The sequence below is a fragment of the Citrobacter sp. CRE-46 genome (assembly GCF_059615875.1).
In genome coordinates this window covers 629,622-744,964 of the sequence record NZ_CM184341.1, presented here as the reverse complement: position 1 = coordinate 744,964, position 115,343 = coordinate 629,622, and the positions used below count along the sequence as shown (strand labels likewise).

Annotated in this window: 98 protein-coding genes, 1 tRNA gene and 4 pseudogenes (1 of these 103 only partly in view); 56 read left to right on the top strand and 47 right to left on the bottom strand. The window is 52.6% G+C overall.

Going from position 1 to position 115,343, the window contains the following annotated elements; translation table 11 throughout:
- Window positions 1–302, bottom strand: the 5' end (the start) of a protein-coding gene (locus tag AC534G_RS03630; protein ID WP_110496810.1) for a CYTH domain-containing protein. The gene continues 1,000 nt to the left of window position 1, outside the view; the window shows 302 of its 1,302 coding nt (coding positions 1–302); the start codon lies at window positions 300–302; its stop codon lies beyond the left edge, outside the window.
- 242 nt (window positions 303–544) lie between these two features.
- On the opposite strand from AC534G_RS03630, the gene AC534G_RS03625 reads away from it, so the two are divergent.
- Complete coding sequence (locus AC534G_RS03625; RefSeq protein WP_048232822.1) at window positions 545–1,165, top strand: TIGR04211 family SH3 domain-containing protein; 621 nt, start codon at window positions 545–547, stop codon at window positions 1,163–1,165.
- 62 nt (window positions 1,166–1,227) lie between these two features.
- Complete coding sequence (locus AC534G_RS03620; protein ID WP_110496808.1) at window positions 1,228–2,460, top strand: multifunctional CCA addition/repair protein; 1,233 nt, start codon at window positions 1,228–1,230, stop codon at window positions 2,458–2,460.
- Between the two features lie 48 nt (window positions 2,461–2,508).
- On the opposite strand, the gene AC534G_RS03615 is transcribed toward AC534G_RS03620, so the two are convergent.
- From AC534G_RS03615 to folB, 3 genes are all read right to left on the bottom strand, one after another.
- Complete coding sequence (locus tag AC534G_RS03615) at window positions 2,509–4,599, bottom strand: glycosyl hydrolase family 18 protein (protein ID WP_110496806.1); 2,091 nt, start codon at window positions 4,597–4,599, stop codon at window positions 2,509–2,511.
- A 278-nt stretch (window positions 4,600–4,877) separates the two neighbouring features.
- Complete coding sequence (gene bacA / locus AC534G_RS03610; RefSeq protein ID WP_038633957.1) at window positions 4,878–5,696, bottom strand: undecaprenyl-diphosphate phosphatase; 819 nt, start codon at window positions 5,694–5,696, stop codon at window positions 4,878–4,880.
- 86 nt (window positions 5,697–5,782) lie between these two features.
- Entirely contained in the window at window positions 5,783–6,151 is a 369-nt protein-coding gene (gene folB, locus AC534G_RS03605; protein ID WP_038633959.1) for a bifunctional dihydroneopterin aldolase/7,8-dihydroneopterin epimerase, read from the bottom strand.
- A gap of 106 nt (window positions 6,152–6,257) precedes the next feature.
- Here folB and plsY point away from each other — a divergent pair, with 106 nt between their 5' ends.
- On the top strand, window positions 6,258–6,875 hold the full coding sequence (plsY, locus tag AC534G_RS03600; RefSeq protein ID WP_003828443.1) for a glycerol-3-phosphate 1-O-acyltransferase PlsY: 618 nt from the start codon (window positions 6,258–6,260) through the stop codon (window positions 6,873–6,875).
- A gap of 47 nt (window positions 6,876–6,922) precedes the next feature.
- Here the strand turns inward: plsY and ttdR are convergent, their stop codons facing one another.
- Window positions 6,923–7,855 (bottom strand): L-tartrate utilization transcriptional activator TtdR, encoded by a 933-nt coding sequence (gene ttdR / locus AC534G_RS03595; protein ID WP_110496804.1) that lies wholly within the window; start codon window positions 7,853–7,855, stop codon window positions 6,923–6,925.
- A 212-nt stretch (window positions 7,856–8,067) separates the two neighbouring features.
- On the opposite strand from ttdR, the gene ttdA reads away from it, so the two are divergent.
- The 10 genes from ttdA to ureG all read left to right on the top strand — a co-directional run bounded on the left by ttdA (window position 8,068) and on the right by ureG (window position 16,143).
- Window positions 8,068–8,976, top strand: a complete 909-nt coding sequence (ttdA, locus tag AC534G_RS03590; protein ID WP_038633966.1) for a L(+)-tartrate dehydratase subunit alpha — start codon at window positions 8,068–8,070, stop codon at window positions 8,974–8,976.
- On the top strand, window positions 8,973–9,578 hold the full coding sequence (gene ttdB / locus AC534G_RS03585; protein WP_006688017.1) for a L(+)-tartrate dehydratase subunit beta: 606 nt from the start codon (window positions 8,973–8,975) through the stop codon (window positions 9,576–9,578). The genes ttdA and ttdB overlap by 4 nt, the downstream gene beginning before the upstream one ends.
- A gap of 48 nt (window positions 9,579–9,626) precedes the next feature.
- Window positions 9,627–11,090 carry an anion permease gene (locus tag AC534G_RS03580; protein ID WP_042311057.1) on the top strand — a complete coding sequence of 488 codons (1,464 nt, stop codon included), beginning with the start codon at window positions 9,627–9,629 and terminating at the stop codon, window positions 11,088–11,090.
- Window positions 11,091–11,213: 123 nt separating this feature from the next.
- Window positions 11,214–12,038: an urease accessory protein UreD gene (locus AC534G_RS03575; RefSeq protein ID WP_199979407.1), complete on the top strand. Its 825-nt coding sequence runs from the start codon at window positions 11,214–11,216 to the stop codon at window positions 12,036–12,038.
- 10 nt (window positions 12,039–12,048) lie between these two features.
- Window positions 12,049–12,351: an urease subunit gamma gene (locus AC534G_RS03570; RefSeq protein WP_003024678.1), complete on the top strand. Its 303-nt coding sequence runs from the start codon at window positions 12,049–12,051 to the stop codon at window positions 12,349–12,351.
- A gap of 9 nt (window positions 12,352–12,360) precedes the next feature.
- On the top strand, window positions 12,361–12,681 hold the full coding sequence (locus AC534G_RS03565) for an urease subunit beta (RefSeq protein ID WP_038633976.1): 321 nt from the start codon (window positions 12,361–12,363) through the stop codon (window positions 12,679–12,681).
- Window positions 12,674–14,377, top strand: coding sequence for an urease subunit alpha (ureC, locus tag AC534G_RS03560; RefSeq protein WP_110496800.1), 1,704 nt, complete (start codon window positions 12,674–12,676; stop codon window positions 14,375–14,377). Before AC534G_RS03565 ends, ureC begins: the two co-directional genes overlap by 8 nt.
- Window positions 14,378–14,386: 9 nt before the next feature.
- On the top strand, window positions 14,387–14,845 hold the full coding sequence (gene ureE, locus AC534G_RS03555; protein WP_042311069.1) for an urease accessory protein UreE: 459 nt from the start codon (window positions 14,387–14,389) through the stop codon (window positions 14,843–14,845).
- The gene (locus AC534G_RS03550; protein ID WP_110496798.1) at window positions 14,845–15,516 is read left to right on the top strand and encodes an urease accessory protein UreF; all 672 of its coding nucleotides are present in this window, start codon (window positions 14,845–14,847) and stop codon (window positions 15,514–15,516) included. The genes ureE and AC534G_RS03550 overlap by 1 nt, the downstream gene beginning before the upstream one ends.
- Before the next feature lie 9 nt (window positions 15,517–15,525).
- A complete protein-coding gene (gene ureG / locus AC534G_RS03545) occupies window positions 15,526–16,143 on the top strand; it encodes an urease accessory protein UreG (protein WP_110496796.1) in 618 nt (205 codons plus the stop codon).
- A gap of 87 nt (window positions 16,144–16,230) precedes the next feature.
- On the opposite strand, the gene tsaD is transcribed toward ureG, so the two are convergent.
- The gene (gene tsaD, locus AC534G_RS03540) at window positions 16,231–17,244 is read right to left on the bottom strand and encodes a tRNA (adenosine(37)-N6)-threonylcarbamoyltransferase complex transferase subunit TsaD (protein ID WP_038633989.1); all 1,014 of its coding nucleotides are present in this window, start codon (window positions 17,242–17,244) and stop codon (window positions 16,231–16,233) included.
- Between the two features lie 236 nt (window positions 17,245–17,480).
- Between tsaD and rpsU the strand changes: the two genes are divergently transcribed.
- The 3 genes from rpsU to rpoD all read left to right on the top strand — a co-directional run bounded on the left by rpsU (window position 17,481) and on the right by rpoD (window position 21,805).
- Window positions 17,481–17,696, top strand: coding sequence for a 30S ribosomal protein S21 (gene rpsU / locus AC534G_RS03535; protein ID WP_001144069.1), 216 nt, complete (start codon window positions 17,481–17,483; stop codon window positions 17,694–17,696).
- Between the two features lie 234 nt (window positions 17,697–17,930).
- The gene (dnaG, locus tag AC534G_RS03530; protein ID WP_038633998.1) at window positions 17,931–19,676 is read left to right on the top strand and encodes a DNA primase; all 1,746 of its coding nucleotides are present in this window, start codon (window positions 17,931–17,933) and stop codon (window positions 19,674–19,676) included.
- A 284-nt stretch (window positions 19,677–19,960) separates the two neighbouring features.
- On the top strand, window positions 19,961–21,805 hold the full coding sequence (gene rpoD / locus AC534G_RS03525; protein WP_038634001.1) for an RNA polymerase sigma factor RpoD: 1,845 nt from the start codon (window positions 19,961–19,963) through the stop codon (window positions 21,803–21,805).
- Between the two features lie 45 nt (window positions 21,806–21,850).
- Here rpoD and mug read toward each other — a convergent pair whose 3' ends face one another.
- Window positions 21,851–22,357 carry a G/U mismatch-specific DNA glycosylase gene (gene mug, locus AC534G_RS03520; RefSeq protein WP_069324359.1) on the bottom strand — a complete coding sequence of 169 codons (507 nt, stop codon included), beginning with the start codon at window positions 22,355–22,357 and terminating at the stop codon, window positions 21,851–21,853.
- A gap of 124 nt (window positions 22,358–22,481) precedes the next feature.
- Between mug and AC534G_RS03515 the strand changes: the two genes are divergently transcribed.
- The 7 genes from AC534G_RS03515 (at window position 22,482) to AC534G_RS03485 (ending at window position 29,544) form a co-directional block, all read left to right on the top strand.
- A tRNA-Ile gene (locus AC534G_RS03515) sits at window positions 22,482–22,557 on the top strand.
- Window positions 22,558–22,673: 116 nt separating this feature from the next.
- Window positions 22,674–23,468, top strand: coding sequence for a hypothetical protein (locus AC534G_RS03510; RefSeq protein WP_496594500.1), 795 nt, complete (start codon window positions 22,674–22,676; stop codon window positions 23,466–23,468).
- A 132-nt stretch (window positions 23,469–23,600) separates the two neighbouring features.
- Window positions 23,601–23,804, top strand: a complete 204-nt coding sequence (locus tag AC534G_RS03505) for a helix-turn-helix transcriptional regulator (RefSeq protein WP_496594600.1) — start codon at window positions 23,601–23,603, stop codon at window positions 23,802–23,804.
- Between the two features lie 105 nt (window positions 23,805–23,909).
- Window positions 23,910–25,226, top strand: coding sequence for a YagK/YfjJ domain-containing protein (locus AC534G_RS03500; RefSeq protein ID WP_496594499.1), 1,317 nt, complete (start codon window positions 23,910–23,912; stop codon window positions 25,224–25,226).
- Window positions 25,227–25,886: 660 nt separating this feature from the next.
- Window positions 25,887–26,093 (top strand): hypothetical protein, encoded by a 207-nt coding sequence (locus AC534G_RS03495; protein WP_227028234.1) that lies wholly within the window; start codon window positions 25,887–25,889, stop codon window positions 26,091–26,093.
- 40 nt (window positions 26,094–26,133) lie between these two features.
- Window positions 26,134–28,308 carry an McrB family protein gene (locus AC534G_RS03490; RefSeq protein WP_286453207.1) on the top strand — a complete coding sequence of 725 codons (2,175 nt, stop codon included), beginning with the start codon at window positions 26,134–26,136 and terminating at the stop codon, window positions 28,306–28,308.
- Between the two features lie 3 nt (window positions 28,309–28,311).
- Complete coding sequence (locus AC534G_RS03485) at window positions 28,312–29,544, top strand: McrC family protein (RefSeq protein WP_496594498.1); 1,233 nt, start codon at window positions 28,312–28,314, stop codon at window positions 29,542–29,544.
- A 47-nt stretch (window positions 29,545–29,591) separates the two neighbouring features.
- Here AC534G_RS03485 and AC534G_RS03480 read toward each other — a convergent pair.
- Window positions 29,592–30,727 (bottom strand): IS3 family transposase gene (locus AC534G_RS03480; RefSeq protein WP_496594497.1). Its coding sequence is split into 2 segments (ribosomal slippage): window positions 29,592–30,481 and window positions 30,481–30,727, totalling 1,137 coding nucleotides; the frame shifts between segments, so codons are not numbered across the junction.
- 188 nt (window positions 30,728–30,915) lie between these two features.
- Here AC534G_RS03480 and AC534G_RS03475 point away from each other — a divergent pair.
- The 3 genes from AC534G_RS03475 to AC534G_RS03465 all read left to right on the top strand — a co-directional run bounded on the left by AC534G_RS03475 (window position 30,916) and on the right by AC534G_RS03465 (window position 33,277).
- The gene (locus AC534G_RS03475) at window positions 30,916–31,884 is read left to right on the top strand and encodes an IS110 family RNA-guided transposase (protein ID WP_370612073.1); all 969 of its coding nucleotides are present in this window, start codon (window positions 30,916–30,918) and stop codon (window positions 31,882–31,884) included.
- 252 nt (window positions 31,885–32,136) lie between these two features.
- Complete coding sequence (locus tag AC534G_RS03470; protein WP_496594496.1) at window positions 32,137–33,006, top strand: helix-turn-helix transcriptional regulator; 870 nt, start codon at window positions 32,137–32,139, stop codon at window positions 33,004–33,006.
- A complete protein-coding gene (locus AC534G_RS03465; RefSeq protein WP_496594495.1) occupies window positions 32,999–33,277 on the top strand; it encodes a PapB/FocB family fimbrial expression transcriptional regulator in 279 nt (92 codons plus the stop codon). Before AC534G_RS03470 ends, AC534G_RS03465 begins: the two co-directional genes overlap by 8 nt.
- Here the strand turns inward: AC534G_RS03465 and AC534G_RS03460 are convergent.
- From AC534G_RS03460 to AC534G_RS03420, 9 genes are all read right to left on the bottom strand, one after another.
- Window positions 33,271–33,978: an EAL domain-containing protein gene (locus AC534G_RS03460; protein WP_496594494.1), complete on the bottom strand. Its 708-nt coding sequence runs from the start codon at window positions 33,976–33,978 to the stop codon at window positions 33,271–33,273. The two genes, AC534G_RS03465 and AC534G_RS03460, sit on opposite strands and share 7 nt — an antisense overlap.
- A 249-nt stretch (window positions 33,979–34,227) precedes the next feature.
- Entirely contained in the window at window positions 34,228–34,932 is a 705-nt protein-coding gene (locus AC534G_RS03455) for a CZB domain-containing protein (protein WP_496594493.1), read from the bottom strand.
- Between the two features lie 65 nt (window positions 34,933–34,997).
- A complete protein-coding gene (locus AC534G_RS03450) occupies window positions 34,998–35,426 on the bottom strand; it encodes a CaiF/GrlA family transcriptional regulator (protein WP_496594492.1) in 429 nt (142 codons plus the stop codon).
- A 211-nt stretch (window positions 35,427–35,637) separates the two neighbouring features.
- Window positions 35,638–36,183 (bottom strand): bactofilin family protein, encoded by a 546-nt coding sequence (locus AC534G_RS03445; RefSeq protein WP_496594491.1) that lies wholly within the window; start codon window positions 36,181–36,183, stop codon window positions 35,638–35,640.
- A gap of 187 nt (window positions 36,184–36,370) precedes the next feature.
- Window positions 36,371–36,826 (bottom strand): hypothetical protein, encoded by a 456-nt coding sequence (locus tag AC534G_RS03440; protein ID WP_496594490.1) that lies wholly within the window; start codon window positions 36,824–36,826, stop codon window positions 36,371–36,373.
- A gap of 847 nt (window positions 36,827–37,673) precedes the next feature.
- Window positions 37,674–45,368 carry an Ig-like domain-containing protein gene (locus AC534G_RS03435; RefSeq protein WP_496594489.1) on the bottom strand — a complete coding sequence of 2,565 codons (7,695 nt, stop codon included), beginning with the start codon at window positions 45,366–45,368 and terminating at the stop codon, window positions 37,674–37,676.
- 161 nt (window positions 45,369–45,529) lie between these two features.
- The gene (locus AC534G_RS03430; RefSeq protein ID WP_496594488.1) at window positions 45,530–45,904 is read right to left on the bottom strand and encodes a YuaE family lipoprotein; all 375 of its coding nucleotides are present in this window, start codon (window positions 45,902–45,904) and stop codon (window positions 45,530–45,532) included.
- A gap of 268 nt (window positions 45,905–46,172) precedes the next feature.
- The gene (locus tag AC534G_RS03425; protein ID WP_496594599.1) at window positions 46,173–46,511 is read right to left on the bottom strand and encodes a PapB/FocB family fimbrial expression transcriptional regulator; all 339 of its coding nucleotides are present in this window, start codon (window positions 46,509–46,511) and stop codon (window positions 46,173–46,175) included.
- Window positions 46,511–47,242 (bottom strand): hypothetical protein, encoded by a 732-nt coding sequence (locus tag AC534G_RS03420; protein ID WP_496594487.1) that lies wholly within the window; start codon window positions 47,240–47,242, stop codon window positions 46,511–46,513. Before AC534G_RS03420 ends, AC534G_RS03425 begins: the two co-directional genes overlap by 1 nt.
- A 702-nt stretch (window positions 47,243–47,944) precedes the next feature.
- Here AC534G_RS03420 and AC534G_RS03415 point away from each other — a divergent pair.
- Both AC534G_RS03415 and AC534G_RS03410 read left to right on the top strand, forming a co-directional pair.
- A pseudogene (locus tag AC534G_RS03415) lies at window positions 47,945–48,130 on the top strand (DDE-type integrase/transposase/recombinase); the annotation flags it as partial.
- Window positions 48,131–48,413: 283 nt separating this feature from the next.
- A pseudogene (locus AC534G_RS03410) lies at window positions 48,414–48,683 on the top strand (IS110 family transposase); the annotation flags it as partial.
- A gap of 48 nt (window positions 48,684–48,731) precedes the next feature.
- Here the strand turns inward: AC534G_RS03410 and AC534G_RS03405 are convergent.
- The 6 genes and pseudogenes from AC534G_RS03405 to AC534G_RS03380 form a co-directional block, all read right to left on the bottom strand.
- Window positions 48,732–50,351, bottom strand: a pseudogene (locus AC534G_RS03405) (ISL3 family transposase).
- 200 nt (window positions 50,352–50,551) lie between these two features.
- On the bottom strand, window positions 50,552–51,859 hold the full coding sequence (locus tag AC534G_RS03400; RefSeq protein WP_496594486.1) for a tyrosine-type recombinase/integrase: 1,308 nt from the start codon (window positions 51,857–51,859) through the stop codon (window positions 50,552–50,554).
- A gap of 590 nt (window positions 51,860–52,449) precedes the next feature.
- On the bottom strand, window positions 52,450–53,739 hold the full coding sequence (locus AC534G_RS03395; protein WP_110498780.1) for an anaerobic C4-dicarboxylate transporter family protein: 1,290 nt from the start codon (window positions 53,737–53,739) through the stop codon (window positions 52,450–52,452).
- 123 nt (window positions 53,740–53,862) lie between these two features.
- Window positions 53,863–54,711, bottom strand: coding sequence for a fumarylacetoacetate hydrolase family protein (locus tag AC534G_RS03390; RefSeq protein ID WP_110496794.1), 849 nt, complete (start codon window positions 54,709–54,711; stop codon window positions 53,863–53,865).
- Between the two features lie 142 nt (window positions 54,712–54,853).
- Window positions 54,854–55,783: a dihydrodipicolinate synthase family protein gene (locus AC534G_RS03385; protein ID WP_199981231.1), complete on the bottom strand. Its 930-nt coding sequence runs from the start codon at window positions 55,781–55,783 to the stop codon at window positions 54,854–54,856.
- 248 nt (window positions 55,784–56,031) lie between these two features.
- On the bottom strand, window positions 56,032–57,063 hold the full coding sequence (locus tag AC534G_RS03380) for a LacI family DNA-binding transcriptional regulator (RefSeq protein WP_110496792.1): 1,032 nt from the start codon (window positions 57,061–57,063) through the stop codon (window positions 56,032–56,034).
- 421 nt (window positions 57,064–57,484) lie between these two features.
- Here AC534G_RS03380 and AC534G_RS03375 point away from each other — a divergent pair.
- Window positions 57,485–58,877, top strand: a pseudogene (locus tag AC534G_RS03375) (MFS transporter).
- Between the two features lie 124 nt (window positions 58,878–59,001).
- Entirely contained in the window at window positions 59,002–60,342 is a 1,341-nt protein-coding gene (locus AC534G_RS03370) for a carbohydrate porin (RefSeq protein WP_110496787.1), read from the top strand.
- Window positions 60,343–60,606: 264 nt separating this feature from the next.
- Here the strand turns inward: AC534G_RS03370 and AC534G_RS03365 are convergent, their stop codons facing one another.
- The 5 genes from AC534G_RS03365 to AC534G_RS03345 all read right to left on the bottom strand — a co-directional run bounded on the left by AC534G_RS03365 (window position 60,607) and on the right by AC534G_RS03345 (window position 65,559).
- Window positions 60,607–60,930: a DUF1889 family protein gene (locus tag AC534G_RS03365; RefSeq protein ID WP_001573898.1), complete on the bottom strand. Its 324-nt coding sequence runs from the start codon at window positions 60,928–60,930 to the stop codon at window positions 60,607–60,609.
- 109 nt (window positions 60,931–61,039) lie between these two features.
- Window positions 61,040–62,854, bottom strand: a complete 1,815-nt coding sequence (locus AC534G_RS03360; protein WP_110496785.1) for a diol dehydratase reactivase subunit alpha — start codon at window positions 62,852–62,854, stop codon at window positions 61,040–61,042.
- A 10-nt stretch (window positions 62,855–62,864) separates the two neighbouring features.
- Window positions 62,865–63,293 (bottom strand): diol dehydratase small subunit, encoded by a 429-nt coding sequence (locus AC534G_RS03355; RefSeq protein WP_061382555.1) that lies wholly within the window; start codon window positions 63,291–63,293, stop codon window positions 62,865–62,867.
- A 2-nt stretch (window positions 63,294–63,295) separates the two neighbouring features.
- Entirely contained in the window at window positions 63,296–63,880 is a 585-nt protein-coding gene (locus AC534G_RS03350) for a propanediol/glycerol family dehydratase medium subunit (RefSeq protein ID WP_038634014.1), read from the bottom strand.
- Window positions 63,881–63,891: 11 nt separating this feature from the next.
- Window positions 63,892–65,559 carry a propanediol/glycerol family dehydratase large subunit gene (locus AC534G_RS03345; protein ID WP_016243883.1) on the bottom strand — a complete coding sequence of 556 codons (1,668 nt, stop codon included), beginning with the start codon at window positions 65,557–65,559 and terminating at the stop codon, window positions 63,892–63,894.
- A gap of 393 nt (window positions 65,560–65,952) precedes the next feature.
- On the opposite strand from AC534G_RS03345, the gene AC534G_RS03340 reads away from it, so the two are divergent.
- From AC534G_RS03340 to AC534G_RS03325, 4 genes are read left to right on the top strand one after another with little or no spacing between them, the layout of a single operon-like run.
- Window positions 65,953–66,381: a GlcG/HbpS family heme-binding protein gene (locus AC534G_RS03340; protein ID WP_038634020.1), complete on the top strand. Its 429-nt coding sequence runs from the start codon at window positions 65,953–65,955 to the stop codon at window positions 66,379–66,381.
- 22 nt (window positions 66,382–66,403) lie between these two features.
- Complete coding sequence (dhaT, locus tag AC534G_RS03335; protein WP_038634024.1) at window positions 66,404–67,567, top strand: 1,3-propanediol dehydrogenase; 1,164 nt, start codon at window positions 66,404–66,406, stop codon at window positions 67,565–67,567.
- A gap of 16 nt (window positions 67,568–67,583) precedes the next feature.
- Window positions 67,584–67,937 (top strand): glycerol dehydratase reactivase beta/small subunit family protein, encoded by a 354-nt coding sequence (locus AC534G_RS03330; protein ID WP_038634027.1) that lies wholly within the window; start codon window positions 67,584–67,586, stop codon window positions 67,935–67,937.
- On the top strand, window positions 67,938–68,468 hold the full coding sequence (locus AC534G_RS03325) for a cob(I)yrinic acid a,c-diamide adenosyltransferase (protein WP_110496782.1): 531 nt from the start codon (window positions 67,938–67,940) through the stop codon (window positions 68,466–68,468). It begins immediately after the preceding gene.
- On the opposite strand, the gene dhaR is transcribed toward AC534G_RS03325, so the two are convergent.
- The gene (gene dhaR / locus AC534G_RS03320; protein ID WP_038642879.1) at window positions 68,446–70,371 is read right to left on the bottom strand and encodes a dihydroxyacetone kinase operon transcriptional regulator DhaR; all 1,926 of its coding nucleotides are present in this window, start codon (window positions 70,369–70,371) and stop codon (window positions 68,446–68,448) included. The genes AC534G_RS03325 and dhaR overlap by 23 nt on opposite strands.
- A gap of 89 nt (window positions 70,372–70,460) precedes the next feature.
- A complete protein-coding gene (locus AC534G_RS03315) occupies window positions 70,461–71,558 on the bottom strand; it encodes a glycerol dehydrogenase (protein WP_007372185.1) in 1,098 nt (365 codons plus the stop codon).
- A 561-nt stretch (window positions 71,559–72,119) separates the two neighbouring features.
- Here AC534G_RS03315 and AC534G_RS03310 point away from each other — a divergent pair.
- A complete protein-coding gene (locus AC534G_RS03310) occupies window positions 72,120–73,778 on the top strand; it encodes a glycerone kinase (protein WP_110496778.1) in 1,659 nt (552 codons plus the stop codon).
- 40 nt (window positions 73,779–73,818) lie between these two features.
- On the opposite strand, the gene cfa is transcribed toward AC534G_RS03310, so the two are convergent.
- Window positions 73,819–74,973 (bottom strand): cyclopropane fatty acyl phospholipid synthase, encoded by a 1,155-nt coding sequence (gene cfa, locus AC534G_RS03305; protein WP_110496776.1) that lies wholly within the window; start codon window positions 74,971–74,973, stop codon window positions 73,819–73,821.
- A gap of 66 nt (window positions 74,974–75,039) precedes the next feature.
- On the opposite strand from cfa, the gene AC534G_RS03300 reads away from it, so the two are divergent.
- Window positions 75,040–75,888, top strand: a complete 849-nt coding sequence (locus AC534G_RS03300) for a helix-turn-helix domain-containing protein (RefSeq protein WP_110496774.1) — start codon at window positions 75,040–75,042, stop codon at window positions 75,886–75,888.
- Here the strand turns inward: AC534G_RS03300 and AC534G_RS03295 are convergent, their stop codons facing one another.
- The gene (locus AC534G_RS03295; protein WP_038634038.1) at window positions 75,889–76,662 is read right to left on the bottom strand and encodes a siderophore-interacting protein; all 774 of its coding nucleotides are present in this window, start codon (window positions 76,660–76,662) and stop codon (window positions 75,889–75,891) included.
- Between the two features lie 236 nt (window positions 76,663–76,898).
- Here AC534G_RS03295 and AC534G_RS03290 point away from each other — a divergent pair, with 236 nt between their 5' ends.
- Entirely contained in the window at window positions 76,899–77,573 is a 675-nt protein-coding gene (locus AC534G_RS03290) for a PadR family transcriptional regulator (RefSeq protein WP_162620708.1), read from the top strand.
- Between the two features lie 52 nt (window positions 77,574–77,625).
- On the opposite strand, the gene AC534G_RS03285 is transcribed toward AC534G_RS03290, so the two are convergent.
- Window positions 77,626–79,146 (bottom strand): methyl-accepting chemotaxis protein, encoded by a 1,521-nt coding sequence (locus AC534G_RS03285; RefSeq protein ID WP_085048682.1) that lies wholly within the window; start codon window positions 79,144–79,146, stop codon window positions 77,626–77,628.
- Window positions 79,147–79,576: 430 nt separating this feature from the next.
- On the opposite strand from AC534G_RS03285, the gene ygjG reads away from it, so the two are divergent.
- Together ygjG and AC534G_RS03275 are read left to right on the top strand one after the other, a co-directional pair.
- Window positions 79,577–80,956, top strand: coding sequence for a putrescine aminotransferase (ygjG, locus tag AC534G_RS03280; RefSeq protein ID WP_167371260.1), 1,380 nt, complete (start codon window positions 79,577–79,579; stop codon window positions 80,954–80,956).
- A 215-nt stretch (window positions 80,957–81,171) separates the two neighbouring features.
- A complete protein-coding gene (locus tag AC534G_RS03275) occupies window positions 81,172–83,190 on the top strand; it encodes an NADPH-dependent 2,4-dienoyl-CoA reductase (protein ID WP_110496771.1) in 2,019 nt (672 codons plus the stop codon).
- A 57-nt stretch (window positions 83,191–83,247) separates the two neighbouring features.
- On the opposite strand, the gene rlmG is transcribed toward AC534G_RS03275, so the two are convergent.
- Window positions 83,248–84,384 carry a 23S rRNA (guanine(1835)-N(2))-methyltransferase RlmG gene (gene rlmG, locus AC534G_RS03270; RefSeq protein WP_069324369.1) on the bottom strand — a complete coding sequence of 379 codons (1,137 nt, stop codon included), beginning with the start codon at window positions 84,382–84,384 and terminating at the stop codon, window positions 83,248–83,250.
- An 84-nt stretch (window positions 84,385–84,468) separates the two neighbouring features.
- Between rlmG and AC534G_RS03265 the strand changes: the two genes are divergently transcribed.
- The 4 genes from AC534G_RS03265 to sstT all read left to right on the top strand — a co-directional run bounded on the left by AC534G_RS03265 (window position 84,469) and on the right by sstT (window position 88,764).
- Window positions 84,469–84,969, top strand: coding sequence for a M48 metallopeptidase family protein (locus AC534G_RS03265; protein WP_069324370.1), 501 nt, complete (start codon window positions 84,469–84,471; stop codon window positions 84,967–84,969).
- Between the two features lie 72 nt (window positions 84,970–85,041).
- Entirely contained in the window at window positions 85,042–86,040 is a 999-nt protein-coding gene (locus AC534G_RS03260) for a Gfo/Idh/MocA family protein (protein WP_110496769.1), read from the top strand.
- A 267-nt stretch (window positions 86,041–86,307) separates the two neighbouring features.
- Window positions 86,308–87,276: a TerC family protein gene (locus AC534G_RS03255; RefSeq protein ID WP_038642882.1), complete on the top strand. Its 969-nt coding sequence runs from the start codon at window positions 86,308–86,310 to the stop codon at window positions 87,274–87,276.
- Window positions 87,277–87,519: 243 nt separating this feature from the next.
- Window positions 87,520–88,764, top strand: a complete 1,245-nt coding sequence (gene sstT / locus AC534G_RS03250; protein ID WP_110496766.1) for a serine/threonine transporter SstT — start codon at window positions 87,520–87,522, stop codon at window positions 88,762–88,764.
- A gap of 16 nt (window positions 88,765–88,780) precedes the next feature.
- Here sstT and AC534G_RS03245 read toward each other — a convergent pair whose 3' ends face one another.
- The 3 genes from AC534G_RS03245 to uxaC all read right to left on the bottom strand — a co-directional run bounded on the left by AC534G_RS03245 (window position 88,781) and on the right by uxaC (window position 92,358).
- Window positions 88,781–89,335, bottom strand: a complete 555-nt coding sequence (locus tag AC534G_RS03245; protein ID WP_069324372.1) for a YgjV family protein — start codon at window positions 89,333–89,335, stop codon at window positions 88,781–88,783.
- Window positions 89,336–89,443: 108 nt separating this feature from the next.
- Window positions 89,444–90,931: a UxaA family hydrolase gene (locus tag AC534G_RS03240; protein WP_069324373.1), complete on the bottom strand. Its 1,488-nt coding sequence runs from the start codon at window positions 90,929–90,931 to the stop codon at window positions 89,444–89,446.
- A gap of 14 nt (window positions 90,932–90,945) precedes the next feature.
- Window positions 90,946–92,358, bottom strand: a complete 1,413-nt coding sequence (gene uxaC / locus AC534G_RS03235) for a glucuronate isomerase (protein ID WP_085048678.1) — start codon at window positions 92,356–92,358, stop codon at window positions 90,946–90,948.
- Between the two features lie 472 nt (window positions 92,359–92,830).
- Between uxaC and AC534G_RS03230 the strand changes: the two genes are divergently transcribed.
- From AC534G_RS03230 to AC534G_RS03180, 11 genes are all read left to right on the top strand, one after another.
- A complete protein-coding gene (locus tag AC534G_RS03230; RefSeq protein ID WP_032940740.1) occupies window positions 92,831–94,132 on the top strand; it encodes an MFS transporter in 1,302 nt (433 codons plus the stop codon).
- A 134-nt stretch (window positions 94,133–94,266) separates the two neighbouring features.
- Window positions 94,267–95,043: a transcriptional regulator ExuR gene (exuR, locus tag AC534G_RS03225; RefSeq protein WP_038634073.1), complete on the top strand. Its 777-nt coding sequence runs from the start codon at window positions 94,267–94,269 to the stop codon at window positions 95,041–95,043.
- 349 nt (window positions 95,044–95,392) lie between these two features.
- On the top strand, window positions 95,393–96,055 hold the full coding sequence (gene yqjA, locus AC534G_RS03220) for a DedA family general envelope maintenance protein YqjA (protein WP_003024820.1): 663 nt from the start codon (window positions 95,393–95,395) through the stop codon (window positions 96,053–96,055).
- A gap of 3 nt (window positions 96,056–96,058) precedes the next feature.
- Complete coding sequence (gene mzrA, locus AC534G_RS03215) at window positions 96,059–96,442, top strand: EnvZ/OmpR regulon moderator MzrA (RefSeq protein WP_496594485.1); 384 nt, start codon at window positions 96,059–96,061, stop codon at window positions 96,440–96,442.
- A gap of 148 nt (window positions 96,443–96,590) precedes the next feature.
- Entirely contained in the window at window positions 96,591–96,959 is a 369-nt protein-coding gene (locus AC534G_RS03210) for a DUF1090 domain-containing protein (RefSeq protein ID WP_038634079.1), read from the top strand.
- Between the two features lie 33 nt (window positions 96,960–96,992).
- A complete protein-coding gene (locus AC534G_RS03205) occupies window positions 96,993–97,298 on the top strand; it encodes an ElaB/YgaM/YqjD family protein (RefSeq protein WP_006687949.1) in 306 nt (101 codons plus the stop codon).
- Window positions 97,299–97,300: 2 nt separating this feature from the next.
- Entirely contained in the window at window positions 97,301–97,696 is a 396-nt protein-coding gene (locus AC534G_RS03200) for a phage holin family protein (protein WP_038634082.1), read from the top strand.
- Window positions 97,696–97,995: a YqjK-like family protein gene (locus AC534G_RS03195; RefSeq protein ID WP_038634085.1), complete on the top strand. Its 300-nt coding sequence runs from the start codon at window positions 97,696–97,698 to the stop codon at window positions 97,993–97,995. The genes AC534G_RS03200 and AC534G_RS03195 overlap by 1 nt, the downstream gene beginning before the upstream one ends.
- A 170-nt stretch (window positions 97,996–98,165) precedes the next feature.
- Window positions 98,166–98,558, top strand: coding sequence for a DoxX family protein (locus AC534G_RS03190; protein WP_032940735.1), 393 nt, complete (start codon window positions 98,166–98,168; stop codon window positions 98,556–98,558).
- A 71-nt stretch (window positions 98,559–98,629) separates the two neighbouring features.
- Window positions 98,630–99,616: a glutathione S-transferase family protein gene (locus tag AC534G_RS03185; protein ID WP_038634087.1), complete on the top strand. Its 987-nt coding sequence runs from the start codon at window positions 98,630–98,632 to the stop codon at window positions 99,614–99,616.
- 861 nt (window positions 99,617–100,477) lie between these two features.
- The gene (locus AC534G_RS03180) at window positions 100,478–100,843 is read left to right on the top strand and encodes a DUF805 domain-containing protein (RefSeq protein ID WP_038642883.1); all 366 of its coding nucleotides are present in this window, start codon (window positions 100,478–100,480) and stop codon (window positions 100,841–100,843) included.
- Window positions 100,844–100,952: 109 nt separating this feature from the next.
- Here the strand turns inward: AC534G_RS03180 and yhaJ are convergent, their stop codons facing one another.
- Window positions 100,953–101,849 (bottom strand): DNA-binding transcriptional regulator YhaJ, encoded by an 897-nt coding sequence (gene yhaJ, locus AC534G_RS03175; protein WP_016154624.1) that lies wholly within the window; start codon window positions 101,847–101,849, stop codon window positions 100,953–100,955.
- 104 nt (window positions 101,850–101,953) lie between these two features.
- Here yhaJ and AC534G_RS03170 point away from each other — a divergent pair, with 104 nt between their 5' ends.
- Together AC534G_RS03170 and AC534G_RS03165 are read left to right on the top strand one after the other, a co-directional pair.
- Window positions 101,954–102,655 carry a pirin family protein gene (locus AC534G_RS03170; RefSeq protein ID WP_005131482.1) on the top strand — a complete coding sequence of 234 codons (702 nt, stop codon included), beginning with the start codon at window positions 101,954–101,956 and terminating at the stop codon, window positions 102,653–102,655.
- Between the two features lie 26 nt (window positions 102,656–102,681).
- Window positions 102,682–102,831 carry a protein YhaL gene (locus tag AC534G_RS03165; protein ID WP_087856874.1) on the top strand — a complete coding sequence of 50 codons (150 nt, stop codon included), beginning with the start codon at window positions 102,682–102,684 and terminating at the stop codon, window positions 102,829–102,831.
- Between the two features lie 53 nt (window positions 102,832–102,884).
- Here the strand turns inward: AC534G_RS03165 and AC534G_RS03160 are convergent, their stop codons facing one another.
- From AC534G_RS03160 to tdcA, 9 genes are all read right to left on the bottom strand, one after another.
- On the bottom strand, window positions 102,885–104,195 hold the full coding sequence (locus AC534G_RS03160) for an L-cysteine desulfidase family protein (protein WP_038634094.1): 1,311 nt from the start codon (window positions 104,193–104,195) through the stop codon (window positions 102,885–102,887).
- A gap of 24 nt (window positions 104,196–104,219) precedes the next feature.
- The gene (locus AC534G_RS03155; RefSeq protein ID WP_038634097.1) at window positions 104,220–105,551 is read right to left on the bottom strand and encodes an SLC5/6 family protein; all 1,332 of its coding nucleotides are present in this window, start codon (window positions 105,549–105,551) and stop codon (window positions 104,220–104,222) included.
- A 744-nt stretch (window positions 105,552–106,295) separates the two neighbouring features.
- Complete coding sequence (gene tdcG / locus AC534G_RS03150; RefSeq protein ID WP_038634099.1) at window positions 106,296–107,660, bottom strand: L-serine ammonia-lyase; 1,365 nt, start codon at window positions 107,658–107,660, stop codon at window positions 106,296–106,298.
- 87 nt (window positions 107,661–107,747) lie between these two features.
- Window positions 107,748–108,143 (bottom strand): enamine/imine deaminase, encoded by a 396-nt coding sequence (locus tag AC534G_RS03145; RefSeq protein ID WP_110496762.1) that lies wholly within the window; start codon window positions 108,141–108,143, stop codon window positions 107,748–107,750.
- Window positions 108,144–108,156: 13 nt separating this feature from the next.
- Window positions 108,157–110,451 carry a 2-ketobutyrate formate-lyase/pyruvate formate-lyase gene (tdcE, locus tag AC534G_RS03140; RefSeq protein WP_038634104.1) on the bottom strand — a complete coding sequence of 765 codons (2,295 nt, stop codon included), beginning with the start codon at window positions 110,449–110,451 and terminating at the stop codon, window positions 108,157–108,159.
- A 28-nt stretch (window positions 110,452–110,479) separates the two neighbouring features.
- Window positions 110,480–111,688 carry a propionate kinase gene (gene tdcD / locus AC534G_RS03135; RefSeq protein ID WP_038634108.1) on the bottom strand — a complete coding sequence of 403 codons (1,209 nt, stop codon included), beginning with the start codon at window positions 111,686–111,688 and terminating at the stop codon, window positions 110,480–110,482.
- A 31-nt stretch (window positions 111,689–111,719) separates the two neighbouring features.
- Window positions 111,720–113,051 (bottom strand): threonine/serine transporter TdcC, encoded by a 1,332-nt coding sequence (gene tdcC / locus AC534G_RS03130; RefSeq protein WP_006687934.1) that lies wholly within the window; start codon window positions 113,049–113,051, stop codon window positions 111,720–111,722.
- 22 nt (window positions 113,052–113,073) lie between these two features.
- Window positions 113,074–114,063 (bottom strand): bifunctional threonine ammonia-lyase/L-serine ammonia-lyase TdcB, encoded by a 990-nt coding sequence (tdcB, locus tag AC534G_RS03125; RefSeq protein ID WP_042311192.1) that lies wholly within the window; start codon window positions 114,061–114,063, stop codon window positions 113,074–113,076.
- A gap of 97 nt (window positions 114,064–114,160) precedes the next feature.
- The gene (gene tdcA / locus AC534G_RS03120) at window positions 114,161–115,099 is read right to left on the bottom strand and encodes a transcriptional regulator TdcA (RefSeq protein WP_038634113.1); all 939 of its coding nucleotides are present in this window, start codon (window positions 115,097–115,099) and stop codon (window positions 114,161–114,163) included.
- Between the last annotated feature and the right edge of the window lie 244 nt (window positions 115,100–115,343).

Here is a 115,343-nt window from a genome sequence, read left to right as displayed (position 1 = left end):
TCAGCGGGAAACAGGGCGAGATCCAGCTCAGGCGTGCTCAGCGCAACGTTATATTCTGGTCGCTGATGCAGACCGCCCGTTACCCGTCCGGCAATTTTCATGGTCATTTCATAACGACCGTTTTCCCCGCGAATACGCAGGCCCATATCGTGACCACGCAACCAGGCATCCGGCGTTTCGTAGTAGATATTCAGCAACTGGCTGGGCGCGTGATGCTCTCCTCCCAGCGTATTCAGACGCTCACGTAGCACATCTACAGCATCACTATTGACGATAAATTTTAATTCGATTTCCTGGGCCATGGTCTTGTACTTATGGGTTATGTCACAGTTGAGAAAACTGACTGCGAACTAAGTTCGTTCTTAATGGTCAAGTAGATAGTATTTTGCGCCAAATTGCCATGCAACGAGCAATTTGACGGGCGTAAAAGTTTCGGGTGGTGGCAAAAAGGACACAGATGATTCCGATTGATGTCGAATGCTTTGCGTAGAGACACTGATGCCACTACTATCGTTCCACTTTCTATGACAATAACGACAGCCTGATGCCAAAATTACGCCTGATTGGATTAACTTTACTCGCACTTAGCGCTACTGCAGTCTCACATGCCGAAGAAAAGCGCTATGTCTCTGACGAACTGAACACCTGGGTCCGCAGCGGTCCGGGAGATAATTATCGCCTCGTGGGTACGGTTAACGCCGGCGAGGAAGTCACGCTATTACAGACCGATGCCAACACCAACTACGCCCAGGTGAAAGACAGCACCGGACGTACCGCCTGGATCCCACTGAAAGAGCTGAACAGTACGCCAAGCCTGCGTACCCGCGTTCCCGATCTGGAAAACCAGGTTAAGACGCTGACAGATAAGCTTAATAATATCGATACTACGTGGAATCAGCGCACCGCCGATATGCAGCAAAAAGTGGCGCAAAGCGACAGCGTGATCGACGGGCTGAAACAAGAAAATCAGAAGCTGAAAAACGAACTTATCGTGGCGCAAAAGAAGGTGAGCGCAGCCAACCTGCAGCTTGATGACAAACAGCGCACCATCATCATGCAGTGGTTTATGTACGGCGGCGGCGTGCTGGGTCTTGGTCTGCTGCTCGGCCTGGTTCTGCCGCACATGATCCCAAGCCGTAAACGCAAAGATCGCTGGATGAACTGAATCGCCTTCTCCGCCACACTGACATATGATTAAGGGATGATTTTTTTCAAAAGGAAAGTGGCGTGAAGATTTATCTGGTCGGTGGTGCTGTTCGGGATGCGTTAATAGGGCTACCGGTTAAAGATAAAGATTGGGTCGTTGTCGGCGCCACGCCACAAGAAATGCTCGATGCGGGCTACCAGCAGGTAGGCCGCGATTTTCCCGTGTTTCTGCATCCGCAAACCCGGGAAGAGTATGCGCTGGCGCGAACCGAGCGTAAATCAGGCTCGGGGTATACCGGATTCACCTGTTACGCCGCGCCGGATGTAACGCTGGAGGACGATCTTCAACGTCGCGACCTGACCATCAACGCAATGGCCCGCGATGACGACGGGACGATTATCGACCCGTATAACGGACGCAGCGATCTGCAAAACCGTCTGCTGCGCCATGTTTCTCCCGCCTTTAGCGAAGATCCGCTGCGCGTACTGCGCGTGGCGCGCTTTGCTGCCCGCTATGCGCACCTCGGTTTTCGTATCGCTGACGAAACCATGACATTGATGCGCGACATGACCGCTGCCGGTGAACTGGAACATCTGACGTCAGAGCGGGTGTGGAAAGAAACGGAAAACGCCTTAACTACCCGTAATCCCCAGGTGTTCTTTCAGGTTCTGCGCGACTGCGGTGCGCTGCGCGTTCTGTTTCCTGAAGTTGATGCCCTGTTCGGCGTTCCAGCGCCCGCGAAGTGGCACCCGGAAATCGATACCGGTATTCACACCCTGATGACGCTGTCGATGGCCGCCATGTTAAGCCCCGAGGTCGACGTGCGCTTTGCCACGTTATGCCACGATCTTGGCAAAGCATTAACGCCTAAAGCGCTGTGGCCACGCCATCACGGTCATGGTCCGGCGGGCGTCAAGTTGGTCGAGCAACTGTGTCAACGCCTGCGCGTACCAAATGACATCCGTGATTTAGCCAAACTGGTGGCTGAGTTCCACGATCTCATTCATACCTTCCCAATCCTGCAGCCAAAAACCATCGTTAAGCTGTTTGATTCCATCGATGCCTGGCGTAAACCACAGCGCGTGGAGCAAATCGCTCTGACCAGCGAGGCAGACGTGCGTGGGCGTACCGGCTTTGAAGCGGCGGATTATCCGCAAGGCAGGCTGTTGCGTGAAGCCTGGCAGGTTGCGCAGGCGGTGCCAACGAAAGACGTCGTTGAGGCAGGATTCAAAGGTCAGGCGATTCGCGAGGAATTGACCCGTCGTCGTATTGCGGCGGTGGCCACCTGGAAGCAAGAAAAGGCGATCGGTTAAAAAAACTTGCCCCTGTAAAGGGGCAAGTTGAGCTCTTATCAGGCGGAATTATTCTTTGATAAATTGAATAGAAGAAACTTTATCATTAAAGCCATCACGTATTGCGGCACTGCCGGCCGTGATATCGATATAATTGCCTTTATAATTCCCGTTTGCATATAGCCGGGCTTTGTAACCCTGAGCGACCTGAATTGAAGATAGCGCATCATTGAGGCTGTAAGTTGACAGATCCTTAATGTCACCATCCATAACAAGAGAACGCCCTTCCAGTCCGTAGTCCTCGTAAGCAATTGCCTTGATAATTTTTACGGATGATATCGCATTATTACCACTACTCAGCGCGGATTTACTTTCCAGAAGCGCTATTTTTGTCCCCGAATAATTACAGTTTGTAAAAGCATTCACCCCCAAACTACCCTCAGCAATTTTTACTGAAGAGATAGTGTCATTCATTTTTTTGCCTGTTGCGGATTTAACATCGGCTAAACATGAAATATCATCATTAGTCTGAATATCATCACCAAGATAATTTATATCAGTGTAGAGCGTTGCACCTTTCTCTTTTGCAACTGAGGTAGTCAGAATATCATCAACAATATTCCCTAACTCATAATCTGCCGTATCGCCACTGATATCCCAGATAATCGCACCACCAAATCCTTGCTGGTTGATGTAATCTACTTTTTCACGAATAGATTGCGGATCATCATAGGTTAAAAACTCCTGACTGCCTACGCTATATAAATAAGGAACATGTGACTGCGGATCCCAATACCGTTTGTATTCGCCACTGGCTAGTTTTTCTTTCAGAACATACCACGGGTTGGTGCCAGTATATTGCCCCTCATCATCCCATGCGCCTTTTACAGACGCCTCACCCGGCGCGAATAGCCCCGGCAGTCCCGCTTCAATTTGTGTAGCAGGAACAGACCCCCATCCTCGTCCGTAATATGGAACGCCCATCATTAATTTTTCTTTAGGAATCTGCCAAACATCCGCATATTCACTCATCGCAGAGGAGACATTCAACTTCTGATCGTCATCTTTTTGATTGGCGAAAAGCGGAGCATTGTGGCCCGTTTTTGCATCAAAAGCGCCGTGAATGTCGTATGCCATCACGTTGATACTGTCGAGGTAATCTGCGGTGACAGCCGGGTTAATATAAGCCACATTGTTATGGTTGGTTGTGACAGCGGCAGAAAGTTGATAGTACTTATCGTCTTTGCGCCCCTGCTCATCAAGTTTGGCGCGTAATGATTTGATAAGTTTAGTAAACTGCGCTTTTTCACTGTCGTTGTCCGGATACTCCCAGTCAATATCCAGACCATCAAAATTCCATGCATGGACATAATCGACCATGCTGTTCGCCAACTTCTCAACGCCTTCATCTGTGCGAGTTGCCGCTTCAAACACGCCTTCCTGTGAGTTATCCCAACCACCAACAGAAAGCATAAACGTGACATTATTTTTTTCTGTAAGCTTGTCAAGCTCACGCATTAAATTAGGCGCCTGCGTAGTATCATGCATCGTCACTACACCGTTTTTAACTACGGCAAAACCATAGTTAAGATGGCTCAGGCCCTTATAGTTCACCTTATCGGGGGTAAAGTAATTATGCCCCTCGTAAACCCCCCATTCAGGAAAATAACCAATCACTTTGCGCTGTGATTTAACCCTTTTCTTCTCACTATTTTGCAGATCTTCCGCTTTCTGCCCTGTATAAGGGGTAAACTGAAATTCTGAGTAAATGTTAAAATTGACTTTATCGCCCTTTTTCCATACAGAATCCGTGGAAGGACTAACCCCTTGATCAACCCACCATTGCGCCGTCCAGTAATAGCCCAGGAAGCGAACTTTCTCTCCACCTCTATAGGTAGAGTTTGGATCATAAGGCTGAGATATAATAGCAAGCTCATCCTTGGCAGCAATAATCCCATAGGTTGAACCCGGAAAGTTATTCTGACTTTCGTCAGTATAGGCTTCCCAGGTATTTCCCAAATCTTTCGAAATCATCATCCAGGCATCAAGGCCAGAAAAACTATTGGTATCATCGTTATGCGTAACAGAAGCCGCAGATGCCAGGAAAGGAACCCCTATGGCGGCAAAAATAACTGACTGTGCAATCTTGTTTAATTTCATAACTTACTCCATTCAAACGCCATCCATTTAAGAAACAAATATATGTAAATTTAACTTTGCTGCAGTCACATTATTTAACAAAGCAAATAAAGCATACAACTTTTTATGCAGTGTTTAATTAAAAATAAGATTAAAGTGATGAATTAATTTCTCATATTAATCATCTGTACCATAGAATGCTGGCACAACAATTATATACAGTATATTAATTAAAGCGGATTATTCATTTTATAAATGAAAACATCCTGTAAACAAACAGGATGTTTTCATCAAATTATTCAGAAAAAGACCACATAGACGGCGGCCGCCACAATAAAGCGGTAAATCGCAAACGGAATAAACGAGATGCGTTTAATCAGTTGCAGGAAGGTTTTGATCGCCACCAGCGCCACGATAAACGCTGTCACGAAACCGACTGCAAACATCGGAATATCTGACGCGCTGAGGAAAGACCAGCTCTTGTAGAGATCCAGGGCGGTCGCGCCCATCATCATCGGCACCGCCAGCAGGAAAGAAAACTCAGATGCCGCGTAACGACTCACCCCCATCAGCATACCGCCAGAAATCGTCGCCCCGGAGCGGGAAAAACCCGGCCACAATGCCAGACACTGGAAACAACCGATCATAAACGCCTGGCGATAGGTCATATCATCCAGCCCCGGCGCGCGCGGCTCTTTCGGCTTCAGGCATTCTGCGGCTATCAGCAGCAGGCCCCCTACCACCAGCGCATACATCACGTTGATCGGGTTAAACAGCGATTTGATGGTATCGTGAAAAACCAGCCCCAGGACAACGGCCGGAATCATCCCGAGCAGGATATGACCCAGCGTCAACCGACCTTTGCCAGTACCTTCGTGTGGGGCTTTGCCAAAGTGAATGCCAATCAGGCCAAACAGACGTCGCCAGAACATCACCACAACGGCCAGAATAGAGCCCAGTTGGATCACCACTTCAAATGTTTTTGCGGTATCACCCTCAAAACCCAACAGGTGGCCAACAATAATCATATGGCCGGTACTGGAAACGGGTAAAAACTCCGTCAAACCTTCGACCACACCCAAAATTGCCGCCACCAGCAGCGAGTGCATATCACTCATCAATAAACCCCTACATAAAGAAACCACGGCAAAAAAGAGCCGACGAAAGGACCCTTTTATACCTGTTTGTTTTAGAAATTATTAAATTAATTATTTTCTTTCAGATTATTGCCACGCTCAATGATAACCCCGACGTTTGCCGCACGCGCCACCGCGCCAGGCTTACTGAGTTTGATACGCACCCATGGGGAATTAAAGCGACTCAGCAGGAGGTCCGCCACTTCTTCCGCTACGCGCTCTACCAGCGCAAAACGTCCGCCTTCCACATGATTAACAACCGTTTGAGCAATATCAGCATAGCTCAGGCAATCTGCGACATCATCGCTTTTAGCCGATTTACGGTTATCCCATGCCATTTCGATATCGAACACCAATTTTTGCTCGATCGTTTGTTCCCAGTCGTAAACACCGATAGTGGTGATTACTGAAAGTTGCTCTATAAATACAATATCCATCACGACCCGCCTGCTTTTTGACTAACCCGGATACCACTTCCGGCGAAATATGCGTATTATCCATAGAAGTAGCGTTTTACACGACATTTTCAAAACGGAACAGCTTATGAGTGCAATCGCGCCTGGAATGATTATCTTCGCGTACCTCTGCGGCTCTATTTCCAGTGCCATTCTGGTATGCCGCCTCGCTGGATTGCCGGACCCGCGTGACAGCGGCTCCGGCAATCCGGGCGCGACAAACGTGCTGCGCATCGGTGGTAAGGGAGCCGCCGTCGCCGTACTGATTTTCGATGTACTGAAAGGCATGTTACCCGTCTGGGGCGCCTATGCGCTAGGCGTCAGCCCCTTCTGGCTGGGATTGATAGCGATCGCTGCCTGTCTGGGACACATCTGGCCGGTATTCTTCGGCTTTAAGGGTGGGAAAGGCGTTGCCACCGCCTTTGGCGCAATTGCGCCAATTGGTTGGGACTTAACGGGCGTAATGGCGGGAACCTGGCTGCTGACCGTCTTGCTCAGCGGCTATTCGTCGTTGGGCGCTATCGTCAGCGCGCTGATCGCTCCCTTTTATGTCTGGTGGTTTAATCCCCAGTTCACTTTCCCGGTTTCCATGTTGTCGTGCTTAATTCTGCTACGTCACCATGACAACATTCAGCGTCTGTGGCGCCGTCAGGAGCCGAAGATCTGGACCAAACTGAAGAAAAAACGCGAAAGAGATCCTGAGTGACGGTACTGCCGGATGGCGGCGCTAAAGCGTCTTATCCGGCCTGCAACCTACGGGATTTGATACCCTTCCACTGGCTTGCCTAATCTGTTCTGGCACCACGTCGCCAGAAACTCCACGCACACGCGAAGCTTCACGCTGCGATACAGCGGCTCCTGATAAACCGCCCAGATATTGGCGCTCTGTGCATAGTCCGGAAGTACACGCACCAGTTCACCGCTTGCCAGAAACGGTTGTACGTCCCATTCGGAACGCAACATGATCCCTTTTCCCTGCAGCGCCCACTGCAACACAATCTCACCGCTGTTCGATGACAGATGCCCGGCTACCTTGACCGATTTTTTCTCCTGACCGTTATCCAGCTCCCACACTCCGTGGGTCATATCGCGTTCTTTGGTGACCAGACAATCGTGCCGACTTAATTCCAGTAGCGTCATCGGCTCGCCATATTTTTGTAAATAGGTCGGGGCCGCACACAATATTCTTTTGTTTTTCGTTAACAAATGCGCAATATAATAATCAGGAATTTCATCATTAATACGAATATCTAAATCGATATTATCCTGCGCCAAATCAATTTGCCGATCGTAAAGCTCAAAATGCACCTGTAACTCAGGATAACTATGCATCAGTTCGGTAATGGCCGGCGCAATATAGCTGCGCCCAAAGCCAAAGCTACAGCCGATACGAATCATCCCCGCCGGGCGCGTTTTGATTTGCGTGACGTCATCAACCAGATGCTGGTAGCCCGCGAGGATCGCCTGCGCATGTTCATAGCAACGTTGACCACTTTCCGTTAACGCCACGCCGCGCGCAGAGCGGTTAAGCAACGTCGTCCCCAGCGTGGATTCGAGAATTTGAATACGTTTTGTCACAAACGCAGGCGTCTGCCCCAGCGTGGCGGCAGCGGCGCTAAAGCTGCCGCTATGAACAATTTCAACCAGCACCTGCAGGTCTTTCGCCAGGGGATACGTGTTCAGCATGGTCGGTATATCCGTAATGTTGTTAACCGCAGTGTAATTCCCTCACGCGTATTAAACCCTGCCTTTGCGCAATTTTTATTGCCTTACCTGGACATCATTCACGAACTGTTAATTGGATATTCACAGTGGCAAATAATATAAAACCACACTTTTAGTGATAGTTTGTGGCGGAGAATTTATTTCCAGAAAATAAAAGAACTGGAGTTTACAAGATGAGCAATCAAAATAACCAAAATGCGATAAATACGCTGACAAACATTGTCGCGAACTTTACCGCCATGATTTCTACCCGTATGCCCGACGACGTGGTGGATAAATTAAAACAGCTGCGGGAAGGCGAAGACTCGCCGATGGGTAAAATCATCTACCACACTATGTTTGACAACATGCAGAAAGCGATTGATCTGAACCGTCCGGCCTGCCAGGACACCGGCGAGATTATGTTCTTTGTAAAGGTCGGTTCCCGTTTTCCGCTGTTGGGTGAGCTGCAAAGCATCCTGAAACAAGCCGTTGAAGACGCCACGGTCAAAGCGCCGCTGCGCCATAACGCGGTAGAGATTTTTGACGAAGTGAATACCGGCAAAAATACCGGCACCGGTGTGCCGTGGGTTACCTGGGACATCATTCCTGATAATGATGACGCGGAAATCGAAGTCTACATGGCAGGCGGCGGCTGTACCCTGCCAGGACGCTCGAAAGTGTTAATGCCTTCAGAAGGCTACGAAGGCGTAGTGAAATTTGTCTTCGAAAATATCTCCACGTTGGCCGTTAACGCCTGCCCGCCGGTGCTGGTGGGCGTAGGCATTGCCACCTCAGTAGAAACTGCCGCAGTGCTCTCCCGTAAAGCGGTGCTGCGTCCTATCGGCTCACGTCATCCCAATCCAAAAGCGGCCGAACTGGAACTGCGTCTGGAAGAAGGACTTAACCGCCTGGGCATTGGTCCGCAGGGGTTGACCGGCAATAGCTCCGTGATGGGCGTGCATATCGAATCCGCCGCGCGCCACCCGTCGACTATCGGCGTTGCTGTTTCCACCGGCTGCTGGGCGCACCGTCGCGGCACGCTGTTGGTTCATGCTGATCTCTCCTTCGAAAATCTGTCTCACACCCGGAGCGCGTTATGAAAAAGATCCTCACCACCCCGATTAAAGCCGAAGATCTGGAAGATATTCGCGTTGGCGATGTCATTTACCTGAGCGGTACGCTGGTGACCTGCCGCGACGTGTGCCACCGTCGCCTGATCGAACTGAAGCGCCCAATTCCTTATGATCTGAACGGCAAGGCTATTTTCCACGCAGGCCCAATCGTGCGTAAGAACGGTGATAAATGGGAGATGGTCTCCGTCGGTCCAACCACCAGTATGCGTATGGAAGCTTTTGAGAAAGAGTTTATCGAGCAGACCGGCGTCAAGCTGGTGGTCGGAAAAGGCGGTATGGGACCGTTGACAGAAGAAGGCTGCAAGCAGTTCAAAGCGCTGCATGTGATCTTCCCGGCAGGTTGCGCAGTACTGGCGGCCACTCAGGTTGAAGAGATTGAAGAAGTGCACTGGACGGAGCTGGGCATGCCGGAATCCTTGTGGGTATGTCGAGTCAAAGAGTTCGGCCCGCTGATTGTGTCCATCGACACCCACGGCAACAACCTGATCGCCGAAAACAAAAAGCTGTTCGCTGAACGCCGCGATCCCATCGTGGAAGAGATTTGCGAGCACGTGCACTACATCAAATAACCCTTCCGGAGAGGCACAGAGCCTCTCCCCTTTCGCAGGGATATCACAATGGCACCTTTAGCTGGTTGGTGGCGATACCTGGCTCCGCTGGTGGTCATCGCCATTATTGCTGTTTTACCCGTCCCCACCGGTCTTGAGAGCCACACCTGGCTCTATTTTGCCGTCTTTACCGGTGTGATTGTGGGGCTCATTCTGGAACCTGTACCCGGCGCGGTCGTGGCGATGATTGGTATTTCGATCATCGCCGTACTTTCACCGTGGATCCTGTTCAGCCCGGAACAACTCGCGCAGGACGGTTTTAAATTTACCGCCAAATCGCTGTCGTGGGCCGTTTCTGGCTTTTCTAACTCGGTGATCTGGCTGATTTTCGCGGCCTTTATGTTTGGTACCGGCTATGAGAAAACCGGTCTCGGTCGGCGTATCGCGCTGATGTTAGTGAAAAAGATGGGGCACCGGACGTTATTCCTCGGTTACGCGGTGATGTTCTCCGAGCTTATCCTCGCCCCCGTCACGCCTTCTAACTCCGCGCGCGGGGCCGGGATAATCTACCCGATTATCCGCAACCTGCCGCCGCTGTATAACTCACAGCCCAATGACGCCAGTTCACGTTCTATTGGCTCCTACATCATGTGGATGGGCATTGTCGCCGACTGCGTCACCAGCGCGATTTTCTTAACGGCGATGGCGCCGAACCTGCTGCTGATCGGCCTGATGAAAGGCGCATCTCATACGGCACTCAGTTGGGGCGACTGGTTCTTGGGTATGCTGCCGCTGAGCATTTTACTGGTGCTGATCGTGCCCTGGCTGGCATATGTGTTGTACCCGCCGGTGCTGAAATCCGGCGATCAGGTGCCGCGCTGGGCGGATACAGAATTAAAAGCGATGGGACCGCTCTGCGCACGTGAGAAAAAGATGCTCGGGCTGATGGTCGGCGCGCTGGTGTTGTGGATCTTCGGTGGCGATTATATTGACGCCGCAATGGTCGGTTACAGCGTGGTGGCATTGATGCTGGTACTGCGCATCATCAGTTGGGATGACATCGTCAGCAATAAAGCCGCATGGAACGTCTTTTTCTGGCTGGCCTCGTTAATAACCCTGGCGACCGGGCTGAATAACACCGGTTTTATTACCTGGTTCGGCAAGCTGCTGGCAAACGGGCTGAGCGGCTATTCACCGATCATGGTGATGGTGGCGCTCATCGTGGTCTTTTATTTACTGCGCTACTTCTTTGCCAGCGCCACGGCGTATACCTCCGCCCTTGCGCCAATGATGATCGCCGCCGCGTTGGCGATGCCGGAAATCCCGTTGCCGGTCTTCTGTCTGATGGTCGGCGCCGCTATTGGCCTGGGCAGTATTCTGACTCCCTACGCCACCGGCCCAAGCCCTATCTACTACGGCAGCGGCTATTTGCCAACGGTTGACTACTGGCGGCTGGGCGCTATTTTTGGCCTGATTTTCCTCGTGCTGCTGGTGATCACCGGTCTGGTCTGGATGCCTCTCGTTTTACTGTAAAATCCCATTGGGGCGACGTCTTGTCGCCCCTTTATCCATAAGCTTCTCATATGATCGATTTCCCGATGCGCTGAGGCATACTTTTTTGTACGCAAACACCCTCATGCTGATAAGGGAAACGCTCTGGACACGCTGGCGCACGAGACACTCACACGAGGCTGGCAGGCCGAACTGGATCTGCACTTTACCCGCACCGGGCACAAAACGGTGCTCGCCTCGGCGCGTCACTATGGACCTTTGACGGTTCAACGTCCGTTTTATCCCGAAGAAGAGGTATGTCACCTCTATTTGCTTCATCCACCTGGCGGGATCGTCGGCGGGGATGAGCTACATATTTCCGTATCACTCGATGAAAACAGCCATGCGTTAATCACTCAGCCCGGCGCGGGAAAATTTTATCGCAGCCGTGGGCCGCAGGCGTTGCTACGCCAGCATTTCACGCTCGCCCCGCACGCCACGCTGGAGTGGCTGCCGCAGGATACGATCTTCTTTCCCGGCGCTAATGCCACCGTCCAGTCCGTATTTCATCTGACGTCCGCAAGCCATTTGCTGGCCTGGGATCTGCTGTGTCTCGGACGCCCTGTCATGCAGGAAACGTTCAGCCACGGCACGCTACAAAACCGTCTGGAAGTGTGGCGGGATGGGCAACCGCTACTGATAGAGCGTTTGCAGGTGCAGGCAGGGAATCTGAGCGGCGTCGCACATCATCCCTGGATTGGTACGTTGCTGTGTTACCCGGCCAACGAACACATGCTGGAGGGAACGCGCGAGCGGCTTACGCCATTGGGGGATTATGCCGGGGCAACGCTTAACGACTCGCTGCTGACAATCCGCTTTCTGGCGAACGACAACCTGATTGTTCAGCGCGTTATGCGTGACATCTGGCAATTTCTGCGCCCGCTGCTGACACACAAAGCGCCCATGCTACCGCGAATCTGGCAAACCTAAGAGGCCCATTATGGAACTGACCCCCAGAGAAAAAGACAAGCTGTTGCTGTTTACCGCCGCGCTGGTGGCAGAACGTCGCCTGGCCCGCGGGCTGAAGCTGAATTACCCGGAATCAGTGGCGCTGATTAGCGCTTTCATTATGGAAGGGGCGCGCGACGGGCAAACCGTGGCCGCGCTGATGGAAGACGGGCGTCACGTGCTGCGCCGCGATCAGGTGATGGAAGGCGTACCAGAGATGATCCCGGATATTCAGGTTGAAGCCACATTCCCGGACGGTTCGAAACTGGTCACCGTCCACAACCCGATCGTCTAAGGAGCGGCAATGATCCCAGGTGAGTATCAGATCTCAGCAGGCAACATTGCGATCAATCAGGGGCGCGAAACCTGCACGATCGTAGTGGAGAATCACGGCGACAGACCCATCCAGGTGGGATCGCACTATCACTTTTACGAGGTGAACCCGGCGCTACGCTTTGACAGGGCAGCTACGCGGGGCTTTCGTCTTAACATTGCCGCAGGTACAGCGGTACGTTTTGAACCGGGGCAAAAGCGCGAAGTCGAACTGGTGCGCGTCGCTGGCGCACAAAGGATGGTGGGTTTTCGCAGCGAAGTGATGGGCGCGCTGGAGGCAGATAATGAGTAACATTTCCCGCCAGGCGTACGCCGACATGTTTGGCCCAACCACCGGCGATAAAGTACGTCTGGCGGATACTGACTTGTGGATCGAGGTGGAAAAAGACTTCACCACCTACGGCGAAGAGGTCAAATTCGGCGGCGGAAAAGTGATCCGCGATGGTATGGGCCAGGGACAAATGCGCGCCCAGGCGTGTGTGGATCTGGTGATAACCAATGCGCTGATCGTTGATCACTGGGGGATCGTCAAAGCGGATATCGGCATCAAAGACGGCAGGATCTTCGCCATCGGCAAAGCGGGTAATCCCGATATTCAGCCCAATGTCACAATCCCGATAGGCGTAGGAACAGAAGTCATCGCCGGAGAAGGCAAAATCGTCACCGCGGGCGGCGTGGATACGCATATTCACTGGATCTGCCCGCAGCAGGCGCAAGAAGCGCTGGTTTCCGGCGTGACGACGATGATCGGCGGCGGTACCGGTCCGGCCGCAGGCACCAATGCCACCACCTGCACGCCGGGCCCGTGGTACATCGCCCGCATGCTGCAGGCGGCAGACACATTGCCGGTTAACATTGGTTTGCTGGGCAAAGGCAATGGTTCAAACCCTGACGCCCTGCGCGAGCAAATCACTGCCGGCGCCATTGGCCTGAAGATCCACGAAGACTGGGGCGCCACGCCTGCCGCTATCGACTGCGCGCTGACCGTGGCCGACGAAATGGACATTCAGGTAGCGCTGCACAGCGACACGCTCAATGAGTCCGGTTTTGTTGAGGATACGCTGGCAGCGATCGGCGATCGCACCATTCATACTTTCCATACCGAAGGCGCAGGTGGCGGCCATGCGCCGGATATCATCACCGCCTGCGCACATCCGAATATTTTGCCCTCCTCCACCAACCCGACGCTGCCTTATACCGTCAACACCATCGATGAACATCTCGACATGCTGATGGTCTGCCACCATCTCGATCCGGATATCGCTGAAGACGTGGCCTTCGCCGAATCGCGCATTCGCCGGGAAACGATCGCTGCCGAAGATGTGCTGCATGATATTGGCGCGTTTTCCCTGACCTCGTCCGATTCACAGGCAATGGGGCGCGTGGGCGAAGTGATCCTGCGCACCTGGCAGGTGGCGCACCGCATGAAGGTTCAGCGTGGTCCGCTGGCAGAAGAAATCGGCGACAACGACAATCAGCGTGTTAAACGCTACATCGCCAAGTACACCATCAATCCGGCGTTGACCCACGGTATCGCCCACGAAGTCGGCTCGGTTGAGCCCGGTAAACTGGCCGACCTGGTGCTGTGGTCGCCGGCCTTTTTTGGCGTAAAACCGGCGACCATCGTGAAGGGCGGGATGATCGCCTGCGCGCCGATGGGTGATATCAACGCCTCAATCCCTACTCCGCAGCCGGTGCATTACCGCATGATGTTCGGCGCGCTTGGCGCAGCGCGGCATCACACCCGTCTGACCTTTATTTCACAGGCTGCCGACGCGCAAAACGTCCCGCAGCAACTTAATTTGCAAAGCGCTATCGCCGTCGTCAAAGGCTGCCGGACGGTAAAAAAGGCTGACATGATCCACAACGCTCTGCAGCCCAATATCACCGTCGATGCCCAGACCTACGAGGTACGCATTGACGGTGAACTGATTACCAGCGACCCGGCAGACGTTTTGCCGATGGCGCAACGCTATTTCCTGTTTTAAGGAGTGAGGATGATCTACCTGACCCAACGCCTTGACCATGCCCACCGCGTCACCGCAAGCGTCACGCTACCCATTGATGTTCGGGTAAAAAGCCGCGCCAGAGTGGCGCTGAGCGATGGCCGCGAAGCCGGCTTAATGCTACCGCGCGGTTTACTGTTACGCGGCGGCGACCTGCTGACTACCGACGATGGCCGCGAGGTGATCGAAGTGATCGCCGCGCCGGAGTCGGTTTCCGTCGTGCGCTGCGCCGACCCTTTTTTGCTCGCCAAAGCCTGTTACCACCTTGGTAATCGCCACGTACCGTTGCAGATCCTGCCCGATGAGCTGCGCTACCACCACGATCATGTGCTGGACGATATGTTGCGCCAGTTCAACCTCGAGGTGGCGTTTGCCCAATTGCCGTTTGAGCCGGAAGCGGGTGCCTATGCCAGCGAGTCACACGGGCATCATCACGGCCATGCGCACTGATGCATAGCACCCAACAGCTGCGCCTGATGCAGCTCGCCAGCAGCAGTCTCCCGGTGGGATCGTTTACCTGGTCTCAGGGTCTGGAGTGGGCGGTGGAAATCGGCTGGGTGAAAAGCGTCGATGACTTCTCTGACTGGCAAATTCAGCAGATGGAGCACAACTTTTTTACCGTCGACTTACCGCTGCTGGCGAGATTGTATCGCGCCTGTGAGCAGGACGATCTCGCCGCCGCGCGCCGCTGGACCGCTTACCTGCTGGCCTGTCGGGAAACCCGCGAACTGCGGGATGAAGAACGCAGCCGGGGCATCGCCTTTACGCGACTGGTTACCGACTGGGAACCAGACTGTTCCCGGGAATGGCGCACGCTCTTTACCGACAGCCAGCTGTGCGGCATGGCCTGGCTGGGCGTACGCTGGAAAATCCCCCTGACGAATCTGGCATTAAGCCTCGGCTACAGCTGGATTGAGAGCGCAGTGATGGCAGGCGTCAAACTGGTTCCCTTTGGCCAGCAGGCGGCGCAGCGGTTGATTATTTCGCTTGGCGATCGTTACGCGCAAGGTGTGGCACAAGCGCTGGCGTGTCCTGACGCCAGCCTCGGATCCGCAACGCCGTTAGCCGCCATCGCGTCTGCCCGGCATGAAACCCAATATTCCCGCTTATTCCGTTCCTGAGGAGAAAAAATGAGTGATTACAAGCATCCCCTGCGCGTGGGCGTTGGCGGCCCGGTTGGCTCCGGCAAAACAGCGCTGCTGGAAGCGTTATGCAAAGCCATGCGCAGCAGCTATCAGCTGGCGGTCGTGACTAACGATATCTACACCAAAGAAGATCAGCGCATTCTCACCGAAGCAGGCGCCCTGGAACCGGACAGGATCGTTGGTGTGGAAACTGGCGGCTGTCCACATACCGCCATCCGCGAAGATGCGTCGATGAATCTGGCCGCGGTCGAAGCGCTGAGCGAGAAATTCGGCAACCTGGATCTGATTTTTGTGGAAAGCGGTGGCGATAACCTGAGCGCCACCTTCAGCCCGGAATTAGCGGATCTGACAATCTACGTGATTGACGTTGCCGAAGGCGAGAAGATCCCGCGTAAAGGCGGGCCGGGGATCACCAAATCCGATTTTCTGGTGATCAACAAAACCGATCTGGCCCCTTACGTAGGCGCTTCGCTGGAGGTGATGGAACACGATACCCTGCGCATGCGCGGCGAGCGTCCGTGGACGTTTACTAACCTGAAGGCGGGCGACGGTCTGGCGACGATTATTGCGTTTCTGGAAGAGAAAGGAATGTTGCGGGTGTAGCGTGGTTTATCGCCGGGTGGCGGCTTCGCCTGACCCGGCCTACGGTTTTGTTGGCCCGGTAAGCAAAGCCACCACCGGGCAAAAAACTCACGCCGCCGGTAATTCCGCCAGCGGCCAGCGTGGACGCACGGTCACGCCAAGATCCGCCGTTGCGCCCGCTTTAAAACGCACCATCCCCGCGTAGGCGATCATCGCCCCGTTGTCGGTACAAAATTCCGGGCGCGCATAGAACACTTCGCCGCGGCGTTTTTGCATCATTTCGGCCAGTTTTGCGCGCAGCGTGCGGTTAGCGCTCACGCCCCCCGCCATCACCAGACGTTTAAAACCGGTTTGATCCAGCGCGCGTTTGCACTTGATCATCAGCGTATCAACCACCGCATCTTCAAAGGCACGGGCGATATCTGCACGCGTTTGATCGTCATTTTCGTTATTACGAATCGTATTCGCGGCGAAGGTTTTCAGGCCGGAGAAGCTGAAATCCAGCCCCGGACGGTCGGTCATCGGACGCGGGAAGACAAAGCGTTTTTCCACACCCTGTGACGCCAGCTTAGACAGCATTGGGCCGCCAGGATAATCCAGCCCCAGCAGCTTGGCGGTTTTGTCGAACGCTTCACCTGCCGCGTCATCAATCGATTCACCCAGTAATTCATACTGACCGATACCAGTGACGCTAATCAGTTGCGTGTGCCCACCGGAAACCAGCAGCGCGACGAACGGAAAAGCAGGAGGATTCTCTTCCAGCATCGGCGCCAGCAAATGCCCTTCCATGTGGTGCACAGGAATTGCCGGCACGCCCCAGGCGAACGCCAGCGAACGTCCTACGGTTGCGCCGACCAGCAGCGCGCCAACCAGACCAGGACCTGCGGTGTACGCCACCGCATCGATCTCTTTTGCCGTGAGTCCCGCTTCTTTCAGCGCGGCCTGAATCAGCGGTACGGTTTTACGTACGTGATCGCGCGAGGCCAGTTCTGGCACTACGCCGCCGTAGTCAGCGTGTAATTTCACCTGACTATACAATTGGTTGGCTAAAAGACCTTTTTCATCGTCGTAAATGGCGATGCCGGTTTCATCGCAGGATGTTTCAATACCCAGTACACGCATGACTTGTTTTACCTCGCTCTATTACCGCGCAGTGTAGGACCAATGCGGGTTGATGTAAAACTTTGTTCGCCCCAGGCGCATGCCTCGTGTATACTCCTTGTCCTTATAAAAGTCCCTTTCAAAATCGCGTGGGTGCTTTACAAAGCAGCAGCAATTGCAGTAAAATTCCGCACCATTTTGAAATAAGCTGGCGTTGATGCCAGCGGCAAACCGAATTTATTAAAGGTGAGAGTTACATGCCGGTAATTAAAGTACGTGAAAACGAGCCGTTCGACGTAGCACTGCGTCGCTTCAAGCGTTCATGCGAAAAAGCAGGTGTTCTGGCGGAAGTTCGTCGTCGTGAGTTCTATGAAAAACCGACTACCGAACGTAAGCGCGCTAAAGCTTCTGCTGTGAAACGTCACGCGAAGAAACTGGCTCGCGAAAACGCACGCCGTACTCGTCTGTACTAATCCATTGAGAGCTAAAGCTCTCAATTCAGACTGAGTTGTAGTTGTAAGGCCGTGCTTCCGGAAGGAATGCGCGGCTTATTTTCGTTTATACATCAGCAATTACACAAAATCATTCACACTGTATCAAGGCGGCAAGTGAGTGAATCCCCGGAGCTTACTTAAGTAAGTGACAGGGGGGAGCGAGTGCAGCCAACGCAGAGACAGTTTGAAGGATGAAGTGTAATAACGGGGCATATGGCTGGACGAATCCCACGTGTATTTATTAATGACCTGCTGGCAAGAACCGACATCGTCGATCTCATCGACGCGCGGGTAAAGCTGAAAAAGCAGGGCAAAAATTATCACGCGTGCTGTCCGTTCCATAACGAAAAAACCCCCTCTTTCACCGTAAACGGTGAAAAACAGTTTTATCACTGCTTTGGGTGTGGCGCGCATGGCAACGCCGTCGACTTTCTCATGAACTACGACAAGCTCGAGTTTGTGGAAACCGTCGAAGAACTGGCCGCAATGCACAACCTTGAAGTGCCCTATGAAGCAGGCAGTGGCCCCAGTCAGATAGAGCGCCATCAACGGCAAAGCCTTTATCAATTGATGGACGGCCTGAACACTTTTTATCAACAGTCTTTGATGCAGCCCGCCGCTACCCCTGCGCGCCAGTACCTGGAAAAGCGAGGATTAAGTAGCGACGTTATCACCCGTTTTGCTATTGGTTTTGCCCCCCCCGGCTGGGATAACGTCCTGAAACGGTTTGGCGGCAATGCTGAGAATCGCAAATCGTTGGTCGATGCGGGGATGTTGGTCACCAACGATCAGGGACGCAGTTACGATCGTTTTCGCGAACGGGTGATGTTCCCCATCCGCGACAAACGTGGTCGGGTCATTGGTTTTGGTGGACGCGTGCTGGGCGATGCCCTGCCGAAGTATCTGAACTCCCCGGAAACCGATATTTTCCATAAAGGTCGCCAGTTGTATGGCCTTTATGAAGCCCAGCAGGATAACGCCGATCCGCAGCGCCTGTTAGTGGTGGAAGGTTATATGGATGTGGTGGCGCTGGCGCAATACGGCATTAACTACGCCGTGGCATCCCTTGGGACGTCAACCACCGCCGATCACATCCAGCTGTTGTTTCGCGCGACGAACAACGTGATTTGCTGCTACGACGGCGACCGCGCCGGACGCGACGCAGCATGGCGCGCGCTGGAAACCGCACTGCCTTATATGACAGACGGCCGCCAGCTACGCTTTATGTTTTTACCTGATGGCGAAGATCCCGATACGTTAGTGCGTAAAGAAGGGAAAGAGGCTTTCGAAGCCCGGATGGAGCAGGCGTTGCCGCTCTCTGCGTTTTTATTTAATAGCCTGTTGCCACAGGTAGATTTGAGTACCCCGGACGGACGCGCGCAGCTCAGCACGCTGGCGCTGCCACTGATCACTCAGGTGCCGGGCGAAACGTTGCGCATTTATCTGCGACAGGAGTTGGGAAACAAGCTCGGCATTCTGGATGACAGCCAGCTTGAACGTTTAATGCCAAAACTGGCAGAAAATGGCGCTTCCCGCCCTGTTCCACAGCTAAAACGTACGACCATGCGTATACTTATAGGGTTGCTGGTGCAAAACCCGGACCTTGCTCCGCTGGTTCCGCCGTTAGGCGCGCTGGACAGCAATAAGCTGCCTGGACTTGGCTTATTCAGAGAACTGGTCAACACTTGTCTGGCTCAGCCAGGCCTGACCACCGGCCAACTTTTAGAGCACTATCGTGGCACAAATGATGCTGCAACCCTTGAAAAACTGTCGATGTGGGACGATATAGCAGATAAAGATATCGCAGAAAAAACCTTCACCGACTCACTCAACCATATGTTTGATTCGATGCTTGAACTGCGCCAGGAAGAGTTGATAGCTCGTGAGCGCACACACGGTTTAAGCAGCGAAGAACGCCGGGAACTCTGGACGCTGAACCAGGAACTGGCCAAGAAATAAGAGAAAGACAAAACAAAGACAAAATCATTCGCGTTGTATCAAGGCAGCAAGTGAACGAACGCCTGGGAGTGTACATAAGTACATGACCAGGAAGAGAGAACGCAGCTAACGCAGAGACAACGTGAAAGATGAAGTATTTAACGGCTTAACTGCCGAATATCGATCGGGAAGCCCCCGACAGCCGCACGGAGAGGCAGCGGCAAAATATAAGTATGCCCTCGTTTTGCCGTTGGCGGTTTTACCGCCCAACACCAATCAAACGAATTAAGTGTGGATACCGTCTTATGGAGCAAAACCCGCAGTCACAGCTGAAGCTTCTTGTCCAACGTGGTAAGGAGCAAGGCTATCTGACCTATGCCGAGGTCAATGACCATCTGCCGGAAGATATCGTCGATTCAGATCAAATCGAAGACATCATCCAAATGATCAATGACATGGGTATTCAGGTGATGGAAGAAGCACCTGATGCCGATGATCTGCTGCTTGCTGAAACCTCCAACAGCACCGATGAAGACGCGGAAGAAGCGGCTGCCCAGGTTCTGTCCAGCGTTGAGTCCGAAATCGGCCGTACAACTGACCCGGTCCGCATGTACATGCGTGAAATGGGTACCGTTGAACTGTTAACCCGTGAAGGCGAAATCGACATCGCTAAGCGCATCGAAGACGGGATTAACCAGGTTCAATGCTCCGTTGCTGAATACCCGGAAGCCATCACCTATCTGCTTGAGCAATACGATCGCGTAGAAGCTGAAGAAGCGCGTCTGTCCGATCTCATCACCGGCTTTGTCGATCCTAACGCGGAAGAAGACATGGCGCCAACGGCGACCCACGTCGGTTCTGAACTCTCTCAAGAAGAGATGGATGAAGATGAAGACGAAGATGAAGAAGATGACGACGACAGCAGCGATGACGACAACAGCATCGACCCTGAATTAGCGCGTGAAAAATTCGCTGAGCTGCGTACCCAGTACGAAATCACCCGCGACACGATCAAGGCCAAAGGCCGCAGCCATGCTGCCGCGCAGGAAGAAATTCAGAAGCTGTCTGAAGTGTTCAAACAGTTCCGCCTGGTGCCGAAGCAGTTCGACTACCTGGTAAACAGCATGCGCGTCATGATGGACCGCGTGCGTACTCAGGAACGTCTGATCATGAAGCTCTGCGTTGAGCAGTGCAAAATGCCGAAGAAAAACTTCATCACTCTGTTCACTGGCAATGAAACCAGCGAAACCTGGTTCAACGCGGCAATCGCGATGAACAAACCGTGGTCTGAAAAACTGCACGACGTGGCAGATGACGTTCACCGCGGCCTGCAGAAACTGCAGCAGATTGAAGAAGAAACCGGCCTGACCATCGAGCAGGTCAAAGATATCAACCGTCGCATGTCCATCGGTGAGGCGAAAGCCCGTCGTGCGAAAAAAGAGATGGTTGAAGCGAACTTACGTCTGGTTATCTCTATCGCCAAGAAATACACCAACCGTGGTCTGCAGTTCCTGGATCTGATTCAGGAAGGCAACATCGGTCTGATGAAAGCGGTTGATAAGTTTGAATACCGTCGTGGTTACAAGTTCTCCACCTACGCAACCTGGTGGATCCGTCAGGCAATTACCCGCTCTATCGCGGATCAGGCGCGTACCATCCGTATTCCGGTGCATATGATTGAGACCATTAACAAGCTCAACCGTATTTCCCGTCAGATGCTGCAAGAGATGGGCCGTGAGCCGACGCCGGAAGAGCTGGCTGAACGCATGCTGATGCCGGAAGACAAGATCCGTAAAGTGCTGAAGATCGCCAAAGAGCCTATCTCCATGGAAACGCCGATCGGCGACGATGAAGATTCGCATCTGGGTGATTTCATCGAGGATACCACCCTCGAGCTGCCGCTGGACTCTGCCACTACCGAGAGCCTGCGTGCCGCAACGCACGACGTTCTGGCTGGCCTGACCGCTCGTGAAGCGAAAGTTCTGCGTATGCGTTTCGGTATCGATATGAACACCGACCACACGCTGGAAGAAGTGGGTAAACAGTTCGACGTTACCCGCGAACGTATCCGTCAGATCGAAGCGAAGGCGCTGCGTAAACTGCGCCACCCGAGCCGTTCTGAAGTGCTGCGTAGCTTCCTCGACGATTAATCTCGCCGTATAAGTTCAAACGCCACCGCAAGGTGGCGTTTTTATTTACATCCCGCGCATGACCAGCGCGTCATCCAGCTCACGATACGCCTCCACCAGCTTATCCAGTGTTATCCGGCTCAATCCGCTGGGATTTGGCAATACCCAAATCTGCGTCGCGCCAATGGTCAGCGTCTGCTTTCCCCACTGCGCTCCGCGCTGACTAAAGCCTTGCTCGAACGCCTGCTTGCCAAGAATCGCCAGCGCGGCGGGCTGATAGTCATCAATCTTTTCAATAAGCTTACGGCCACCGCTACGCATCTCCTGTAGCTTCACTTCATTAGCCTGCACCGTTGGCCTGTCGACAAATTTAGTCACGCCACAGCGGAAATCCAGCAGGTGTTGCGCCTCTTCTGGCTTCAGTTGGCGATCGGTAAATCCCGCCTGATGGATGACCTTCCAGAAGCGATTGGCGGGATGCGCAAAGGGGAATCCTGTACCTGCGGAAGATAGCCCCGGATTGATGCCGCAAAACACCACCCGCAGCCCTGGTGCCAGTATGTCCTTAACCATAATTACTCCGAACAATACATCAGAGTAACAGTATAACGGACTGATAATACATTGTTTATAAAATCAGCATCCGTACGCTTATGTCTGGATTGCGACGCGGAGTTACTTTATAATCCACCGCCACGGCCCCTTAGCTCAGTGGTTAGAGCAGGCGACTCATAATCGCTTGGTCGCTGGTTCAAGTCCAGCAGGGGCCACCAAATAAAACAAGGACTTAGACAGGAAACTGGCTAAGTCCTTTTTGTTTTGTTTCAATCTGGGTGACGTAATGGGTGACGTAACTCAACTGTAGGTGTTGTAGCCAGGGAGATTTAGCATGAGCTTTAAGGATAAAGTTGAAGAGAAAAAAAAGCGCCGCATGGCCCGTCCCCCTGAGTTAACGGTAAAGGACTGGATTAGCCTTTATGATCTTCTTCGTTCAGCCAAAGCTCAAGACCCAGAAGCCATGTACGAAGACCTCGCCTCTGTGCTGTTAACTACCCTATCAGTTGAGCATCATCCGGAACTATACCGCCTGGATGGAAACAAACTAAACGCTGTTGCCGATGACCATTTTGCCTGGGACCTACTATCCGCCCCAATGAAAGGGAAAATGTCCCCAGAAGAATTGGCGAAGCGCCCGAAGACCCTTTCTCAACTTCTGCGTATCTACAATGAAGATATCAGCAACGATGAGTCACTTCGTACACATGGCTTCTTGCGTGACGCTATTGCCCCACTCCTCGATGTCGAGCTTCTGGAAAGCATCGAAGATGAGCCGGACTACAAAGAAAAATATTTCGAGTTGCTAGCAGTGCAAAAGCACTCGACTCCCCCTCCACTAAGAGGGGAAAGTTATGCTATCAAACGAGAAGAGTTGCTGATCGCAGCCCTTGCGGTTATCTCTCAAAATCAAAGAGATGCTAATAAAAAGGTCATCCCAACAGTTACTGAACTTCTGAACCAGATAGAAAAACATGCCTCTGCGTTCTGGCCTCACAGTAAACAACTTCCGATGTCTCGTGAGAATGCATCTAAAGAGCTAGGCTTCGCATTACATCTTTTAGAACAACCAAATCAGAATATTGAATTTCTTCGGGAAGCCAAAAAAGCAAAAAGAAAAAGTACATAAAAAGAAATAGTTACAAAAGGTACCCAGTAATCTTCAGGAAGGTACACGGGAAATATACCGTTCAGTTTGATTAACTCCGTTCAGTTTCAGCTTTCACCACCAGGAGTTATTCAATTGAAAAATAAACCAGCTATGTCTGATAAGGTTATAGCCCTTCATCAGCCCCAACGTTTGATTCGCATTGATACAATGCTTCAGCTTCTCGATTGCAGTCGCACCACCCTCTACCGCTGGGTTAAAGCTGGCATGTTCCCACAGCCGATAATGCATGAGGGTCGAACCGTAGGATGGCCAGCCAATACGTATCAATGCTGGCTTGAGCAAAATAACAAGTAATTCTGTTTGTTAAAGGGCTGAAATATTCAGCCCTTTCTTCATCTGACAATGAAACAAACTGGAACAAAAACGATTATTTTCACCTCTTCTACGACATGCTAAAACATGAGTAACTCTCTGATTAATCAAGTAACAAAGCCCTCACCTGGTCAGGAATCCCCCCCGGTATTTAATACTATTACGCCCGATAAGCCTGGCAACCTTGTTGAATATCAGCCAAAGGGAACGTTTGTTTTCAAAGAAGTGATGTGGTCTGTACTGCCAGAGAAACGCGACCAGGACACGAAGATCATGAAAAGAATCTTCGGGGCAGTTGACAAGGTATCAGCGATGTCTCGCTTTCTTGCGGTCAGATATGACTTTCGACTCCCGACCTACAGTGCGGATAATCGTATAATGGTTGATTTCCATAATTTACTTTTCCGCCAGTTAAGCAAGAACTACCCAAAATCGTTTATCAGCTATCTCTGGGTAAGAGAGCAGGGCTCAGGGGAAGCACAGCATTATCACTATTTGCTGATGCTGGATGGCAACTATATCCGTTATCCAAATAAGCTGAATACGATTGTCCGACATTGTTGGGAACAGGTTGCTGGTGGTTCGGTATGGTTCCCGGAAAACGGTTATTACTTTGTGAGCGAAAATGATCTCAAGACCTATACCGAGCTGATGCTAAGAGTTAGCTATCTGGGTAAGCGCCATACTAAAGAGTCAATTGATAAAGGTATCAAACTTTTTGGCTCAGGCATGCGCAAACCGAAACCTGTCGCACCTTCACGCCAAAAATCTGCAATAACACCCTACAAACCAATCAACCAAAAAGTGGAGACGAAAGCCAACGATCAGGATATGGCGTTAAAATCCACCTACTCAGGAATGTTGGACAAATATTTTCTGGGCAAAGCCCGATTACCCGCCGTTCTGCGTAAACGTTCATCCTATGAACTTTATGACGAAAATAAATGGTGGTGTAATTCACCACGTTGGCCCGGTCATCGTCATAACTATGTGTTAGAAGCTCTGATTACTGGGATCAGCCTTTCTGATTACGCACGCAAGTACAAGTTGAATCCAGTACGGGTATATGCCAACTGTCGCCGTGTTGGGGGGCAAAGCCTTAAAATTATTCACTGGGCATGGCATCGCTATTGCTTCCAGAAAAGCAAATCCACACTGGATGACTACATTAACAATCACCGGCTGAATCATAAAACAGCTAAAAAGCAGTTACGGTGTAAGCCAATGAGCTCTCACTGGAGCCAGCACTTTGACCGATATTATCAAAAGTACTGGCCAAAAGGCTGGACTGTTGCCGACTATTGCCGTGAACACAATCTGGTCGCCAGCACTGCCAGACGTTATATAGTCGATTTTCCATTTATAGGCCTGATAGACCCGTTCTTGTTGAAACCATGGTTATAGAGATGAAAACACCATAACAATGTCACCTGGTATGCTTACTGAGCGCGACGTAACTTAAATATAAACACTTAGCCGCCATCAGTAAGCAGAACCTTATCAACACTACCAGGGAATTATTGTGCGGCATTATAACGGAAATGCCTCTCAATTCTTGACGGGCATTAACGCACAGACAACGTTGATTACCTCCTGTAAGCCAATTTATATCTGCTTACTGCCACATATCCGCTGGGACTAATCCCCTTTAAACACCTTTTACTTCAAAAAAATATTTTCCTTCTGATTTATCCCATACGCGAAATAATGAAGATTTTCTTTTAATTGCTAATACTTTCAATGAGATAAGACCCATACCTCCTTACACTCATATGATCACTTTCATTTTTCTTTTAATATCAATGTGTTACAAATTGATCAGCACAAAAATAACTGCTGGGGGTTAGCTGATTGAACGTTTCAGTTCGTTTCTGATGGTCACATATAGGTTCACATCAAGAACCAGTGGTGATCACTGTAAAGTAACAGTATCCCCACTGCTGAAGAGCAGTGCAATGACAACCTGCACCACATCTAGCAGCAACATCTCGTTCAAATCCATCTGTAAATAGCGATACATGCTGGCTATCAGGAGCACCCTTTTGACTGTTTACTGCGGGGCTCATGTCTCGCAAAAGAAATGTAGCAAGAGCGCCACTTTGCCCGATGGGGTGCAGTACAGGTAACATTTCACAGTTGCAGACTGCGTTAAGAAAAGAAAAAACGGAAGCCAGCGGCGATATTTTGGATACCAGTATCCGCACGATGATTGAAAGAAATGTGGAAACTTATGGTACTAAAATGGAAGATGGCTCATACCACATTAACTAATGTCCATCAGTTGCTTAATTCATAAAAAAGGATCACAAGGATGAGCCGCTATACCGGTGAAGAACAAGCAGAACAAATTTTAAATGCAGCCAGTGAATGGCGTCAGCGCTGCCTGGTCAATGGCATATCGCTTTTCAGCGACAAAAACCTCTGGAACAGCCAGTATCTGGCAGAGATTGAGAGTAATGTGGTTAATAGCCAGTTAGAGCAGGAAGGCAATTTCATGCTTCGGCTTAAAGAACAGTTAGCCAGTGTCTCACCTGAAGCAAAACAACTCACTGCGGAAATGCTTTGGCTACTGTATCTCTGCGCCAGCAATATCAGCGTCAAAACCAAGCGTGAGCAAATAAACACTATTTGGGATTTATCCGGCGAGCAGCTAGATACGCATCACGCTATGCTGCAAAGCACAGTACTTGCTGGTGTCGGCAGCGCTGGAACAGGGTTTAATACTTTTCGCGCGCGCGAATTTGCGTATCTCGCGAATGTGCTTAAGGCGCTATTAGCTCTGCCCTCTGCCGGGCGCGAAGCGCAACTGAGTAACGGTTTCTCGTTTGGAGAGTGGCTTAGCGTTATTCCTGAAAATGCCAGCCGCCAGTTCCGCCATATGCTGATGTTTTTGCTGTTCCCCGATGAATTTGAACGCGTTTTTAGCAGCAGTGATCGCCGTACTATCATCCGTGCCTTCAAGCCACATCAGAAAGAAGAACTTTCAGCGGTAGCAATGGACAGAGCGCTACTAGAGATTCGTCATGAGCAGGAAGAAAAACAACATACTCAGCAGCTCGATTTCTACATCCCACCATTATCCAAGGTCTGGCAAAAAACCACAGAACCAGTCGAAAAGTCTGCGGTAATCGAGCCCACTGATGAATTGCTCGCGCAGCCAAAAATATTAGAGCCATTGAACTTAATTTTGTTCGGCCCGCCGGGAACAGGCAAGACCTACGAATTAAATCAATTGAAAGCAAAATATGTCAGCGAAGCGCAGACACTAACGCGCGAACAATGGCTGACCGAACAGCTAGCAGATAAATCATGGTGTGATGTAATTTTTATGGCACTAACCGATTTAGGTGGTAATGCAAAAGTACCAGCTATTCGCGAACATGAATTTGTGAGAACCAAAGCTACAGCCTTAGAAAGAACAAAAAATTTGCATCAAACCATTTGGTCAACCTTGCAAAATCATGCAGCTATTGACTCGAATACAGTGAAACTTGAGCGCCGTACAGCGCCTTACCTTTTTGATAAAAATAGCGATAGCACATGGTTTTTGCTTTCCGAAGCTCGAGAAGAATGTTCTGATTTAGTTAGTTTGGTTTCTTCACTTAAAAAGCCATCTAAAAATAATAAGACTATCAACCGCTACGAGTTCATCACTTTCCATCAAGCTTACAGCTATGAAGACTTCGTAGAAGGTATTCGCCCGGAGTTGAATGAAGAGAACGGTGAATTAAGCTATTCGCCACAGGATGGCGTATTTCGCCGTATCTGCCAGCGTGCCGAAGCTGATCCGGAGCATCGCTACGCCATCTTTATCGATGAAATTAATCGTGGCAACGTAGCAAAAATTTTCGGAGAGTTAATAACTCTGATTGAAACCGACAAACGCACCAGCGGCGACAAGGGCATGCGCATTACCCTGCCCTATTCTCGCGAGCCATTTGGAGTGCCTAAAAATCTGGATATTTACGGCACGATGAACACCGCTGATCGCTCAATCGCACTATTGGATACCGCTTTACGCCGTCGCTTCCGCTTTAAAGAATTGATGCCGGACAGCAGCAAAATAGCTGGTTCAGATGATGCGGGAAATATTCTTGATGAAGATGGCAACCAGATTAACCTGCGCAAACTGCTGGATGCGATGAACCACCGTATCCGCTTTCTTCTGAGCCGCGATCTCATGCTTGGTCATGCTTATCTTTGCCCGGTGACTAACCTCACACAGCTAAAGACGGTTTTCCTGAACCAGTTAATTCCGCTCCTGCAGGAATACTTCTATGAAGACTGGTACAAAATACAGCTTGTTTTCCGCGATATTGACGCTACCGGCAAGTTGATTGAAGCTCCGCTGATTAGACATGCTAAGTTGACCAGCAAAGATGTTTTTGGCTTTACCCACGATGACTTTGAAGAGGTTGTTGAATATCGGGTTTCAGTTGCACAAGAAATTACTCCCGACTCAATTCGTAAAATTTACGAGGATTAAGCAGTGGCAGAAATTCTGTCGGTGATTGAGCATAGTTCGCTACCAGTGATCACTGAACGAGCAGCCGCCCAGCATGTGCTGGGCATTCATCATGCCCGGCTACTGGAAAAGCTGGCTCCAAATCTTCCTAACGGCGCTTTTAGCTGGGGACATCAGTCGGTGCGGTTTGCACAATTCTGCGGTGTCATCCAACTGGACGACTTAACACTGGAAATCTTGCCAAAAATAAACGGTAAAGAAGAACATCCTGAATCCTGCCGTGAGGCATTGGTGCAAATGCTGTATACCGCCCGAATCATGCGTACATATAAAGGTGCGCAGGCAGGCATCAATACCCACCAACATAGTCTGCTGGATATTTTTATCCAGCACTTTTGCCATGATTTGCATACACAGATCCTTCAAGGCAAGTTGCGAAATTACATAGAACAGGAAGAAAATTTGTCGGTAATGCGTGGTCGTTTGGTTATCCCGCAGCATGTCCGACACAATCTGGTTCACAGAGAGCGGCTGTATTGTCGCTTCGACGATTTCAGCGAAGATATGGTTCTGAATCAAATACTCCGCTTTACCCTGCGTCTGTTAATGCCCTGGACACACTCAGGAAAAACCAAAAAGCGGTTATCCGAACTATTGATGTATTTTGACGGAATTAGCGATGTGCCCATCACTTTGCAGTCATTCAAATTACTCAAAAGCGATCGTATTAACCAACGGTTCCAGCCTGTCCTTGAACAGTGCCGATTATTTATTGCAGCGATTAAACCGGATGTACTGGCTGGTGGTACACCGCTATTTTCATTGTTGTTTGATATGAATCGCCTATTCGAAGCATGGGTAGCAGAAAAGTTAAAACCATGGGCCCACCAGCAAGGCTGGCTTCTTCGTACACAGGGACCGCGAAAATATCTGGCGATGCGTGCAGACGACTCCCCGCAGTTTCAATTGCGGCCAGACATAGCCCTTGTCGATGAAAATGGAGTTCCACAATTAATTGCAGACACAAAGTGGAAATTACTTAATGCAGCAGACCGCAAACTGGGAGTTTCTAGCAGCGATATTTACCAACTTTACGCCTACGCAGGTTGCTATGAAGTTCCTCATTTACAGCTGATTTATCCAAATCAAGCGGGATTACACCCCCACTACGGTTACACACTACAAGGAATACATGCACCGAAATTAGCCGTTAAAACTGTGGCGATCGAAAAAAACCAGACATTAAATTGGTCCTAAAAAACTGCCCCTTGGACTGACCCCACAACAGTAGACATTTCCTGTCCTCACGACGAGGCCTGTTCAAAGGCCTCCGGACTGACGCCGCCGAGGTGGCTGTGACGCCGGGTCCGGTTGTAGAAAACTTCAATGTAATCGAAGATATCCGCCCGGGCCAGATCCCTGGTTTTATATATGCGTTTTTTGATCCGTTCTTTTTTCAGCGAACTGAAGAACGATTCGGCCACCGCATTATCCCAGCAGTTGCCACGCCGGCTCATGCTCGGTGCCAGGTTATTGGCCCGGCAGAAGCGCTGCCAGTCGTCACTGCCGTACTGACTACCTTGATCGCTATGTACGATGACCTCGCCGTCCGGTTTTCGGCGCCAGACCGCCATCATCAGCGCGTCGAGCGCCAGTTCGCGTGAGAGAGTGGGTTTCATCGACCAGCCGACCACATTACGGGCGAAGAGATCGATAACCACCGCCAGATACAGCCAGCCCTGCCAGGTGCGGATATAAGTAATATCGGTGACCCAGACCTGGTTGGCCCGGACAACGGTGAACTGCCGCTGCACGCGATTAGGAGCAACGACTGAAGGCCTTCCAGCGATACGACGTGGCGCTTTATAGCCGCGCACAGCTTTAATCCGGTTCAGTTGCATGATCCGACCCACCCGGTTTTTACCGCAGGTTTCCCCGATTTCGTTCAGATCGCCATGAACCCGCCGGTAACCGTATACGCCTCCGCTCAGGGAATATGAGTCGCGGATAAGCATCAGCAGGCGCTGGTTATCTTTATCACGCGCCGAGACAGGGTTATGCAGCCACGCATAGAACCCGGCCCGGGCGACATTCAGTACCCGACACATCGTCATCACACCCCATACAGTTCGGTGCTCATTGATAAAGCGGTACTTCAGTCGGGCTCCCTTGCAAAGTACCGCGCGGCCTTTTTCAGGATATCCCGTTCTTCTTCGGTGCGTTTTAGCTGCGCCCGGAGTTTCAGGATCTCGCTTTTAGCTTCCAGTAAATCCCGGGCATGCTGCTCGCTGTTATCAGGTTTGATAGCCCGTAGCCACTTGTAGAGGCTGTGTGCAGAGACGCCCAGACGGTCAGATACTTCGGCGACGGAATAACCGCGTTCCGTTATCTGACGGACGGCTTCTTCCTTAAATTCAGGTGTAAATCGTGGTGTGCCCATACGCTCCTCCTTGTATCTTGAAAGTGGATTACTATGTTCTGGCTTAGATTTGGCAAAGCCCGTGTAGTCCGATTCCTCCTGGGGTTATTCAAGCCCGCAGCATAGCGACTGACGCACAGGCTGAGTCGTTCATCTGAAGCCCGAACAGTTGTCTGAACTTCAAATCGTATTTGCAAGGAGGGGTATAGATGAGCGTGTCAAATCAACGTTGTGCAGGCATTGATGTTTCGAAAAGCACTCTGGATATTGCAATCAGCAATATTGCCCGGTCATTCACTGTGCCAAATGAAGATGGCGGTTTTAATCAGATACTCAAAGAGTTAAAGCGAAATGAAACTCAACTGATCCTGATGGAAGCCACCGGGGGACTTGAGTCTGGTGTGGCTGGCTATCTTCAGTCTGAAGGTTTTGATGTGGTTGTTATCAATCCCCGACAGGCGCGAGATTTTGCCCGCGCAATGGGCTATCTGGCTAAGACCGACCAAATAGATGCCAGAGTCCTGCTACAAATGGCAAAAGTTATTAACCAGCATCCTGAGCGGGAAAAATATATTCGTCCCTTACCTGATGCTCACAGGCAGTTGCTGGCAGCAATGGTGGTCAGACGCCGACAATTAACGATAATGCTTACAGCTGAGCGAAACAGATTGCATCCATCGCATCCTCAGAATCATGAAAGTATCAGATTTATTATTTCGGTATTGAAAAGTGAAATGGCTCGTATAGAAGCTGAAATGTCAGCCTATATTTCGAAAAATTTCAGTGAATTATCTGCATTATTGAGCGCCGTTAAAGGTGTTGGTGCAGCGACTGTTGCCGTGCTGCTGGCTGAGGTTCCGGAACTTGGAACGTTGTCACGACGTGAAATTAGTGCGCTTATTGGGGTTGCTCCAGTAAACAGAGATTCCGGCACAATGCGCGGTCGCCGAACGGTATTTGGAGGGCGAGCCTCCGTCCGAACAGCTCTCTATATGTCCGCACTGGTCGGGACGAGGCACAACCCAGTAATTAAAGAATTCTATACACGCCTCGTTGCCGCAGGAAAACCAAAAAAGGTTGCACTGACCGCCTGCATCAGAAAACTACTGACCATCCTGAACGCAATGCTGAAAAATAATGAAGCATGGGATCCGTTGTATCACCAACATGCTTCGTAATCGGGTTCGAAGACAGTTGCTATGCTCAAACTATAGGGCAGGATCGTCTACCGGGGCGGGGTCAGTCCATCAACGGCTCGGAAGTGTCTAGATTATCCGTGGCGATTCAGAAGGGAAAGTTCAACGCCCTCTTCAAGGAAGACCATCTCATCGCTTATGACAATCAAGGGAGATACAAAAAAGTTCAACAATTTGCGCAAAATGAACCATAGTTCACTGGTCGGATAATTACATTACCGTGAGACAGTTACTATGGATAAAGATACGTTTCATCGTGCACTGGTATGGGTTGAAGAGAATCTGTATTCCGGGAAAGGAATTAACGCGCTCGCGAGGGCTATCGGTTATAGTCGCCGGACTCTTGAACAGGGATTTCAGGCGTATTCCGGCTTTTCTCCTGGCGAGTATCTATTTCGACGCAGGATGGCCAGAGCCGCAATAATGCTCAGGATGACGTCTCTGCATATAACAGAAATTGCCATTTTGCTTCGTTACCACAGTGGGCAGAATTTTACCCGTGCTTTTCGACGTTTTTTCGGCGTAACCCCCACCGGCTATCGTCGGGAAGCGACATGCAATACGCAGGCATTACAGCACTCACTACTTTATGGGGATATAATTTTGCATGTAAAAACAGTCAGTTTATATCACCCGCTAAAAATTAGCGGCAGTCGTAAATATACTGAGTCACGATATGATTCAATGAATGACCGGGATTTCATCAGGACACTCCGTAATCAACTGAGTATTCAGAAAAGAACAGATTCGCAGACATTACTTGTACTTTGCAGAAGCACAGGCACCGGTAATACATACTCCGACAGAAAAGGGGTCGTTAATGTGGAGATAGTCACCGGGAGACTGTCAGTACACGGGGATGTGGTGGACGGCATAATTCCTTCCGGAAAATACATCCAGTATGAGTTCAATGGCGACTGGAATAGTTTTTCTGTTATTTCACGAACTATATATCTGAAATCACTGGCTGAGATGGGATGGCACTGCATTGGTGACTTTAGTTTTATGAAAGTTTACACATTCAAAAGCCATCTGCACTGCAGGTTATATATCCCGGTAACTGAACCATCCGAAAAATACAGACTGAATATCACAGATGAATAAAATCAGTACAGCGTTAATTATTAAATTATACCCGGGGAAAGTACCAGAGCAGTATTTCAGAAAGCTGACTGATATTTCTTCCATCAGAAGTGGAAAAGTGATTAAAGCCCTTCACGACCATTTTGTCAGGGGAAAAACAAGAACCAATGTCTGTAATGAATACTCTGTATGTCAGGGATATCTTTCAGTAAAGATAAGAGAACTCCATTCTCTGAACCTCAAAATTAATGACCTTGTCGGGGAACTCCGGGAGCTGTCCGATATTCAGTGAAACAAACGCACTTCAGCCGGCCACAGATAACCCTGGCCGTATGTGGCCTCCGCCAGTGTCGCCATCAGATATTGCTCTGGTGTTTCCACACCTTCCACCACCACCAGAGGAGCCAGCTGCTTCAGGGTGCGGACCACCGATTCCAGACAGGTAATGTCATGGCTGCATCGCTGAAAATCATACCGGCTCAGTTTAACTCCGGACAGGGGCAGCCACATTCCCTGCAGTACCGGTATCTGTTCCGGACTCACATCGTCCGCCCAGACCTCAGCACCGGCCTGAATCACCCGGTAAAGATTATCGCGCAGTGTTTTCCGCTGTGTCAGGCTGATGTCCGCCAGTTGTTCCGTATCCTGGATTTCAATCCGGATATTCCTGAGGCTCCGGCAGGCCAGATACTGACACAATCCATCATTCATCAGCACCCTGACCGGCAGGTTCAGAAAACACGGCCGGGTTGTCATTCCCTGACTCAGACAGACCTGCAGCTGAAACAACTCCACCATGCTGGTGGCAGACAGTGCAGAAAAAAAGGTTTCACTGTTCTCACCTTCCGCCAGTTGACTCAGAATTTCATACCCGTAAACCTCCCCGCTGCGTAAATCCATCAGCGGCTCAAGCTTCATGCCGGACAGAGGCATGTGTGCCAACCGGCGCTCTCCCGGTATGGCATGGTTGTCCGGTACACGGATGGCTGTCATGAGTGTATCTGTCAGGGTACATTGTTGGCACATGAGTATCTCCGGAAATACAGTTGTCACGGATTACAACGTCTGCCGCTGTCCGTTAAAGAGAGGCAGTCGAATACGGTGACTGAAAAGAATGTCTGTTACAGCAGAGCAGACGTGGGAGGTATCGTTATAGAATGTTAAATGCTGAATGTTCCGGGGGAACACCCCACAGGAAGGTATTAATGACCGGAGGGAGAACCCCTCTTTCCGGACGACAACTCACTTTCCCCCCGGATACAGCAGCCCCACCCGCTCATCCAGACCGTCAAGGGCACTCAGCAGTTGCTGACTGGCCTCTTCCGTTGCCTGTAGCGCCCTTTGCAGCTCTTCCGGTCTGAAATGGCTCAGGTCTCTTCCGGCCAGCACCTGAGTCACGTCATGCATCCGGTGATGTACGTAATCCAGCTCCCGAAATCCCGGCAGCGCCCGGAAACGCCCCCCCCCTTCCCCGTGTATCCACCTCCCCAGCAGACACTCCCGCTCATCTTCCATTAGCGTTTCCGACTGCCCGGTCAGAATGGCGATATACAGACGGTCACGCCACTGATAGTGCTGAGCCTTGAGCAGGGTAAAAAGAAGATTATCAGCAGACAACGCCAGCCCCGAAGCCACACCGGACAACTGCGTCTGCATGCGCCCGATCTGTTCATACTGCTCCCGGGTCAGCTTCAGCAGCTGTTTATGCCCTGTAATGCACCCCGCCTCCCCGTCACTTTTTGACAGGTGTTTCAGAAGCCGGTACTGGCGGTTCAGCACCAGGGTCAGGGACTGCGCCTCTTCCCGGCAACCGGCAGAGGACATCAACATCCGCTCACGCAGACGAAAACACTTCTGTGCCGTGTACTGCACATGCGATGACTTATTCAGGGCGCTGGCTCGAATATGTGCCAGGACCACTGTCAGAAGCCCGGGGGACAACATCATGAGTGATTCCTCTGAAAACTGGGTAACGACAGACAGCATGCCGGTCAGACCATCCGCGGGAAATGTCAGTCCGCACTGTCTGTGACAAGTAACACATCGGGCACGGCCTCTCCGGGCCGGCGTGAAATCATCCACCGACGCAGCAGACGCTCTGACTCACGAGCGCCTCCGCCACGGGAGGGCAGCGTCTGAGGGGGCGTTCTGGCTCTCACCGCCTGTGACACGCTTTCCTTTTCCGACAGGACAACATCTGTCAGATTAACCGACAGCACGCGCAACCCTTTACTGTAGGGATGGGCACCACTCTTCAGTGGTACACGCTCACTGGTGACTCGGGTCTGCCCCTCGTGGCAGATATAGTGCAGGGCATCCCGGGCCCGTCCCTGGCTGATAAAAAAGGTCCGGCTCACCAGAACCGTTGTCAGCACACACCCGTTACGCAGTCCCCAGGTGGCAACAATCAGATACAGGGGATACCCCGCCAGGTCCTGCACGTCCGGCGGAAGGCAGAACGTTGTTTTTAGTGAGGGGGACAGCGTCAGTTCCATAATTCCATTTACCCTCAGCTTCCTTTCATGAATACCATTACACCCCCGGTCACCAGCGCAGCAAACACACAGAGCGCAATATAAAACAGCAGTTCCCCTGACCTTTTCATCATCTTTTCCTTCATGCTTTCTTATCTCTTCAGATTACCGGCCCCGATCACTCAGGCACGGGCTGGCTGTTTTTTTCCTTCGCCGGCCCGGGGACAGGAGTGTCCTCCCCGGTCACGGCGGAGGCCGGATTACGGACAACCTTCTGCAGCAACGGTTTTCCCGGATACTGAGTTCCGGAAGAGGACGGGGCCTGCTGGCTGATGTCACCACACAACCCGCCGCCCGGATGCACCGTCAGACTCCCGTAGCGCAGTCCGCCCGTGACAGACCCGGTGGCACCAATTTCAGCATGACCGGTGGTACACACGCCCCTGACCTCACCGTGTACTTCCAGCCTCAGGCAGGTGATGTTTCCCTCCACAGCCCCCCCGTCGCTCACCACGACAGAGCCCTCCGGGGCCGCAATGTCCCCGGTAACCTGCCCGCAGACGCAGAACAGTCCGGTAGCGACAATATCGCCCCGGATATGCACCCCGGTGGCCAGGGAGGAATGTGCCGTCCCGGCCGGTAACACCTCCTGTGCATGCGGCACATCCGGGGCCGGCAATCCCTTATCCTCCTGAGCCTCAGTGTTATTTTTTCTTCTGAACATGCGGTCCTTTTCCTGAACAACAACATACAACGTTAGTGACACTCCCGTCAGACAGGCCCCCAGGCAGGCGGCAGGGAGCGCCCCCTGAACCCACAGATACAGACTGCTGCTCCATGCCATGACGGTGAGAAAAAAAAGAAGGGGGCTCCACGCCCTGGGGAGGGTCCGCACGGCCGTCAGCCATCCCTTATGCAGGGCTGCGAACCGTCCGGCACCAGTCGTGCTGGGCCGGCAGACGCTCCGACAGCACGCCGGCATTATCATCTATAAACGGAATATCAAACCCCTCATCATCAAACGCCTGCATCTGCAGGCGATAGTGATGCAGGGTGCCGCTCAGGGGGAAACGGACGGTCTGTTTCTCCCCGGCCGCCAGCGCAGGCAGGGACAGCATCCGGGACGGCATCACCCGGCAATGGGTGTCCACCGGCGTGACCACGACATGCCCCTGGGCCATCCGGACCTTCCCGGCATTTTCAACCGTCAGCGCCAGGGCGTACTGCTGCCCGTCGCTGAGTATCATGTGAAAACGCAGATGTACACCCTCATCTGTCGCCGCCAGAGCCCGGGATATCTGCAGGCAGAACACCAACAGAAACAGCGTGGAAAACAGGCTGTAACGGTAAAAGAAATCCCTGTGCATTTTGTATGGTCCTCCTTGTATCTTGAAAATTGTTTAAAATAACTGCGATTAGATTTGGCAAGATGTATGCCGATTTCTCCTGGGTTCATAGCCCGCCAGTAAGCGACTGACGCATACACTGAGCCAGTCATCTGAAATAGGTCGAATCGCCAATAACACGAAACAATTTTCACACAGGACGGAAATAGAAAACTATTTCAGAGATATTCCCGCAACAGGTTACGTAAATCATCCATTTGATTTAATTGATTTTAATCTCAAAAAATGACTCAAGGCGATACCGCATCTAAAGTTGACTCACCAGATACTTTTTTTCAGAATCGAAATCCCCCCTAGTCACCCAATAACCTATCGAATATTCACTTTCTGTATCACAGACTGAGGTTCAGAGCGGTCGGATGGCTCAATCAAACCACTGCGCCAGTTGATGATATCGCAAGTAAACTTGGAAGAACGACACACATCCAGCCCCTGATATGGCCATACCCCCTTAGATGAACTATCTGGCAGATCCGGTCTGAACTCCCCCCATAATGACCCTGTTTGTCTGTTCCCGTTTCCTGGCGTCAAATCCGAAGTATACGCATAATTGCCAATCAACCCCGACTGGATAGCGTCATAAGTATTCGAGCCACTAAATGCAAACCAATTTTCGACTTTAAACAAGTACTGATAAGAGGCTCTGCCAGGAGATCTGGCCGAGATAATTACCGATTGATGACGTTAAAATAAATCTCACACTCCCTGCGTTTTTGTGTTCGGCAGATATTTATCCGGATACGATTTTGTCAGCATCCGGATAAAACCTTTACTGGCCCCTTAAAAAAAGGGGGGGACTGGATGGGGTTCAGGATCCCTTTGTCACCTGGAAGATAACTGGTACGCTACTCCTCAGATTCCCGTCAAGGTCTTGTGCATAGAGCCTTCCGTAATAAATACCAACCGGGCATGTCGTACAATTTCTCATGCCCTGGAGACTCATTCGGCTACATGAGGCCGTCACCGAGCTGGGCGATGACCACCCTCCGGATTCCAATTTACAAATTCCGTTTCCTCCAGCCACGTCAAAATAAAAATTGTTTTGGCCGGAGTGACTGGCACGCAAGGCGTAATCCTCCGTTGGAGTCGGCGGTGTAATTATTGGGGCCGGGGGCCGGGTCAGGAAGTTCACGCTCGCTGCCCGGGAGTGCTCCGGTGCATTTTCTAAATGAGCAGTCATAGTAACCAGCCCGCTCGCTGAACTGACTATATTGAATTCAACCTGCGCGTTCCAGTTTACTGTACCGTTCCATGTTGTGGGGGTCGTCCCATTGATTACACTCGCTGTTGCTTTGTCAAGGCTGAATACCAATCTAACCGCTGTATCCGGTAAAATATTTCCTTTCAGGTCAGTTATCGTCGCCGTTATTGAGTTAATCGAAATGTTATCAGGCTGTTGGTTGTTCTTCACGGGCGTCAGAGCCCCCAGCACCGGATACAAGCCGAACTCACTTGCCTGCTCCTTTGCAGGACTGCCATTATTAACTGCGACACGGATAGTGTCCGTCTCTGCGGTGATATCTGTCACTCCCAGCAGCATCTGACCACGACCGTCCGTGGTACCAGCGAGCTCTCCGCCAGCAGCCCCGACAACACTGGCCCCATTAAGCCTCAGAGTCGCCGACCCTGTTGAACCGACCTGCAGCGTCACCGCCTGGTTCGTCAGCGCATTCCCCGCCAGGTCCGCTATCTGCACCGTCAGCGTGTTTTGTGTGGTGTTATCCGCCGGGGAGTTATTCACCCCCTGCGTGATACCGCTCACCACCGGATACAGACTGAAGGCTGTGTCTGCTGCCCGGCCACGGTCTGCCGCATTACTGCCGACTTTCGCCGTGATTGTGGCGGTCTCTGCCGTCGTGTCCTTCACGGTGATGACTGCCTGGCCGTTGCCGTCCGTGCTGCTGGTTGCGCTGTTCAGCGTCGCAATACCCGTCGTCACGCTCCAGTCCACCGTGGCATTCGGCACCCGGTTCCCGTTCGCATCCTCCACGGTGGCCGTCAGGGTGTTGGCGCTGGCGTTATCCGCCTTCGCCCCACCCGTGGTTTCCGTGACCGTGCTGACCGTCGCCGTTGTGATATCCGCTGTCAGGGTCACCTGCGCCTGCAGACCATTCAGGGCGGTGCCACCGGCCGAGGCCGTCACGGTCGCTGTCCCGGCCGTGGTCCCGCTCAGCGTCGCCGTGTAGACTCCGCTGCCTGCCGGCGATTCTGTTACTGCACTCAGCGTGGTGCCGGTCACACCGGACACACTCAGAGCCACATCCGTCAGCCCCGTGACCGGGTTATCCTGCGCATCCTTCAGCGTCAGACTGACCACCGACTGACCCGCTGTGGTCAGGCCATTGTTCGCCACGATACTGGCCGGCGCTGCCGTCAGTGAGGAGTGCGCGGTATCTGCCGTGCCCGCCATCAGCGTGATGGTCACCGCCGGCACCGTCACCGCCTTACCGTTCACGCTCACCGACACGCCGGCAGCCCCCGCCTGTGTCCCTGTCAGCGTCGCCGTGTACTGCCCCGGCGTGCCTTCGCTCACCCCTGTCAGGGTAACCGGGGTCCCTGTCGTGCTGAAGGTCACCTTGCCACCCAGTCCCGTAATCGCCTCATTCCCCGCGTTTTTCGCCGTGAAGGTCAGCACCGACCCCGTCACGCCGTCTGCGGTGATGCTCAGCGGGTTACCGCTCAGTACCGAGTGCTTCGCTGACGGCACCGCCGGGTCAATAACCTCCCCTTTATTGTCCGTGTCACCCCCGGTGGTGCCGGTCGCATCCTGCGTGCTGATACTGCCGGTATTCCCGGTCACGCCCGCCCCGTTCACCGCCGTCACGCTGAACGTCAGCACCTTACCGATATCGCTGGCATTCAGGCTGTAGGTCTTCACGGTAACGCCGCTCTGACCACCGTCGGTCCACAGGAAGGTGGACGCATCCCGGCTGTCACCGCCGTTTGCGTTGAACGTGTAGACACCTGTCAGCGTCTGCCCCACTTCCAGTTTCCCGGTGATATCATCCGCCGTCACGGAAGGTCTGGCTGCCGGGTCAATGACACCGCCCGGGTTGTTGCTGTCTCCGCCACTGACGCCTGCTGCGTCTTTAGTATTGATGCTCACCGGCGTGCCCGTCACATCCTTCCCGTTCTTCGGGGTTACCGTGAAGGTCAGCACTTTACCCACGTCACTGCCGTTCAGGCTGTAGGTGGTCGTGGTGACGCCGGTCTGACCGCCGTCCGTCCACAGGAACGTCGATTTGTCCGTCGCATCCCCGCCGTTCGGGTTAAAGGTGTAACTCCCCGTCAGGGTCTGACCCACCTCCAGTTTTCCGGTAATGTTCAGATTCTCTGCCGACGGACGGGCCGCCGGGTCAATCACCTCACCCGGGTTCTCCCCGCTGCCGCCGCCGGTGCCTGCCGCATCACGGGTGTTGATACTGTCGGTGTTCCCGGTCACACCCGCCCCGTTTTTCGCCGTCACGCTGAACGTCAGCACCTTACCGATATCGCTGGCATTCAGACTGTAGGTCTTCACGGTAACGCCGCTCTGACCACCGTCGGTCCACAGGAAGGTGGACGCATCCCGGCTGTCACCGCCGTTTGCGTTGAACGTGTAGACACCTGTCAGCGTCTGCCCCACTTCCAGTTTCCCGGTGATATCATCCGCCGTCACCACCGGCTTCGCGGCCGGGTCAATGATTTCACCCGGTTTACCACCATCACCGCCGCTGACGCCCGTCGCATCCTTCGTGCTCACACTCACCGGCGTGCCCGTCACGTTCTTCCCGTTCTTCGGCGTCACCGTGAAGGTCAGCACTTTACCCACGTCACTGCCGTTCAGGCTGTAGGTGGTCGCGGTGATGCCACTCTGTCCCCCGTCACTCCACAACAGAGTGGATTTGTCCGTGGTGTCCCCGCCGTTCGGGTTAAACGTGTAACTCCCCGTCAGGGTCTGACCCACCTCCAGTTTTCCGGTAATGTCCAGGTTCTCTGCCAGCGGCACCGCCCCCGGGTTAATGATTTCACCCGGGTTGTTACCGTCACCGCCGCTGACGCCTGCTGCGTCTTTCGTGCTGATGCTCACCGGCGTGCCCGTCACATCCTTCCCGTTCTTCGGCGTCACCGTGAAGGTCAGGATATGCCCGGTGTCAGCCGCCACAATGGCATAGGTCATCGCCGTGGCCGGGGTGCCCCGTCCGTCCCAGCTCACCGTCGACCGGTTGGTGGTGTCCCCGCCGTTCGGATCAAAGGTGTAACTCCCCGTCAGGGTCTGCCCCACTTCCAGCAGACCGGCAATGTTCAGGTTCTTCGCCACCGGACGGGCTGCCGGGTCAATGACCTCACCCGGGTTCTCCCCGCTGCCGCCGCCCGTGCCTGCCGCGTCTTTCGTGCTGATGCTCACCGGTGTCCCGGCCACGCTCTTCCCGTTCACCGGCGTCACCGTGAACGTCAGGATTTTACCCACGTCACTGCCGTTCAGGCTGTAGGTGGTCGTGGTGACGCCGGTCTGACCGCCGTCCGTCCACAGGAACGTCGATTTGTCCGTCGCATCCCCGCCGTTCGGGTTAAAGGTGTAACTCCCCGTCAGGGTCTGACCCACCTCCAGTTTTCCGGTAATATTCAGATTCTCTGCCGACGGACGGGCCGCCGGGTCAATCACCTCACCCGGGTTCTCCCCGCTGCCGCTACCGCCGGTACCCGCCGCGTCTTTCGTGCTGATGCTCACCGGCGTGCCCGTCACGTCCTTCCCGTTCTTCGGCGTCACGGTAAAGACCAGAATGCGTCCCACATCACCGGCCACAATGCCGTATGCCGTCTGACTGACCGCAGAGCCTGCCCCGTTCCAGTTAAAGGTCGATTTGTCCGTCGCATCTCCGCCGTTCGGGTTAAAGGTGTAGCTGCCGGTCAGGGCCTGGCCCACTTCCAGGATACCTGTAATGTTCAGGTTGTCCGCTGAGGGTCTGGCTGCCGGGTCAATAATCTCCCCCGGATTCTCACCACTACCGCTGCCGCCCGTGCCTGCTGCGTCTTTAGTATTGATGCTCACCGGCGTGCCCGTCACATCCTTCCCGTTCTTCGGGGTTACCGTGAAGGTCAGCACTTTACCCACGTCACTGCCGTTCAGGCTGTAGGTGGTCGTGGTGACGCCGGTCTGACCGCCGTCCGTCCACAGGAACGTCGATTTGTCCGTCGCATCCCCGCCGTTCGGGTTAAAGGTGTAACTCCCCGTCAGGGTCTGACCCACCTCCAGTTTTCCGGTAATGTTCAGATTCTCTGCCGACGGACGGGCCGCCGGGTCAATCACCTCACCCGGGTTCTCCCCGCTGCCGCCGCCCGTGCCTGCCGCATCACGGGTGTTGATACTGTCGGTGTTCCCGGTCACACCCGCCCCGTTCACCGCCGTCACGCTGAACGTCAGGGTTTTACCCACGTCACTGGTGTTCAGGGTGTAGGTCTTCGTGGTGATACCGGCCTGACCGCCATCCGCCCACAGGAAGGTGGACCTGTCCGTGGTGTTGCTGCCGTTGGTACTGAAGCTGTACTGCCCCTCCAGCGTCTGACCTGCCTCCAGTTTCCCGGTGATATCTGTCGCCTTCACCGTCAGCGACAGCGCCGCGAACGTCACGTTCACCTGCCGGCGGCTGCCATTGGCCTCCGCACTCACCGCCACACTGCCCTGCACCGGACTGGCTAACGTCGCCGTCGCGATACCGTCCGCATCCGTCGCATAGTCCGACACCGTGATGTGTGCCGGAGCCGGGACGCTGAACGCCACCCGCACCCCTGCCACCGGGTTGCCGTTCGCATCCGTCACCACCGCCTGTACCCGGTTGGTCGCCGTGTCATCCGCCACCGCGTTGTCCTGCACCACCGTCAGGGACCCGTCCGGCAGGCCGGCACTGCTCCCGTCCGCCGTCAGCGTCACCCGCTGCGCCAGACCACTCAGGTCACTGCCTTCCACCGCCGGCGTGATGACCGCCTCCCCGGCTTTAATCCCGCTCAGGGAAGCCGTGTACACCCCGTCCTGACCGCTGACAGGGGACAGGGTTGTGCCACCCACCCCGCTCACGGACAGGCGTACCTGTCCCGCCGGCAGGGCCACCGGGTTACCGTTGCTGTCGTTTAACGTCAGCTGTAAGGCTGCACTGGCGCGCCCGTCCGCCACTATCGTGGCCGGGGTGACCGTGAACACCGAGGTCGCCACCTGCGGTTTACCCGCCAGGAACGTTGTGTTCACCTGTGCACTCTGCCCGTTCACCGTCGCCGTCACCGTGCTGACACCGGCACGCAGATTCTTCAGGGTCGCCGCCACCTCGCCGTTATCATTCGTTGTCACCTGCGCAACCGACAGCACTGCGCCGTTCGTCGCACTCAGGCCCACGCTCATCCCGCTCACCGGGTTACCCTGCGCATCCGTCACCACCGCCTTCACCGCGTTGGTGCTGTTCCCGTCCGCCAGGGCGTTGTCACGTACCACCGTCAGGCTGCCTTCCGCGATATGCGCCGTGCCGCTGTCCGCCACGAACCGCATGGTGGTGGCCGCCGCATTACCGTTGCTCTTCAGCACCGCCTTCACCGCCACCGCACCCGCCAGGGTGCTCGCCAGGTCCGCCGTCGCCTGACCCTGTGCATCCGTGGTCACCGTCTGTGCCGACAGCACCGCGCCCTTCGCGTGCGTGAAGGTCAGCTCCACTTCACTGCCCGCCAGCGGCGCACCGCTCTGCGTGTCCGCGGCCGTCACCTGCACCGTGTTCACCGTCACACCGTCCGCCACCGACCCGTCCTTCGTCACCGTCAGACTGCCGATATCCTGCGGGGAACGTGCCACCGTCAGCGTCAGCGTTGCCCGCTCAGACTGGTTGCCCCGGGCATCATACGCCACACCGCCCAGCTCATAGCTGTCCGCCGTCACCGCCGCGCGGGCGCGCATCGGCACCGCCGTGGTGATAACCGGCATCCGCACTTCCACCGACCCCGCCGACAGCGGCGTCAGCTTCCCACCCGCCGCCAGTAAGGCCGGCGCATCCCACACCATATGGTCCAGACCGTACTTGCTGGTCACGTTCGCCGTCACCACCACGCTCTCCCCGGCATACGGGATACCCGCCAGCGTCAGCAGCAGCGATATCAGCTCCTGCTTACGGTACTGCATCACGATACTGTTGTTACGGTCCACCAGGTCATACCGGCTGCCCGCCAGGCTGCGCGCGAACGCCACCGCGTCCGGGTTTATCTGTTCCACCCACGGTGTGCCGAACCGGTACGAGAAGTCCAGCGTCAGCGCCGTGTCGTTTGTTCCCGACCCGCTTTTATGCTCCACGCCCACCTTTATCAGCGGCACCGGCGTGTAGTTCAGCCCCACCGTCACCGCCGACGGGTTATCCTGCAGGTCACTGGTGCTCCCGGTCAGGGACACCCCTTTCCCCTGGTAGTGTTCATACATCAGCTTCCCGCCCAGTTGCGGGTACGCCGGCAGATACGCCTCCGCGCGCAGGTCAAACCCGTTCGCCGGACGCTCATCATAATCTTCCATCTCCGGCAGCACCGACTGGTGCCAGTCCGTCAGACGCAGGTAGCTGTTCGCCGACAGCTTCAGGTAGTCACGCCACGCTTCCACCCCGACGCCGGCCCGGCGGTTATGCCCGGTCACGTCATAGTCATAGAACGCGTTCACCCCGACCATCCAGTCCGGAGTGAAGTGGCGCACGCCCAGCCCCAGGTTGGTGGTGGTGCGGTCGCTGTCGCGACGCACCCCCAGCTGGGTGTAAAGCAGGTCTGACTCACTCTCCCACAGCGGGGCCAGCACGTCGAGGCTGCCCAGTCCTTCCGTGGAGAACGACAGCCGCGCGTTACCGTACTGCTTCAGCCAGTCTTCTGCCGCCTGGTTCGCCAGCCCCGAGGCGATACCCGTGGCCCGGTCCAGGCCCTGGTCCCGTGGCGAAGGGCCGGACAGTACGTCCCACAGCTGCTGTGCCGCACTCATCCGGTTGCTCAGGGTCGCTTCCCGCTCGCGCGCTGCGCGTACTTCACGCGGTTCAGTCGTCTCCGCACTGCCGGCCGCCCTGTCCGCCGCACCCGACCCCAGGTCAGGCAGGTCCGTCGTGCCCGCAGACCCCCTCACCGGGACCGGCAGGGCCGGGCCGGAGGAGGAAGGAGAAGAAGAAAAGAAGGACGATGCCGGAGAAGACACCTCCGGCGGCGTGAACACCGGGGCCGCCTCAGGGCGCTCACCGAGGCCCTGCTGCAGGGCCTGCATCTCGGTGTTCAGGTCCTTCTGCCCGGCAGCCAGGACCGACGGGGTGAAGGCCAGCGCCAGCGGGAAGCCCAGCTGACAGACGATGTTCACCCAGGTGATGACCCGGAAGGCACGTGAATGAAAAGGCACAGACGCAGACGCCTGCCCGTACCGGGCAGACGCAGCCTGCCGGAACCCGGCACGGACGCTGCGAAAGACGGAGAATATCTGCGCGGGAAGCCCGCGCAGCCATAATAATAACGAACGTATGTCCCTTTTCATTCTGGTACCTGCAATAGTGGTATTGTCGTTAATACTTAACAGAGGGGGAAAATTCTTCAGTAAAATGCCCGACAGGTGCCGGTCAGAATACCGGCGTGATTAAACGGGCAATGAAACAGAAATAAAGAAGCGGATGGACTGCCTTCTGTTCTAAATACAATTCACAGCCCGTTTACCGGTGACAGGTTTTTCTGCACAGCGGTATACACGGAATATTTCACACGGGTGCAGACCTGGTTTAATTTTGCCCCAAGCTCCATACTCAGTAATTCTTTCGGGTCTTTACCCAGGTTAGTCACATCCCGCTGGTACAGGGCATACACCCGGTTGATTTCATCAAACTGTTCGCGATAAGCGGAGAAAGCCGCCGGATTGAGTTCCCTGAGCGCGGCAAAATCGGTCACACACGGGTTATCCGGTGAAAGCACGCTGCCACTGACCGGCAGGGTTAATACATCCGGACCGGTAAACACCCCCTGCCGGGTGCACCCTGACAATAACAACAAGCAAATTATTCCGGCCAGATGTTGCTTCATTTTATCTCCAGGAGTCAGAATAATCAGATATTCACGTTTTTATCAGGCCATAGCTACCGCACGGATTTTACATTCTGTAATTCCCGGAAAATGCCCTGGCTTTTTACGTTAACCAACAACAGACAACACTTCAGCGCAGCGGAGAAATATCCGCCGTGCAGGACTGTGCGTTGTTCTTCATTACTTTTCAGTACAAATAATAAATGTACTGGTTACAAAAAAAGATATTTCCCGGATCTGTGCCGGGCCGGTATTTCTGTTTTCGTCTTTACAGCGCCTTTTCCTCTACCAGAAGATGCCTGCTCACCGGACAGTCTGTACGGTCAAAGTGGCACGGATACATCCGGGCTATCGTCTGGCTGACCACCTGCAGACGGGAAAGCTTGGTCGACAGGTTGCCGGCATTAACCCCATACAGTGCACAGACATCCTTGCGGGGCACCCCTCTGACCAGCACGTCCTCCAGCGCCCGGAGCAGTGGCACGCTGCGCTGGGACGTCACGCTCATCAGTAGCCTGAAATAGGTCGGGTCCACTTTGCCGGGTTTCAGCGCCCCGGGAATATCCCGCGATAAGGCCGTATCGCTGCAGGGCCTGAAATAAACCATCACCACCACCCCTTCTCATCCTGTTTCAGCTTCACGGTGACCGAGGGAATAAAATCCCGGATACCGCGATTCATATTCAGCGCCCGCATAACCCGCCAGCGGTAGTGGTAAATCACTTTGTTGCTGCGGGAGAGTGACGTCCCCACCTCAGCAGGCGCCACGCCCCCGGCCAGCCAGTCCATGACCACTTCGCACAGGCGGGGGGATTTCATCAGGTCATACAGACGCAGACGCAACAGAAAGGTCACCTCCCGCTGCACGATATCGGTATCTTTCACATTGCGGGTGACCAGATGGTAGCCACTGCGTCCTCCACACTCCGTTCCTGCAAGACCGGGATGTGACAGATGCTCCTGCAATAACACCGCCGGGTACCCCGCCAGCAGCGCGCCATATTCCCTGAGCCAGATGTGACCAAAATACTCTGCCACCACCCGGTCCGAGAATAAAAAGCGTGACCGGACCGCCACGATGGGCAGCGCGGGATAATAATGACGGATACTACTGAGCAGACCACAATTCACGCGCAGTGAAATATCCATCACCAGAATATCCGGTTTCATTTCATTTATTTTTGGCAGAATATCATCAGAATAACGAACCGCCACCACATCCGGAAGCTCCGTAAAATACCAACCGGTCTCCTCAGGAAGACATAAATTAACCAGCGCCTGAGAAACTGGCCAGGCAGGAGAATAAACAAGTACCGATAATAATGATTTTTCAGCCATGTCTTCTCTCCATAAAAACACTTACCGGAAATACATCATAAACAATGTGGTTATGGGAAAAATCTTAAGGTTCCTGATGACCACGGTAAAATCAAAATTACTAATCAACAAGATCTTCTTTTTTAATCATTAGGGCAACAAATCACTAATTCAGAATAGTTTCATTAAAAATAAACATGACAATAAATCAATTTGTTATTAAACCACAACACAGCATTAAATCATTATGTTACAGCGATACCTCCACGGAAATAAAGTTGTGGTAAAATAACAACTCCCTTTCACATCAAACACATAAAAACCACTTAGCGAAAGACTAAAAAACACACACATGAAAAATATAAAGAAGAAATAACAATGAAAAAAACGAATCGTATGAGAGAGTATTTTTTTATCCTGCCGTCAGAGGGGATCAAAAATTCAGACAGTGTCCTGGTGAAAATGACGGCAATGACATCAGAAAATGCCCCGGCCCCCCAAGACAGTCACTGAACACCACCAGTGATCATGTCAGTCCGAATCCGGATAGCCGAAAAACATATTGAGATTATCCCAGTGCGCAAGCCAACTTTTACTAATCTACGGGTCATTTTTACATCGGCACTTACACCTGTTACCAACGGTGCAAAAGTGGGTCTTCCGCAACCTAGGTGGAGATTTTCATGCCAGAGGACTCATCACTCATCGCATCGGTAGCTCGAAACGGACATAACCTACATCAGGACCCACGAAGGTTGGTTGTATCTGGCCGTGGTTGTTGATCTGTTCTCACGAAAGGTTATCGGCTGGTCAATGCAATCCCGGATGACAAAGGACATTGTTCTGAACGCACTGCTGATGGCTGTATGGAGGCGTAATCCCCAAAAACAGGTGCTGGTTCACTCGGACAGTAAGAATATCGGTGTCAGCTTTCATCATCATGCTTGCTGTTTTGCCTGACCGGTGAGATCACTGATGCAGTGAAGACTTCCCGATTTCCTGACTCACACTCTGAACAACCAGCAATGTGTCTTTCCCTGGACCCATCGGTAACCGGGAAGTACCTCATGCGAGCCTTCTCCTCATTGATGCGCGTGACTCAAGAAGGGCCTGACGGCTTGTCTCTTTACTGTCCTGTCCGGGTTATCGTCAGGAGAATTGACGAATAATTTCTGTCTCAGGAAAACGACCTATGGCAAAGGCAAAAACTGTTCATTCATCGTTTGTCGTTGGTGGTGTGGATACGCATAAAGATTTACATGTTGCAGCTGTAGTTGATCAAAGTAATCGGATTTTAGGCAACGAGTTCTTTTCCACAACTCGTCAGGGATACCGACAAATGCTGGCCTGGATGGCTTCTTTCGGAACGGTTGAGCGTATCGGCGTTGAATGCACGGGGTCGTACGGTGCAGGTCTTCCGCGCTATCTTCAGAATGCAAAAATCGAAGTTCTGGAGGTTACTGTCAACAACGGGTAAAAAGTGGGTCTTCCGCAACTTGGGTGGAACCTTTCAGGCCAGAGGACTCATAACCCGTCGCCTCAGTAACTCGAACCCAGCACGCCCGTACATCTGCCGCTTCAGCATTTTCAGGCGATTTACATGCCCTTCGACTACACCATTACTCCATCAGCTGGTAATCGCTTCACATATTGCTGCGGCATCAGCTTCCATCCCGGCAGCAACACGCTGAAGCTCAATCGGGCCGCTTTCGCTGACATTAGTGAACCACCTGCTAATTTGTTGCTTGTTTTTGGTTTTCAGGATCCGGTAGAAGTCCATTGCCAGTTGTTGTGCTATTTTCAGCTGCGGCTCTTTTTCACACATCAGCCCGATGAAGCGGGAGGCATAATTTTCTTCGCCCCTTATTATTCGCCAGGGCACCAACCAACGGCTCACGCGCGAAGCTGATGGAAGACGTACTGGCGCAGTAACAGATGTGCTCCCACCTTTACGCCATTTGGCAACATCATCCCTGACGGTGGTTTCGCTACCGGTGACCCCCTTTACCACCATCTCCCTCCATATCTGGCTGCCATTGTGGTTACCGCTTTCACGCTGTTCCTCCAGCCACTCATGCCAGGGATCCAGAAGGCTTGGTTTCCGGGGGCGGGTCGACATTTCAGGGAATGAACCTGACTGGAGCCAGCGCCTGACAGTTACGCGTGATAACCCGGTGGTACGGGATATTTGACGGAGCCCACATCCATTCTTATGCAGGGTGATTACCTCCACCCAGCGTTGGTGGCGTTTATTACGAGTCTTCTGCTTAAGTCGCTCCGGGCGACGGATATATGGAGCTGGTTGTACCCGTTCTGGTTCAGGTGATTTCTTTGGTGACAACTCATCGGCAACAAGACGTATCAGCGGCATATGTCTGTACATCATCCGTTCGAGTGCATCACCAATATTTTTCAACAAGTGCCAGCGATCGGCCACCTGCCTGGCCTGAGGAGCACCTTCACGTGCTGCTGTAGCATAGATACCGCCGCGATCGCGTGAGACAACCTGTATTTCCGGATATCTTCTGAACCAGGCTGCCAGCGTACGCTGATCACGGCCGGGAAGCAGGACGAGGGGACGGTGAGTATCAAGATTGACTATTAATATGCCATAACGGTGGCCCCGATGCCACGCCCACTCGTCGATACCAACATGGGGCGTGCCTGGCGGTTTCGTCTCCGGGGTATTGATAACTCTGCGAAGAAGAGTATCTGCACTGCTACGGAGACCCGCTGCCGTTGCCGCCCGTCTTCCAGCTTCACCTCCGGCTATTAATCCCAGCTGACGCTGTAAATTTTGTAACGCCTGTGAAGACTGCTGCCGTGCCCCTGCGAAGGAAGTCAGCGACTCGGCAAAAGTTTTGCGTGAACAGGCTGGGTTACTGCAGTACCAGTGACGGACGGCAAATACCAGCTATAGCGCCTGGCCTGAACAAGGTAGATGCTGTATTCGGCGCCGCCGACAACTATGAACCGATTTGCTGCGCTTAAGGCATTCAGGACATAGTGCAGTTTTACGCGTGGCACGAAGATGGAGGGTTATCCCATCAGAACTAACATTTTGTCGGCTGGATTGCCACCCGCAAGGCAACTGCAAAAGCTTCTTAAGTGAAGGCATAGCATTGTCCATAACTTAAAACAGCTTAGATCCTTGTTAACTAGAAAGTTTCATCAATATTTCTCCACCCAAGTTGCGGAAGACCCAGTTTTAGTTTGCCCCTCGCGAATCGCACCTGCGGATATCATGAAAAAGATCTCCGCCATATCAAGTAACACTGGCGAAGAGCATCGGCCTCACCAGCAAATTCAGAGATCCTAAGTAAGTAGCGTTTATCTCTGCCCAAACAGGTTAACGACATTGTTTTCCTGTTGTTGCTGGTGGTTATTCACCCGAGACTCCCAGATCTCGAGTGCCTTACGCTTTTCAAGCAGGTAATCGTAACGATCGTAGTGTTTAGAACTCACATCCTGTAGTGCATGGTTCTGAATGCGATCACGCAGGTCTTTAGCAATACCCGCTTCACCCATCAGGGTCTTACAGGTACGACGAATATCACGCGCAATAAAAGATGGGCTCAACGCAAAGTGTTCCCGGAAATAAATGATGGCTTGTGCAAAGCTGTCTGTGCGTAGATGCTGTTCCGGTTTAATACGCTGCGGGAAGATGTAAGGACTCCGATTAATATTCTCAGCTTTTAACTTTTCGAGTATCTCAATGGCTGACTCAGTCAAAGGCACCAGATGCTCCCTTTTATTTTTCGACACATCCGCCACTATCAATAACGTTTTCTCTTCCCAGTTAACGGCATCCCAACGGCTAGAAACCAGTTCATGAGGCCGCTGGCCACCCGTATAGACACATAAGTTAAGCAATTGGCTGATTAACGGGCCGACTTTTGGTGCTTTAGGGAAATCCCCCATAAGTTGCTGCAACTCATCCAGCTTCAGCCAATTTGTCCCTGCCTTCTCCGCTGCAGATTGTTTGGGTATGACACCCACTGGATTCATTTGAAGCCCAAACATCACGTTCTGCTGGTGATTTGCCGGATCGTTGTCAGCCTTCAACCCATAATTGAATGCTGCCATCAGATAAGAGCGAACACGATTTGCTTCAACTGATGCGCCACGTTTAATAATGGTGGCCAGAATTTGTTTGATATGAGCGGGTGTAACGTCACGCGCTTTCGTCGCTTTAGGTATAAATGGATAGGTTTCTTTTTCCAGCCGAAACAAAACCTGTTGCCAGGTACGTTTACCGTCTTCACGCATTTTGGTGGTATAACCCAAAATGAGTTGCTCAATGCTGCCTTTGAGCTGGTTTTCACGTTGTTGTTGTTCGGCAAAGAAAAGCTGCTCTGCGATTTCAGCTTTGGGGTCTTTCCCTTCTTTGAGAAGACCCGCATATTCTTTGCATTGCTGTCTTGCCTGCGCGAGCGACAACTCTGGGAAACGGCCAAGCAGAATGAATTGCCGTTTTCCTTGCCAAAAATAACGATAGTAAAATACTCGCTGACCCGATGGCTCAACTTTCACCCCTAATCGCCCTGCCCCACGCTCACCGCTTTTATCCCATTCATAATAAGCAGTAGTCTTCGGCTTCAAGCCACTAATCATTGAGACGGTTAAATTATCAGCCATAGTATTTTTCAGTCCTTTGTTCGTTACGTCACCCAGCCTGATTCTGGGTGACGTAGTGGGTGACGTAAGGATGATACTGAAGGTAAAAACGCAGTACAACCTGAAACAACAACCATCAGGTAAACAGCTGTTATTTAACAAATTTAATCTAATGTGAAAAAATATGAAAAATCATGAAACATGAATTTCATATGACTCATAATCGCTTGGTCGCTGGTTCAAGTCCAGCAGGGGCCACCAGATAAAACAAGGAGTTAGATGAGAAATCGTCTGACTCCTTTTTCTTTAGATGTAATTTGGGTCAGACAAGGAATTGCCTTCCCGCCCCCTTCATCTCGCGACCAGCGTCCCCGGATAGTAATTTAAGTCAGTAATACTGCTCTTAATATTCAAGATACAGCGTTATCACAGCTCCGTCGCAACAAGTCAATTACTTGTCGTGCTCGCTGGATATCTACAAGCCCGAAGATAACGTGATTGCTCGAGGCTGTTAAATTCTCAGCTATCGATAGTAAAGGGGGGATTAAACAACCTTTCCAATGAATAACTATCTTATTAGTTTCTTATTACAAAATAAGATTTGAAGTGATTCACTGAATTAAAAAAGCCAGTCCCGCTGCAAAGAGAATGGATAGTAGCACCGATGTCAGGCCGGGTAGCAGAAAAGGGTGATCGATAATATGTCGGCCCAGTTTGGTTGACCCGGTATCATCCAGCTCTACCGCCGCCAGCAGCGTCGGATAGTTTGGCAGAATGAAAAGTGAAGCCGTTGCCGGGAAACAGGCGACCAGAATACCGGGAGCAACACCCATCGTTAGTGCAGCAGGGAACAGAATTTTCGTTGAGGCCGCTTGGGAATACAGGAAGCACGAAGCCGTCATAATGATGAGAGCCAACACAAAGGGTGAATCCAGTAAGTGTGACGTTACTGTGCTTTGCAACCATTGCTGATTGCTGTCCATAAACGTCGAGCCCAGCCAGGCAACGCCGAGAATACAAATACAGGAGGTCATCCCAGTTTTAAAGACTGAGCCGGATGGGATTTTTTGCACGTTCACCCGGCAACAAACCAAAATCAGCAGCGCAACCCCCATCATCATCCCCACTCGAGCTTGCCCACTGGTCATGATTGGATTAGCAATCAGTCCTAATTTAGGGCTGGTGACAATCGCATATGTAAGAACCGCAATCAATCCAACAATAAAGATTAGCACCGAACGACCACCATAGGGGGGGATCACCCGGCCAGTCTCTGCCTTGAAATGAACTGGATTGTCATATAACCGACCCTGCTGTCGGACTTTGTCCCAAAATAAGTAAAAAAGAGACGTGACGAGCAACGCAAGGAATGTGGAGGGTATTGATACCGCAATCAGTTCAATATAACCCCAACCATGATTATCTTTTTCCAGAATACCTGAGAAGAAAATCACTGCCGCAGAAATGGGCGAAGCAACAATCCCCAGTAGAGAAGCGCTAACAGAGAGAGCAAGAGCTCGGGTGGGTTTTATATTGTTCTCTTTTGCGACGCCGACAATAACCGGCATGCAAGCAAAGGATACCTGTCCGGTACTGGCCATCATGGTTAATAGCCAGGTGGAAAAGGGCGCTGTTATGACTAACATTTGCGGATGACGGCGTAGCAGGCGCTCGGTAAGGTCAACAAGATACTCAATACCACCAGCCTCCTGCATGGCTGCAATCGCCACGATCACGACCATAATAAATACGATAACCAGCATAGGCATTTCACCTGGCGTAGCGCCAAGAGCGCTGAGAACAATCACGCCAGCACCGCCGGCAAACCCCACGCCGATACCACCGACCCGCATGCCAATGAAAAGAAACAGCAGCACAACAAGAAATTGAACCAATACCATAAGTGCCTCCATAGCTTCCTGTCCGGCATTAACCCTTTTGAGGATCAAATGGTCTGTAAGTCCTGGCCGCCGGGCAACAGCTCTCTCAATATGCCTCTGGATGTAAATAGCCTGAATGAAAACTTATCGCGTTACCGTGGCATCACTGCACACTACGTTAATCAGGCATCCAATCTGATCAATCTCTACTTCAACACTATCTCCGGCATGCATAAAAAGCGGTGGTGTGCGTTTTTTTCCGATCCCGCCGGGTGTACCGGTCAGGATCACATCACCAGGAGAGAGCACGCTGAACATACTGATATACGCAATTAACTCTGCGAGTGTATAAACCATACTGCTCGTATTATCCTGCTGTACCGTCTGACCATTGAGCCGGGTAGTAATGTTCAGATTTTGCGGGTCTCGGATTTCATCCGCAGTCACCAGCCAGGGACCGAAGCCACCGGTTGCTGGCCAGTTTTTCCCAGCGGTAAACCAAGTGTGCTGCCAGTCACGCACCGAGCCATCCATGTAGCAGCTATAGCCAGCAACATAATGCAGCGCCTCCTGCAAAGGTATATTGCGTCCTTCGCGACCAATTACCAACGCCATTTCACCTTCAAAATCAAACTCATTGCTGCATTCTGGCTTGAGTAACGGTGTCAGGTGCCCGGTCTGTGAATCAGCAAAACGAATGAATAACACAGGATTAGAAGGCTTTTCGGCAGACGAATTTTTTTTATCGCGATAATTTGTGCCTGCGCAGATTATTTTTTTCGGTTCAGTAATGACCGGCAGGAAAGTGATCTCGTCAAATGAGTAATCCGCTTTTTTATCTGACAGTGGCAAATTATCAATAAGATGAAGGTGCGGTATAAAATCACGCAGAGTTTTATATTGTGGAAATAAAACCTGTAGGTCAATAACTCCGCCGGGGATCGCCAGACCATATTTCTTTTTATCATGAAGACTAAAGCTAAGTAGTTTCATAAATCACCTTGGGTATAGATAGGTGAAAGCCCCAGCGCTATTGAAAATAGATATTGATATAACCCGAGGCGAAGTAACAAAATATCCGCAATACAGTAAAATTAAGTTCTATATTGCGGATTAACAGGAGAGTCAGAGCAAATTAGCTGACACGACCAAGCTCAGCTGCACGCATTGCATCATGAATTTCTTTCTCTGCGCCATTTTCTAGCGGCAGTAGAGGAGAACGAACGGTGGCATGTTCAAGGATCCCGCGTGCAACCAGAGCATGTTTAAGCGCAACTGTACCTTCCATATGAGAACCACGGTGGTAAACACTCTTGGTTACAGGTAGCAGGCGATCGTGTAGCTGACGCGCTTTAACGTAATCGCCCGCCTTACCGGCCTTAATCATTTCAATTAACGGTTCAGGTGCGATATTACCGTAGCCAACCAGGAAGCCATCAACATCAAAGGCAGTATGCAACAGATACTCATCATGACAGCTTAAAATTTGCAGATCCGGACGTTCACGACGAATTACCGGAATCTCAGTATCCCAACGGCGCATATTGCGCACACCATTCTTCATGGCGAATACGCCCGGTTGTGCGGAGATATCCAACAGCGTTTTCAGATTGTAGGTGGCTTTAGTAACATCCGGGTACTGGAAAAGAATCAGCGGCAAACCACTCTCTTCATAAACAACGCGGTAGCGGTCCTGAGGAGCACCGTCCTGATAACCAAAACGCAGCCAACCGTGAGAAGGGTAGAGCAAACCCGCAGATGCGCCGGCGGCAACAGCGCGTTTAGCTTCTAATGCCGCTACTTCGGTCCCTTCACCGGTAATACCGGCAATAATTGGCAGCTTGTTATCAACAGACTTAACAAATGCGCGGATCACATTCGCCTGCTCTTCCTGAGTAAGAAAGGTACCCTCCCCTGCGTGTCCTAAAACCACCAAACCTTTCACGCCGTCGATGCTGCCCAGCCAACTGCCAAGACGCTGAATGGCATCATAGTCTACACGTCCATCACGAGTGAATGGTGTAACCGGAGCTGGAGTCAAACCTCTTAAATCGATGTTGATCATAAATATCCCCTTGATAAATAGCAAATAAATTGCAATTCAGTGATCATTGAAACGAGAGTGAAATCGTTTCTGCAATCGTTTTCACGTCATTGACAATGAACCTCAAAAATTAAATCGTCAACGCCATTGTGATCAAAAATACAACACAGATCACAAACAAACGCATTTTGCACCCGAGATGAGATCCGTTATGGCAGTGCAACCCTGGTTGGCTCCCTGTGAGAAAGCCAGTGAGGATCTCAGTCGAATTATTTACGTGGAGATGAGGTAGACTTACGAGGGATAAGAGAAGGTGTGGTAATCCTGATGTTATTGTTTACCTCTGGATTCAATAACATATCAACCGCGTTACTGGCGATATGCTCAAGCGGAGTTCTGACCGAGGTCAGTGCCACAGGTAATCGGCTCACCAGCGGAATATCATTATATCCCACGAGAGAAAGATCTTCTCCAATCATCAGACCCTGCTGGTGCGCTGCCGCCAGTACGCCAATTGCGAGTTCGTCATTAACGGCAAACAGCGCGCTTGGGCGATGACGTGTGCTGAGAATTTTTATTCCCTGCTCCTCTCCGGATGCGATATTAAAATCAGAATGGCAGCACCATTCCTCTCTTATGCTCAACCCGGCTTCCCGCATTGCCCGTTCAAAGCCTTTACTACGGTTGCGGGCGTTGGAGGCAAAATCGGGGCCACCAATTAAACCAATGTCACGGTGGCCTAAATCGATAAGATGGCGGGTTGCCAGATATCCACCAAGCTCATCGTCCCCTACTGAAGAGGGGCTAAAACCATCTGTACGTAACGCCAGAACATGCGGAATATTCCGTTCGCGCAGTGTTTGCGGTAAAGGATCGTCCAGTCGGCAAGTCGACATGATCAACCCATCCACCCTGCGATCCAGCAGAGACTCAACGGCCTTTTTCTCCTGTTCTTGACTGTCACCGCAGGTCGCAACAATTGCGAAATATCCTCTTCTGGCTGCAGCTCTGGCTATCTCTTCAAAAAGCATCGCCGTGACGGCATCGGTGAGCCTTGGAACCAGGACGCCAAGCGTCCCGGTATCGCCACGCCGCAGGCTGGAAGCTACATAGTCTCGACGGTAGCCCAGCTCTCTCGCGACCTGGCGAATTTTATCTGCTGAAGCGCTGCGCGAGGTGGGCAATCTTTCATCAAGTACCCGCGAAACGGTCGAAACGCTAACGCCCGCAACGCGAGCGACATCCCGCATTGTTGCCAGCTTCTTTTCCTGCAAATCATTCAGTTCACTTTCCTGGTCCATCTGCTGCTCCAGCTCATCAATGCGGGTAATAATTAGTGTTGTCCGTTTAACAGATACCATCTTGCGCACCAAGGGTGAGAAGATCTTACGTCAAACTTCGCCAGGACAAAAGAATGGTACTTCACTTTGTCTGGTTACGCCCAACTGGCCGTTCATTCATTTTGCTTTGTCTTCACAACTTACCTTTTTTCTGGTGAGTTTTTTCAGATTGTGAACTGCTCGACAATTATACAACTAGCGTAATTGACTTAGCATCTAATCCAGCAAAGGATTAGCTGAGAGTGAAATCGATTGCAATAACGTTACCACAAACAAATTCAGACAGCATTATACGCAACACGTCATGTGAACAAGGGGCGTTCCCCATTGTTATTCAGAAACTTGCGTGTATGCCCCAGACAACCTTTAACAGGGTAATACTATGTCCACTCAGGTTATTGCTTCAAATTACGCTGTTGCCAGCGACACAGTGACATCAGAAGCACTGCTGGCAAGGCTGGAACGCCTTCCCATCACCCGACGGCTCAAGGCGATCCGCATTATCGTCGGCCTATCTACTTTTTTCGATGCCTATACCATTATTGCAATCGCATTTGCCCTGCCCCAGCTCACTCAGGAGTGGGGTCTTACACCAACATTTGTCGGTCTTATTATTGCGGCTAGCTATGTAGGCCAACTATGCGGCGCACTTTTTTTTGGTTCTCTGGCGGAAAAAATAGGCCGTATCGGCGTGTTACGCATCACCATCATCATGTTCGTCTTGATGGATGCGGCTTGCCTGTTTGCATGGAACGGCTGGTCAATCCTTATTATTCGCTTTTTGCAGGGGGTAGGGATCGGTGCAGAGGTTCCCGTTGCCAGCGCTTATATCAATGAATTTGTAGGAGCGAAAAAGCGTGGGCGTTTCTTTTTGTTGTATGAGGTGATTTTCCCAATCGGAATGATGTTTGCGGGGTTGGTGGGGTATTTTCTTGTCCCCATCTATGGATGGAAGGTAATGTTTTTGATTGGATTAGTTCCTTCTGCGCTAACCGTCCCACTACGCTGGCTGATGCCTGAATCCCCGCGCTGGCTGGCCTCAAGAGGTAGGTTAAAGGAAGCGCACAGCATCGTATCCACGCTGGAATCTGAGGTTATTAAGCGTGGGATGTCATTACCCGAGCCTGAAATTAGCCCCCCTGCGCTTCAAAAAGCGGCGCCTGAAGGGGTAAAAGCTCTCTTCAGCGGTATCTATAAAGCCCGAACCTTTATGCTGTGGGGACTCTGGCTGACGGTTTACAGCGTCAACAACGGAATGATCACCTGGTTCCCGACCCTCTATAAAACCTGGTTTAACCTCTCTCGATACCAGCCTGGCCTACGGATGGATCACCTCTTCATGCGGCGTAGTTGCTTCGGTGATTTGCGCCTTAATGATTGACCGTGTCGGACGTAAGCGTTGGTATACATGGGCATTTCTATTGGCCATTGTTCCATTGGTTACTCTTTCTGTAATGGGCGCGAAATCTGCTGTTGAAATTCTTATTTTGGGAAGTCTGACCTACGCCATTCTTCAGACCATCGCCTTTTCGCTTTATCTCTATGCCGCTGAACTTTACCCCACCCGTTTGCGCGCCATTGGCACCGCCTGGTCCAGTGCATGGCTACGCGCAGGTTCATCCATTGGCCCACTGATGGTTGGTTTTATTGTAAGTGGATTCGGTATCCGCTTTGTGTTTGTCACTTTCGCAGTTATTGCACTGATTGGCGGTTTAATTACCTGGCTTTTTGCCATTGAAACAAAAGGAAAATCATTAGAAGTGCTGTCGCCATAGACGGTCAGTGGCTCAGGTAATAACAAGGGCCCCATCCGACAGAAGATCGGCGTAGTCGGCTGATTCAATTACGCATTATCGGGAATAGCCCATAGCCCTGCATATTCTGTGGGCGGAGAAAAACATGAACAAATGCATAAATAGCGGCATGATGCTGCTGATTTTACTATACCCTTTACTGGCAATGGCTAACGATACACTCTTTTCTCCAACAACGAAAAATATGACCGGAGAGTGGGGAGGAGTGCGTACGGAATTACGTAATCGTGGCTATAATTTTACACTGGAATATGGATCGATGACTGCTACCAATATTTCCGGCGGTTATGATCGCGATAAGACACTGCGTTACAGTGACCAGTATATTATCGGCGTCGATATGGATCTGGAAAAGGTCTTTGGTATTCGCGACGGTGAATTTAAAGCATCGGTGAATAATCGTAATGGTAGAGATCTGACCCAGGATCGGCTTCAGGATCCGCGCGCGTCGGTAATAGGCTCTGGGGTACAAAGTAATTATGGTCGGGGCCAAACCTTACATGCGACACAGTTTTGGTTCAAAAAATCCTGGTGGGATAAAAAGCTTGATATCAAAGTGGGCCTGATGCCGCAAGGCGAGGATTTCGATAACAGTGGCTGTTACTTTCAGAACCTGTCGCTTTGTGGTTCTTTAGCCGGACATGGCAGTGGTGTCTGGTATAACACGCCTATCGGTCAGTGGGGAACGCGCATCAAATATAGTCCTGAGCCCGCACTTTACGTTCAAGCAGGTGCGTTTCAATATAACCCTAATTACGCCACCCGACACGGAAGCTTCGAGCTGGATGGAACCGGGCATCTGGGGTACATGTATCTTCTGGAATTGGGATACCTCCCCACTTTCGGCGCGGCAAAACTCCCTGGCGTCTGGAAAATCGGGGGATGGTATAACACGGCAGACGCGAATGATGTACTGGATGACGACAATGGCGATCCCTATGTTCTCACTCACCAGGCCGCGCGGCGTCACGGAGGGCGTTACGGAGGTTATCTGTATGTCGGTCAACAAGTTACTCAAACAAACAGCAGTCGGGAAAATGGCCTGAGCCTGTTCGGGCATTTGGCTATGAATGATAAAAATACGGCGACAATGGACTATCAGGTTCAGATAGGTGCCATTTATAAAGGCCCTTTCCTCAGTCGTCCGCAGGACTTTATCAGTTTCGGCGTAAGCAAAATGCATGCTAATGAAAGGGTAGCCCGTCGGGCGGAACTTTTGAACCAAATGCGGGGGATCGTTGATTATGATAATCCTCTGTATGTACCGGTTCGCAAATCCGAATATGCCGCAGAGCTGCATTATAGTTTTCGCTTTACTCCGTGGCTAACTGTGCGTCCTAACATCCAGTTACTCGCCCATCCGGGAGGAATTGAGGAGATTAAGGATGCCTGGGTTGTCGGGAATCAGGTGACGATCAAATTCTGATAAAACGGGCAGATACCGTCTGGCCTAGCCAGAATCAGTGAAATGGCAAATACTTTAGGGACCGGCTAATGTTGTAACCCGCCCGATCGCTGGTTCAAGTCCAGCAGGGGCCACCAAATTTCAAGGGCTTGCGAGAAATCGCAGGTCCTTTTTTATTAATCTTTCGTTTAGATATGTCTGCCCAATAAACAGCATGTGGCAACCCTTCTGGACGCCGCCATCCGGAGATGGAAACGTCCGTTAGCGTTTTATTCGATAGTCAGCTCACACGAGTTCTTTGAGCTGCTCCTGCATGTAGGTTGAAAAATACTCTGGGTTTTTGATAAGGATGCGGTTACCGGAGGCAACTTTTTCTGCCCATCCGGCCACTTTTTTCGTGAACTCAGGATTCCATCCCTCCTGCTCACCCCGTGCCATCACAACTTCCGGACTCGCTGGCACACCTAAGTCATGCAAATACTTTAGAATTCCCTTAGCGGTGCTTTCATCCATTGAATGGGGTACTGACGCCGAAGTGTTCATACCACCAATAAAATCCAAGGCTTTCTCAATTGCTGTTGGCATGCTCTTATCCTTAAAATTAACCACGTTAGAGACACCTTGATACTATGTACCCAACTCCGCCGGGATATCAAAGAGAACATCGCCTTTCTTTGACTTACCCCGCAGCTAAACGCTTGCGCGGCTGTTTTCTGCGCTATTTTTTTGCTTCTCCGGCTAAAACCAGCCCGGTCGCCACCGCATTGCGCGGGCCTTCAGTGCCACGGATGTTGCCCTGCCCGGCGACAACGCCGTAATGCGCAAGCGCATCGGTGATCATCTGCGGAATTTCAAAATCCAGCGATGAGCCACCTACCAGCACCACAAAAGTGATATCGCGAATGGACCCGCCAGGTGATACCTGGCGTAACGCGCGCAGACAGTTGGTGACAAAAACTTTCTCTTTGGCCTGACGACGCACCAGACGAATCTTCTCCAGCGAGGTCTGGTTATCAACCGGGATCAGCTCGCCGTCTTTCAGATACACCTCTTTGGCAAATACTGACGGGCTGAGCGGTTCACGAAAAAACTCCACCGCGCCGTTCTCGTGGCGAATGCTGAACAGGCTCTCCACTTTGGCCAGCGGGTATTTTTTAATTTCCTCTGCTAAAAACGGATCGCTTAAGCCCAGTTCCGTTTGAATTAGCAGGCTGACCATATTCCCCGCCCCGGCAAGATGTACCGCCTTCACTACGCCGTCGCTATCAATAATGGCGGCATCGGTGGATCCTGCGCCTAAATCGAGGATCGCCAGCGGCGCGGCGCATCCGGGCGTCGTTAACGCGCCAGCCACGGCCATGTTGGCTTCCACCCCACCCACCTCCACGGGCGTGTTTAGCCGCGCGCTCAGTTCGCTGGCGATAGCCTGCATCTGTAAGCGGTCAGATTTCACCATCGCCGCAATGCCAACGGCGTTCTCCATTGAGCATTCACCGGCAATGCCACCCTGCACCTCGCGGGGAATAAACGTATCCACCGCCAGAAGATCCTGAATATGCACGGCGTTCATGTCATGACCGGTCAGCGAGGCCATCACCTTACGCACCCGCTCAAGCATCCCGCCCGCGTGCGTACCTGCTTCACCGCGGATATCACACACGGGCGCACAGGCGCTCATCGCCTGCATAATGGCCTGCGCGCCTTGCGCTACGTCGGCTTCACCGCCGCGCTTTTCGCCACGGATAAAGATCTTACCCGCCGGGATCGTTCGCGACTGCACATCACCCTGCGGCGTTTTCAGCACCACAGCGGAGCGGTTGCCAATCAGCGCTCTGGCGATAGGGACGATGGTTTGCGTTTCCTCCGGCGTCAGGGCAAAAAAGGTCGCGATGCCGTAAGGATTCGACAATACCCGCACCACCTGCCCTGCGGCCGCCACTTCCACCGCCGCCAGCACACCTTCCGGAACCTTCTCCAGTAGCGTGACTTCATCGACCACCGGCATTGCCCGACGCAGGCGATTGTTCACCAGCACGCCATCATCTTTTTTCAGGATCGCCGCCACCACGTTGATCCCACGATCCAGCGCCTCATTGATGAGCCAGACCGCTTCGAGGAAATCAATCTCTTCGCCCACCAGCGGGATCCAGCCCTGCGCAAAGCGATCTTCGCTCAGTGATGCCAGCTTATCCACGCTGATGGTGGTTCCCATCCCCACGCCGACGCCCCCCGGCGTCTGCGGGTTATGGCCAATCATTGTCGATTCCGTAATGATGGTTTCAGTGATGGTTTCCATCGCCACATCGCCAATCACCGGCGCGGCCTCATTGATGCAGATTTTCGCCACGTCCTGAAGCGACCACGGCGTTTTATCCAGTGCCTGCTGCAGGGAGGCTACCACCCCGGCAATATTGTCCCGCGTCCCTTTCATGCCCGTGGTGGCGACAATTCCGCTGGCAATAAACCGTCCATGTTGCGCCAACGCCACTTCGGTGGTGGCGTTGCCGATATCAATCCCGGCGATTAACGGCATGCGCCCTCCGTCACTGGCTGCCTTTACGCAGCTTGTTTCTCTGCTGATACACCTCTGCCGACTCGCGGACAAAAGCGGCGTTCACCGTGGCATGCCAGGTGTGCTCCAGCTCATCGGCAATCGCCTGTAGCTCCGCGAATGAAGAACGAAACGGACGTAGCGCATTGTAGATCTCCAGAATACGAGCATCCGGGATGGCAATCAGCTCCGCCGCGCGACGGAAATTGCGCGCCACGGCGTGACGCTGCATCTGTTCGGCAATCTGCGCCTGGTACTCCAGCGTTTGCTGAGAAATACGCACATCCTGCGGCCCGACCTTGCCTGCCAGCACATTCTCAAGGGTTATGTCGGTTAACGGTTTCCCGCCAGGCGTCTGGATTTTCTCCGGGCAGCGGGTGGCTAATGGGTAATCCTGCGCGGTCATGATGTTGTCGTTCATGGTCATTCCCTTACCAGTGCAATATGCAGCGTGACGGGTGCAGCATCCTGCACCACGTGTTTGGTTTCTTTGATGTGAAACAGCGCGGCCTTGGCCATAAATTTAGGGCGCACCATCTGGTCATTGACCACCGGCACCGGCGAAGGCGACTCTTTGCGTGCATAGCGCGCGGCGTTTTTACCGATCTGGCGATAGGTTTCCAGCGTCAGCAGCGGAGCCTGAGAGAACAGCTCCAGGTTACTCAGCGGTAGCAGATCGCGCTGATGAATCACCGTGGTTCCCTTCGACTGGATACCAATCCCGATGCCGGAACCACTGAGATTAGCCGCATCCCACGCCATAAAAGAAACATCCGAGGTGCGCAGAATTCTCACCACCCGCGCATGCAGCCCCTCTTCTTCAATCCCTGCCACCAGCTCTTTAAGAATCGCCTTATGCGGCATATCAATCAGGGTTTTGTGCTGATACTTATCAAAGGCCGGACCGACGCCAATCACCACTTCATCTACGCGTTCGTCCGCTGTAGCCGCCTCGCCTTCGCTTACCTGCAAGGTGAAAACCGGCTTACGTTCAGTTGTGCATTCCACGGTGTACCGCCTTATTCAATTGAGCCAGGCTGAACCACGCCCGCGATATTTTTAATTTCCGCCCAGCGCTCGGCAGAGATGCGATAGCCGGTGCCTGGTCCCTGATAATCATTAATGTCGTTAACAGCGCTGACCACCTCAAACTGGCGATCCAGAATGGCCGACGTTTGCAGGTAATCACCGGTGACGCGCTGTCTCAGCATATTGAGGATGTTACTGGCGATATCTTCGAAGCCGCTACGGCTTAGCGCGCCGACGATATCCAGCCCGGTAATATTGCGCTTCATCATCTCTTCCACGGCGGCCAGATCTTCCACCACATTGCGCGCGGGCATATCTTTGCTGCCGTGAGCGTAAGTGGCGGCCTCAACTTCCTCATCGCTAATCAACGGCAGGCCCAGTTCGCGGAACACCGCCTGAATGGCGCGCGCCGCCTTGTTACGGATGGCGATGGTTTCTTCTTCGGTTACAGGACGCAGACCACCGTCCACCATCAGATCGCGTTGCAGAATGTTGTAATCATCGAAGTCTTCCGCATCGAAGTTCGACCCGGCAAACATGTTGTCGTAGTTCGGCACGGCACTATAGCCGGAGAAGATAAAGTCGGTACCCGGCAGCATTTGCATCAGGGTACGGGCGGTACGGCGAATATCTGAGTGGGAAAAGGTCTGGTCATTGGCGGAGGCCACTTCAAGGTCGAGCATCGAGGCAATCAGGTTTTCCGCCAGCACCGCGCGGATCCCCGACGGCACTGCGCCGGTCATGCCGATACAGCTGACCGCGCCGTTTTGCAGCCCCTGTACACCCGCGCCTTTGGTGATAAAGATGCAGCGCGACTCCAGATAGAGCATCGATTTACTCTCGGAATAGCCCATCAGCGCTTCCGAACCGGTACCGGAGGTATAACGCATTTTCAGCCCGCGAGACGCATAGGCCGAGGCGAGAAACGCTTTGGACCACGGCGTATCATCGCCGTCGGTAAACACCGACTCTGTACCGTATACCGATACCGTTTCGGCGTAGCTGGTTAACCCGCGCATCCCCAGTTCCAGCTCCGTCGCCTCCTCAACGGAACATTGCGTGAGCACGCCAGGGCGACCGCACTGGGAACCGACCAGCAGCGCCAGGGCGTTAAACGGCGCATAGCGGGCGATGCCGACCGTGGTTTCCTGTTCTGAAAAACCACGGATCCCCGCTTCAGCCGCATCGGCGGCAATCTGTACCGGGTTGTCTTTCAGGTTGGTGACATGGCACTGGTTGGACGGCGTGCGCCTGGCGCGCATTTTTTGCAGCGCCATCATCATTTCCACCACGTTCATTTGCGCCATCACCTCCACCGCTTTCGCCGGCGTGATGGCGGTGGTAATAGCAACAATCTCTTCCCGGCTGACGTGGATATCCACCAGCATTCTGGCGATCTCCAGCGCGTCGAGCCGCATTGCCCGTTCAGTTTCAGCCACGTTAATCGCGTAGTCGGCAATAAAACGGTCAATCATGTCGAACTCGGCGCGGCTCTTGCCGTCCAGCTCAACAATACGACCATTCTCTACCTTCACCGACGAAGCCGGATCGTAGGGGCTTTCCATGGCGATCAGCCCCTCTTCAGGCCATTCGCCAATCAGCCCATCCTGATTTACAGGGCGCTTCGCAAGCACTTCGAATCGTTTTGATCTTCTCATAGTTTATGGACTCAAAAGATAAAAAAATAGGGACGCCGGGCCGTATTGCCGGGGACACACCACCCGGCATTCGCCTTTCATCAGCAATGGCCGAACTCTAAATGAGCACAGCAATAAAAAAATAAAATTAATTTCGTTCCAATTTGGCACGTAATAAAAATTCATCGTTCCATATTGAAACGGTTCTCAGGAATAGCCGGAGCGAATTGTGACGAAGTTAAATGATCATTATCAATAAATGCCGATACGCAAAATCAAATTAATATTTTTGAAATTTTCACCCTATTGACTTAATAACACGCGGCGACAAAATAAAGCCAAACCCAATGATAAAAAATAGCTGTCTCGCGATATTTTCGTGACCTCAGCCCTACACTATTTTCAGGAGAAACTGTGAATAAGAGCCAACCAATCGCCACCATTACGCTGGCGGCTGCGAAAAAAATGGCGCAGGCCGTCGAGGCTAAAGCGTCTGAGATCAACGTGCCGGTGGTCTTTTCCGTGGTGGATCGCGGCGGAAACACGCTGCTGATGCAACGCATGGACGACGCGTTTGTCACCAGCTGTGATATTTCTCTTAATAAAGCGTATACCGCCTGCTGTCTGCGCCAGGGGACCCATGAAATTACCGACGCGGTACAACCGGGTGCGTCACTATATGGTTTACAGCTAACGAATCAACAGCGGATCGTTATTTTTGGCGGCGGCTTACCTGTCATGTTAAACGATAAATTAATCGGTGCTGTCGGCGTAAGTGGCGGTACTGTCGAACAAGACATGTTATTAGCGCAAACCGCACTGGATTGTTTTTCTGAATTATAATTTAAATCTAAGAAGGTAAATTATGAGCTATCGTATGTTTGATTACCTGGTGCCAAATGTGAACTTTTTTGGCCCGAATGCTATTTCCGTCGTGGGCGAACGCTGCAAACTGTTGGGCGGTAAAAAAGCGCTGCTGGTGACTGATAAAGGTCTGCGAGCCATTAAGGACGGCGCGGTTGATAAAACCCTCGAACATCTGCGTGAAGCCGGTATTGACGTGGTGGTGTTTGACGGCGTCGAGCCAAACCCCAAAGACACCAACGTGCGCGACGGTCTGGAAGTTTTTCGTAAGGAGCAATGCGATATTATCGTTACCGTCGGCGGTGGTAGTCCGCATGACTGCGGTAAAGGCATCGGTATCGCGGCGACGCACGAAGGCGATCTCTATAGCTATGCCGGGATTGAAACCCTGACCAATCCGCTGCCGCCGATCGTCGCGGTGAATACCACCGCCGGTACCGCCAGCGAAGTCACCCGCCACTGCGTGCTGACCAATACCAAAACCAAAGTGAAGTTTGTGATTGTCAGCTGGCGCAACCTGCCTTCAGTCTCTATTAATGACCCGCTGCTGATGCTCGGCAAACCTGCGCCACTGACCGCAGCGACCGGGATGGACGCCCTGACCCACGCTGTTGAGGCCTATATTTCAAAAGATGCCAACCCGGTTACCGACGCCGCCGCTATCCAGGCAATTCGTCTGATCGCCCGTAATTTGCGCCAGGCCGTAGCGCTGGGCAGCAACCTGAAAGCTCGTGAAAACATGGCCTATGCCTCTTTGCTGGCGGGTATGGCCTTCAACAACGCCAACCTTGGCTACGTTCACGCGATGGCGCATCAGCTTGGCGGTCTGTACGACATGCCGCACGGCGTAGCAAATGCCGTACTGCTGCCGCACGTGGCGCGCTATAACCTGATCGCTAATCCGGAGAAATTTGCCGACATCGCAGAGTTTATGGGTGAGAACACCGACGGTCTGTCCACCATGGATGCCGCCGAACTGGCGATTCACGCCATCGCTCGCCTCTCTGCCGATATCGGTATTCCGCAGCATCTGCGCGAACTGGGCGTCAAAGAAGCCGATTTCCCGTATATGGCGGAAATGGCGCTGAAAGACGGCAATGCCTTCTCCAACCCACGTAAAGGGAACGAGAAAGAAATTGCCGGGATCTTCCGTCAGGCATTCTGATCAATAAGGGGGCGCAATGTCACTTTCATCACCGGGCGTACATCTGTTTTATCACTCACGCTGGCAGGATACGCGCGTGCTTGATGAACTATGCTGGGGGCTGGAAGAGCAAGGCGTCCCTTGCCGGACAATCTGTTGCGACGCACATGACTGCGCGCTGGCCCTCAGCAAGCTGGCGGCTAAAAGCTCGACGCTACGCGTGGGTCTCGGCCTCAGCGCCAGCGGTGATATTGCCCTAACCCACGCCCAGCTACCCGAGGATCGGGCGCTGGTCCGTGGGCATATCGCCGCCGGGGCAGCAATGATCCGCATGCTCGGCGCCAATGCTGGCCAACTGGTCAAAGTGCTTCCCTTTAGCGAGATAAAATAAATGTACCGCATCTATACCCGAACCGGTGATAAAGGCACGACTGCGCTGTTTGGCGGCAGCCGTATCGACAAAGACGACATCCGCGTTAACGCCTACGGTACGGTGGATGAACTGATTTCCCAGCTTGGCGTCTGCTATGCCAGCTCGCGCCAGGCAGAATTACGCGAAGATCTGCATGCCATCCAGAAGATGCTGTTTCTGCTGGGGGCGGAACTCGCCAGCGATGAGAAAGGTCTCGCCCGCTTAACGCAGACGATTAACGCCGAGGATATTCAGGCGCTGGAGCAGCTTATTGACCGCAATATGGCGCAGAGCGGCCCCCTGAAAGAATTTGTCATTCCGGGAAAAAATCTGGCATCGGCACAGCTACACGTTGCGCGCACCCTGGCACGGCGGCTGGAGCGGATCCTCATCGCGATGGACAGAACGCTGACGTTACGCGATGAACCCAAGCGTTATATCAACCGACTGTCGGATGCGCTGTTCTCCATGGCCAGAATCGAAGAAACTACTCCAGATGTTTGCGCTTAAACTGGCTGGCGTCGATGTCGTACTGCTTCATCTTACGCCACAAGGTCGTGCGACCAATATTCAGCAGTTGCGACATCTCCTGCACGCGCCCACTGGTGACGCGGGCAGCGTGGATAATCGCCTCTTTTTCGATAGCGGTAAATGTCAGGCTGGCTGGCAGCAGGGAAGACGCGGTCTCCAGACCGGGGCGCTCGGCAAACAGATAATCCGGCAGATTGCTCAGCCGGATATGGCCGTTATCGCTACTGATAGCGATGTTTTCGATAATGCTGTTCAGCTCGAAGTCATTGCCCGGCCATGAATAAGCCACCAGTTGCGCCAGCGCGTCGTCGTCGATCTTCAGGCTGGTTGAAAAGCGTTTTTTCAGGCTATTCAGTCGCGTATAAATCAACGAGGGAATACTGTTACGCCGCGCGCGTAGCGGCGGGATAACAATCTCAAAAGAGTGCAACGCGTAATACAGCTGGCGGCTAAAGCGGTTTTGCTCCACCAGATTAGCGAGATCAACCGTGGTGGTGGCGATCACTTTTACATCCACCGGGATCAGGCGACGGGCATCCAGGCGGGTTAATACTCCCTGCTTGATCACCTGTAACAGCGCGGATTGCAGTTCCGGCGCCAGATATTCAATTTTCTCCAGAAACAGCGTGCCGCCGTTCGCCAGCTCAAGGCGACTCAACCGACCATTTTCATCATCGGTGGGCGCACTACCCATAAAATCCTGCCCCAGCACGCTGTTGGCATACAACTGACAGTTCACGGCGATATACGGCCCGCTGGCGCGTTCGCTTTCATTGTGAATGGCCTGGCTCAGCAGCTCTTTCCCGACGCCCTCTTCCCCGCACAGCAGGATCGGGAAACTCCCCCTTGCCGCCTGGCGACCAAAATGGATCAAGCGTCGGGTTTCTGGATCGTCCGTCGACATCTGCTCAAAGGTATGGCTCACCTTACCAAGCTGGCTGGTCATCAGCTGACGCATTTGCTCCACCGGGTGCAGCAGCAGGATAAAGCTGTTGCCCTGCTCCTCAACAATCGGCTTCAGGGTGATGACGGCATCAACAAACTGGTGCTGACTTTCAAAAGTGACTTCGACGTGATTCAAACCGCGGGCATGTTTAATTGCCCGACGCAGCAGCATGGGCAAATTGAGCAGGTCGTGAATGTTTTTGCCCTGGCTGGCCTGCGCGTCGAGATGCAAAAGCAGCGCCGCGCGCGCATTGAGGAACTGCAACACCCCCTGCTCATTCCAGGCCATCACGCCATCATCCATGCTCTCCAGCAGCCCGTACATCTGGTTCAGATGGCGGTTGGATTCTGCCAGCAGGCTGTCGGTCAGCAATGAATTACCGACTTCTCTGGCAATCGCCAGCGTCAGGGATAAATCAGAAACGGACTCATGTTCTACCAGACAGCATAATGAGATGGAGCCAAACAGACGCCCATGGTTATCGAACACCGGCGTCGAGCAGAACGACCACGGATGCAACGCCTGTTTAAAGTGCTGAGCGCCAGAGGTTTTTGTCGGCTGCCCCGGCATCGTCGCCAGCGACAGCGCACAACTGCCGATAATGCTTTCCGCGCAATAGCTGCCGTCGCGAAATCCAAGCTCCGCCAGCTGTTCTATCGTCTGCGGATCGCCGCAACGGCTGAGAATACAGGCCGATTCATCCAGAATCAGCAGCGCGCACGGACGACCGTCCATAAACTCCCAGGCATCTTCCAGCGCGGCCTGCGCAATCGTCAGCAGCGCCGTCTTGCGACGACAAATCGACTCAAAGGTCAGCCCTTGCGCCTGATGCGGCGCCTGCCAGGTTTCCCGCTGCATAAACTTGCTGCAACGATGCCAGGACTGGGCGAGAACCGAAGAGACTTCCTGCCCGATGCTATGCGTGTGCGCCGTCATATCCATTTCCGCTGTTTTGCCATAGACAACCCCTCCGGCAGAGACTGTCAGAGGGGGAGAAGATGCTGGGTAAATTTACCAATGACCGATTAACGCGCCAGCCACTGCTGTCCCAGCAGGTCTGCCGTCAAAATAGCGGCATGTACGCTTTCAGGCGTCACCGGGAACGGCATATTGTGAATGGTTTCACCTTCTGCGCAGGTGGCTTTAGCCACGGCCATAATCTTGCCGTCAATGTCGTCTTTCACGCCCATTTCCGCTAACGTTACCGGCAGGCCCACTTTCTGACAGAAATTCAGCACGGTTTCGATCTCTTCCATCGGGCTGTTCTGCAGCACCAGCTGCGCCAGGGTACCAAAGGCGACTTTTTCACCGTGGTACAGATGGTGACACTCTTCCAGAATCGTAAAGCCGTTATGGATGGCATGTGCCCCCGCAAGGCCGCTGCTTTCAAAGCCGATACCGCTGAGGTAGGTGTTGGCTTCGACAATACGTTCCAGCGCATCGGTCACCACGCCAGCCTGGGCGGCTAAGCGTGCCTTTTCGCCTTCCGCCAGCAGGGTATCATAGCACAGGCGCGCCAGGCTCAGCGCCGCCACGGTGGACTGCCCACCCGCCATGCTGGTCGCTCGGGCGTCATAACAGGCTTTCGCTTCAAACCAGGTAGAGAGCGCATCGCCCATCCCGGCCACCAGCAGACGTACCGGCGCTTTGGCAATAATTGCGGTATCCATCACCACCATATCCGGGTTTTTCGGGTAGATCAGATACTCTTCAAACTCACCCGCTTCGGTATAGATAACGGACAGCGCGCTGGTTGGCGCATCGGTAGATGCGATAGTTGGGATCACCACCACCGGCAGCTTCTGGTAATAACCAATAGCTTTGGCGGTATCTAACGTTTTCCCACCGCCAATCCCAACCACACCACGGCAACCGTGTTTTTTCAGAATGGCAATCAGGCGATTAATTTCAACATGGCTGCATTCACCGTTGAAGCGTTCCGCGTGGCAGCTAATGTCATGGCTATGCAGACCATTGAGTACCTTCTCTCCCGCCAGCTTCATGACGAAGTCGTCCGCAATCACGAAAAAGCTGTCCGCCAGATTTTTAGCGTATTGACCAAATAAGGTAGAAGCGTCAGGACCCTGGAGATATTTGGCTGGAGATTGAATAACTTTTAGCATTCCTTTCATCCTCAAATAAGTACATGTTTTTACATGGTGAGCCCTGGCGTTAACCCGTTTAGCCTGATGTTGACGGCGAAAACGGACGTACCGGAGCGATGTAATAACTGTATGGCGAGGCGTGCACAAAAAAATCTTTCGTCATTTTGTTCTGATATGAAACAGATAAAAAAGACACACGTTTCATATTGGAACACTTAACCACAAAAATAATAAGGTTTGCGATCCCGATCCGTTCCTTTACCGCGAAATCACCGACCAACACGAAGATCAATTTCCCCAATTACGCGCCATCCTGCGTAAAAACCCGCAAAAAAAGGCTGGCCGCGCCGTGTGGCCTGCTCTGATCGCAGAAGAAAAAAGTCGAGCGAGTTCGCATTGTGCTGATTTCTCGCCTAATTAAGTTTCATTTCGGAACAAAAAACAGCAATCACGTTTCGTAATGAAACTCATTTTCGCGTTGTTTTTTTCCATGCTGACTTCGCCAGAATCTCTCTATCGCCTCCGCACCATGAACATGCATTCGGGGGTTTGTCTTACACTCAACCTCGAGGAGCCGTTATGTCTCAATTCTTTTTTAACCAACGCCCCCATCTCGTTAGCGACGTGATCGACGGTACAATTATCACCAGCCCGTGGAATAACCTGGCGCGTCTGGAGAGCGATCCGGCCATTCGCGTCGTGGTTCGCCGCGACCTTAACAAAAATAACGTGGCGGTGATCTCCGGCGGCGGTTCAGGGCACGAACCCGCGCACGTTGGGTTTATCGGCAAAGGTATGCTGACTGCGGCGGTCTGCGGCGATGTGTTCGCCTCCCCGAGCGTGGATGCGGTACTGACCGCTATTCAGGCAGTGACCGGTGAGGCTGGCTGTCTGTTGATTGTGAAAAACTACACCGGTGACCGTCTTAATTTCGGTCTCGCCGCCGAGAAAGCGCGACGCCTGGGCTACAACGTTGAAATGCTGATAGTCGGTGACGACATCTCCCTGCCGGATAACAAACATCCGCGTGGCATTGCGGGAACCATCCTGGTGCATAAAATCGCGGGTTACTTTGCCGAACGCGGCTACAACCTCGCCACCGTCCTGCGTGAAGCGCAGTACGCAGCCAACAACACCTTCAGCCTGGGCGTCGCCCTCTCCAGCTGTCATCTGCCGCAAGAAACCGACGCCACGCCACGCCATCATCCGGGTCATGCTGAGCTGGGCATGGGCATTCACGGCGAGCCGGGGGCCTCGGTTATTGATACCCAAAACAGCGCGCAGGTGGTGAACCTGATGGTGGATAAACTGCTGACGGTCCTGCCTGAAACCGGCAGAGTGGCGATGATGATTAACAATCTTGGCGGCGTATCCGTTGCGGAAATGGCTATTATCACCCGCGAACTGGCCAGCAGTCCGCTATACCCACGCATCGACTGGCTAATTGGTCCGGCCTCGCTGGTCACCGCGCTGGATATGAAAGGATTCTCACTAACGGCCATCGTGCTGGAAGAGAGCATCGAAAAAGCGCTGCTGACCGAAGTGGAAACCAGCAACTGGCCGACTCCCGTCCCACCGCGTGAAATCAGCTACGCGCCATCATCCCAGCGCAGCGCGCACGTGGAATTCCAGCCCTCTGCCAACGCGCGGGTCGCTGAAATTGTGGAGCAGGTCACCGGAACGCTTTCCAATCTGGAAGCACATCTCAACGCGCTGGATGCCAAAGTCGGCGATGGCGATACGGGTTCAACCTTTGCCGCCGGCGCGCGTGAAATTGCCAGTCTGCTGCAGCGTCAGCAGCTTCCGCTGGATGACCTTGCCACGCTGTTCGCGCTGATTGGCGAACGCCTGACCGTGGTGATGGGGGGTTCCAGCGGCGTGCTGATGTCTATTTTCTTTACCGCCGCCGGGCAGAAACTGGAACAGGGAGCTAACGTTGCCGAAGCGCTGAATGCGGGTCTGGAGCAGATGAAGTTCTACGGCGGCGCAGACGAAGGCGATCGCACCATGATAGATGCACTGCAACCCGCGCTGACCTCACTGCTGGCGCATCCGGACAACCTGCATGCCGCTTTTGACGCCGCGCAAGCCGGGGCCGAACGAACCTGTTTGTCGAGCAAAGCCAATGCGGGTCGCGCATCGTATCTGAGCAGCGAAAGTTTGCTGGGTAATATGGATCCCGGGGCGCATGCCGTCGCAATGGTATTTAAAGCGCTGGCGGAGAGTGAGTTGGGTTAAGTGATAAATGCCTGATGCGCTTCGCGCATCAGGCAGAACGTTAACGATAAACGCGGAGGCCACCCTCGACGCCGCGGCTAAACAGTACCTGCCAAAGCTCAATATCTCTGGCGCGGAAAACCCCAGCGCAGGCGCATAAATAGTAATTAAACATTCTTCTGAAGGTGGCGGAGTAACGTGAAGACAGCTCCGGCCATGCCTGATTAAAACGCTCATGCCAGGCCATCAGCGTTTTATCGTAATCGCTGCCAAAGTTATGCCAGTCTTCCATTACAAAGCGTGATTCGCTGGCCTCGGCAATATGCGATATCGACGGTAAGCAACCGTTCGGGAAAATGTATTTATTGATCCACGGATCGACGCTCATCCCCTTTTTGTTGCTGCCAATGGTATGCAGCAGGAACAGCCCGTCCGGTTTTAAACAACGGTCGGCGATGCTGAAATAGGTGTCGTAGTTTTTCGGCCCGACGTGTTCGAACATCCCCACGGAGACAATGCGATCGTAGTGTTTATCGAGGTCACGATAATCCTGCAGCAGAATATTAACGTCCAGTCCTTCACAGCGCTGTTGCGCCATTTTCTGCTGCTCTTTAGAGATAGTGACGCCTTCTACCGCCACGCCGTAATGACGCGCTGCATATTCCGCCAGTCCGCCCCAGCCACAACCGATATCGAGTAAACGCATACCCGGTTTGAGTTGTAGCTTCTCACAAATCATTTTTAATTTGGCATTTTGCGCATCGTCTAATGTGGTCGCGTCTTTCCAGTAACCACAGGAATATTGCATATGCGGATCCAGCATCAGCGCAAAAAGATCGTTCCCAATATCATAATGTTCTTTGCCGACAATCCACGCGCGGCTCCGCGACTGCAAATTAAACAGGCGAGCGCTGGCAATGCGTAAAATATCTTTCAGGTTGCCCGGCATTTGCTGGTCGAGTTTTGCTTTGAGAATTTTACAGAACAGAATATCGAGCCGCTCGCAGTCCCACCAGCCTTCCATATAGCTTTCGCCCAGCCCTAACGAGCCTTGTTGCAGTACCCGCTTAAAGAAACCGGCATGATGAAGTTGAATGTCCCAGGCACGAGAGCCATTAATCTGGATATCAGCTTGCGAAAGTAGCTCTTTCCCCATTCGGGTCCAGTTATCATTTGTTTCATTGACGATGACAGCATCTGAACAAAGCGTGTTCATGGTATTTACCAAAGTGGGCTAAAAATCGTTACGCAAGATTATTATGGAAAACTGAATGTATGTATTATGATCTGCGGACAAGATCTATCGAATAGCGGACACATCACCGGGAGCATTGACGATTTATTTATGGAGACTCTCGCGCAAAAACAGTGGAATTCATTCCCCGATAACTCCATTACGGAGTTGCCGCAGGACGTGTACTTTCGTTCTTATGTCCTGGAAGCCAACCATCATGTTCCGCAGCATTCGCACTCTTTTATGCAGTTTCATTTCGCCCGTAAAGGCAGCATGCGAATTGATGTTGCCGGCAAATGCTGGATAATCCCGGCGCATTATGGCATCTGGATCCCCAATAATACCGAACATGCGGTCTGGGCATTGGATGATGTGCATTTAGAGAATCTGGATATTAAGCCGGGTTTTCTTGAAGAGAGCATTAATGAATGTAAAGTGGTGGCGATCAGTAATTTCGCCAGAGAGTTTATTCATTACGCCACCAATTTAATTTCGGGCCATTATGATAGCCAGTCAAAAGAGGGCAAGCTGGTTAGTGTTCTGGTCGATATTATTCTGCAGCTCCCGGAAGTCGCTTTTGTATTACCCTGGCCGCACGATCGCGAATTAACCAAAGTGTGCCGGACAATTCAGGAATCCCCGGCGCTGGAGCATTCGGTTGAATACTGGGCGCAGCATCTGGGCATGTCAGCCCGTACCTTTTCACGGCATTTCAAAAAAGAAACCGGATTGCCCTTCAGCGTCTGGAAGCAAAAAATGCGTATTCTGGAGTCCGTATTAATGCTGAAGAAAAATAAAAGCGTAACTGCCGTGGCGCTGGATGTGGGGTATTCCAGCACCGCGGCATTTAGCTACGCCTTTCGCCAGGCGTTTGGCGTGCCGCCATCGAATTACTGATTAACGGCGTTGATGCCAGTAAGCCGTTGCGCGCACCAGTTGCTGATCGAACGCCGCGGTTTCAAAGCGAGCGCTGAGGTTTTTTACCACCCTGCCTTCGCCGGTAATCCAGATGAAATAATTGTCTGCCGGCACGTTCAGCCGCGATAATTGTTCATTCACCGCCTGTTCGTCATGGCCGATAATCCACTGAATAGTAAACTCGTCGAGATGGGCAAAATAGTCCTGATACGCCGCATCCTGCACGCTTACCAGCGCCGTTACGTTCGGGCGTACCGCTAAACGACTGAGCGACTCCAGCCGTCGGCGCAGCGCGGGCATTCCTGATTCATCACACACGTAAACCTGATACGCATAATCCTCTGGCACCACCAAAGAACCGCGCGGACCACCGATCGTCAGCTTGTCACCCTCGCGAGCATTCATCGCCCATGTGCTCGCCACGCCACCGTCATGAATATAAAAATCCAGCGCCAGCTCATGGCGCGCTTCGTCATACAACGGCGTGTAGTCACGGGAGAGCGGACGCACACCCTCGGCCCAGACAATGCCTTCATCGGTGACAACAGGCGGCACAAAATGGCTGCCCGGCTCCGGGAAAAAGACCTTGGTATGGTCATCAAAGCCGTGCGAGCTAAAACCGTCCAGCGCATCACCGCCCAGTACGATGCGCTGAAAACCCGCGCTAATACGTTCAACGCGCAGGACGGTAAGTTCACGGAAGCGCAGTTCATTGCGAACGCGCTGTGGGTAGCGTGAGGTGTTTTTTGTCATTTTTTCGCCTTCGTGAAGATAATACGATATATCTAAATTTATTTTTAAATGATAATGATTGCTAATCAGAAAGATTGCAAGCACTTTTTTGATATAGCCACCTTGTGATTACCAGCCATCACAGACCTTATAAAAATAGATAATAATCAACATATTAAAAAACATTTAATTTGTCGACTTGCGTAAAAACAACATTTAGATATAAATTAGATATATCTAAAACACATCAGGAGACGATGATGCAAAACCATCATGAAGGTTGCTGTAAACAGACAGAGCACCAACACGAAGGCTGCTGCAAGGGTGAAGGACATCACCACGAAAGCCGCCACAGTGAGCGCCATGCAGGCTGCTGCAAAGGTGAAGAGCATCGCCACGAAGGCTGTCACCAAGAACATCACCACGAACAGGGTTGCGGACGCCGCCACGGTCGCGGCGGCGGTCGTCGCCAGCGCTTCTTTGGTCACGGCGAATTACGCCTGGTGATTCTGGATATCCTGACCCGCGACGCCAGCCACGGCTATGAACTGATTAAAGCGATTGAAACCCTGACTCAGGGTAACTACACCCCGAGCCCGGGCGTTATCTATCCGACGCTGGATCTGTTGCAGGATCAAGCCCTGATCGCCATCAGCGACGAGGAAGGTGGGCGTAAGCAGATTGCCATCACGACTCAAGGTCTGCAGTGGCTGGATGAGAACCGCGAACATCTGGAACATATCCACGAACGTATTAAAGCCCGCTGTGTGGGTTTTGAATTACGTAAAAACCCACAGATGAAACGCGCGCTGGAGAACTTCAAAGCTGTGCTGGACCTACGCGTCAATCATGGTGATACCAGCGAGGCGCAGATCAAAAAAATCATTGGTATTATCGATCGCGCCGCGCTGGACATTACTCAGTTAGATTAATCTGCGCAGCAGGCGGAACCCGTGTCCGGCGTTGCGCCTGCTGTGGTTAAGATTAATGCAGCACCGTGACCGCATCTTCCAGACGACCCGCGCGATGTTTCACCATCGCGGAAATCTGGGCACTCTCTTCAACCAGTTCAGCGTTTTTCTGCGTAATGCTGCTCAGTTCATTCACCGCACGAGTCAGGCTGGAAAGACCATCGGACTGTTCCAGCGTTGAGTGGCTGATTTGCGCGATCAGTTGAGTGACGTTTTGCACCTGCGCCACAATATCGTCCATCGTACGCCCCGCGGCGTGCACCTGATCGGAGCCGGACTGTACCTTATCGGCGCTGGCATCAATCAGCTTGCGGATATCATTGGCCGCGCTGGCGCTACGACTGGCAAGATGACGCACTTCTCCCGCCACTACGGCGAAACCTTTGCCCTGCTCGCCCGCCCTCGCGGCTTCTACGGCGGCGTTCAAGGCCAGAATATTGGTCTGGAAAGCAATATCGTTAATCAGCGTGGTAATGGTGCCGATCCGCTGAGTGCTGTTGGCAATATCATCCATGGTTTTGATGACGATATCCATCGCCTCGCCGCCGTGTGTTGCCGCGCTGCTGGCAGCAATCGAGAGTTTATCGGCCGCGGCGGCGGTCTCAGAGTTTTGTTTCACCGACGCCGCCATCTGATTCATGGTGGTCACCGTTTCCTGCACATTCTCCACGGTCTGCTGCGTATGCTTGTTCAAATCATCACTGCCTTTTGCCAGCGTTTCGCTGTCGCTGCGCACACAACTCACCTGGCTGGAGACATCATGGATGAGCCAACGGCACATTAACCCCAGTTGCCCCACCGCTCGCAGCATCAAACCCAGTTCATCACTGCGGTTAAGATGCGATACGCTGTTGCGCTCACCGGTCGCCACTTTCAACGCCTGACGAGCAACATTCTCGATGGGACGCACAATTTGCCATTCGAAAATAGCCGTCCCCAGCAGCATTACCAACGCACTCATCAACAGTAACGGCCATTCGGCGCCTGTTTGCTGCAATGCGGTCGCCAGTACGGCAAACATCAATGCCATCACGCTGCGTACCCGCCAGCGAATCGGCAGTGCCGGGAGTTTACCCAGCCAGCCTTTGCGTACCACCAACCCTTTATGAATACGTCGGTTGCAACGTCCTTCATTCAGCGCTTTATATAAAGGCTCTACCGCCGCAATCTCTTCGTCAGTTGCCCGGGTACGAATCGACATGTACCCGGTCACTCGCCCTTCCCGCACCATCGGCACCGCGTTGGCCCTCACCCAGTAGTGATCGCCATTCTTACGCCGATTTTTCACAATGCCGCTCCATGGCTCACCCTGCTTAAGGGTGTACCACATATCCGCAAACGCCGCTTTTGGCATGTCCGGATGACGAACCAGGTTGTGCGGCTTATCGAGCAATTCATTCAGTTGATAGCCGCTGACCTGGACAAAGGTATCGTTCGCATGAGTGATATAGCTTTGTAAGTCGGTGGTGGACATGAGGGTGATATCATCATCCAGCGGTGTATTTTGCTGACTAACGTAGGGATGAGAAGACATGGTTGCGTCCTGTGCAGGTTATCTGGTTGTTAACTCTTTCGGCTTATGTTATTTCGGCGATAATCTTTTTATCTTTAGTTGTTAAATTTGATTTAGATCGCAATTTGCGATTAAACCTCAAAATCTGTACGCATTCTAATTCGTTGATTTAAAATACTTTCATTAAGTAACTATTCAATTGCACGTCTTCCCCCGCACCGTGACAGTGCAAACATTGCCCATTTTTAGCGCAAATACGCGTTAATTCGATCTGTTTTCAGGTGCCAAATCTGGGCAAAATGCCAGCAAATGTTAAATACTGGCATTAAATGTTGCGCAAATAAGATATTTCCTGGTGTTTATCCCGATTTTTGCTAAGCGCGCCGGAATGGCGCAATCCCTGCAATACTTAAATCAGTATCATGTGATACGCCAGCTCCGGGAGCATATTTTGAACAGGTTACCTTCCAGCGCATCGGCCCTGGCCTGCAGCGCACACGCACTGAATCTCATCGAAAAGCGCACGCTTGATCATGAGGAAATGAAATCATTAAACCGAGAGGTGATTGAGTACTTTAAGGAGCATGTCAATCCGGGGTTCTTAGAGTATCGAAAATCTGTAACTGCAGGCGGGGATTACGGAGCCGTAGAGTGGCAAGCGGGAAGCCTGAATACGCTTGTCGACACCCAGGGACAGGAGTTTGTTGATTGCCTGGGTGGTTTTGGCATTTTCAACGTGGGGCACCGTAATCCAGTCGTGGTTTCCGCCGTACAGAATCAACTCGCGAAACAACCTCTGCACAGCCAGGAGTTACTTGACCCGTTGCGGGCCATGCTGGCAAAAACCCTCGCCGCACTGGCGCCCGGTAAGCTGAAATACAGTTTTTTCTGTAACAGCGGGACCGAGTCGGTTGAAGCCGCCCTGAAGCTGGCGAAAGCGTATCAATCGCCGCGCGGTAAATTTACATTTATCGCCACCAGCGGCGCATTCCATGGTAAATCCCTGGGCGCGCTGTCCGCCACGGCGAAATCCACCTTCCGTAAACCCTTTATGCCGCTGCTGCCGGGCTTCCGCCATGTGCCGTTTGGCGATATTAACGCGATGCGTACCATGCTCAGCGAATGTAAAAAGACCGGTGACGACGTCGCCGCCGTGATCCTCGAACCTATCCAGGGTGAAGGGGGCGTGATCCTGCCGCCGCAAGGGTATTTGACCGCCGTGCGTAAACTTTGCGATGAGTTTGGCGCGCTGATGATCCTTGACGAAGTGCAGACCGGCATGGGGCGTACCGGCAAAATGTTCGCCTGCGAGCACGAAAACGTGCAGCCCGACATTATGTGTCTGGCCAAAGCGTTGGGCGGCGGCGTGATGCCGATTGGCGCAACCATTGCCACCGAAGAGGTGTTCTCCGTCCTGTTCGATAATCCTTTCCTGCATACCACTACGTTTGGCGGCAACCCGCTCGCGTGTGCGGCGGCGCTGGCCACCATTAACGTTCTGCTGGAGCAAAATTTACCGGCTCAGGCAGAGCAGAAAGGCGATATGTTGCTGGATGGTTTCCGCCAGTTGGCGCGGGAATACCCGGATCTGGTGCACGATGTACGCGGCAAAGGCATGTTGATGGCGATTGAGTTTGTCGATAATGAAATCGGCTATAACTTTGCCAGTGAGATGTTCCGCCAGCGGGTGTTGGTCGCCGGGACCCTGAACAATGCCAAGACGATCCGCATCGAACCACCACTAACGTTAACGATCGAGCAATGCGATCTGGTGTTGCGATCAACACGCAAAGCCCTGGCAGCATTACGGGTGAGCGTGGAGCAAATGTAATACCTGTCGGATGGCGCTGCGCGTATCCGGCCTACGCAAGCGTGTCCTTTCTAGGCTCAGGCGTAGCCGCCATCCGGCAGAATCATTCTCTGGCCCCACTCCTTTTTTGAATCCCATCACAATCACGGCATTCCCCTTTTCCCTTTTACGCTGCGACGGCTAAATTATTAACTCATCCGACCACATAACAATAATTTTACATACTGGACACCTTTATGAGCTATCCGTCGCTGTTCGCCCCGCTCGATTTAGGCTTCACCACGCTTAAAAACCGCGTGTTGATGGGTTCAATGCACACCGGGCTGGAAGAGTATCTCGATGGCGCCCAACGGCTGGCCGCGTTCTATGCCGAACGCGCGCGTCACGGCGTGGCTCTGATTGTGACCGGAGGCATTGCGCCAGCGTTATCCGGCGTGGGTATGGAAGGCGGCGCGGTGCTCAACGATACCAGCCAGCTCGCGCACCATCGTGTGATTACCGATGCCGTGCATAACGAAGGCGGCAAAATCGCACTGCAAATCCTGCATACCGGGCGTTACAGCTATCAGCCGCATCTGGTGGCGCCTTCCGCCATTCAGGCCCCCATCAACCGCTTTATGCCGCATGAACTGACGCACGATGAAGTGCTACAGCTGATTGAGGATTTTGCCCACTGCGCGCAGCTGGCGCGAGAAGCGGGCTACGATGGCGTGGAAGTGATGGGCTCGGAAGGGTATCTCATCAACGAATTCCTGACCCTGCGCACCAATCAGCGCGACGACGAATGGGGCGGTGGGTATGCCAACCGCATGCGTTTTGCCGTCGAGGTGGTGCGGGCAGTACGTCAGCGTGCCGGCAATGACTTTATTATTATCTTCCGCCTGTCGATGCTCGATCTGGTAGAAAACGGCGGCACCTTCGAGGAAACAGTCCAGTTGGCGCAGGCTGTAGAAGCTGCAGGCGCAACTATTATCAACACCGGTATTGGCTGGCACGAGGCGCGTATTCCCACCATCGCTACCCCGGTGCCGCGTGGCGCATTTAGCTGGGTGACGCGCAAGATGAAAGGTCATGTGACGATCCCCCTGGTCACCACCAACCGCATTAACGATCCTAAAGTCGCCGATGACATTCTGGCCCGCGGCGATGCCGATATGGTGTCGATGGCCCGTCCGTTCCTCGCCGACGCCGAACTGCTGTCAAAAGCGCAAAGCGGACGGTCGGATGAGATCAATACCTGTATCGGTTGCAACCAGGCCTGCCTGGATCAGATCTTCGTCGGCAAAGTCACCTCTTGTCTGGTGAATCCACGCGCCTGCCATGAAACCAAAATGCCGATCGTTACAGCCACTGTGCCGAAAAATCTGGCGGTTGTCGGCGCGGGTCCTGCAGGTCTCGCGTTTGCCATTAATGCCGCCGCGCGCGGGCATCACGTAACGCTGTTTGACGCCCATAGCGAGATTGGCGGACAGTTTAATATCGCCAAACAGATCCCCGGCAAAGAAGAATTCTATGAAACCCTGCGCTACTACCGTCGGATGATCGACGTGACGGGCGTGACGCTAAGACTGAACCACGTTGTCACCGCGCGCGATCTGGAACCCTTTGACGAGGCGATCCTCGCCAGCGGGATCGAACCGCGGATGCCGCCGATCGAGGGGATCGATCACCCGAAAGTGTTGAGCTATCTCGACGTCCTGCGCGATAAAGCGCCGGTGGGTAAACGCGTCGCCATCATTGGTTGCGGCGGGATCGGTTTTGATACCGCCATGTATCTGAGCCAGCCTGGCGCTCCCACCAGCCAGAACATCGCGGAGTTCTGTGTGGAATGGGGGATCGACACCAGCCTGCAACAGCCTGGCGGATTACGCCCGGAAGGTCCGCACTTATCCCGCAGTCCGCGTCAGATAGTGATGTTGCAGCGCAAGGCCAGCAAACCAGGGCAAGGTTTAGGTAAAACCACGGGCTGGATCCATCGTGCCACCCTGCTCTCACGCGGCGTGAAAATGATCCCGGCAGTCAGTTACCAGAAAATTGATGATGATGGATTACACGTCGTATTGAACGGCGAACCGGTGATCTTTAACGTGGATAACGTGGTGATTTGCGCCGGACAAGAGCCACGCCGTGAACTGGTCGATCCTCTCCACGCGGCAGGTAAAACGGTGCATCTGATCGGCGGCTGCGATGTGGCGCTGGAACTGGATGCCCGCCGCGCTATCGCGCAAGGCACGAGGCTGGCACTGGAAATTTAACGTCATGTCTTTCGTAGGCCGGATGGAGGCGCTCACGCCTCCATCCGGCATACGCGATTACCGACGACGACCTAATTTCACCGATTTGAGAATCACAAACTTATTATTGGTGGCGATGGTCTCGCAGTTGCCGAAAATCTTCTTCAGCTTGTGGAAGTAGTCGAGGTGACGGTTAGCCACGATATACAGCTCGCCGTTGATTTTCAGGCAGCGGCGGGCGTGGTGGAACATTTCCCACGCGATATTATCGGTCAACGCATGCTTCTGGTGGAACGGCGGGTTGCACAGCACGGCGTTAAAGCGGAACGGCTCAACCCCGGACAGCGCGTTGTTAATCATAAACTCACAGCGATCCAGTGCCTCAGGCATATTGCTTTCGACGTTCAGACGACTTGACGCCACCGCCATCGGCGATTCATCCACAAAAACCACGCTGGCTTGTGGGTTTTTCTCCAGCAATGTCAGGCCAATCACGCCATTCCCACAGCCGAGATCGACAATCTCCCCTTCAAGATTTGCAGGCAGGTGCTCAATAAAGAAGCGCGCGCCGATATCCAGTCCGGTACGAGAGAAAACGTTGGCGTGGTTATGGATAGTCCAGTCGGTACCTTCCAGCTTCCAGCTTAGCGTTTGCGAAGCAGCGGCAAGTTCAGGTTTGCTGAACGTACAGTTGATCAGACGGGCTTTTTTCCACGCCAGCGTCGTGGTGGTTGGACCCAACACCTTTTCAAACAGCTCCAGCGTTGAGGTATGAATGTCGCGTGCTTTCGCTCCGGCAATAATCCGCGTTTGCGGCGTCACCACTTCACGCAGCGCACGCAGCTGTTGCTCCAGCAGGGCCATGGTTTTAGGAATTTTAATCAGCACTACGCCCGGCGCCTGCGGATAGTCAGCGGTGCTGTCGAGAAACTTGACGCTCGATTCGGCGATGTCGTTGTGACGCAGATTCTCGCGCGTGGCCAACTCGCTTAAATAGGAGTCGCCAATGCTGTACGGCGTATGTTCCGCCAGCGCACAGCCCAGCGCGCCGAAGGTATCATTCAGGATCAGCACCGGGCCGCTAATCTCGGTATCGTCCAGCTGTTGCAGCAGATATTCATCCGCCGCTTCCCACGCCAGCAGCGGGTTAACGTCATCCGTTTCCGGGAAACGTTTAAGTGACAGCGAACGGAAACCGTTGTCTATGTGGCTCATCGGCCCTCCTGAATGGTAAAATTTCGGCGTATCCCTGAAAAGGGTGCGTGAGTATACACTTTTTATACTTTATATGGGGCAATAATGAGTCAGTTGACCTATCTGCAGGGCTACCCGGAGAACCTACTTGATCAGGTACGCACATTAATTGCCGAGCAACGTCTGGGAGCGGTATTAGATAAGCGCTATCCCGGCACGCATGACTTCGCGACCGACAAAGCGCTCTGGCAATATACGCAAGATCTGAAAAATCAGTTCCTGCGTAACGCCCCGCCGCTGAATAAGGTGATGTACGACAGCAAGATCCATGTTCTGAAGAATGCGCTGGGACTGCATACCGCCGTTTCTCGCGTGCAGGGAGGCAAGCTAAAAGCCAAAGCGGAGATCCGCGTAGCGACCGTTTTTCGCAATGCCCCGGAACCCTTCCTGCGAATGATCGTGGTCCATGAACTGGCGCATCTGAAAGAAAAAGAGCATAACAAAGCGTTTTACCAACTGTGCTGTCATATGGAACCTCAGTACCATCAACTGGAGTTCGATACCCGCCTGTGGTTAACGCAACAATCGTTAAAGCAAAGTGCGTAGTCGCGCACTGGCTTTGTCTTCAGGGCATGCTAAATTGACGAAAGGATCCCTTTTAGCAGCCTGAAGGCCTTTATGATACGTTTCGCAGTAATTGGCACAAACTGGATCACTCGCCAGTTTGTCGATGCCGCCCATGAAACCGGCAAATATAAGTTAACCGCGGTTTATTCCCGCAGTCTTGAGCAGGCACAGACCTTCGCTAACGATTATCTCGTCGAGCACCTGTTTACCTCGCTGGAGGCGATGGCCTGCAGTGACGCGATTGACGCCGTCTACATCGCCAGCCCAAACTCCCTGCACTTCCCGCAGACAGCGCTATTTTTGCAGCACAAAAAGCATGTCATTTGCGAAAAGCCGCTGGCCTCAAATCTGGCGCAAGCTGAAGCCGCTATCGCTTGCGCGCGCGAAAATCAGGTGGTGCTGTTTGAAGCATTTAAGACCGCCAGCCTGCCTAACTTCCTGCTGCTGCAGCAAGCGTTACCCAAAGTGGGCAGAATCAGGAAAGCGTTTATCAATTACTGCCAATACTCCTCGCGTTACCAGCGTTATCTGGACGGTGAAAATCCGAATACATTTAATCCGGCGTTCTCTAACGGTTCGATTATGGATATCGGCTTTTACTGCCTGGCCTCAGCGGTTGCGCTTTGGGGCGAACCACAGAGCGTGCAGGCCAGCGCCAGCCTGCTGGAAAGCGGTGTGGATGCCCACGGCGTGGTCGTACTGAATTACGGTGATTTCAGCGTCACACTCCAGCACTCCAAAGTCAGCGACTCGGTATTAGCCAGTGAAATTCAGGGCGAGTCGGGTTCGCTGGTCATTGAGCATATCTCTGAATGTCAGAAAGTGTGCTTCGTGGCGCGTGGTGGCAAAACGCAGGATCTGACGGTGCCTCAGCATATCAATACAATGCTGTATGAGGCAGAGACTTTTGCTCATCTGGTTGAATCTGGCGAAGTGGATCATCCGGCACTAAGCGTCAGCCGGATCACCGCCAAACTGCAAACGGAAATTCGCCGTCAGACCGGCGTGATTTTCCCCGCAGACGAAACGGTGACGTCGCTGACTGCGTAAAGGTATGTAAAACAAATGTTGCAGGCCATTGACTGCATCCATGGCCTGTAATATTTTGTAACCCGCAAAGGGGAGTAACTTCGTTGTCGGTTGATCGTCATTACGATGTGTGCAAAACCACATCCGGTCACCGGGCAACAACAAAGGAATACGCTAGCGTATTCCTTTGTTGTTGTAAGTGAGACCTTGCCGAATGGCAAGGTCTATGCATAAAAAGCAGCGGCTAACGTCATTCGGCGTTGGCCGTTTTTTTTGCATGGGGGAATTATGAATACTGTCGGCACACCGTTGTTGTGGGGCGGCTTCGCTGTTGTGGTGGTGATTATGTTGGCCATCGACCTGCTGCTGCAGGGTCGCCGTGGCGCACATACTATGTCGATGAAGCAGGCGGCAGCCTGGTCTATCGTCTGGGTAACGCTGTCGTTACTGTTTAACGCCGCATTCTGGTGGTACCTGGCCCAAACGCAGGGCCGCGCCGTTGCCGACCCACAGGCGCTGGCGTTCCTTACCGGCTATCTGATCGAGAAATCACTGGCGGTAGATAACGTCTTTGTCTGGTTGATGCTGTTCAGCTACTTCTCGGTACCGCCTGCGTTGCAGCGTCGGGTACTGGTGTACGGCGTACTGGGCGCGATTGTGCTGCGTACGATTATGATCTTCGCAGGTAGCTGGCTTATCGCCCAGTTCGAATGGCTGCTGTACGTGTTTGGCGCGTTCCTGCTGTTTACCGGCGTGAAGATGGCGCTGGCGAAAGAGGATGCTTCCGGTATCGGCGACAGACCGTTAGTCCGCTGGCTGCGTAGTCATTTACGCATGACCGATACCATCGAAGACGAAAAATTCTTCGTGCGTAAAAACGGACTGCTGTTCGTCACACCGCTGATGCTGGTGTTGATTCTGGTTGAGCTGAGTGATGTCATTTTTGCCGTCGACAGTATTCCGGCAATCTTCGCCGTCACAACCGACCCGTTCATCGTGTTGACCTCAAACCTGTTTGCTATTTTGGGTCTGCGTGCGATGTACTTCCTGCTGGCTGGCGTGGCGGAGCGTTTCTCCATGCTGAAATACGGCTTGTCGGTCATTCTGGTGTTTATCGGTATTAAGATGCTGATCGTCGATTTCTACCATATCCCGATCGCTATCTCGTTAGGCGTGGTGTTCGGTATTCTGTTCGTTACGCTGGTCGTGAATGCGTGGGTTAACCACCAGCACGATAAAAAGCAGCAAATACAGTAAATTTCATTCGCTAGCTGAAAAGCCCGACAACACACTGCGTGCGTCGGGCTTTTTGTTTATCATGTCAAAATAATGTTAATTTAAAGTTATAAAACATGATCTGAACGCAAAAATCAGGAGATTTCGCTTTCCGGGACTTCATCTTTCCTTATACTCAACCAGGCAAACACTTTGTTACATCCAGAAAGATGCGTCATCAGAATGCACACTGGATGAGCAACAACACAATGAAAGGATTACTACATGACTACGCAACGTTCATCGGGGCTGCTCTCGCGTTTGGCGCAAGGGAGCCTGGTTAAACAAATTTTGATCGGTTTAGTACTGGGGATATTGCTGGCGCTGGTGTCAAAACCTGCTGCAGAAGCCGTCGGGCTGTTGGGTACGCTGTTCGTTGGCGCATTAAAAGCCGTGGCACCTATTCTGGTCCTGATGCTGGTTATGGCGTCCATCGCTAACCACCAGCACGGACAAAAAACCAATATCCGTCCAATCCTGTTCCTTTACCTGCTGGGAACATTTTCCGCAGCATTAGCGGCGGTTGTCTTCAGCTTCGCTTTCCCGTCCACACTGCATCTTTCCAGCAGCGCCAGCGACATCGTGCCGCCATCCGGCATTGTCGAAGTCATGCGTAGCCTGCTGATGAGCATGGTTTCTAACCCGATTGATGCTCTGCTTAACGCCAACTATATCGGCATTCTGGTATGGGCCGTCGGCCTGGGTTTTGCGCTGCGTCATGGGAATGAAACGACCAAGAATCTGGTCAATGATATGTCCAACGCCGTCACCTTTATGGTGAAGCTGGTGATTCGTTTCGCGCCGATCGGTATTTTCGGTCTGGTCTCCTCTACGCTGGCAACGACCGGTTTTGCCACCCTTTGGGGCTACGCTCAACTGCTAGCCGTGCTGGTTGGCTGTATGCTGCTGGTAGCGCTGGTGGTTAACCCGCTGCTGGTATTCTGGAAAATTCGCCGTAACCCGTATCCGCTGGTGCTGGCCTGTCTGCGTGAAAGCGGCGTGTATGCCTTCTTTACCCGCAGCTCCGCGGCAAACATTCCGGTGAATATGGCGCTGTGTGAAAAGTTGAATCTGGATCGTGATACCTACTCAGTGTCTATTCCGCTGGGGGCCACCATTAATATGGCGGGTGCGGCGATCACCATTACCGTGCTGACGCTGGCGGCGGTGAATACGCTGGGTGTTCCGGTCGATTTACCGACAGCGCTGTTACTCAGCGTGGTGGCTTCGCTGTGTGCCTGTGGCGCATCGGGCGTGGCGGGTGGTTCGCTGCTATTAATCCCGCTGGCGTGCAACATGTTCGGGATTCCGAATGATATCGCCATGCAGGTGGTTGCGGTTGGCTTTATCATCGGGGTGCTGCAGGACTCCTGTGAAACGGCCTTGAACTCTTCTACAGATGTTCTGTTTACCGCTGCAGCCTGTCAGGCAGAAGACGAACGTCTGGCAAATAACGCCCTGCGCGGCTAATCTCTGTTCCCCTCCGTCATCGGGCGGAGGGGTTCTTAGCTTGTACGCTTTTTTCAATTTTGAACGGATCAATTCCGCGTTTTTGCATCCGCCGGAAGCGAATAATGTTCAGGCCGTTCATCACCAGAAAACTCCCTTCGATCATCGTCCCGCCAATCGATCCCAGCCAGAAATTATGGATAACCCAACAGGCGGTTGCGCACCACATAACGCAACGCACGGTTAACCCCTGGCAGCGAAACAGCGCCCAGGTGCTGGCCAGCGTGCCGATTATCGGCAACAGCTCCATCGCATGCTGTAATTTCGCAAGCCCGAGAACCAGGGTGAGGATAATAAAAACGGTCATTACCCACAGTTTGCGGGTATGCATCGAGACGAGTGTGCGGATAGTATTAAGCTCGGCACTCATTCCTGCAGGCCAGGCGCCCATCAGGAAAAAATGCACACCAATGGTGGCACTATAGACAGCGAGTTGCAGCCGGAACCGACGCTCATCGCGATTGAAAAAGGTGGTAATACCGATTAGAAAGGCGATGACACCTACGCCCTGAGCCAGCCAATACGCGGTCATGCAAGCAACCCCAACTCCATTTCGTAGGCCGGATAAGGCATGTTCGCCGCCATCCGGCCACGGTTTGAGCCTGATGGCGCTGCGCTTATCAGGCCTACATATTTACAATCAAAGGGTTACGCCGCTTTTAAAGATAGCCAGTTCTCTAAAATCGTTTCGCTCGTTGCAGGTTTGCTTACCGTTGGCGATATCGACGATGGTATCGACAAATTCTTCCAGTAACTGCGGCATCGCTTTGCCGTGGATCAGTTGTCCGGCGTCAAAATCGATCCAGTGCTTTTTCTTCGCTGCCAGCTCGCTGTTGGTAGCAATTTTCACCGTCGGCACAAATCCACCGTACGGCGTACCGCGACCGGTACTGAACAACACCATATGACAGCCCGCGCCCGCCAGTGCACTGGTGGCGACTGCGTCGTTACCCGGTGCGCTCAGCAGGTTCAGGCCGTGCGTTTTCAGACGTTCGCCGTAGCGCAGTACGTCCACCACCTGGCTGGAACCCGCTTTTTGGGTACAGCCCAGCGATTTGTCTTCCAGGGTGGTGATACCACCCGCTTTGTTCCCCGGCGATGGGTTCTCGTAGATCGGCTGGTCGTGAGCAATGAAGTACTGTTTGAAGTCATTCACCATAGTGACCAGCTTGCCGAACGTTTCTTCGTCACGGCAGTGGTCCATCAGCAGTTGCTCGGCGCCGAACATTTCCGGTACTTCGGTCAGCACGGTGGTGCCGCCGTTGGCAATCACGTAGTCGGAGAAACGGCCCAGCATCGGGTTGGCGGTAATGCCGGACAGGCCGTCAGAGCCGCCGCATTCCAGACCAAACTTCAACTCGCCCAGCTTACCGGGTTCACGCTTATCGTTACGCATCACGTTGTACAACTGGTGAAGATGTTCGATCCCCGCTTCCACTTCGTCTTCCTGGTGTTGACAGACCATAAAGTGAACGCGATCGGGATCGTACTCGCCTAAGGTTTCGCGAAAAGCGTCAACCTGGTTGTTTTCACAGCCGAGGCCGACCACCAGCACTGCGCCCGCGTTCGGGTGGCGCACCATGTTTTGCAGCATGGTGCGGGTGTTGATATGGTCGTCACCCAGCTGTGAACAGCCGTAGGTGTGGCTGAAGAGATGCACGCCGTCGATACCTTCAGCGTCGTTGGTCTCTTTCAGGAAGCGATTTTGCATCTGACGGGCCATGGCGTTGACGCAGCCTACTGTCGGCAGGATCCACAATTCGTTACGCACGCCAACATCGCCGTTGGCACGACGGTAGATCTGTACATCACGATCCGCCGGTTGCGCTTCAGGTTCCTGAAAGTCGGGTTGATAGCTATATTCATCCAGATCGCTCAGATTAGTACGCGTGTTATGAGCATGAATATGCTCGCCCGCCGCGATATCCACCAAAGCATGGCCGATCGGCAGGCCATATTTCATGACGTTCTCACCCTGTGCGATCTCGCAGAGTGCGAATTTATGACCACGAGAGACCGCCTGGCGCAGGGTTACCGCCTGCCCGTCAACGGTCACGTCGGTTCCTTCAGCCAAATCAGCGAGCGCTACCGCAACGTTATCCAGCGTATGGATCTTGATGTATTGCATATCAACCCCGGACCTTAGTTCAGTTCAATGGCGAAATAATCGCGCGCATTGTTGAAGCAAATGTTTTTCACCATTTCACCCAGCAGTTGGATGTCGGCTGGGGCTTCGCCCGCAGTAACCCAACGACCGATCATCTGGCACAGAATACGACGGAAGTATTCGTGACGGGTGTAAGACAGGAAGCTACGGCTGTCGGTCAGCATGCCGACGAAGCGGCTCAGCAGGCCCAGTTGCGCCAGCTGTGTCATCTGACGTTCCATCCCGTCTTTCTGATCGTTGAACCACCAGCCGGAACCGAACTGCATTTTGCCCGGCATGCCTTCGCCCTGGAAGTTACCGATCATGGTGCCCAGCACTTCGTTATCACGCGGGTTCAGGCAGTACAGAATGGTTTTCGGCAGCAGGTTCTGTTCGTTCTGCTTACTCAGCAGTTTGGACAGTTCTTCCGCCATCGGACGGTCATTGATGGAGTCGAAGCCGACGTCCGCGCCCAGCAGTTTGAACTGACGCAGGTTGTTATTACGCAGCGCGCCGATGTGGTACTGCTGTACCCATTCGCGACGTGCGTATTCTGCACCGAGGAACACCAGCACAGCGGTTTTGAACTGGGCGACTTCATGCTCGCTCAGGGTTTCACCGGCCAGACGACGAGCCAGGATGCTATCCAGCTCCGCTTCGTTAGATTCCGCGAAAAGGACAACGTCCAGCGCGTGGTCAGACACTTTACAGCCGTGAGCGGCGAAGTGGTCCAGACGTTTGGTCAGCGCGGTCTGCAGGTCGGCGAAACGACGGATATCGGTGTCAGAGACTTCACCGAGCTTAGCCATGTAATCGTTAAAGGTCGCCAGTTCGATGTTGAAGGCTTTATCCGGCCGCCAGCTCGGCAGCACTTTCACATCAAAACTTCCGTCTTTGGCAACGGCGGCGTGATGCTCCAGAGAATCGATCGGGTCATCGGTGGTGCCGACCATTTTCACGTTCATCTGCTGCATGATGCCACGCGCGGAGAATTGATCCTGCGCCAGCAGTTCGTTGCACTGGTTCCAAATTTCGTCAGCCGTTGCCGGAGACAGCAGCTTACCTGTAATACCAAACGGGCGACGTAACTCGAGGTGGGTCCAGTGGTACAGCGGGTTACCGATAGTGTGCGGAACCGTAGCGGCCCAGGCATCAAACTTCTCACGATCGGAGGCATCGCCGGTACACAGGCGCTCAGCGACGCCGTTGGTACGCATCGCACGCCACTTATAGTGGTCACCCTTCAGCCAGATGTCATACAGGTTATTAAAACGGTAGTTTTCAGCGATTTGTTGCGGTGGTAAATGGCAGTGGTAATCGAAGATCGGCTGGTCTTTGGCGTAATCATGATACAGACGGCGGGCAAATTCGGTATCCAGCAGGAAATCTTCAGTCATAAACGGAGTCATTATCGTCTTCCTCTCAACGAGTGCGTCAGATTGCTTATGTTTTGATGTTGACAAAGTTATCACACCAATTTCCACACCCCGAAGATATTTTCGTGAGTTAGATCAACAAATGATGACAAAAAAATTACTCTCAAAGAGGTAAATCATGCCTCAGGCCGCGCCAGTACTGGCTTTGCTGAATCGAGATAATGACCACACGAAGATTCACACTTTTGTGATGGCACTCACCTTTTAAAGTTGTATGACAAGTTATCTTTTGGCCGTCGCGATACATAAGCCGACGGAATGCAAATTACCGATGTATCAACATCGGATTGACCGGTACGGAAACCGAATTAGCACAACTATTGACATGGCAACGTTCGGGGAGTACCGGCTTTTTTTTCGGTTCCCCCTCGTAAAAGAACATCCTCCGCCCTGAACTGGAAGATGACCGCTCGTTGGCGGACATAACAAAACGATGAGGTTTTACATGCGTAAAATTAAAGGGTTACGTTGGTACATGATCGCACTGGTGACGCTTGGCACCGTGTTGGGTTACCTCACACGTAACACTGTGGCGGCAGCTGCGCCGACTCTGATGGAAGAGTTACACATCTCCACTCAACAGTATTCCTATATCATCGCAGCGTATTCTGCTGCTTACACCGTAATGCAACCCGTGGCAGGTTACGTGCTTGATGTACTCGGCACCAAAATCGGTTACGCGATGTTCGCCGTTCTGTGGGCCGTCTTCTGTGGCGCGACCGCACTGGCTGGCAGCTGGGGCGGACTGGCGCTGGCGCGAGGCGCGGTAGGTGCAGCTGAAGCCGCAATGATCCCGGCTGGCCTGAAAGCCAGTTCAGAATGGTTTCCAGCAAAAGAACGTTCCATCGCCGTGGGTTATTTCAACGTTGGTTCTTCTATCGGCGCGATGATTGCACCGCCGCTGGTGGTTTGGGCTATCGTCATGCACAGTTGGCAGATGGCATTCATTATTTCTGGCGCCCTGAGCTTCATCTGGGCAATGTCCTGGCTGGTGTTCTACAAACATCCACGCGACCAGAAAAAACTGTCTGATGAAGAACGTGATTACATTCTGAACGGCCAGGAATCACAGCATAAAAACACGACCTCGAAGAAAATGTCGCTCGGCCAGATCCTGCGTAACCGCCAGTTCTGGGGCATCGCGCTGCCGCGTTTCCTGGCAGAACCGGCGTGGGGGACATTCAACGCCTGGATCCCGCTGTTCATGTTCAAAGTCTACGGCTTTAACCTGAAAGAAATCGCCATGTTTGCCTGGATGCCAATGCTGTTTGCTGACCTGGGCTGTATCGTTGGGGGTTACCTGCCACCGCTGTTCCAGCGTTGGTTTGGCGTGAACCTGATCGTGTCCCGTAAAATGGTGGTCACCATGGGCGCGCTGCTGATGATTGGTCCTGGCATGATTGGTCTGTTCACCAGCCCGTACATCGCTATCGCCCTGCTGTGCATCGGCGGCTTTGCTCACCAGGCGCTGTCCGGTGCGCTGATTACGCTCTCTTCTGACGTATTTGGTCGTAATGAAGTGGCAACCGCGAACGGTCTGACCGGTATGTCCGCCTGGCTTGCCAGTACGCTGTTTGCTCTGGTCGTTGGCGCGCTGGCCGACACCATCGGCTTTAGCCCGCTGTTCGCCGTGCTGGCGGTATTCGACCTGCTTGGCGCGTTGGTCATCTGGACGGTACTACAGAACAAATCAGCCAGCGAGATAGATTCAGGTCCACAGACGGGCGATCCCGCGACGCAAAGTTAACCAGATGCGATACAGCAAGGTTATTTAATGCTAAGCCGCCAGCTATCTGGCGGCTTTTTTGTCCTCGCGAGTGGAGGCGTAATCGCAAAAGTGGTATAACAAATATAGTCTGCCGTATCATGCCTGGAGCGCATATGGAAATCACTGAACCACGCCGTTTATACCAACAACTTGCCGCTGATCTTAAAGAACGCATTGAGCAGGGCGTCTATCTGGTGGGTGACAAACTTCCCGCCGAGCGCTTTATCGCCGATGAAAAAAATGTCAGCCGTACCGTGGTTCGTGAAGCGATTATCATGCTGGAAGTTGAGGGCTATGTTGAGGTGCGTAAAGGATCGGGGATCCACGTCATCTCTAACCAACCCAAACATTATGTTGCTCCCGACGAAGGTCTGGAATTCGCCAGTTACGGTCCTTTTGAGCTGCTTCAGGCTCGACAGCTCATTGAAAGCAACATTGCCGAGTTTGCCGCCACTCAGGTGACCAAACAGGACATCATGAAACTGATGGAAATTCAGGAGAAGTCGCGTAATGAAAAAAGCTTTCGTGACTCCGAATGGGATCTCCAGTTCCATGTGCAGGTCGCGCTGGCCACGCAGAACTCCGCCCTGGCCGCCATCGTGGAAAAAATGTGGACTCAGCGTATTCACAACCCTTACTGGAAAAAACTGCACGACCACATCGACTCGCGTACAGTAGATAACTGGTGCGACGACCATGATCAGATCCTGCGGGCGCTGATTCGCAAAGATCCCCATGCCGCGAAACTGGCGATGTGGCAGCATCTGGAGAACACGAAGCAGATGCTGTTTAACGAAACCAGCGATGATTTTGAGTTCAACGCGGACCGTTACCTTTTTACTGAAAATCCGGTCGTTCATCTCGATACGGCCGCTAACGGCGCAAAATAATCAATCTTATCGATACAGGCGTGACGACGCGCCTGTACCTGATGCTTGGTAAGCATTAGGTATAAAATGTCAGCCTGTGTAAATCCTCTCGCCTCCCTCTAATGCGATAAGCAAAATCAGAGTTCAGCAACCGTAATTTCTATAACGGACAACGTTGACCTTTGTTACAATTAGATGCTATTTGAATTTTTGTGTTTAAGAGCTTGCTAACTTCACAACTTCACAGGGAACAGTTCAGGCCGTGAATTTGTATCAGACCGCACACCTTGCAAAAAACATCAATAAAATCGCGGTGTTACAAAATCCAGAAAAACCGGCATGACGATAACCGATTCTCCAGGAATATTGAATGGAACTACTGACTCAATTACTGAATGCTTTATGGGCTCAGGATTTTGAAACTCTGGCCAATCCTTCCATGATTGGCATGCTCTATTTTGTACTATTTACCATTTTGTTTCTGGAAAATGGACTGCTGCCAGCAGCGTTTTTACCCGGCGACAGTTTGCTGGTACTGGTCGGCGTGCTTATTGCCAAAGGCGCAATGGGTTTTCCGCAAACGGTACTGCTACTCACCACCGCGGCCAGCCTCGGCTGTTGGCTTAGTTATATCCAGGGGCGATGGCTGGGAAACACCCGCACCGTGCAAAACTGGTTGTCGCATCTTCCTGCGCATTACCATCAGCGCGCGCATCATCTTTTTCATAAGCATGGCTTGTCTGCGCTGCTGGTTGGTCGCTTCATTGCGTTCGTCAGAACATTACTGCCGACCATCGCAGGGTTATCCGGCCTGAATAATGCGCGCTTTCAGTTCTTTAACTGGATGAGCGGATTGCTTTGGGTCCTGATTCTCACAACGCTTGGCTATCTGCTGGGCAAAACGCCGGTATTTCTTAAGTATGAAGATCAGCTCATGTCTTGCCTGATGCTGCTTCCTGTGGTGTTACTGGTGTTTGGTCTGGCGGGTTCACTGGTTGTGCTGTGGAAAAAGAAATACGGGAACCGAGGATAAATTATGCTGAAATCATGCATAACGCTCCGACGACTTGCCTGGACCACTACCTTTATGCTGTTTATCGGCGCGCTGCTCCTGACCTGGTCGGTTATTCGCCTGCAGGAGTCAACGCTGGCTATTCGCGCCATAAACCAGGGAGCCAGCATGCCTGATGGCTTCTCTATCTGGCATCACCTGGATGCCAACGGCATCCGCTTTAAAAGTATTACCCCGCAAAATGACGCGCTGCTGATCACTTTTGATTCCAGCGCGCAGAGCGCAGCCGCCAAAGTGGTGCTGGACCGTACGTTGCCACATGGTTTCGTCATCGCTCAGCAGGATGATGATAATCAGGCGGTGCAGTGGTTATCCCGCTTACGTGATACCCCGCACCGTTTTGGTTAATCTCCAGGAATCTGAATTAGATCACTCACTTTGGTGATTTCACCGTTTAGCGCCTATGATTAATAAACTGGGATTATGGCCCAACGTTTTATTAATCTGGAGCATCGACCGCAAGCCACAACGTCGAATCACAATGGAAGGTTCAAGAATGAAATACCGCATCGCTTTGGCTATTAGCCTTTTCGCTCTCAGTGCCGGCAGTTACGCCACCACCCTCTGTCAGGAAAAAGAACAGGATATTCAGCGGGAGATTAGCTATGCCGAAAAGCACAACAATCAGAACCGCATCAATGGTCTGAACAAAGCACTTAGTGAGGTTCGGGCCAACTGTACTGACAGCAAACTGCGCGCCGACCATCAGAAAAAAATCGCAGAGCAGAAAGATGAGATAGCCGAGCGTCAAGATGATTTAGCCGAGGCGAAGCAAAAAGGTGATGCGGATAAAATTGCCAAACGCGAACGTAAGCTTGCCGAAGCTCAGAATGAGCTGAAAGAACTCGAATCACGCGATTACTAAGTACGGTAACGACCCACTCAACTGGAGAAAACTATGTCGAAAGATAATGCTACGGACAACCTGCGCGCTGAGCTGAAATCTCTTGCGGATACGCTTGAAGAAGTACTTAGCTCCTCTGGCGATAAGTCGAAGGAAGAGATGAGTAAAATTCGCAGCAAAGCCGAACACGCCCTGCGGGAGAGCCGTCATCGTCTGAGTGAAACCAGCGATGTGATTGCCAAACAGACCCGTGAAGCCGCGGCCAAAGCCGATAACTATGTACGCGAAAACCCATGGACTGGCGTCGGGATTGGCGCTGCAGTCGGTGTGGTGCTTGGTGTACTGCTGTCGCGCCGTTAACAATGGCTGACTCTCAACACGCACAAGGTCCAGGCAAAAGCGTACTGGGTATTGGACAGCGGATCCTGACGATTCTCGTTGAGATCGTAGAAACGCGGTTGCGGCTGGCCGTCGTGGAACTGGAAGAGGAAAAATCAAATCTCATCCAGATCCTGCTGATGCTTGGGCTGACCATGCTGTTCGCGGCGTTTGGGCTGATGAGCCTGATGGTGCTTATCATCTGGGCCATTGATCCGCAATATCGCCTGAACGCAATGATTGCCACCACCGTTGTGCTGTTGGTTATGGCGCTTATTGGCGGGATATGGACTCTGCGTAAAGCTCGCAAAACAACGCTGCTACGCCATACGCGCCACGAACTCGCAAACGACAGGCAGGCCCTGGAGGATGATGCATAATGAGCAGTAAAGTCGAACGTCAACAACGTAAGGCGCAACTGCTTGGACAGATCCAGCAGCAACGGCTGGATCTGTCTGCTACTCGCCGCGACTGGCTGGAGGCCACCGAAGTCTACGATCGTGGCTGGAAAACGCTGTTGAACCTACGTGGCTGGGTGTTAGTGGGTAGCAGTATCATGGCAGTTCGTACCATTCGTAACCCTAATCTGCTGGTACGCTGGGCTAAGCGCGGTTTTAGCGTCTGGAGCATCTGGCGTCTGGTTAAAGCGACCATCAGACAGCAGCAACTGCGCGGCTAATCCCCCACTCCCCTAACCTCAAAATTTTTGAAAAAATTTGACAGTTTTCCTTGCTAACAATTGTCATTAAGCACGTTTATGATTCTCTCCATCGACAGCAACGACGCGCTCTGCAGCGTCGTTGCACACAAAACACAATAAGCCGCCTGAGTGGTTTCCTGGAGTGAATGATGAAGAAATTAGAAGATGTTGGTGTACTGGTAGCGCGCATTCTGATGCCAATCCTGTTTATTTCCGCAGGCTGGGGAAAAATCACCGGATATGCGGGTACCCAACAGTATATGGAAGCCATGGGCGTGCCTGGTTTTATGTTGCCGCTGGTCATCCTGCTTGAGTTTGGCGGTGGTCTGGCAATCCTGTTCGGCTTCCTGACCCGTACTACCGCGCTGTTCACCGCAGGCTTTACGCTGCTGACAGCATTTATCTTCCACAGCAACTTTGCGGAAGGCGTGAACTCTCTGATGTTCATGAAAAACCTGACCATCGCAGGCGGTTTCCTGCTGCTGGCTATCACCGGTCCGGGCGCATTCAGCATCGACCGTGTACTGAATAAAAAGTGGTAAGCGAACTATACTGAACACATGAAAAAGCGAGGAGATGTCTCCTCGCTTTTGCTATCTGAGGAGGCGATAAAATGGGACAACTGATTGACGGCGTATGGCATGACACCTGGTATGACACCAAATCAACCGGGGGAAAATTTCAACGTTCAGCATCGGCTTACCGCAACTGGCTCACCGCGGATGGCGCACCGGGTCCAACGGGCGAAGGGGGATTCGCTGCCGAAAAAGACCGCTATCATCTCTACGTTTCTCTGGCCTGTCCGTGGGCGCACCGCACGCTGATTTTGCGTAAGCTCAAAGGGCTGGAACCGTTTATTTCCGTTTCCGTTGTGCATCCACTGATGCTGGAAAACGGCTGGACCTTTGATGATACCTTCCCGGCTGCAACCGGCGATACGCTGTATCAACACGAGTTTCTTTACCAGCTCTATCTGCACGCCGATCCGCATTACAGCGGTCGGGTAACCGTCCCGGTGTTGTGGGATAAAAAAAATCACACCATTGTCAGCAACGAATCTGCGGAGATCATCCGCATGTTTAACACCGCTTTTGATGCTTTGGGCGCAAAAGCCGGGGATTACTACCCGTCAGCCCTGCAAAGTCAAATCGACGAGCTGAACGGCTGGATTTATGACAACGTCAATAACGGTGTGTACAAAGCCGGATTTGCCACCAGCCAGGAAGCGTACGACGACGCCGTGGAAAAAGTCTTCCAATCCCTGGCGCGTCTGGAGCAAATTCTGGGGCAGCATCGCTATCTGACCGGCAACCAGTTAACAGAAGCAGATATTCGCCTGTGGACCACGCTGGTACGTTTTGATCCCGTGTATGTGACCCATTTCAAGTGCGACAAATACCGGATTAGCGATTATCTGAACCTGTACGGTTTCCTGCGCGACATCTACCAGATACCGGGCATTGCGGAAACCGTCAATTTCGATCACATCCGTAATCACTACTTCCGTAGCCATAAAACCATTAACCCGACTGGTATTATTTCTGTTGGGCCGTGGCAGGACCTTAACGAACCCCACGGGCGTGACGAGCGTTTCGCGTAATTTACACTGGCCCCTTTGGGGAATACCGATTAGTTAAGCATGTATGGCGAACATGTGATTTTTGCTCAGGGTTCCGTTCACCTCAGCGGTGTCATTTCTTTGAAACGCCGTTACCCGTGAACGTGCAAGGGAGGCTCACCGCCGCCTCCCTTGCAACCCAGGCTCCCGGCGGGAAAATCGTCGCTGCGCGATTCATTCGTCTTATGCCGTCTGCCTGTCGGGTCGGGGCCGAGCCTGCATCCCTGCAGGCCATCCCCTCTGCCCGCATCCCTGCGGGCAGACCCGGTCAGCCGTCAACGCCTCATCGATTTTCAGCCGGACATGGGTCATCGCTTCAACGCTCTGACTTCCAGTAAAATCTGTTTTGCTGTTCAGATATATTCAAATAAAAATACAGATGGTCAGGTGTGGCTGGTCCGGCTGAAAATTGCCGACGTGTTTCCGTAAGGCCGGGAGAACCCGCAGGGATGCGGGTTCAGGGCGCGCTTTGCAAGGACGCTTCATCGCGCCCGGCCCGAAAGCCTGAAGGAATAAGCGGAGGGAACCACGAAGTGGCAATTTTCCGTGCCGGGAGCCGGGATTGTAAAGGGCGTGGCGGAGAACGCCCTTTACACGTTCACAGGAATCGATGTCTCAGAGAAACGATGAACATAAGGTGAACGGAACCCTTTCTCTGAGAGCGCATATTCATAACGTCTACCACACTGGCGATAGTTTCTGAAACTAAGGCGTTCACTGATAAGTATTACCCATCAGCGGGCCAAATAATTAACACATCAAACATTTACCATCATTTCATTCACAGCTATTCTTAATTTGATTGCTTTAAAAACAAGTAATTGAATGCAGAACGAGGCAAAAATGGATTGGTATTTAAACGTATTAAAGAATTACTTTGGTTTTGGTGGTCGCGCTCGTCGTAAAGAATACTGGATGTTTGTGCTGGTCAACATCATCTTCACGTTCGTGCTGGGTATCCTGGACAGAATGCTTGGCTGGGAACGCGCCGGAGGGGAAGGCATCTTAACGACGATTTATGGGGTTCTGGTGTTTATCCCCTGGTGGGCGGTACAGTTCCGGCGTTTGCATGACACCGATCGTTCAGCCTGGTGGCTGCTGGTGCTGCTGATCCCGATCGTTGGCTGGTTGATTATCATCATTTTCAACTGCCAAAACGGGACACAGGGGAGCAACCGCTTCGGGCCCGATCCCAAACAGTTATCCTGACGTAGCATATGTAGATGCCTGATGGCGCTGCGCTTATCAGGCCTGCAACATACTCCGTCCTCCAGGCCGGATAAGGTGCAATTGCACCGTATCCGGCGTAACAGTCCGGCTATTTTCCCGCAAACAGTTTCGGGATTTCCCGCAGACACCAGGATTTCGCCTCGCCCATACTGTCTCGCCGCCAGGCCATAATGATATCAATTTCACTTGTCGACTCTGGGCTTACTACCCGCAACCGACCAGCCGCAATATCCTCTTCCACCAGCGGGTACGGCATCGTCGCCACGCCCAGTCCGGCTAACAGCGCCTGACGTTTATCTTCTATCGAACTCACCGTCAGACGAGGTTGTTTATCCAGCAGTTGTACGGTCAACACCGGACGTTCACGAGCGGTATCCGCCACCGCGATACCACGGTATTTCACGCGGGTGACTTCTGATAACGGTTCCGGCTCCTGATGAATAGGATGATCCGGTGCCGCCACATACACATTCATCAGCGAGTACAGCTTGCGCGAGTTGATTTCTGAAGATGAGCGAAAATGCATATCCGGCGCAATCACAATATCCGCTCGCCCTTGCTCCAGACGCTCCCACGCCCCGGCCAGAACTTCGGTGATAACGGAAAGCTGGGTATTGGCCTTCCCGGCAAGCCTGTCGATCAGCGGGAAAAACGCCGCCGTCGGCACCAACGCTTCGGTCACGATGGTCAGATGCGTTTCCCACCCACGCGCCAGCGCTTCGGCATCGGTAGTCAGCTTATCCGCAGCTTCCAGCAGAACGCGTCCACGCTCCAGCAGCATACGCCCGACGTTGGTGAATTTTGTGCGGTGACCTGAACGGTCAAACAACACGACGTCCAGCTCTTCCTCCAGCTTCTGCATGGTATAGCTGAGGGCTGAAGGAACCCGCCCCAGTTCATCTGCCGCGGCGGCAAAGCTACCGCGTCTGTCTATTGCGTCCATGACGCGTAACGCTTCAAGCGTTAAAGCCCTTTCTTTGGCCATCTCGTTCTCATTCAGGAAATTTGAACATACCGGGCAGAATATCTGGCTAACAATGCAGCGTCTAGCCATTTAACATAAAAGGAAGTAAAGAGAGGTCAAGAACTATGATTACTACCCGTACAGCCAAACAATGCGGACAGGCAGACTACGGCTGGCTGCAGGCCCGTTATACCTTCTCCTTTGGACACTATTTTGATCCTAAACTGCTGGGTTATGCCTCGCTGCGTGTTCTGAACCAGGAAGTTCTGGCACCGGGGGCCTCTTTCCAGCCACGTACCTATCCGAAAGTGGATATCGTCAACCTGATCCTCGAAGGGGAAGCTGAGTACCGCGACAGCGAAGGCAACCATATCCAGGCCAAAGCAGGAGAAGTGCTATTGCTCGCGACACAACCCGGGATCAGCTATAGCGAACACAATATCAGTAAAGATAAGCCGTTAACCAGAATGCAGCTCTGGCTGGATGCCTGCCCGCAGCGCGAAAATGCCTGCGTGCAGAAAGCCACGCTGAGTGCCGGTAAGCATCAGCTGCTGGCCTCGCCGGACGGTGAGCAAGGCAGCCTGCATCTGCGCCAACAGGTTTGGGTGCATCATGTTGAGCTGCAACAAGGCGAATCGCTCAGTTTTCAGTTACATGGGCCTCGCGCTTATCTGCAGTCGATCCACGGCAGATTCCATGCGGTGACGGCTGGCGCCGAAAAAGAAGCCCTCACCTGCGGCGATGGCGCATTTATTCGTGACGAAACTAACATAACGTTAGTCGCCGATACCCCGCTGCGTGCTTTGCTGATAGATTTGCCCGTATAGTCATGGAAAACAATGGAGTACGGCTATTGAGCAAGAAAAAAACAAAAAAACGCCAGCCGCAGGCTGAGCCGCAAAAACAGAATACGGCGACTTTCGGTTATGAAGAAATGCTGACAGAACTGGAAGCGATTGTGGCCGATGCCGAGCTACGGCTCGAAGATGAAGAAGCCGCCTGAAAGGCGGCTAGGAGTGATGCCGGGTGGCGGCTGCACCTTACCCGGCCTATAAATTAATGCGCTTTACTGGCCATGATCTCAATGATCTGCTTGTCGGTTTCCTGCATTGAACGACACGCCAGCGCGCACAGGTTAGTGATAGATTGCTCCACGTTATGCGCCACAATCCCTTCGTTACCCGTTACGGCAGTATCGTCCAGTGCCATCAGCACCGCTTTCCACGCCGCAGATGCGCTGGTTGAAACTTTCATCGCGCAGCTGTTTGAGGCGCCATCGCAAATCATTCCGCTCACGTCGCCAATCATGCTGCTGATCGCCATCGCAATGGTGTTGTAGCGCCCATCGACAATCCATGCCATACCCGCCGCAGCGCCCATCGCCGCCGTGGTTGCCGCGCACAGTGCGGACAAACGTGGAAGCTGATGATGGATGTAGATTGCGCTCAGGTGAGACAGCATCAGCGCACGCGCCAGTTTTTCCTCATCCGCGCCAAAGTGCTCAGCAACCACCATCACCGGAACGGTGGCGGTAATACCTTGATTACCGGAGCCGGAATTGCTCATCGCCGGTAGCGTCGCCCCGCCCATTCGCGCATCCGATGCCGCACTGGTACGGATCAGAATAGCGGTAGACAGATCGTTTGCCAGCAGGCCACGCGCGCACTGCTTCTCAAGCGTAGTCCCGATGTGCAGGCCCCAGTTGCCGCGCAGCCCTTCCTGAGACAGCGCCCCGTTCAGTTTTGCCGCATCGAGAATAAAGCGGATTGACGCAAACGGCACCGCATTCACAAACGCCAGAATCTCTTCCAGCGAGGTGTGAGACAGTACCGCCAGCGGTGATTCCTGCTCCTCTTCCTGAGTGCTCTCTTCTGTGGCGAACACCACGCCTTTGTTGGTTTCAATGCGCACAACGTTGGTATGGCCGCCAACAATGGTCACACACGCCCATCCTTCAGCGCTGTACACTTTCGCTCGGGAAAAGAGAATATCTTCGCAAGGCTCCTGCAGCATCACCGTAACCTTCCCGGCGCTCAGCATCGCTTTGGCCTGCGCCACCGCCTCAGCCGAAGCGTCTTTCAGCACTTCCAGCCCGGCTTTGGCATTACCGCCGATCGCGCCCAGCGCGGCGGCAATCGGTAACCCCACCATGCCAGTCCCCGGAACGGTCACTCCCAGGCCATTTTTCATCAGGTTTGGCGAGACCCACGCATCAATGCGTTCAACCGCGCCTTCCAGCTCAGAGGAGGCGACGGCCGCCGCCAGAGCCAGAGAGATAGGTTCCGTGCAGCCCAGCGCGGGCTTCACTTCTTCCTGCACTGCGCGAATAAAACTATCCCATAATGGATTCAATGTAGTCTCAAACATAACAACAACCTTTGCTCAGATAACTCAGGAAAATGCCAGGAACGGAGAAACGCACAGCAGCAGGCCCGTGATAATAATCAGATACAGAGAGGCGCCTTTGTATTTGTGCAGTGCTGGAACTTTGTAGACCAGCCACGCCGGGATCAGACAACCCACCATGCCGAAGATTGGGCTACAAATAGAGGTGAAGCTCAGTACCGGCGCATTGAGCACAATTGCGCTCCAGGCCAGTAAGATGGCGAAAACCATAATGCCGCGCTGCACCAGGGTTTCATTGATTTTCTCGGCTGGCATTTTACGGCGCAGCACGTTCATCACGATCCCCTGAGTGGCTTCACGGAAGCCTAAATAGACGCCGAAGAAGGCGGTCATTACGGCAAAGATGTTCAGGATAACGCTGACGATTTTCACCCAGCCAGCGCCATCGCCGCTGATAAACTGCGCGGCAATCGCCAGAGCGGAAATGTTCTGCTCATAGGCTTTAACCGCTTCGTCATGACCCATCGCCAGCGTGAAGGAAACGGCGTAGAAAAAGACCGTAACGAACAGAATACCAAACGCGATGTTCATAGCGCGCAGCGCTTTATGACGCGCCACCTCAATGGATTTTTCGCGAGAACGATATGAGATAACCATTGGGCTCAGAGTCTGAATAAACAGAATCGAGGTCAGCGTAAACGGCAGCGTGATAATCGCGTTTTTGATCAGCAGCGCCATCGGCGGCAGCGAACCTACGTTATATAAATGCCACATCCCTACCATCGACACGCCAAGCGCCGCTACCACCAGCAGCTTGGTCAGTACCATACCGGTAGAGATTTTAAACAGCAGTTTTTCGCCGCGCGACGAGATGGCCACCAGGATACAAATCAGCACCAGGCCATAGAACGGGCTGTCGGACAGTAAGCCTTCAGTCACGCCAAACGTGTGCAGATAGGAGGCGCTGTCGTTAGTGATGGCGGTGGAATAGACGAACATCCAGATGACCAGCATTACAAAATATAATGCCCCCAACAGGATGCCCCAGTTTTTACCCAGGTAGCCGCTGATCACGCTCGGGTAGTCTTTACATTCCGGAGATTCAGCCAGCGTATTGATAAACAGACGCTGGAACAGATACATGGCAGGGTAGCCAATAATGGAGGAGAGTAAGAATACCCACAGCCCCATCAACCCTACCTGGACGGGAAGAAAAACAATCCCCGCGCCGATTGCCATACCGATACTCATAATGACCCAGCCGGTGTCCGTGCTGTCGAATTTAATGGCTTCGCGCCATTCGCTTTCGGTCATTCCCGCCCGACGCGCCGGAGCAGATGCGTCGAGTATTACGCTGCTATTCGTTGCCGTTTCCATAATTTCCCGCTCAATGTGTAGGTAGAGGTTTTTTATTTTTTTCGTACTGCTTAATGCGATACGCAGTACATAAGATGCAGGTGAGCTATTGGAGTAATGAATAAATGATACGCGCAGGATCAGAGAAAAACTTCACAAACAAACCCCTGTAATTTCTAAAAGTTAAGAAATAATTTCTCTTTTAATACCATTAAATGTATTAAATTTCTGTTTTTGAAGCAGATCACAACAAAAAATGCGCGCTAAAGTGCTAATGCTGATCAGTTAACACCTCACCTTCTGCGTTTTTTGTTAAAACAGCAAAACAGATTTAACTGGAAGTCAGAGCGTTGAAGCGATGACCCCGGTCCGGCTGAAAATCGATGAGGCGTTGACGGCTGACCGGGACTGCCCGCAGGGATGCGGGCAGAGGGGACGGCCTGCAGGGATGCAGGCTCGGCCCCGACCCGACAGGCAGACGGAATAAGACGAATAGCTCGCGCAGCGACGATTTTCCCGCCGGGAGCCTGGGATGCAAGGGAGGCGGCGGTGAGCCTCCCTTGCACGTTCACGGGTAACTGCGTTTCAGAAAAATGACAGCGCTGAGGTGAACGGAACCCTGAGTAAGAATCACTTGTTCTCCATACATGCTTAACTGAGCGAAATTACACTAAAGTGCACCTTTTCTATCATGCCAAATTGATGGATTCACTGCCGGATGGCGGCGCTTGCGCCTTATCCGGCCTACCAACGCACCCTTTCATCTCAGGTACAAACCACTTTAATCGCCAGGCCACCGCGCGAAGTTTCACGGTACTTGTCATTCATATCTTTGCCCGTTTCGTACATGGTCTCGATCACCTTATCGAGCGAAACGCGTGGCTCAGACGTCCGACGTAGCGCCATACGCGCGGCGTTAACGGCTTTTACCGCGTTGATCGCGTTGCGTTCGATGCACGGTATTTGCACCTGTCCGGCTACCGGGTCGCAGGTCAGCCCCAGGTTATGCTCCATGGCGATTTCCGCCGCAATGCATACCTGCGCAGGGCTACCGCCAAGCAACTCTGTCAGCCCGGCTGCCGCCATGGAACAGGCTACGCCAATCTCTCCCTGACACCCCACTTCGGCACCAGAAATAGAGGCATTCATCTTATACAGCGCACCTATCGCCCCAGCCGCCAGCAAATATCGGGCAATCGAGTTCGCATTCACCGGGCGGCGGAATTTATCGTAATAGGCCAGTACGGCGGGAATAATTCCGCAAGCGCCGTTGGTTGGCGCGGTAACAACCCGACACCCGGCGGCATTTTCTTCGCTCACGGCCAGCGCGAACATGTTGATCCAGTCGATAACGTTCATCGGGTCGCTGGACAGGTTGTCGCTGGAAACCAGCAGTCGCCGTAGCGCCACGGCGCGACGCGGGACGTTAAGCGGGCCCGGCAGGACACCTTCGGTGTTCATGCCGCGCTCAATCCCGGCGTGCATGACGTCCCAGATGGCGGCAAAACCAGCATCGATTTCCTCTTTGCTGCGCATTGCCAGTTCGTTTTGCATCATCAGGCCAGAAACAGACAACCCGTTGCGCTCGCACAGCTTCAGCAGTTCGCTGGCGGAATGAAAGTTGTAGGGTACGGGTGTTTCAATGTCATGCGCCTGACCAAATTGCTCCTCTTCAACGATAAAACCACCGCCGATGGAGTAATAGGTTTTACTTAGCAGTGTCTCGTTGCCGTGCCATGCGGTAATACGCATACCATTTTCATGGCGCGGCAGCGTTTCGCTATGAAAGAGAATATTTTCGTCTGGCGAGAAATCGACAATATGCGTGCCCTCAGCAACCGGCAAACGTCCGGTACGGGCCACTTCCTGAGTAAAACCAGCGATTGAATCTATATTAACGTTTTGCGGACTGTTACCGGCCAGTCCCATCATGATGGCGACGTCTGTCGCATGACCTTTGCCGGTCAGAGAGAGCGATCCATAAAGATCGACCACGATATGCGTGGTCCTGAAGAGTTCCCCGCTGCTGACCAACAGATCGATAAAGCTTTTACCTGCGTTCATTGGCCCCACGGTGTGGGAGCTGGAAGGTCCAATGCCAATCTTGAAAATATCGAATGCGCTAATCATATCCACACCCTCGGATTGCCGTTCAGTGAAGACCAGGTTTCACACTCATTAAGGATCGGGGCGATCCTGCGATCGCCCCGCAAGGGATTACAGCGTATCGCCACGCACGGCGATGGCTTCAATCTCCAGCTTCACATCCTTTGGTAAGCGGGCGACCTGTACGCAGCTGCGCGTAGGGTAGATTGCCTTGTGCTCATCAAAAAACTGCTGGTACACCTGGTTAATGGTGGCGAAGTCGCTCAGATCGGAAACGAAAACGGTGGTTTTGACGATATCGCTCACCTTCAAACCGGCGGACTCGACGATCGCTTTCACGTTTTCCAGGCTTTGACGCGCCTGATCGGCCACGTGCTCTGCCACTTCACCGGTCTGTGGACACACCGGAATCTGACCTGAGGTCAACACCATACTGCCCAGATCCACACCCTGTACGTAAGGTCCAATCGCCCCTGGCGCACATTCGGTTGCAATAACTTTTCTCATAACCCCTCCGGCGTTACAGCGCCTGGGTGAAAGTACGTGAAATAACGTCCTGCTGCTGTTCGCGGGTCAGCGCGTTGAAGCGCACCGCATAACCAGACACGCGGATCGTCAGGTTCGGATAGTTTTCCGGGTGCTCAATGGCATCCATCAACATTTCACGGTTCATAACGTTAACGTTCAGATGCTGCCCACCTTCCACATGCGCTTCATGGTGGAAGTAACCATCCAGCAGCCCGACCAGGTTGGTTTTACGCACGCTATCTTCTTTGCCCAGCGCAGCCGGCACAATGGAGAAGGTGTACGAAATACCGTCTTTGGCATAGGTAAACGGCAGTTTGGCGACCGAGGTTAACGACGCCACCGCACCTTTGCGATCGCGGCCGTGCATCGGGTTCGCCCCTGGCGCAAACGGCGTGCCTGCGCGACGTCCATCCGGCGTGTTACCGGTTTTCTGGCCGTACACCACGTTGGAGGTGATGGTCAGAATGGACTGCGTCGGCACCGCATTACGGTAGGTCGGCAACACCTTAATTTTCTTCATAAAGCGTTCGACCAGGTCGCAGGCAATACTGTCTACGCGCTCGTCGTTGTTGCCGTATTGCGGATAGTCGCCTTCGATTTCAAAATCAACCGCCAGACCGTTTTCATCACGAATCGGTTTCACGCGGGCGTATTTGATAGCCGACAGTGAATCCGCCGCTACGGACAGCCCCGCCATACCACAGGCCATCGTGCGATAAACATCACGATCGTGCAGCGCCATCAGCGAAGCTTCGTAGCTGTACTTGTCGTGCATGTAGTGGATGATGTTCAGCGCGCTGATGTACTGCACGGCCAGCCAGTCCATAAAGTGGTCCAGGCTCTCCATCACCGTGTCGTAATCCAGCACTTCATCCATTAGCGGCGCCGTTTTCGGCCCGACCTGGATTTTCAGCTTCTCATCCACACCGCCGTTGATTGCGTACAGCAACGTTTTGGCGAGGTTGGCGCGCGCGCCAAAGAACTGCATTTGCTTGCCGATAACCATCGGGCTTACGCAGCAGGCAATGGCATAGTCATCGCTGTTAAAGTCAGTACGCATCAGATCATCGTTTTCGTACTGTAAAGACGAGGTGATGATGGACACCTGAGCGGCATATTTTTTGAAGGCAATCGGTAGCTGCTCGGACCACAGTACCGTCAGGTTCGGCTCAGGCGCCGGCCCCATGGTGTGCAGCGTATGCAGGTAGCGGAACGAGTTTTTGGTCACCAGCGTACGGCCATCCAGCCCCATACCGCCGATAACTTCGGTTGCCCAGATAGGGTCGCCTGAGAACAGGGTGTCGAATTCCGGCGTACGCAGGAAGCGCACCATACGGATCTTCATAATGAAGTGATCGATCAGTTCCTGCGCCTGCTGTTCGTTTAAAATTCCCGCTTTGAAGTCGCGCTCAATGTAGATGTCGAGGAACGATGCGGTACGGCCCAGCGACATGGCGCCGCCGTTCTGCGATTTCACCGCAGCCAGATAAGCAAAGTACACCCACTGTACCGCTTCCTGCGCATTTCGCGCCGGACGGGAGATATCGCAGCCATACTTCGCCGCCATTTCCTGCATTTGCAGCAGAGCGCGACGGTGTTCAGACAGCTCTTCACGCAGACGAATCGTGGCTTCAAGATTCTGCCCCCACTCCAGATTCGACTGAAGATCGGCAAACTGCAGTTCACGCTCACGCACCAGATAGCGGATACCGTACAGCGCGACGCGACGGTAGTCACCGATGATACGGCCACGACCATAGCCGTCCGGCAGACCGGTCAGTACGCCGGATTTACGGCAACGCAGCATATCCGGGGAATAAGCATCGAATACCCCCTGGTTGTGGGTCTTACGCAGGTCAGTAAACAGGTATTCAAAATTAGCGTCCATCTCACGACCATAAGCCTCAAAAGAGCTTTTGATCATGTTGATGCCGCCAAACGGATGCAGGGCGCGCTTGAGCGGCGCATCCGTTTGCAGACCGACGATTTTTTCCAGTTCTTGTTCAATATAACCGGCGTCATGCGCGGTTATCGTAGTGGCAATATTGGTATCGAAATCAACCGGCGCATGGGTCGAGTTTTCAATACGGATGCCCGCCATAACTTTTTCCCACAACGCCGTGGTTGCTGGCGTTGCTTCGGCGAGGAAAGATTCATCCCCTTCATAAGGCGTGTAGTTGTGCTGAATAAAATCACGGACATTAATTTCTTCTTTCCAGTCCGTACCTTTAAAGCCTTTCCAGGCTTCGGCATACAGCATATCGCTGGTATCGATATTTACCTTCATGAAAAATAATCTCTCTGCTGAAAATTAATTATGCAAATGCTACTGGGATATTAATTTTGCCTAACGCAATGGCATCACGAGCAATCATTTTCTCTTCATTTGTGGGAATAACCGCACAAATAACACGAGCATCCTTATTAGAGATAATTCTTTCGCCATGGGAATTTGGCAGACTATTCATCTCGCTATCGATATTTACACCTAAAACGGCCAAATGCTCGATAACCAAACGGCGAATTAATACTGAGTTCTCACCGATTCCGCCGGTGAAAATAATGCCATCAAGACGATGCAGCGATGCGGCATGTCCGGCGATATGACGCGCAATACGATGCACAAACGTTTTAATCGCCAGTTGCGCGCGCTCATGCCCTTCGTGCCAGGCTTTTTCTAACGTACGTAAGTCAGAGGACAGACCGGAAATACCCAGCAACCCGGACTCTTTATTCACTACGCGCTCAAGGTCGCCGAGCGTCTGGTTGGTTTCAGCGGCAATCCACGCCATCGCGCCGAAATCTACGTCGCCGCTGCGTGTGCCCATCATCAGCCCTTCCAGCGGCGTCATGCCCATCGAGGTATCAACGCTCTGCCCGTTACGTACCGCACAGATAGACGCGCCGTTGCCCAGATGCGCCACAACCAGACCAGAATCATCATTCTGCAGATCCAGAAGTTCATGCGCCCGTTGAGAAACATAGCGATGCGACGTGCCGTGGAAACCGTAACGACGAACGCCTAACTCCTCAAAATATTTCCACGGTAAACCGTACAGATAGGCTTCTGGGGCCATCGTCTGGTGGAAGCTGGTATCAAATACCGCGACCTGCTGCACGCCTGGGAAAAGATGCTGAGCAGATTCAATCCCGCTCAGGTTCGCATAATTATGTAGCGGTGCTAATGGCGATACCCGGCGAATATTGTCGATAACTTCCTCAGTAATAATTGCTGATTCGGTAAAGATATTTCCGCCGTGGGCAATGCGGTGGCCAATTAAGGCCACGCTGTCCATTAAATTACGTTTTTCCAGTTCAACGGCAATCGCTTTTAATGCGTCTTCGTAGCTGTGGTGAGCCAGCTTAGCTGGCTCTCCTCCATTAATTGCTATGAACGCATTTTCAGAGTTAATACCGTCTGCAATTCCCGCCATTAAAACTTCACAGTTTGCTGCATCGAGCACTGAGAATTTAATGGAAGATGAACCACAGTTAATAACCAGTACTACCGGAAACTCATTCATTTCACTACTCCGCTCATCCTGAGCTTAAGGATTAAAACAGTTTGTAGACAATGTTCAGGATGGTCAGCAGACCAATCACGGTAACAAACACGTTATCCAGACGGCCACGGTATTTCGCCAGTGATGGCGCTTTACGGATGGCATACATCGGCAGCAGGCAGAGCAGAGAGGCAATAATCGGCGCGCCCATTGCTTCAATCAGGTCCAGGATGTTCGGGTTGGCGTATGCCACAACCCAGGTGGAACCCATGATGAAGATCATGCTGATGGTGTTGAGCTTGCCCATGGAAACTTTGGTTTTATCGCCTTTGTAACCAAACTTCAGCACCAGACCGTTCAGACCTTCCAGCGTCCCCAGATAGTGGCCGAAGAAAGATTTGAAGATAGCAACCAGGGCGATGATTGAAGCACCGTATTCCAGAATGGTGGCGAAGGTAGACTTCGTACCGGACAGTGAAGCGAAGTGGTTCGCCAGGTAAGACAGCACTGGAATGTTTTGCGCTTTCGCATCCGCCATGTTTGCCGGAGAGAGCGTGAACAGGCAGCTAAAGGCGAAGAACATTACCACCGCAACCATCAGCATACTGGCGCGGGAGATGATTTTAGAACATTTCTGCTCGGTGAATTCGCGACCATAATCTTTCTCATACTCTTCGCGTTTAGAGACGACGAAGGAAGAAACGATTGGCGAGAAGTTGAAAGAGAACACCATGATGGAAATACCCAGCCATACGGTAACCAGGATGCCGTCATGGCCAGTCAGGGCGATATTGCTGATATCAACCTGATCGATAACCGCAGAGTTCCAGTAAGGAATCAGTGACAGAGAGATAAGCACCAGGCTGGCAATGAACGGCCATACCAGATAGCTCATCACTTTAACCATCAGATCTTTACCAAACCAGATGACGAATGCCATCAGCAGCAACAGGAACAGCGCCACGAAGCCACGGTTTAGCGCGGGCATCTGCAGCTGGTTTTCCCAGAAGGTCATAAAGGTGTTGGTAATGGTGACGCCATAAATCCACAGCAGCGGACAAATCGCAAAGAAGTAGAGGAACGTGATTACCACGCCGCCCGTTTTACCAAAGTGCTCTTCAACCGTTTCTGTGATGTTACCGGAAGGGTTAGAACCGGAAAGACACAGGCGTGCCAGCGCACGGTGGCAATAGAAAGCGATGGGGTATGCTAACACCAGCATGATCAGAATGGGGATCAGTCCGCCAAAACCTGCGCGGATAGGGAAGAACAGCACCCCTGCGCCGATGGCTGTACCAAATAAACCCAGTGTCCAGGTGGTGTCCGATTTGCGCCAGGACGACTGCTTTGTCTGGCTGGATACAATGCTATCAGTAGTACTCATATCCTATCCTCAACGAAGTATATTAAGCGTCAACTAAACCAGTAATTTGAGATACACGAGAAAGATCGATATTACCGCCAGAAATAATGCTGACTGTTTTTCTGTTCTGGATATAGCTATCTAATTTCCCGCTTAATAATGCTGCGCATGCCAGCGCACCGGCACCTTCAGTCACAACTTTATTTCGCTGAATTAATGCCACCATGCTGTTGCGAATTTCATCTTCGCTGACCAGGACAATGTCATCTACCAACTCACGAACGATTTCATACGTTAAAGTACCCGGGCGGGAGACGTCACAACCATCCGCCAGGGTGCCGGTCGTTCGGTGCGTGGTTATTTCTCCAGCGCGGAAAGAAGCCGCCATGCCGTGAACGTTTTCAGACTGTACGCCAATAATTTTAATGGTCGGGTTAATAGATTTAATTGCCACTGCAATACCTGCAATCAGTCCGCCGCCGCCAATTGGCACAATCACGTTATCGACATCGTACAGATCTTCGAGAATTTCCAGACCAATAGTGCCCTGACCGGCAATGACTTTCGGGTCATCATATGGCGGAATAAAGATACGGCCTTCCGTTTCCACAATCTCGCTCACCTTCGCGATGGTGTCGTTGAAGTTGTCGCCGTGCAGCACAACTTCTGCGGAATAATCGCAGGTTGCCGCCACTTTAGACTTCGGCGCGCCTTTCGGCATCACCACTTTGCCGTCAATTCCGAGCATGGCGCAGGAGAGAGAAACCCCTTGCGCATGGTTCCCTGCAGAGCAAGCCACCACGCCTTTACATCTTTCAGCTTCGGTTAATGAACTGAGCTTGTTAAAAGCGCCACGGATTTTAAATGAACCGGTACGCTGCATGTTTTCAAACTTGAGGAAAATTTCCCCTTTGCAACGTTCACTAAAATAGTTAGAGCGAGGCATTCCCGTTTTATATATTTTCCCCGCCAGTCTTTTTTTCGCTTCGAGGATATCTTCAATTGCAACTGGGAGATCGTATGTAATGTGCATTAGAACCTCTTACCTGGGTATTAAAGTAAATAGATAGCCGTAACCATTGTCAGATATAGACAGATGGCGTTGAGTCCGTGTTAAAAAAATTCAGTCTTTAATCAACTTCAACTAATTGCCTTCGTCTTCGACAATTATATGATGAATATTCCTTGGCTAATTCCACCAAAATAGATGCTGCTTTTTTAATTCGATAATTTTTCGACCACACGGCGGCATAACGCGCGACGGGTAACGTCTCTTGTACCGGGATAGTAATAAACTGGTTTGAGCCAAACGGTGTGGTCATGTCACAGGGAATTACTGTTAAGAAATCAGCATTGAGAACAAGATTATAAATGGTGACGACGGAGTCAGTATTAACGATGTTTTCACTGCTGATGCCATTATTTTGTAACGTAGTTAGAAGTTCGCGGTAGTATCCCATATTCGTTTGTGGCAACACCCACTGTTCGTTTTTCAACGCGCTCAGCGAGGTGATGCCGGTGCATGTTCGGGACTTGCTGGCAACCAGTATAAAGTCTGACTCAAAGAGCGGCTCAACATGGAGATCCTGTAGTTTCATCTCATCACTCAGCGTACCGATAGCAAAGTCGAGGCGCCCGTCACGAAGCGCGGGTAAGAACGAGGAGAGCTGCGCTTCGTACATGGAAACCTGCGCCTTCGGAAACACCTCTTTAAATTTTTTAATCATGCCGGACATGATGGTGAAGGCGATCAGTGAAGGAAAGCCAAACGACACATCAACCACTGCGTTACTCGTCATGCTGTTCATCTCATCAACCATGTTTTTCATTTCACGAGTAATGGATTCAGACCATGAGAGCATCACCTGACCTGCCTGAGTCAAGGTAACGCCGGTATTTTTACGCACCACTAACTCAATACCAAAATAAGCCTCAACATCATTAATGATTTTGCTGACCGCCGGTTGAGTTAAACCTAATTCTTTTGCAGCAGAACCGATAGAACCACTTCTAATGACTTCCTGAAAGACCACTAAGTGCTGTGTTTTAGGGAGAGAAATAGTATTCATATCGTCCTGCTCTAATAACTTTGTTGACGGCAGGAAGTTTACCAAATTAAGCAAACGAGGATATGTGCGACCACTCACAAATCCCCTTCCCTTACATTTTGTAAGATTATTATTAAATTAATAATTCCTTATTAATCATATGGATAGAAAATATCGATCTCACTTAACCCTGACTTTAATCAAAAAAAGATGGGGGGGATAACGATTTTTTATGGCTATAACGACATCATTTTTGTTGTTATTT

Excerpts from the sequence above, each read along its gene's own strand:
- AC534G_RS03490 (WP_286453207.1), top strand. The coding sequence starts at position 26,134 with ATGAGCCGCTATACCGGTGAAGAACAAGCAGAACAAATTTTAAATGCA.
- tdcC (WP_006687934.1), bottom strand. The coding sequence starts at position 113,051 with ATGAGTACTACTGATAGCATTGTATCCAGCCAGACAAAGCAGTCGTCC.
- AC534G_RS03315 (WP_007372185.1), bottom strand. The coding sequence starts at position 71,558 with ATGCTAAAAGTTATTCAATCTCCAGCCAAATATCTCCAGGGTCCTGAC.
- AC534G_RS03550 (WP_110496798.1), top strand. The coding sequence starts at position 14,845 with ATGCATAGCACCCAACAGCTGCGCCTGATGCAGCTCGCCAGCAGCAGT.
- AC534G_RS03195 (WP_038634085.1), top strand. The coding sequence starts at position 97,696 with ATGAGCAGTAAAGTCGAACGTCAACAACGTAAGGCGCAACTGCTTGGA.
- AC534G_RS03155 (WP_038634097.1), bottom strand. The coding sequence starts at position 105,551 with ATGGAAACGGCAACGAATAGCAGCGTAATACTCGACGCATCTGCTCCG.
- AC534G_RS03440 (WP_496594490.1), bottom strand. The coding sequence starts at position 36,826 with ATGCACAGGGATTTCTTTTACCGTTACAGCCTGTTTTCCACGCTGTTT.
- ureG (WP_110496796.1), top strand. The coding sequence starts at position 15,526 with ATGAGTGATTACAAGCATCCCCTGCGCGTGGGCGTTGGCGGCCCGGTT.
- folB (WP_038633959.1), bottom strand. The coding sequence starts at position 6,151 with ATGGATATTGTATTTATAGAGCAACTTTCAGTAATCACCACTATCGGT.
- AC534G_RS03245 (WP_069324372.1), bottom strand. The coding sequence starts at position 89,335 with ATGACCGCGTATTGGCTGGCTCAGGGCGTAGGTGTCATCGCCTTTCTA.
- AC534G_RS03170 (WP_005131482.1), top strand. The coding sequence starts at position 101,954 with ATGATTACTACCCGTACAGCCAAACAATGCGGACAGGCAGACTACGGC.
- ureE (WP_042311069.1), top strand. The coding sequence starts at position 14,387 with ATGATCTACCTGACCCAACGCCTTGACCATGCCCACCGCGTCACCGCA.
- rlmG (WP_069324369.1), bottom strand. The coding sequence starts at position 84,384 with ATGAGCCACATAGACAACGGTTTCCGTTCGCTGTCACTTAAACGTTTC.
- tdcD (WP_038634108.1), bottom strand. The coding sequence starts at position 111,688 with ATGAATGAGTTTCCGGTAGTACTGGTTATTAACTGTGGTTCATCTTCC.
- cfa (WP_110496776.1), bottom strand. The coding sequence starts at position 74,973 with ATGAACACGCTTTGTTCAGATGCTGTCATCGTCAATGAAACAAATGAT.
- tdcE (WP_038634104.1), bottom strand. The coding sequence starts at position 110,451 with ATGAAGGTAAATATCGATACCAGCGATATGCTGTATGCCGAAGCCTGG.
- AC534G_RS03370 (WP_110496787.1), top strand. The coding sequence starts at position 59,002 with ATGAACAAATGCATAAATAGCGGCATGATGCTGCTGATTTTACTATAC.
- dnaG (WP_038633998.1), top strand. The coding sequence starts at position 17,931 with ATGGCTGGACGAATCCCACGTGTATTTATTAATGACCTGCTGGCAAGA.
- mzrA (WP_496594485.1), top strand. The coding sequence starts at position 96,059 with ATGCTGAAATCATGCATAACGCTCCGACGACTTGCCTGGACCACTACC.
- AC534G_RS03300 (WP_110496774.1), top strand. The coding sequence starts at position 75,040 with ATGATCTGCGGACAAGATCTATCGAATAGCGGACACATCACCGGGAGC.
- ureC (WP_110496800.1), top strand. The coding sequence starts at position 12,674 with ATGAGTAACATTTCCCGCCAGGCGTACGCCGACATGTTTGGCCCAACC.
- AC534G_RS03470 (WP_496594496.1), top strand. The coding sequence starts at position 32,137 with ATGGATAAAGATACGTTTCATCGTGCACTGGTATGGGTTGAAGAGAAT.
- AC534G_RS03160 (WP_038634094.1), bottom strand. The coding sequence starts at position 104,195 with ATGTTTGAGACTACATTGAATCCATTATGGGATAGTTTTATTCGCGCA.
- AC534G_RS03445 (WP_496594491.1), bottom strand. The coding sequence starts at position 36,183 with ATGTTCAGAAGAAAAAATAACACTGAGGCTCAGGAGGATAAGGGATTG.
- AC534G_RS03285 (WP_085048682.1), bottom strand. The coding sequence starts at position 79,146 with ATGTCTTCTCATCCCTACGTTAGTCAGCAAAATACACCGCTGGATGAT.
- AC534G_RS03400 (WP_496594486.1), bottom strand. The coding sequence starts at position 51,859 with ATGGCTGATAATTTAACCGTCTCAATGATTAGTGGCTTGAAGCCGAAG.
- AC534G_RS03495 (WP_227028234.1), top strand. The coding sequence starts at position 25,887 with ATGTCTCGCAAAAGAAATGTAGCAAGAGCGCCACTTTGCCCGATGGGG.
- AC534G_RS03210 (WP_038634079.1), top strand. The coding sequence starts at position 96,591 with ATGAAATACCGCATCGCTTTGGCTATTAGCCTTTTCGCTCTCAGTGCC.
- AC534G_RS03390 (WP_110496794.1), bottom strand. The coding sequence starts at position 54,711 with ATGAAACTACTTAGCTTTAGTCTTCATGATAAAAAGAAATATGGTCTG.
- AC534G_RS03500 (WP_496594499.1), top strand. The coding sequence starts at position 23,910 with ATGAGTAACTCTCTGATTAATCAAGTAACAAAGCCCTCACCTGGTCAG.
- AC534G_RS03185 (WP_038634087.1), top strand. The coding sequence starts at position 98,630 with ATGGGACAACTGATTGACGGCGTATGGCATGACACCTGGTATGACACC.
- ttdR (WP_110496804.1), bottom strand. The coding sequence starts at position 7,855 with ATGCTGAACACGTATCCCCTGGCGAAAGACCTGCAGGTGCTGGTTGAA.
- AC534G_RS03355 (WP_061382555.1), bottom strand. The coding sequence starts at position 63,293 with ATGAACGACAACATCATGACCGCGCAGGATTACCCATTAGCCACCCGC.
- AC534G_RS03565 (WP_038633976.1), top strand. The coding sequence starts at position 12,361 with ATGATCCCAGGTGAGTATCAGATCTCAGCAGGCAACATTGCGATCAAT.
- yhaJ (WP_016154624.1), bottom strand. The coding sequence starts at position 101,849 with ATGGCCAAAGAAAGGGCTTTAACGCTTGAAGCGTTACGCGTCATGGAC.
- AC534G_RS03255 (WP_038642882.1), top strand. The coding sequence starts at position 86,308 with ATGAATACTGTCGGCACACCGTTGTTGTGGGGCGGCTTCGCTGTTGTG.
- AC534G_RS03180 (WP_038642883.1), top strand. The coding sequence starts at position 100,478 with ATGGATTGGTATTTAAACGTATTAAAGAATTACTTTGGTTTTGGTGGT.
- AC534G_RS03325 (WP_110496782.1), top strand. The coding sequence starts at position 67,938 with ATGTACCGCATCTATACCCGAACCGGTGATAAAGGCACGACTGCGCTG.
- AC534G_RS03475 (WP_370612073.1), top strand. The coding sequence starts at position 30,916 with ATGAGCGTGTCAAATCAACGTTGTGCAGGCATTGATGTTTCGAAAAGC.
- AC534G_RS03420 (WP_496594487.1), bottom strand. The coding sequence starts at position 47,242 with ATGGCTGAAAAATCATTATTATCGGTACTTGTTTATTCTCCTGCCTGG.
- AC534G_RS03330 (WP_038634027.1), top strand. The coding sequence starts at position 67,584 with ATGTCACTTTCATCACCGGGCGTACATCTGTTTTATCACTCACGCTGG.
- AC534G_RS03205 (WP_006687949.1), top strand. The coding sequence starts at position 96,993 with ATGTCGAAAGATAATGCTACGGACAACCTGCGCGCTGAGCTGAAATCT.
- AC534G_RS03295 (WP_038634038.1), bottom strand. The coding sequence starts at position 76,662 with ATGACAAAAAACACCTCACGCTACCCACAGCGCGTTCGCAATGAACTG.
- AC534G_RS03360 (WP_110496785.1), bottom strand. The coding sequence starts at position 62,854 with ATGCCGTTAATCGCCGGGATTGATATCGGCAACGCCACCACCGAAGTG.
- AC534G_RS03505 (WP_496594600.1), top strand. The coding sequence starts at position 23,601 with ATGTCTGATAAGGTTATAGCCCTTCATCAGCCCCAACGTTTGATTCGC.
- AC534G_RS03465 (WP_496594495.1), top strand. The coding sequence starts at position 32,999 with ATGAATAAAATCAGTACAGCGTTAATTATTAAATTATACCCGGGGAAA.
- plsY (WP_003828443.1), top strand. The coding sequence starts at position 6,258 with ATGAGTGCAATCGCGCCTGGAATGATTATCTTCGCGTACCTCTGCGGC.
- AC534G_RS03200 (WP_038634082.1), top strand. The coding sequence starts at position 97,301 with ATGGCTGACTCTCAACACGCACAAGGTCCAGGCAAAAGCGTACTGGGT.
- AC534G_RS03460 (WP_496594494.1), bottom strand. The coding sequence starts at position 33,978 with ATGACAGCCATCCGTGTACCGGACAACCATGCCATACCGGGAGAGCGC.
- AC534G_RS03455 (WP_496594493.1), bottom strand. The coding sequence starts at position 34,932 with ATGATGTTGTCCCCCGGGCTTCTGACAGTGGTCCTGGCACATATTCGA.
- AC534G_RS03425 (WP_496594599.1), bottom strand. The coding sequence starts at position 46,511 with ATGGTTTATTTCAGGCCCTGCAGCGATACGGCCTTATCGCGGGATATT.
- AC534G_RS03310 (WP_110496778.1), top strand. The coding sequence starts at position 72,120 with ATGTCTCAATTCTTTTTTAACCAACGCCCCCATCTCGTTAGCGACGTG.
- AC534G_RS03190 (WP_032940735.1), top strand. The coding sequence starts at position 98,166 with ATGAAGAAATTAGAAGATGTTGGTGTACTGGTAGCGCGCATTCTGATG.
- AC534G_RS03275 (WP_110496771.1), top strand. The coding sequence starts at position 81,172 with ATGAGCTATCCGTCGCTGTTCGCCCCGCTCGATTTAGGCTTCACCACG.
- AC534G_RS03380 (WP_110496792.1), bottom strand. The coding sequence starts at position 57,063 with ATGGACCAGGAAAGTGAACTGAATGATTTGCAGGAAAAGAAGCTGGCA.
- AC534G_RS03265 (WP_069324370.1), top strand. The coding sequence starts at position 84,469 with ATGAGTCAGTTGACCTATCTGCAGGGCTACCCGGAGAACCTACTTGAT.
- AC534G_RS03580 (WP_042311057.1), top strand. The coding sequence starts at position 9,627 with ATGGCACCTTTAGCTGGTTGGTGGCGATACCTGGCTCCGCTGGTGGTC.
- ttdA (WP_038633966.1), top strand. The coding sequence starts at position 8,068 with ATGAGCAATCAAAATAACCAAAATGCGATAAATACGCTGACAAACATT.
- AC534G_RS03145 (WP_110496762.1), bottom strand. The coding sequence starts at position 108,143 with ATGAGAAAAGTTATTGCAACCGAATGTGCGCCAGGGGCGATTGGACCT.
- tdcB (WP_042311192.1), bottom strand. The coding sequence starts at position 114,063 with ATGCACATTACATACGATCTCCCAGTTGCAATTGAAGATATCCTCGAA.
- exuR (WP_038634073.1), top strand. The coding sequence starts at position 94,267 with ATGGAAATCACTGAACCACGCCGTTTATACCAACAACTTGCCGCTGAT.
- AC534G_RS03615 (WP_110496806.1), bottom strand. The coding sequence starts at position 4,599 with ATGAAATTAAACAAGATTGCACAGTCAGTTATTTTTGCCGCCATAGGG.
- rpsU (WP_001144069.1), top strand. The coding sequence starts at position 17,481 with ATGCCGGTAATTAAAGTACGTGAAAACGAGCCGTTCGACGTAGCACTG.
- mug (WP_069324359.1), bottom strand. The coding sequence starts at position 22,357 with ATGGTTAAGGACATACTGGCACCAGGGCTGCGGGTGGTGTTTTGCGGC.
- AC534G_RS03240 (WP_069324373.1), bottom strand. The coding sequence starts at position 90,931 with ATGCAATACATCAAGATCCATACGCTGGATAACGTTGCGGTAGCGCTC.
- ttdB (WP_006688017.1), top strand. The coding sequence starts at position 8,973 with ATGAAAAAGATCCTCACCACCCCGATTAAAGCCGAAGATCTGGAAGAT.
- yqjA (WP_003024820.1), top strand. The coding sequence starts at position 95,393 with ATGGAACTACTGACTCAATTACTGAATGCTTTATGGGCTCAGGATTTT.
- AC534G_RS03290 (WP_162620708.1), top strand. The coding sequence starts at position 76,899 with ATGATGCAAAACCATCATGAAGGTTGCTGTAAACAGACAGAGCACCAA.
- tsaD (WP_038633989.1), bottom strand. The coding sequence starts at position 17,244 with ATGCGTGTACTGGGTATTGAAACATCCTGCGATGAAACCGGCATCGCC.
- sstT (WP_110496766.1), top strand. The coding sequence starts at position 87,520 with ATGACTACGCAACGTTCATCGGGGCTGCTCTCGCGTTTGGCGCAAGGG.
- bacA (WP_038633957.1), bottom strand. The coding sequence starts at position 5,696 with ATGAGTGATATGCACTCGCTGCTGGTGGCGGCAATTTTGGGTGTGGTC.
- rpoD (WP_038634001.1), top strand. The coding sequence starts at position 19,961 with ATGGAGCAAAACCCGCAGTCACAGCTGAAGCTTCTTGTCCAACGTGGT.
- AC534G_RS03570 (WP_003024678.1), top strand. The coding sequence starts at position 12,049 with ATGGAACTGACCCCCAGAGAAAAAGACAAGCTGTTGCTGTTTACCGCC.
- AC534G_RS03230 (WP_032940740.1), top strand. The coding sequence starts at position 92,831 with ATGCGTAAAATTAAAGGGTTACGTTGGTACATGATCGCACTGGTGACG.
- AC534G_RS03345 (WP_016243883.1), bottom strand. The coding sequence starts at position 65,559 with ATGAGAAGATCAAAACGATTCGAAGTGCTTGCGAAGCGCCCTGTAAAT.
- tdcA (WP_038634113.1), bottom strand. The coding sequence starts at position 115,099 with ATGAATACTATTTCTCTCCCTAAAACACAGCACTTAGTGGTCTTTCAG.
- AC534G_RS03260 (WP_110496769.1), top strand. The coding sequence starts at position 85,042 with ATGATACGTTTCGCAGTAATTGGCACAAACTGGATCACTCGCCAGTTT.
- uxaC (WP_085048678.1), bottom strand. The coding sequence starts at position 92,358 with ATGACTCCGTTTATGACTGAAGATTTCCTGCTGGATACCGAATTTGCC.
- AC534G_RS03625 (WP_048232822.1), top strand. The coding sequence starts at position 545 with ATGCCAAAATTACGCCTGATTGGATTAACTTTACTCGCACTTAGCGCT.
- AC534G_RS03395 (WP_110498780.1), bottom strand. The coding sequence starts at position 53,739 with ATGGTATTGGTTCAATTTCTTGTTGTGCTGCTGTTTCTTTTCATTGGC.
- AC534G_RS03430 (WP_496594488.1), bottom strand. The coding sequence starts at position 45,904 with ATGAAGCAACATCTGGCCGGAATAATTTGCTTGTTGTTATTGTCAGGG.
- dhaR (WP_038642879.1), bottom strand. The coding sequence starts at position 70,371 with ATGACGGCGCACACGCATAGCATCGGGCAGGAAGTCTCTTCGGTTCTC.
- tdcG (WP_038634099.1), bottom strand. The coding sequence starts at position 107,660 with ATGATTAGCGCATTCGATATTTTCAAGATTGGCATTGGACCTTCCAGC.
- dhaT (WP_038634024.1), top strand. The coding sequence starts at position 66,404 with ATGAGCTATCGTATGTTTGATTACCTGGTGCCAAATGTGAACTTTTTT.
- AC534G_RS03385 (WP_199981231.1), bottom strand. The coding sequence starts at position 55,783 with ATGATCAACATCGATTTAAGAGGTTTGACTCCAGCTCCGGTTACACCA.
- AC534G_RS03435 (WP_496594489.1), bottom strand. The coding sequence starts at position 45,368 with ATGAAAAGGGACATACGTTCGTTATTATTATGGCTGCGCGGGCTTCCC.
- AC534G_RS03510 (WP_496594500.1), top strand. The coding sequence starts at position 22,674 with ATGAGCTTTAAGGATAAAGTTGAAGAGAAAAAAAAGCGCCGCATGGCC.